We start from the raw sequence: 115,343 nt of genomic DNA, 5'->3' as shown, positions 1-115,343 counted from the left end.
ACGTTAAAGATGACGATTTCATATGAAGATGCAACGGCAATCCCAGAAGGGTTAGAACATCTTGTGAAAAACGTTTCACAAGCAAAGTTAATTAAAGCAGTTGGGCGCTTATTTAACTATGTAATAAGAACGCAAAAACGTTCATTAGATCATTTACAGCCTGTGGAAATTTATTATACGAATCAATTTATGAAAATTGATGTGCATTCAAAGCGAAATTTAGAGCTGACAGAAACGCTTCGAACGAAAGAAAAAACAGGGTCTTTACTATGGCTATTAGATAAGACGAAAACGGCTATGGGTGGTCGTATGTTAAAACAGTGGATGGAACGTCCACTTATACAGAAAGAACGAATTGAAGAGCGTTTAGAAATGGTTGAAACGTTTGTAAATGATTACTTCCTACGTGAAGATTTAAAAGAAAAGTTAAAAGAAGTATATGATTTGGAACGTTTAGCAGGGAAAGTTGCATTTGGTAATGTCAATGCAAGAGACTTATTACAGTTAAGACGATCTTTACTGCAAGTACCAGCTATTTTAGAAGCGATTAGTTTGTTAGATAACGCGTATGCAGCGAGGTTAATTCAAGGTGCAGATCCATGTGAGAGTCTAACAGAATTACTAGGAAGAAGTATTCAAGAAAATCCACCGCTTTCGATTAAAGATGGAGATATTATTAAAGATGGTTATAATGACAAGCTTGATCAATATCGCTATGTGAGTAAAAACGGAAAAACGTGGATTGCTGAGCTTGAAAAACGAGAGCGTGATATTACAGGAATTAAATCGTTGAAAATTGGATACAACCGTATTTTTGGCTACTACATTGAAGTAACGAAAGCGAACTTGGCAGCACTTCCAGAAGGGCGCTATGAGCGTAAACAAACGCTTGCTAATGCGGAACGTTTCATTACGGATGAACTGAAAGAAAAAGAAACATTAATCTTAGAAGCAGAAGAAAAAATTGTACAACTAGAATACGATTTATTTACAGCGCTTCGTGAAGAAGTAAAAGTATTTATTCCGAAATTACAGCATTTAGCGAAAGTAATTAGTGAATTAGACGTACTGCAAAGTTTTGCGACAGTTAGTGAAGAAGAACAGTTTGTAAAACCTGTACTAACAACGAAGCGCGAAATCTTTATTAAAGATGGTCGTCATCCTGTCGTTGAAAAAGTATTGAACGGGAAATTGTATGTACCGAATGATTGTATTATGCCAGAGAAGATGGATGTCTTTTTAATTACAGGACCGAACATGTCTGGTAAAAGTACGTATATGAGACAATTAGCACTTGTAACAGTTATGTCGCAAATCGGTTGTTTCGTACCAGCAACAGAAGCAGTATTACCTGTATTTGACCAAATCTTTACGAGAATTGGTGCAGCGGATGATTTAATTTCAGGTCAAAGTACATTTATGGTCGAAATGTTAGAAGCAAAAAATGCAATTGCAAACGCATCAGAAAGAAGTTTAATTTTATTCGATGAAATTGGACGCGGTACATCTACGTATGATGGTATGGCACTTGCACAAGCAATCATTGAACATATTCATGACCAAATTGGTGCGAAAACGTTATTCTCTACGCATTATCATGAATTAACCGTGCTAGAAGAAAGTTTAGATCAACTGAAAAATGTACACGTTTCAGCTATTGAAGAGAACGGAAAAGTAGTATTCCTTCATAAAATCCAAGATGGGGCAGCAGATAAAAGTTACGGAATTCACGTTGCGCAACTTGCGGAGCTTCCAGATAGCTTAATCGCTCGTGCGAAAGAAGTGTTAGCACAATTAGAAGGACAGGAAGAAATTGTTATTCCAAAGCGTGTAGAAGTGAAAGAGCAAGAAGTAATTCCAGAACCTGTAGTTGTAAAAGAAGAACCAGTAGCAATAGAAGAAACGAAGGTAGACAATGAAGAAGAATCACAACTATCATTCTTTGGCACAGAGCAGTCTTCGAAAAAGCAAGACAAGCCAGTTCTAGATGCAAAAGAAACAGCAGTACTTACGCAAATTAAAAAAATTGATTTACTTGATATGACACCTTTAGAAGCGATGAACGAACTGTATCGCTTACAGAAAAAGTTAAAGAAAGGATGAGTAAGTAGATGGGGAAAATTCGCAAACTCGATGACCAACTCTCTAACTTAATTGCGGCAGGGGAAGTAGTAGAGCGCCCTGCCTCAGTCGTAAAAGAACTTGTGGAAAATTCTATCGATGCGAATAGTACATCTATTGAAATCCACTTAGAAGAAGCTGGTTTATCGAAAATTCGTATCATTGATAATGGAGATGGCATTGCAGAAGAAGATTGTATCGTTGCTTTTGAACGACATGCGACGAGCAAAATTAAAGATGAAAATGATCTGTTTCGCATAAGAACACTCGGTTTCCGCGGTGAGGCGTTGCCAAGTATTGCCTCAGTTAGTGAATTAGAATTAATCACTAGCACCGGTGATGCTCCTGGTACACACCTTATTATTAAAGGTGGAGACATTATAAAGCAGGAAAAAACAGCGAGCCGAAAAGGAACAGATATTACAGTACAAAACTTATTCTTTAATACACCAGCGCGTCTTAAATATATGAAAACCATTCATACAGAGCTTGGTAATATTACAGATATTGTGTATCGTATTGCAATGTCGCATCCAGAAGTATCATTAAAGCTATTTCATAATGAAAAGAAATTGCTTCATACATCAGGAAATGGTGATGTAAGACAAGTACTTGCATCGATTTATAGCATTCAAGTTGCAAAGAAGCTTGTTCCAATTGAAGCTGAATCTTTAGATTTCACAATTAAAGGTTATGTAACATTACCAGAAGTAACGAGAGCATCTCGTAATTATATGTCAACAATCGTAAATGGCCGTTACGTTCGAAATTTCGTATTAATGAAAGCTATTCAGCAAGGATATCATACATTACTGCCAGTCGGACGATACCCAATCGGCTTCTTATCGATTGAAATGGATCCAATGCTTGTTGACGTTAACGTACATCCAGCGAAATTAGAAGTTCGTTTTAGTAAAGAACAAGAATTACTAAAGCTAATCGAAGAAACATTGCAAGCAGCATTCAAAAAAATACAGCTCATTCCAGATGCAGGTGTAACAACGAAGAAAAAAGAAAAAGATGAAAGTGTGCAAGAACAGTTCCAGTTTGAGCATGGGAAGCCGAAAGAACCATCCATGCCGGATATCATTTTACCGACGGGCATGGATGGAAAACAAGAAGAACCACTGGCTGTGAAACAGCCAGCACAACTGTGGCAACCGCCGAAGCAAGAATGGCAACCACCACAATCGCTCGTAAGAGAAGAACAAAGTTGGCAACCATCTACAAAACCGATAATGGAAGAACCAATTCGAGAAGAGAAATCGTGGGACAGTAACGAAGAGGATTTTGAATTAGAAGAATTGGAAGAAGAAGTTCGGGAAATAGAAGAGATTGAAATGAACGGTAATGATTTACCACCGCTTTATCCAATTGGACAAATGCACGGAACATATATTTTCGCACAAAATGATAAAGGCTTATATATGATTGACCAGCATGCCGCGCAGGAACGTATTAATTATGAATACTTCCGTGATAAAGTAGGAAGGGTAGCACAAGAAGTACAAGAATTACTTGTACCATACCGCATCGATTTATCTCTTACTGAATTTTTACGTGTCGAAGAGCAACTAGAAGAACTAAAAAAAGTTGGACTATTCTTGGAGCAATTCGGCCATCAATCCTTTATCGTCCGCTCGCATCCAACGTGGTTCCCAAAAGGACAAGAAACAGAAATTATCGACGAAATGATGGAACAAGTTGTTAAGCTAAAAAAAGTTGATATTAAAAAGTTACGTGAAGAAGCAGCCATCATGATGAGCTGTAAAGCATCCATTAAAGCAAATCAATATTTAACGAACGATCAAATATTTGCTTTACTGGAAGAACTTCGTACAACAACAAACCCGTACACATGCCCGCACGGAAGACCAATTCTTGTGCATCATTCTACTTATGAGTTGGAGAAGATGTTTAAGAGGGTTATGTAGGGGACATGTTCATAGAGAAAAAATGATGTCTGGTTATTTTAGTAAAATATAGAGAGAAATAAAAAGGAGCGATAGTAACAAGTCGCTCCTTTTTAATATATTTCTTTTACAACTATATGTTAAAAATTCATATATAAACTAGAGATAAACGTAACCTATTTGTATTTTATATGTGTGTTCTCAATTTTTTGTACAGAAAGAGGTTTTAATTTACAGATTTATCAGAATTATGTAAAGTGTAGATAAAACCATAAAATGGGGTGTTCTTTATGTGTACTAGTTTGACATTACAGACAAAAGACGGTCAGCATCTTTTTGCAAGAACGATGGACTTCACATTGGATTTGAATCAAGAAGTAATAATCATTCCTCGACATTACCAGTGGAATAATATAACTGGTGAAATTATTAATACGAAACATGCTACGGTTGGAATGGGGATTAATCATCAAGGAAGGATCATTATGGCGGACGGAGTAAATGAAGCAGGTATGACATGTGCAACACTCTATTTCCCAGGATTCGCTACTTATAGTCAAAGCATAGATGACAACAAAACGAATTTGGCTCCATTTGATTTTGTAGCTTGGAGTCTTACACAATTCAATTCTGTCAAAGAGTTAAAGAAATCTGTAGATAGTATTACCTTTTTGGATATACCATTACCGGATTTGGGACTTACGCCACCACTACATTGGATTTTGGCGGATAAATGGGGAGATTGTATTGTGCTGGAGCCGACAAATGAAGGATTAAAAATGTATGACAACCCACTAGGAGTGATGACGAATAGTCCGGAGTTTAATTGGCATTTGCAAAATTTAAGACAATATATTGGCCTTAAATCGCAGCCATTCGCGCCAACAGAGTGGAGTAATTTACCATTAAGTGCTTTTGGCCAAGGCTCGGGCTCAATGGGACTTCCAGGAGATTTCACCCCACCATCGAGGTTTGTGCGAGCAGCATATGGCAAACAAAACATTCGAGGTATAGATAGCGAAGAAGAGGGGGTATCGGCCCTTTTTCATATCTTATCAAATTGCGAGGTACCTAAAGGCGGAGTAATAACAGAAGAAGGTGCATTAGATAATACCATATATACAAGCGTAATGTGTATGGAGTCCGGAACATATTATTATCATACTTACGATTGTAGACAAATTATAGCTGTTCATTTATTTCATGAAAATTTAGATACAGATGAGATTAAAGCCTATCCGTTCCAACGGAAACAAAAAATATTTTATGAAAACTAAGTAGCTTTGAAACAATGTTTGGTGCATTTTTGAATATATATAATAGAGCAATAATGATTTATATCATTCTTGGGTGCTTCTTTAACTTTGTGATTTATCATAAATCTACTCCTTTCTTCAATGACTCCAACGAGTAGAATTTTGCTGCTAGGAGCATTGACTAAGGAGCAGTGAAGGTGGAATTTATTTATAAATAGTAAAGAATAAAAAAGGTGTGGAAAATATCCATACTTTTTTTGTTCTGCCATTATCTATGTATAAAAAAGCGCTGTATATCAGCACTTTTTAAAAGTACATGAGTTGTATAAAAAAGATTTATACATTACTAAAAACATAACTATACGCTTATTTATTTTTATTATTATTAATTTTTTCCGTATATAACACCTGTTCTTTATAGTGCTTCTTAATTGGAAAAGTATGTGTACCAGAGCCGTTTTTGAAATTTTTATTGATGGGGTTTTTTAGAGGGATTGTTGTAGTTTCAGTAAATTCATATGGGTAGTTTATTTTAGATTTATCTTCAAACATGAAAATGCCTCCTTTTGCGATTTCCTGAATTCTTTACTATAACATGATATGCATATAGATTTTTTTTGGACTAGTTATTTATATAGGTTAATGGAATTTAATTGCGTACTTACTGAAATATTTCAAAGGAAAAGAATGTGAAAAATATATGATAATGATTTCTTTCATTTATTAGTGAAGTGAATTTTGCATATATATTCGATATAAATTGTTTTTATAATATGTTTCATATAGGGTTTTCCTGATAATATAATGCGGGATATTATAGTGTTATTATGTTATTAGGAACATTTAATGCTGTTTCATAACTGAAAGGGAATTGAAAAAAAACTGAAACTTTTCTCATAAAAATTCAATCTTACTTGAAAAATGAAAGGAAAATGAAATTTTCCAAAAGATATTCTTTGTTAAGATAAAAAGCATACATAAATAAAGTGTTGACATATCTTAAAAATGTATTTTCAAGATATAGTGGGGGAAAAGATGAGATTAGAAAAACAATTAATAAAAAAGATGTATTATGAAACATTCCTAATGGAGAATGAAACAAAACCAACTCTTGACGTGCTTGGACAAGCTTATGTAAACGAAGAAAAAAATGAGATTTCTGATGGATCTTATATTCGTTTTGCGCAAGGTGAATTTTATTATCGCCATCAAGATTTTGAAGCAGCTATTTTTAAATGGGAGAAGGTTAGTAATGAATTAGCACCATGGGCACAAAAAAATATTGCAGATGCTTATTTCGAACTGAATCAATTATCAGTTGCTGAAAATGTTTATACTTCCATTACGACTGATAATAAAATATTGATGACGGAAATTAGATTACAATTACTTTCTCTTTACATAGAGCAAAATAATGTTGAATCAGCTTTCGCTGTTATTAAAGAAGCGGTTTCTTTAAATCCGGATTATCCGAATGTCACAAAAATTGCCCGTTCCTTTTATGAGGAACAACAAGATTTTGATAGTGCAGTAGAGCTTGCTGTGAATGAGTTAATTCGAATAGAATCTTATCCGTGGTTTGAGGTGTTAAAAGGATATATCGATAAAGGATTTACTAAACATATTTCACCAGATTATTTTTATGATGCATTAGTTACATTAAATAATGTAGATCAAGTACAATTTACGCAAATGGTTTCATCACTTTGGAACAGTTATAGAAATGAACAAAATTACTTATTATGGCTTAACACAATAAATGAATTTTTCTTACATATTGAAATACATTCGTCCGATATATGGAACAAAATTTCTTCTCTTTACGAAGAAACGTACTTTGCATTAATTCAAGGGCAATATATGCTTAGACAATTACACGATATCATTCCAAATCTGTTAGCAAATTGGTTAAAGGTAGTCAATCCGTCTTATGCTGCATTTCCATCAGCAGCTGTATTGGCGTGGGATGAGATTTTTCCTTCCAAAATAGATTCAGCAAATGTAAAAAATGCGGAAAACTTACTGTCATATTCTATTAATCATGTGAATGGTTTAGAGTACAGTTTACATCTTTTTGAATCTATTACAGATTGGGCACAAAAGCATAATATAGAAATAGGTCAACGATTTAGATGGTTAGTTGACGAACTTGCAGATTTAAGAACAAATCGTATTTTAGTAACAGGAACTTCAGGGAACGGAAAAACTACATTTATCAACTCTATATTAGGAGAAAATATATTAGAAAAATCAATTTCAAATGTAGTAGTTTTAAAAAATGATGCTCACACAGAAATTAACGCCATAACAGATGCTGCAATTACAACAACGGAAGATATCTCTGATTATCATAATATGATGTCTCAGCACCATCAAACGTATAGAGATAGAGCATGTGTTGAATTTAAATTACCATGTAGATTTTTAAATGAAAATAAACTTACATTTGTAGTTACACCTGGATTTAATAGGAATAATGACACTAGGGATGAGGTATTTGAATATCTAAATTCCGTGGATGAATTATTGTTTGTATTAAATGCGGATTCACCGTTTACTGATAAAGAGCGTGATATTTTATTAAGCATTCAAGAACATACACCAAATTTACAAATTCATTTCTTATTAAATAAAATCGATAACATTTACAGTGAAGCAGAAGTAAAAAGAGTATTACAAGATACGGAAGCGAGAATAAACACATATTTCCCGCAAGCGAGAATTTTCCCTTATTCTTCGTTATATACAAGTAGCCAACAATTAAATGAGTTAACTGAGTTTATTCATTTTAACTTTAATCATAAAAATATTGATGCAGAACGTACTGAAAAGCTATTGTTCTTCATCCGAAAAACAATTACATATCTTTTAGATAAACGTGTTGAAAAAGAAAACAATCTCGTAGATGCTATTAAGTGGAATGAAGATATGCTAGTGAAACTAAACGGTAGTATTAATAATCTTACTGCATTTGAGAGGGAGAAAATTCATTTCATTACACAGTCATATCGTACAATGAAAGCGGAAATTACAAATGATCTTACTGAAAATATACCGAAGATATTACAGAGCTGTTCTGATTTAATGAGTGAAGAAAGTGATTTTGGTAACATGGATACGGAACTAAATAAAGCAATGAATGAAAGAGTGCATAAATATTTAGAACAAACCGTATTACCTCATCTTGCTCTTTCTATGCAAAATTGGATTGCAACTTCTCATAATGAGCTCCTTCAAAGTCAGTCTTACTTAGAAGAGCTTAGTGAAGGACTTAATTCTTTATTTGGAGAAAATCGAATCCAGTTAGAATGTGACTTTAAAGTGCTTGACGATTGGCGCAGAGATGCTGACAGAATGACGACTAGCATACAAATGGATGAAGTAAATATTTTACGTCGATTTACGCCAGCGCAATTTTTACTGAAAAGTGCCGGTAAATTATTTGGAGTTCTTCCTAAAAATAAAATTATGCTGTATAACAAATACAAACAGCATGTAGAAAATGAAGATTATACCGAGGTAACGGATTCTATTATGAAGAAATTTTTCTTGCAATTTGAGCTATTTGAAAACACACAAGAGCGAGATATTCATATATTCTTTAGGAATCCATTTAACTGTTTGAAACAAACAGTAGAAAATATGCAATTAGAAATACAAGAAAAACAAGAGCTGTTACATAAGATGAAATCAAATCCTGAAGTCTATCATGATTCTATCATGCTCTTTGAATTGAGATTACGTCAATGTGAAGTAATTTTATATATAGGTGATGATCAAACTTATGCAGATGTAACTTTAGAAGCAAGTGTAGAATAAAAGTAAAATATATGAGATTTTTTATTTGAAATGGCATCACGTGTTAGAAGAGAATAAAAGGGAGCAACTGTAATGAGTTGCTCCCTTTTCATATTTACATTATTTTTCAGTTTCTTTAATTTTAGTTTGTACTTCGCCAGTTTTAATTTTATTACTTTCTGAGAAACGTAATAAATCGCCTTCAATAATTTTGTCAGACATTCGTAATTCATTTTGTGCACGCTTAATGAGTGCTTGTGCTTCATTTTTTGGTAAATTTACAATTTCACCTGTTATGCGGTCATAGAAAGTATTGTTTTTGTATGCATACTTATCTGTAATAAAGCTACCATCACGTAAAACAACAAAACCAGTATATTTATCTGAAAACATATCATGACCAAAATGAATATCGTTCGTAGTATCAATCCCTAATAAATTGAGAATAGTAGGTTTTATATCGATTTGGCCCGTAGGCTTTGAAATCGTTTCACCTTCGGTTTGACCAGGCATATGAATATATAAAGGTGTACGTTGTAAATTTAAAGTGTCAAATTCTGTTATTTGATCTTTTTCTAAAAACTGTGCCATTGCACGATTATGTTTTTCAGAAATGCCATAATGATCACCATATAAAACAATAATAGAATCATCATACATTCCCTCAGCTTTTAAACGCTCAATAAATTTTTTAATGGATTCGTCTAAGTAACGTGCTGTTACGATATAACGATCAAACACGCCATTACCAGAGTCATATGGTTCAATGAATTTAGTATCTTCATCATACGTAAATGGATAATGGTTTGTTAAAGTAAGGAAACGAGCGTAAAATGGTTGATCAACAGTTTTTAATATATCTACTGATTGATCAAAGTATTCGATATCTTTTAAGCCCCAATTTAAATTTGTTTCAGGCGTAATTTTGTAATCAAGTTCATTATAGTAACGATCATAACCGAGAGCAGAGTACATAATGTTACGATTCCAAAATGTTGCATTATTCGCATGGAATACAGAAGTGAAATAACCTTGCTGACGTAAAATTTCTGGCGTCGCAGTATAATCATTGTTACCGTGTGTGAAAAATACAGCTCCTCGATTTAATGGATACAACGACGTATCGATTAGAAATTCAGAATCGGACGTTTTTCCTTGCCCAGTTTGGTGGAAAAAGTTATCAAAGTAATAGCTTTCATTTATGAATTCATTCAAAAATGGTGTAACTTCTTCTCCGTTAACTTTTGCGCCTATTAAAAAGGTTTGCAAGGATTCAAGAGTAACGACAATTACGTTTTTTCCTTTCGCTGCACCAAACATATTAGGATTCGGTTCACTTTGGTTTGCCTTTACGTAGTTTTCTGTTTCTTGTAATTTGCTACTATCAGCAAGTGCCTTTTGTGATCCTGCTTTTACTTGCAGTGTTAAATCATAAACTTGATGCGTGTATAGTCCTAAATTTTTAACAAGCATGACCCGGTCGAACGATCTCGTTAATAGTTCAGGTCGTTCTTTTTCTGCAAGATGTAGATTTGCAAAAAATACACCAACCGTTAAGAGAAAATATACGAAGCGTGCCGGATGAGTTACACGTCCTGTTTGGAAGACTAGTGCCTTCTTCTTTAACAAAATAAAGAAGAAAATAATGTCTACGAAAGCGAGTATAATTTTATAGTTCAATATTTCTAAAATACTACCGCCTAATTGCCCAAAGTTTGATGTTTGCCCAAGTACTGGTAACGTAACGAAATCACTATAAAAATCATAGAACATTACATTCCCAACGAGTACGATTGTTAATAAGAAATTAATACATAGCGCGATATAATTTCGCTTTTCACCGGTTGCAAATAATGCTAATCCGACAAAAGCTAATGATGCAGCGAGTGGGCTAATAAATAAAATCAGCTCTTGTGTAGAAGACTCAATTTTTAAATCAAAACTGAACCTTGTAATAAGATATGTTTTTAACCATACTGCTAAAGCAATTATTAAAACAAAGCTTATATTTTGCATTTGTAAATTGATTTTATTTTTCATTTTTACACCTTCTTTATACAATTTATTTAACTTGTGTTATATATTATATTTTTATAACTATTAGAGTGTAATAAAACATTTAGCCAATGGTTTCTAATGGTAATAATATGAAGTATTCATATACGTACAATGGGAAATTTTAAAGCATAAATCTATTTTTTAGAACAGAGCAGAAAAAGTCATAGTTGTAGTAAAAAATACTTATAGACATCCTAACATATTAAACACTATGATGATGTTACAAAATATCGAACAAATGAAAGTAGAAATGAATAGAGGCTTGTAAAACGATTGACATTCAATTTATTAGAATTGAATGTCAATCGTTTTACATACATAGTTATATTACATATGTATCTCGTAAAATTCCGATTTTTTACGGGGGAGTCGTTAGCGGGGGAAGGATAAGGTACATAAATAAAGCGTTGTGAAATTTAAAATATTTAATTGGTGTCTTAATGAAAGAATTTAAACCATAGATAAATATTTTCCAACATACAACCCACTTGCAGCAGCTTGAGATAATGAATGAGTGACGCCTGAACAATCTCCGACTAAAAATAGCCCATGTATACTGGTTTCAAAATGGTTATTGAGTTTTATCGTAGGAGTATAAAACTTTCCGTCAATTCCATATAATAAAGTATCTGTATCAATCGGTTCTTGGATAAATTGTTCTAAGCGTAACAAAAATTCTTTAAGTCCTTCAATATATAATGGAGGAATTTCTGTATTCAAATCTCCATAATCTCCTTGTAGTGTAGGCTGTATACGGTTATGTTTCATGTTGTTCGCTGTTGTAGGTTCTTTTTTTAGTAAGTCCTCTAAGCGCTGTATAACAATTCGATCTCGTCCTTGGTTAATGTTTTTTATAATTGAGCTTGCATACAGATTTGCTTCTTTGAGAGTTGGAAAATAGCGCGGGATAAATAAAGTGAAATTTAAGTTAGGTGTGCCAGTTCCTTTCTCTCGAAAATTTTGACCATCAGGCATAACTAAACCTTCTTCGTACTTTCTAATAATGCGTCCTTTTGGATTCATACAGTACGTAGTTGCTGTGAAATCTTCCTGCTCATAAGAAAGTTTCGTCTCGAATGTATCTTTTAATATAGATCGTAATTGGTGTTCTTTCATCTCTACTCTAATACCTAAATCTACACGAGTTTGTTCTTGAGAAATATTTAGAGAAGTACACATTTCTTTTAACCAGTCTGCTCCGGAACGCCCAGCTGCAAATACTAGTTGTTTAGATTGAACTGTTTCTTCATTTGTCTCTATTGTAAAATGATCTTTCTGTTTCATAATATGTTGCACATCTATATGAAAATGTATATTTATTTTCGTAAGTAAAAATTCATAGAGTTGCTGAAAAATGTCACTTGAAAGTGTAGTGCCAAGATGCCGTACTTCTGTTGTTAGCATTTGCAAACCACAAGCTTCAGCCTTCTTATTGAGAGTTGGATTTTCTGTAGAATATTTTGAAACAGAGCTTCCTCCGAACTGACATAGAATTTCATCTACTTCAGCCATAAGTTGTTTAAAGCCTTCTTTACCGACTTTTTGCTCAAGTTCTCCGCCAAATCCGTTTGTATAATTAAATTTCCCTTCAGATTTTCCTAGCCCGCCAAACCCGAAATATTTATCACATGTAGTACAAGTACACACTTTTCCTTCGTCTAAAGGACAATGGCGATCTTCTAACGCTTTCCCTTTATCCAGAATTAAAACCTTTTTGTTACTTTTAGCTAGTAAATAAGCCATAAAAATGCTACTTACTCCAGCGCCGATAATTGTAACATCATACATATTCTTTCACCCGCTAACGAATAGTTTGTTTTTTATTTTTCTAGTGTATAACAATTTTATGAAGTTAAGAAATAGCTTTTATGAATAAAGAGGGAGTTTTTGAACTTGATGCTTCTTAATTTTTCAGAGTGGTGGAGTAAATACAAATTTTTTATTTGAAAGAAGAGATAGTTTTAAAAGATCACTATGTCATATGATTAATAAAATCTTACATATAAAAAAACAGACCTTTTAAGTGAAGAGGTCTGTTAATGATTTTAAATGTTATTTAGCGAAGACGTGGTTACCAATTACTGCTACTGTTTGACGTGTCGTAATCCATTTATCTGTTGATGTTTTTGGATTGTAAAAATAAAGCCAATCAGAATGTATTCCATTTGTGGAGATAGCCTCTTCTACTGCCATTTTTGCTTCTGGGCTTGCAGGATGATTAATTCTTCCATCTGTAACAGGAGTAAATGCATAGCCGTATGTAATAGGTTCATAAATAACGCCTGTTATTGTATTTGGAAACCCTTTTGCGTTTACACGGTTTAGGATAACTTTTGCTACAGCCACTTTTCCTTTATACAATTCACCACCTGCTTCAGCAGTAACTAAGCGTGCCATTAAGTCTTTTTCTTTTTCTGAAATGCTTGAGTTGATTTTCAAGTGTTGTCCTGTATAAAGCTTGTTTCCGACTGTATTGTTAATTTGTTTTATAGATTGAACGGTAACATTGTAACGCTTTGCTATCGTTTCTAATGAGTCTCCCGATTGTACTTGATATATAATTTGGTCACTAATGTTTGCAGGTTTGCCGTTTTGACGAACGGTAATTTTATTTGAGTTCGTGGCACCTGGAATATGTAACTGTTCGCCAATGAAAGTTTGATCGTTTCCTTTATGATTTGCCTGTTTAATGGATTGTATTGAAACGCCGTATTGTTTACTAATGCCCCAAAGTGTATCATTCTTTTTTACTGTATGAATGGTAGAAGCCTCAGCTGTACTTTGGCTACATACGAATGTAATTGCAGCCGCAGATAAAGGGATTATATGTTTTATTTTTAATAATTTCATTGTAAATCCTCCTAAGAAAAAATTAAAGCTGTTAAGTAAGGTGGTTGTGAATGTTTATATGCGTAATATATTAATGTAAGTATATTAGCACATATAAAATAAATAATCATCATAAGTTTCTTATTCATGTATTGTAGAGTTCTAATATGAAATATTGCATATGAAAATACATTGAAGTTCATATTGCTGATTACTATAATCTATTTAGTAGAAAGGGAATATGTTATATAAATAAAATCATTATAAATTAATATAATGATTAATTGTTATTAATAGGAGGATGGATGTAATGAAAATATTTCAAAAAATGTGTGCGTCAACTGTAATCATTACAACACTTTTAGGAATAGGAGGTACTGTCAATAGTGTACATGCTGATTCTATAGAACAACAGAGTAAATTAGGAATAGACCAAGAAACAGATAAGCAAATCATTGTAAAATTTAAAGCGGATTTGAAATTTCCATATGAAGATGGTATTGAAAAACAAATACAATCTCAAACGAACGACAAAGTACTAGAAGATCTTTTGGTAGAATATCCAGATGTAACATTCACGCGTTTATTCACATCTGTAAGTCCAGAGGAAATAGAAGACCTTGAAGTGAAAGCACCCAATAATGTATCTACAAGTTTATTAAACTACTATATTCTTCAAACTCAAAATGGTGAGCAGAAAGAAGAACTAGTAGATAGGTTAAAGAAATCTTCTTTAATAGAAGATGTGTATATGAAGAAACAAGAAAAAATAACGCCACCAGAAGTGCAACCATCAAGTGTATCTCTTAGTCCTAATAACAATCCTAGATTTAAACAACAAGGTTATTTAGAAGCAGCACCATACGGTATTAATGCACCCTTCGCCTGGGAAGTTCAAGGCGGTAAAGGAAGTGGTATAACTTTTGTTGATATGGAATATGGATGGTTATTAAATCATGAGGATTTAGTACATCAAAATATTGAATTAATGTCTGGAATAAATATAGATCAACATGTCGGTCATGGGACGTCTGTACTAGGAATTGTATCCTCTGAGGACAATGAAGTTGGGAATATTGGGATTGCGCCAAAAGCGAAAGCAAAGGTGATTTCTCAAATAAGAGATAACGGACAGTATAATACAGCTGATGCAATATTAAGTGCTGTGAATCAGTTAGAAGCTGGGGATGTTTTATTATTAGAGGCACAAGCTTCCTTTGATGGATATGGTGATAAATATTTACCTGTTGAGGTACAACCAGATATCTTTGATGCAATTCGTGCCGGTACAGATAAAGGTGTTGTCATTATAGAAGCTGGAGCAAATGGTTGGAATGATTTAGACCAATTTAAAGATAGAAATGGTAAACAAATCTTAAATCGTAATAGTAAAGATTTTAAAGATTCAGGTGCAATTATGGTAGGAGCGGGCTCTGCATCTTTCCCTCATGAGCGTATGTGGTTTTCGAATTATGGCAGCCGTATTGATGTGTATGGATGGGGAGAAAACGTAGATACAACTACAGCAGAGCAAAGTCGAAGTGCTGTAAATCTTTATACATCTAGCTTTAGTGGCACGTCGAGTGCGTCGCCTATTATTGCCGGAGCAGCGACTTTAGTACAAAGCATTGCGAAAGAAAATTTAGGACAACCATATAGACCGAGTGAACTAAGAGCAATATTAAGCAACGAGAACACAGGAACAAAATCTAAAAATCCATATGCAGATCAAATTGGTGTTTTACCAGATTTGAAGTCTATACTAGTAAACTTAGGGTATGGACAAAGAAAACCAAACGGTGGGAATGAGTTACAAGTAACAGAAAATGAACCAAATAATGAACGTCTACAGGCAAATAAAGTTAACTTTCATACACCGATGAAAGGGACACTGCATAATAGTGATAGAGTAGATGTATTTACTTTCCAAATTGACTCACCAGAAAATATTACTATTTCTCTACTAAATGAACAAAACATTGGGATGACATGGGTGCTTCATCATGAATCAGATTTAAATAACTATGTAGCATATGGTGAAAATGAAGGAAATGTAGGAAATGTAGGAAATGTAGTGAAAGGTACTTATAATGCAAAGCCAGGTAAATATTATTTATACGTCTATAAGTATGAGAATAAAGATGGTTCATATGTATTGAATATAAAATAAACGAAAGGAACTTCAGATGAAGTTCCTTTAAATTTTTCTAACTCAGGATATGTGAATGATTTTTTAACTTTACTTCTATGCAATATTTCATACTTATGGAATTATATTTATTTTTTACTCACCAGATTATATTATATTCAATAAGTTTGATATAAAACAGAAAAAGGAGGAATAATAATGAGCAGTAAGAAATTTATTTTGAAATTATTCATATGTAGTACGATATTTATCACATTTGTATGTGCTTTACATGATAAGAGGGTTGTTGCAGCTAGCTCTGTTAATGAGTTTGAAAATTGGTCAAAGTGGATGCAACCTATACCTGATAATATCCCATTAGCACGAATTTCAATTCCAGGAACACATGATAGCGGGACGTTCAAATTACAAAATCCAATAAAGCAAGTATGGGGAATGACGCAAGAACATGATTTTCGTTATCAAATGGAACATGGAGCTCGTATTTTTGATATAAGAGGCCGTTTAACAGATGATAATACGATAGTTCTTCATCATGGACCATTATATCTTTATGTAACACTGCACGAATTCATAAACGAAGCGAAACAATTTCTAAAAGATAACCCAAGTGAAACGATTATTATGTCTTTAAAAAAAGAATATGAGGATATGAAAGGTGCAGAAGGTTCATTTAGTAGTACGTTTGAAAAAAGTTATTTTGTTGATCCTATCTTTTTAAAAACAGAAGGAAATATAAAATTGGGAGATGCTCGTGGGAAAATTGTACTATTAAAAAGATATAGTGGTAGTAATGAATCTGGAGGATATAATAATTTTTATTGGCCAGATAATGAGACGTTTACGACAACTGTAAATCAAAATGTAAATGTAACGGTACAAGATAAATATAAAGTGAGTTATGATGAGAAAGTAAAATCTATTAAAGATACGATCAATGAAACGATGAACAATAGTGAGGATTTACATCATCTATATATTAATTTTGCAAGCTTGTCTTCTGGTGGTACAGCATGGAATAGTCCATATTACTATGCCTCTTATATAAATCCTGAAATTGCAAACTATATAAAACAAAAGAGTCCTACAAGAGTAGGTTGGATAATGCAAGACTACATAAATGAAAAGTGGTCACCATTGCTGTATCAAGAAGTTATAAGAGCGAATAAGTCATTAATAAAAGAATAAAGATGATGAGAGTAAGAAGCGATAAAATACGTCGCTTCTTTTTGTTTTCCAAAATCCAACATTAGATATCATACTTTCATGATAGAAAAAAATAAAAATATAAGATATAATCATACATATAAAATTTGTACCTATAAATTTTATATGTATATATAAATTTGATTTATTGTAATGAAATGGAGGTATATAATATGAAGTTTCCACATGATTTTTTATTCGGAGCTGCTTCAGCTTCTTATCAAGTAGAAGGTGCATGGAATGAGGATGGAAAAGGTGTTACGAATTGGGATGAGTTTTCAAAAATTCCTGGCAAAACATACAGTGGAACAAATGGTGATGTAGCTGTTGATCATTATCACCGATATAAAGAAGATGTTCGCTTAATGGCTGAGATGGGGTTAGAATCGTATCGTTTTTCTATTTCTTGGGCGAGAATATTACCGACTGGAGATGGAGAGGTAAATGAAAAAGGAATCGAATTTTATAACAAATTAATTGATGAATGTTTAAAATACGGGATTGTACCATTTGTCACTTTATATCATTGGGATTTACCATTGTCGTTGGAAAAAGATGGTGGATGGACGAATAAACGAACAGCAGAAGCTTTCGTAAAATACGCAGAAATTTGTTTTAAAGCATTTGGTGATAGAGTTAAACATTGGATTACTTTTAATGAGACAGTAATGTTTTGTGGATTAGGTTATTTAAAAGGAGCACATCCACCAGGAATACAAAATGATGTTCCAAAGTATTTTCAAGCGACGCATTATGTATTTTATGCACATGCGAAAACAGTTGCGGTGTACAAGCAGCTGAAACAATATGGGGAAATTGGGATTACACATGTTTTCTTACCTGCTTATAGTGTGGATGGTCAAAAAGAAAATATACTGGCAGCAAGGCATGCGAATGAATATGAAACGTATTGGTATTATGATCCAGTTTTAAAAGGTGAGTATCCGTCTTATGTTTTACAACAATTAAAGAAAAAAGGATGGACTCCTAATTGGACGGTTGAAGAATTAGAAATCATTAAACAAAATGCTGAAAAGAATGATTTTATTGGCTTAAATTATTATCAACCAATACGAGTAGAAAGATACGATATGGATATAAATGACGGGGAGCATTCTCGAGAAAACTCAACACTTGCTCCAGGTAATCCTTCTTTTGATGGTTTTTATCGAACAGTTAAAATGGATGATAAAACATATACGAAATGGGGATGGGAAATATCTCCCGAAGGTTTCTTAGATGGATTACACATGTTGAAAGAGCGTTACGGTGACATAAAGATGTATGTAACGGAAAATGGACTTGGTGATGAAGATCCAATTATTGACGGAGAAATTGTAGATGTTCCGAGAATTAAATTTATTGAAGAGCATTTAAAAGTAATAAAGCGTGCAATTGAAGAGGGAATCAATTTAAAAGGTTATTATGCATGGTCAGTGATTGACCTTTTAAGTTGGTTAAATGGATACAAAAAGCAATATGGCTTTATTTTTGTCGATCATAATGATAACTTAAAACGTAAGAAGAAACTTTCGTTTCATTGGTATAAACATGTGATCGAAACGAGAGGAGAAGAGTTATAACAGATAAAAGAGTATTTTAGGAGACAGTGTATGAGTGCAAAGTATAAACAAATTGCAGATGTGTTAGAGCAAAACATTCGAGACGGGCTTTTTAATGAAACGAAAAAACTACCTACAGAAGAAGCGTTGATGAATCGATTTGAAGTAAGCCGTAATACGATACGTAAAGTAATTAGTCAGCTTGTGAATAGAGGTTATATTTTTCAAGTGCAAGGCAGTGGCATGTTTTTACGCGAAACTTCTGTAACAGATTATATTAATTTAGGAAGTTTGCGTGGATTAACGAAAAATCTCGTTTCGCAAAATATTGAAACGAAAGTGTTAGAACTTGAAGTAATAGGTGCGGACGAAGAGATCGCAAAGCGGATGCAGTGTGAAGCTGGAACTAGGATATATTTTTTGAAGCGTTTAAGAATTGTAGATGGAAAACCATTCTCTATTGAAGTAAGTTATTTCAAAAAGGATATTATTCCATATTTGAATGAAGAAATAGCATTAAGCTCTGTATACAGTTATTTTATTGAAGATTTACGATTAAACATTGGTTTTGCCGATAAAGTAATTAGTTGTGAAAAAGTAAATAAAGAAAATGCAAAGCTTTTAGAATTAAATGAAGGTGATCCGGCGCTTCTTATTGAAAATACAGTTTGTCTTGTAAACGGGACAATTTTCGAATTATCTCAATCGATGTTTCATTATGAAAAGACTAAACTTTTAAATCGGATCAATTTTAAGTGAAAATGAATATAATTAACTTTGCTAAAAAGCAACTGATCATAAGGGATCAGTTGCTTTTTATTTTCAAAGTGGATGAGCAAAAAAACACGAAAGTGGTTGGTCCGTTTTTTGCGAACATCCATTATGATAAGAGAAGAACGGTAGTATGTTATTAACGTTTTAAAGAGGAATTTCTTTATTAAAATAGCTTGTCTTTAGAGAGGTGAAAATACAATGATTTTTGCAATTTCACTAGTGGTTATTATTGTAATTGGATCGCTGTTTGGGACCGTGCTAGCTGCACGAAATGTGGAGGAGAATTACGGGAAATCTACAAAGAGAAATGTGAAAAACTTATCAACTATTTATATTCTTCTTCTTTTCGTACTACTTATTGGGGTAACGTGGTATGCAGTAGTGATTTAATAGTTTTGAAAGAAAAAGGTTAACATTGTGTATGAAGAAGGGGTGCAAGAAACAGTTGAATAGTTAGAGGAAGAACCGTTTTGGATATATCCATTTAAGGATAAGAAAATGTGACTGATTCATACTATTATTACTTAAATAAGGGATAGTTCGTTTTGAGAGGAGGCAACAAGGTGGAATGGAAACCAAATCGTGCAGATAAGACGCCTGTATATAAACAAATAGCGGATTATATTGAAAGGGGTATTTCTTCAGGTGAGTTACCTTCTGACAGTAAGTTACCTTCTGAGCGTATGTTAGCAAAAGAATTACAGGTGAATAGGAGTACGATAGTAGCTGCATATGAAGAATTAAAATCACTTGGAGTAGTAGAACGGCAAAAAGGAAGCGGAACGCGGGTGAATACAGACATATGGGGTGTTTCACATAAACGAATACCAAACTGGGGTAGGTACGTCGAGGACGGGTCATTCTTACCTAATGTACCACTTGTTCAACAAATTCGAACGGAAACACAAAAAAATGACTTAATTAATTTAGCGAGTGGTGAATTGTCACCAGAATTAATTCCGAGTGATAGATTCCGAACGATTTTGTCGGAGAAAACATTTATGGAAAACCTCGGTTATGACCATCCACTTGGAAATGAAATGTTGAGAAAAACAATTGCAGCACATGTTCAGCAATATAAACAAATTGAAGCAGATTCGAATTCTATCCTTATTACATCCGGCGCACAACAGGCACTTAATCTTATCGTTCAATGCTTATTAAAACCAGGAGATGCGATTGCAATTGAGGACCCTTCTTATTGTTTTTCATTGCCGATGTTTAAATCTGCTGGCCTAAAAATATTCCATTTACCTGTTGATCAGCATGGAATGAATCCAGATGATGTAATTGATTTGCATAGAAAACATCGTATTCGCATGGTGTTTTTGAATCCAGATTATCAAAATCCAACGGGAACTGTGCTTTCATTAGCAAGGCGTAAAAAGATATTGGAACTGTCTTCTGAATTTGGTATACCGATTGTAGAAGATGATCCATATAGTTTAACGTCATTTAATGGAGAAGTGAATCCAACATTAAAATCAATGGATCAAAACGGGAATGTTCTTTATATAAGTTCATTATCAAAAATTGTTGCATCAGGATTACGTATTGGCTGGGTAATTGGTCCTACGCGTGTAATAGAACGCTTAGCGGATGCGAAGCAGCAAGTTGATTTTGGGCATAGTGTATTTACGCAGTGGGTGGCAAATCAGTTTTTAGAATCAGAAGATTTTCATGCACATATTACAATGCTCCGTAGACAATTGAAAGAAAGAAGAGATGTGTTAATTAGAAAGCTTGAAGAAGTATTAGGGGACCAGGTTGATTTTTTTGTTCCAGAGGGTGGAATACATTTATGGTGCAAAGTGCAAGGAACGTTTGATGAATATCATTTATTAGGTGAATCTATACGAAATGGTGTAGCGTTTGTTCCGGGAAGTGTTTTAGGTACTAAAAGTGAATATATTCGTTTTACTTTTGGGAGAGTAAATGCCGAACAAATTCACCTAGGAATGACGAGATTTGCGGAAACGTTAAATGAGATTTCATAATAGTGATGCGTAATATTGAAATGAGGGAAAGAAATGAAGTACGTGACGCTTTTACTTCAAGTAGGTGTGCTATATGTATTTAGCTTAGTTGGTACGTGGATTCAGGGAGTATTCCATCTATGACTTCTAGTTTTGTAGTTGTTGCAGGAATAACAGGTGCTATGATCGGACCGACAGTACTTAAATTTTTCCGAATAACAAGTGCGATTGGAAAAGGAGTGGGGATGGGATGTGCATCACATATTATCGGTGTGAGCAGTCTCGTGAAAGAAGGCAAGAAAGAGGCGACAATCGGTTCGGTAACGATGATTGTAACTGGAATACTCATTAGTATATTTATACCTTATGGAACGAAATTTATATTTAAAATGTAATGGAGATGAGAAAATGACAACATGGTTTATAGTTACATTATTTATTTTTGGCGCTCTTAAAGTACTTGTTTCTAGTATGCCAACTTCTGTTGTAGAATCAATTATTAGTAGATTTGAATTACATCAAAAACTTGAGGAAGAGAATACCTCTATATCGATAGATAGCAAGAATATAGAGGGAGAAATGAAACTACAAGTTATTCATGAATTTAATGAGGCTTTATTTTTAGATAAACATTATTTCCCGCCGCACGGGGAAGGAACACCGATCGTTATTAACACGAAGAAAGGGAATAAAGAGATTCGATTTTCTCTATATAGCAACGAGGAACATGTGGATGTAATTAAGCAATATAAGAAGAAAATCGTTGCCTACCGTTTACGTTCAAAAAGCCTTCAAAATCTTGCACCATTAGCAATAAATGAAGAGTATGCTTAAAGAGAGACCGTTGTAAAAACGGTCTCTTTATTATAGGGAGAATCTATATAATTATTAAATTTTTTATTCATATCGTAGTCCATTTGAAAGGGTATCAATAGTTTTCCAATCGTCAACAACAATTTGTTTATTATTTTTATGAATTATATTGTTAGCTATTAGTTTTTCAATAACTCGATTAAGATGACGGGTAGTTGTCCCAATTAATGAGGCGATTTCATGATGATCTTTAGTATGAATTTCGCGACCAAATAAATGAGATGGATTTCGGGCTGTACATAAATAACTAGCAAAGCGTGTTTCCACAGGAGCTAGTAAATTGATACGTGAAGCTGTTGTGCAAGTTTGTAGTTTATAAGTGACGTGATGAATGAGCTCTTGAAGGAAGACTACATCGTGTAATAAGTAACTTGTTACATAATTTTTATCGATAAAAAGGAAATCAGTCTGTTGTTCGGAGGTCACATGAGATTGTATGTCTACGGACTGAATTAATTCAATATCTCCCATGATAGAAACGGCAGAACAAAATCTTAGTAATAATGCTTTGCCTGTAATTACACTTGAAGTTATTTTTGTACGCCCCGACATTTGAATATATAGGCCATCAATCATTTCGCCTTCGTGTAATACAGTTTCTTTCGCTTCATATCTACGGATCTCAAATGGATGATTGAATTGTTGGAATAGCTTCTTTATGTACTCGTTATTTAAGTAGCTTAATAATAAGGTATTATCTACAATATTTTGCATAATGTTTCTCCTTTTGGGACATCTGTCCTGTCTATTATAAAATAATTCATATACATTAAAAAGAAAGGAGTGATGTATATGAAATTTATTTTTGATATTGATGGTACTATTTGTTTTAAAGGGAACGCAGTAACGAAAGGGATAATTCAGGCACTAGACGTATGTCAAAGTAAAGGGCATGAGATTATATTTGCATCAGCTAGACCGATTAGGGACTTATTACCGGTACTACCAAATCATATGCATCATTATTCGATGATTGGTGGGAATGGTGCATTTATTGCAAAGGAAAAGGAGACTATTGAAGTTATAACTTTTGATCCGGGAACGGTAAGTGCTATACATTCAATAATAGAGAAACATAGTCTTTCATATTTGATAGATAGTCATTGGAATTATTCTTATACAGGAAGTGAGAATCACCCTATCTACAAAAACATAGATCCTAATCAATTGGCTAATAATGTACATATTGATGAAATTAAGGAAATAGTAAAAGTGGTATTATTTCCTGATAATGTTCAAAAAGAATATATTATGAATATGTTGAAAGAACTTCCTATACGTATTTATGAACATGATAATGAGGGAATCGTGGATATAAGCCCTGAAAATATTGATAAATGGATTGGGTTACAACGATTAGGCATAAAAGAGAGGGAATTCGTAGTGTTTGGTAATGATTTAAACGATTTATCAATGTTTATACACGCTAAGGAAAGTATTTGTGTTGGGAGTCATGAAGTATTAGTGGGCCATGCATCCACATGTTTAAAAACAGATGAACAAAGTATTGTTAATAAAATAATTGAGTTATCCGATTTATATGCGTAATGGTATATATGTGGAACATAATAAAAAGAGTACTAAAAGGTTTGCTAGCTTTTAGTACTCTTTTTTATTAATCATGAAATGATATAGTTTCCAAATAAAAGAAAAGAAAATCATATAGCCAAATAAAGAATATGTATGATTCCAATCTACACTATGAATAAATAAACCAAATCTTTCAGCAACCTGCTCAAAAATGCTAGCGCAAATACCAATTAAAATAATAAATAGAATTCTAGAAACTGCAGATAATGTTTTTGAAATTTGTATGAAAAGCGTTGTTAAAATTGGTAGTACAAACAAAGTAAAGCCAATGTTAACTGAAAATATGGATGAGAATGGCCTAACGGGAAAGGAATAGATTTGTTTTGCAACAAAGAAAGCATCTAAGCAAGTGCCGATAATAGAAGAGAGTAAGATTGTAACTGCTAATGATAGAAAATCATTCTTCTTCTCGAAGAAGGACGTTTTTCTTTGCAAGAATGGCAAGTTCAATTTTTTCGAGTGTTTTACAGTAGTCTTCTGTAATTTGTCCATTTATATTTTCCTCCTTATCTACTAAGTAATTTACAACTTGCCAGTCCGTAAACCAATCTTCATTGTCAACTTCTTCATGCTTCATATCTCGCCATGCATAGATGAGTGCAGGACTGTATATACGATAAGCGCCACTACGCAACTGGCATTTCTTTATTCGACGCTTATAAAACTCACGGGAAAAAGATTCATTGACACTTGAAAATAAATGAGGCCAGTAATCTTTCCTTGATCCTGTATGCGGATGGTGCTGGGCCCAGCTTATTATTTGAGATAAAACATGTGTGTCTCGAAATAATAATGAATACAACCTTTTTCCAATTAAGATTCGTTCGTGTAAGGAAGTGAAATGTTTCATTGTATCACCAAATAGTAATACTTTGTGTTTCTTATCATTTTCGTAGAATGGGAAAAGAATATGATTAAATTGAAAGAAATCAAAGAGTTTAAATCCAATACTATTAAGTACAGTCTTTTTAAATTGTATATTTTGAATCACTCTTTTTTCTAAGTAGTTTTGTTCATTAATAATAGTTGCAATGGCTAATGTTTTTTTGTTACCTGTTTTCCAAAAATCGTTCCACATCGTTTCCATAAATGTAGAAACATTTAGGTGAGGGAGAAGGTGAAATAGCTTTTGTGCTCTTTTTACACTTTGTTCATAAAGCAGAAATTGAGGATATACATCTTGGAAAATAAGCCAATTCCCTCTTTCTAAAAAAGAAAAAAATGTCATTTGATCTTTCTCTGATAAAATTTTCGTATATAAATCGCCCTTCAAATCAGTCATATTCCAACCGCCGTTACGTGATACCATATGCCCAAGTAGTGCCCAATGTATTTCTGGATATTGAATGTAAAATTGGTAGTATGCGCGTGTTCTTGTCACATTATTTTTATTTAGCTGTTCTGTTTGTATTTTTATGTTGTTGATGATGAGTTGCTCTTCTTTCGTTAATTTATACATCGTGCCAGAATGAATGAGCTTGCTTTTTTGTTTCAATTCATTTTTTACATCGAATAGGGAGAGAGGCAGGGCTTGGGAAGGTCCGTTATATGTATGATTTGAATTACTTCGGTACATTCCATTACCTCCCTTTTTCATAAAATTAAACATGATTACTGGTTATGAATCATTCTATTTATTTTATTACGAGTATAAGAAATAAATGAGCGGTGTTTTTTACAAGAATTTAGTTATCATGCAAAAAGTATAAAAAATCTTACTGTTGTAAGGTGAAATAAAAAACAGAAACTATGTTTAATAGTTTCTGTTTTTTATTTTTGTCAATTAAATGTAACAAACGATGATTATGATTTAAATCAATTGAAAATAATTCAATAAATTTTATGGTGTGGTAGGAGGAAAAGAAATGCTAAATAAAATAATTTTAATTACTGGTGGTACAGGTTCGTGGGGACATGAACTTATAAAACAACTATTAGAAAAATCACCGAAAGAAATTAGGGTTTTTTCAAGAAATGAAACGATTCAGTTTGAAATGCAGCAACAGTTTATAAATGATAATAGATTAAAATTTATTATTGGAGATATTCGTGATAAAGATCAACTAGCATATGCTTGCCAAGGTGTACATTATGTATTCCATCTTGCAGCTTTAAAACATGTTCCAGTATGTGAGTATTATCCTTATGAAGCTATAAAAACCAATATAAATGGTACGCAAAATGTAATTGAAGCATCTATACAGATGCAAGTTGAGAAAGTTATATATGTTTCAACGGATAAAGCAGCTGACCCATCAAATACGTATGGGATGACAAAAGCAGTTGGTGAGAAGTTAATGGTTCATGCGAATAGGCAAACGAAGAAAACAAAATTCATTTGTGTCCGTGGTGGAAATGTTTTGGGGACGAGCGGAAGCGTGGTACCACTTTTTAAAAAACAAATCAAAAAATCTTCACAAGTAGGGATTACCGATGCAAATATGACTCGATTTTTCTTAACGATTGAAGATGCTGTTGGATTGTTATTTAAAGCCTTATATCAGGGGAGAGGTGGAGAAATCTTTGTTATGAAAATGCCGGCATGTAAAATAACAGATTTAGCAGAAGTGTTAATTGAAGATTCGAAAAAGGGAAACGTGAAGGTAAAAGAAGTAGGGATAAGACCAGGGGAAAAATTAAGTGAAATGCTTTTATCTGAGGTGGAGAGTAAAACAAGTATAAGTTTTGATCAAAATTATTTTGTGGTACTACCGACTATTCCTATAGAAGGGCTTCAAGAATATTATGCTAGCTATCCGCTTGTGGATGTGAAGAGTTTTAGTTCTCAACAAGACTTACTTGCAAAACATGAGGTGAAACAAATGTTATTAAAAGGAGGGTTTTTACGATGAAAAAAAATGCGAGCCTTTTAATAACTGGTGCAAATGGTTTCACAGGACGCCATGCTTGCCAATATTTTTTAGAGCAGGGCTTTCATATAATTCCTATGTTTCAAAATCGTGCACATAGAGAAAGCATTGGGAATGGTATTACTTGTAATTTAACTAATAAGAGCGAAGTAATGAGGATAATGAAACAAATAAAGCCAGATTATGTATTGCATTTAGCAGGAAGGAATTCGGTCATAGAGTCTTGGACAGCTGCTCTTGAATATGTAGAGGTTAATGTAATAGGAACATTATATTTATTAGAAGCAATTAAGCAAGAAGCACCTCATTGTAGAACATTGGTTATAGGATCTGCTTTGCAAGCAGATTGTATGAGCAACATAAAAATTTCAAATCCATATAGTTTAAGTAAAACGATGCAAGTCATTATTGCAGAGGCGTGGAGTGAATTCATGAATTCAAATATTATCATTGCAAAGCCCACGAATTTAATTGGTCCAGGAATATCGAATGGCATTTGTTCGATTCTCGCAAAAAAAATGATAGATATAGAATCAGGTAGAAGTAAAGCTGTTATTGAAGTAAACAGTTTAAAAGATAGTAGGGATTTTTTAGATGTACGTGATGCAGTTAAAGCGTATCATGTGTTATTACGAGATGGGATAAATGGAAAACAATATAATATTGGTTCAGGAGTGAAACGATCTTTATTAGAGGTACTAGAACAATATAAGGAATTAACACGATTGAATTTTTTTATAGATGAAACAGAGAAAAGTGGGAGCGAATCAAATGAGAGTGTAGTAATAGAGGATATAAGAAGGTTAGGGTGGATCCCAGAAATTCAATTTCATCAATCATTAAAAGATGTACTTGAGTATGTGAAGTGCAGTGACATTTGCATTCAATGAAAAATAAAAAGGGTGTAAGAAATATATGAATGGCTATAAAACAATAGATAATCAAAATACGCTAGTTCTTTTAATTGTTGATATACTGGACTGGAAAAATGAAGAAGAGCATGTTTTGCGTATCTATGAGGCGATAAATAAATGTCGTGCTTATGTGGAAGGAAAAAAGGATGATAAGAAAAAATTGGTAATAGATCCGGGAACTAGGCTTGTAATCCAAGTCTTTGCTCAGTATGAATGTAGTGAGTATGGAAATGATTTTTATGATCTTATTAAAGATTTTTTGCAAGATATAGGGTTTGAGCTAAATGTTTATATAAATAATAGTAAGTTTACTTACATTTAATAGATTAGTATAAAACAAGATTTTTAATGATAAAGGTGGATATAAATTATGAATAAAAAGATTCTCTTTACTGGGGGCGGTACAGCCGGACATGTAATGATTAATATGGTATTGATTCCTAAATTCATGGAAAAAGGATGGGGAATTGAGTATATTGGATCTCAAAATGGAATTGAAAAACTATTAGTTCAAAATGTGAAATACAATAGTATTTCAACGGGGAAGCTTAGGAGATATTGGGATTGGGAGAACTTTAAAGATCCTTTTAAAATAATAAAAGGTTGCATACAAAGTTATAAATTAATGAAACGGATAAAACCAGATGTTATTTTTTCGGCAGGAGGATTTGTTTCCGTTCCTGTAGTAATAGGAGCGTGGATGAATAAAGTACCCGTAATAATACGTGAACCGGACAGTACGTTAGGATTAGCAAATAAAATAGCATTACCATTTACTACAAAACTATGCACAACATTTCCTCAGACAGGAGAAAATGTAAGTAATGAGAAAAAGGTTTATGTAGGACCAATTGTAAGAGAAGAAATTGAGAGAGGTAACGTATTGCGGGGAAGAAGCTATTGTAAATTTCAGCAAGATAAACCAGTATTGTTAATTATGGGTGGGAGTCAAGGTGCTCAATGGATAAATGATATGGTAAGGGGAAGTTTGGAAACATTACTATTAAATTTTAATATTGTTCATATGTGCGGTAAAGGGAAGGTCGATTCATCTATTGGTATGGAGGGCTATATACAATTTGAATATATAGGGGAAGAGTTGCCGCATATACTAAATATGGCGAGTGTTGTAGTTTCGAGAGCGGGTTCTACTGCTATCTTTGAATTACTATTCTTGAAGAAACCGATGTTGCTTATCCCGTTAACTAACAGTTCCAGTAGGGGGGATCAAGTTTTAAATGCTGAATATTTTTCTCGACAAGGATATGCAGAAGTTATATTCCAAGACAAAGTAAGTACGAATGCATTCATACATGCAGTAAATAAGTTGAATGCAAATAAGGAGAGATACATTCAAAACATGAATGGCTATACGAAAACAAATGATGAGGGGATTCATCAATTAATAGATATAATAAATGAAGTGGTGAAGTAATAGAAATTTAAATAGAAAAAAGGAAAGAAGGTATCTTCTTTCCTTTTTTCTATAGTTGTTCAAATTCATTATTACTTATCCCGATTAACTATGTACTATGGGTGTATCCCACTTTTTAATAGCTCAGTAAATGCATTAATATGAATAGGTTTACTATAATAGTAACCTTGAATAAACTGACATTTGTTTTTTTGAAGGAAAGTTACGTGTTCTTTCGTTTCTACACCTTCAGCGATAACTGACATTCCTAATGTATTTGCTAATGTGATGATTGTTTTAATAATTTCCATTCCATCGTCACATGTTTCAGACATTGTAATAAATTCTCTTGGGATTTTTAACGTATCGATTGGATATAAAGGTAAGTAAGCTAGCGAAGAGTAGCCTGTACCAAAGTCGTCGATTGAAATGTGAACGCCTAAACTCTTTAGTGTACGCAGTTTTATTAATGTTTCTCGCTCATCCATCATTGCAATTCGTTCTGTTAATTCAAGATCAAGAGAACTTGCTGGTAAACCTGTATTTGTTAATGTAGCAGAAATAGACTTTACAAAATCTTCTTGTTCAAATTCTTTAGCAGATAAATTTACACCTATTTTCAAATGTGAATATCCGCTTGTGTGCCAACGTTTCATTTGCTCACAAGCTTGTTGTAGTGTCCATTTTCCTATTGGAATGATTTGTAGCGTTTCTTCTGCAATCGGAATAAACTCGTATGGAGAAATAACACCTAATTCAGGATGATTCCACCTAATTAAAGCTTCAGCACCGATAATTTTGTTAGATTTGCTATCAACTTGAGGTTGATATAAAAGGAACAATTCTTCATTTTGAATTGCATTTGGTAAATCTTTTTCTAATCGTAATCGTCTTTCAATTTTTTTTGCAATTACATCATCATAAATAGAGACAGAATTAAGTTCTTTTGCTTTCGCATCATACATTGCAACATTAGCGTTTTTCAGAAGTGTAGCGGTATCGATTCCAGAATGTGGATAAATAGCGATGCCGATACTTAGTGATAAAGTTAATGTATGTTCATATATGACAAACGATTTTTCCATACATTCAAATAACTGGTTGCATAATTCGAATAAGGAATCTTCGTCAGTATAGTTTTCAATTAAGATTGTAAATTCATCGCCACCGATTCTTGATAGATGAGTATGTGATGGAAGACATGATTGGAATCGCTTCGCTACTTCTTCTAATATGTAGTCTCCTGCCGAATGTCCAAGTGTATCGTTAATTGCTTTAAAGCGATCTAAGTCCAAATATAATAATGCAAACTCGCTTTCTGTCGTTTTAGCATTTTTTATAATTCTTTTTAATTTCTTATGGAAAAAGGCACGGTTCCCAATTTTCGTTACAGTATCATGGAATGCTAAATATTTTATTTCTTCTTGCTGTTTTTTTAGTGCAGTAATATCTTTCATCATAATATAGCTTCCTGAAATTTGCCCGTCTATCATAATAGGGACGATGGTAACGTATAAAGAATAAGTAAATCCATCTTTATATTGAGAACTAAGTTGTAAGGATGCCGATTCTTGTTGTTTCACTTTTTCTAATGCAGATGCTAGTTTATATTTGTCTTCATCTAAAATAATCGAAAAACAAGTTTCACCAAATAACTCATCCGTTGGTGCACCAAGTAGTATGCTTCCAGCTTTATTTACATTTAAGAATACGCCATTTAAATCAATTGTAAAAATAGGGTCAGGATGATATTCATATAATGATTTGAATTTTTGTTGCTTTTGAGATAGAGCCTCAGATTTATGAACTAAATCTGAAGTCCGTAAAGTAACCTTTTCTTCTAGTTGAGCATTAAATGCCTGTAAACGTTTAGTTAGAGAATTGTTTTGCATACGTACAATAGAATGACGAATGAGTACGAAAATAAAAGTAATACAATTTCCCGTAATGAGAGTTGAAGATGATGTTTGTTCTTTTAATGTAAACCCGATTAGTATTGCAACAGCAAGATAGGGAAATACAACTAAAGCCTTTTTTCCTATTATAGGGTTTACAATGAAATAATTTTTATGACTATTACGATCTTCTGAAATAGATCCAGCTATTGCAATAAGTAATATAGGTATTCTATATAAAAGACGTAATAATGTTATCGTTTCAGTTGATAAATGGTTATTTAAGTAAAAATAAATATAGTTAAAAGTTGCAGAACTTATTAATACAAAAATAAAGATATAAATTTTCCGTTTAGAATTAAAAATTGTTGGACGGAAAAAGAGACTAACACCTAGTAGAAGGAATAATAAATCTGCAATTGGATATAGAAATGAAAGAAAAACATCTCCTAGTGAAAGAGAGAATATATTTAAATTTGGTTGATTAAATAAATACCACTCTAATGTAAATATGGAAGTAAGTACTATGCATATATCACAAATAAAGAATGCTTTTTCCCATTTATCGCATTCTTTTAGAATTTTATAGCAGAAAGCGATAAGACAGAAGAGTAGAAAAAGCATATAAAACACATCAGAAATAGTAAAACGATGTATTGGAATTTTGAAGAAGCTATCTTGATATGTATATACTATTTTTCCTAATAAAAAACTACCAATTGCTATCGTGATACATATCCAAAACGGATTTGAACTAACTTTTTTAGAATATATAGAATAAATGAGTGATACAAATGTAATGGCTTCAACAATAAGTGAAGCGAAGCGTACATCCGAATTTGAAAAATGAGTGGGGAACAGATAGAAAAACATAAAATAGATTGAATAACACATTAATGTTCCAATTAATATACATAGTTGTAAATTTTTATTTAATTTCAATAAAATCACCTTCTTTAATTATGTACTATATTCGTAATATCTATACATAATAATATTATTTAAGAATTGTATCAGATTTCCTTATAAAAATCATGTTTATAAGGAAGTTTTGAAAAGTATAATTGCTCTAAAAAATGAAAAATATTGCATTTGATAGTATATACTGCATAAAGATTTTAAATAGAAATTGTATATTTAGTCATCTTTTGAATTGTAAAGGTTTTTTAGTGATTTGAAAGTAGAGATGCAAAATTGCATATAAAATGATAAGGGCTTTTTTGAATTTTAATTTTTGGCTGATAGAGGTTATTTTAAGTAAGACCTTTGTATGTATTTATTCTTATACTAATGAGTGATTTCAAAAATGTGTTACGTATGTACAATAATACGTAATCATGTATGAAATTTTTAGTATGGGAGGAAAATCATGAAAAATTGGGTGAAGTTTCGAATCGCACGTCCAACGAATAAGTTTGAAGAGGTTATAGCATTCTATGAAAAAGGATTAGGCTTAAAACGTATAGGTGAATTTTACGATCATGAAGGTTATGATGGGGTCATGTTTGGGCTCCCAGATGAAGAGTATCATTTAGAATTTACAAGACATATTGATGGGAGTCCTTGTCCAGCTCCGACAAAAGATAATTTACTTGTATTTTATATGAGTGAAGATAGTGAAATGAAAAAGGTGAGTAAAAGGCTGCATACATTGGGATACGATGAAGTGGAACCAGAAAATCCATATTGGAAAGATAAGGGGATAACGATTGAGGACCCAGATGGTTGGAGAATTGTGTTGATGAAAATAGAAGAACAAGGCTTCAAATTATGATAGGGTAAAATTAAATTAGCTTCCTTCTATGTAATAAGAATAGGAGGAAGTTTTTTGGTTTTTTGTAAACTGAAAATTCATATTTGACAATTAATTGAAGAGGGATGTAAATTGAGAGCATGTATTCTTATAAGTTTGCTAGTGTTTCTATTCAAAAGGGATGTATAAATAGGGAGGGCTTTTTATGTTATGGCGAATTAAAGATGCGGAAATATACTATGAAGTTGTTGGAGAGGGGAAACCGGTCCTTATTATACATGGCTGTGCGCCCGATCATAGGTTAATGATGAAATGTATGGAATCAGTATTTCAAAAAGATGAAGGTTATAAGCGAATATATATTGATTTACCTGGAATGGGAAAGTCGAACGCTCCAAATTGGATAAATAGTTCAGATCATATATTAGAAGTGTTAACTATGTTTATTGAAGAAATCATTCCAAAGAAAGATTTTTTACTAGTAGGAGAGTCTTTTGGCGGATATTTAGCTAGAGGGATACTTTCAAAAATGTTTGAGAGAGTCAATGGATTATTATTAATATGTCCTGTGGTTGTTGTGATGCAAAAAGAAAGACGTTTACCGGATAAACAGATAATTGTACAAGATAAGGAGTTTTTAAATACGTTAACTTCTACCGAAAGAGAAGCATTTAGCGAGTTAGCAGTAGTAGCAAATGAATATACATATAAGCGATTTCAAGAGGAAATTAAGCCGGGGTTAGATGTTGCTAATTATGAGTTTATTGAAAGGTTGCAAAAAAATTACTCTCTTACTATAGATTTTCACCGTAAGAAATATGAGAAACCTGTTCTGTTATTAGCCGGAAGACAAGATATATCGGTAGGTTATCAAGATATTATAGAAATTATTGATGGTTACCCAAGAGCGACATTAGCGGTGTTAGATATGGCAGGGCATAATTTGCAGATTGAACAGCCTGAATTGTTCGAGAGTTTAGTAGGAGAATGGATTACACGAACGAAACAACAAAATTTATAAAAAACGAATGAATATTTTCAAGGAGGAAGTATGAATACATATATTTATATGGTTAGACACGGTGAATCACCAAAATTAGATGGGGGTGAAAGAACACGTGGTTTAACTGAAAAGGGAAGTTTAGACGTTCATAGAGTAACAGATATATTAAAAACAGAGGGAATCGATACTTTCATTTCAAGTCCGTATAAGAGGGCTGTATTAACGATAGAAAAAACAGCTAATCTCTATGAAAGAGAAATATTAATATATGAAAACCTTAAAGAGTGTATGTTTTCCAGTGGGGATCAAGTTATATCAGATAAAGAAGTGTATCCGCTTGTACAGAAGATGTTCTCTAATCCTGGCTATGCACTAGCGGAAGGAGAGTCATATGCGGATTGCCAGAGAAGAGTAGTGAAAGTGTTAAAAGAAATATTAATGGATTTTCAAGGACAAAAAATTGTAATTGGTACACATGGTCTTGTCATGACATTAATGATGAACTATTTCGATAAACAATATGGTTTTGAATTTTTAATGAATACGTCAAAACCAGATATATATAAGATGGAGTTTAAAGAAAAACAATTAATGAATGTAGAGAGAGTATGGAAAGCGGAATAAAATTGGTTGCATGGATTTTGTTGTCAAAGTTATTTTTATGGTGAAATCTTCTTATTTGAATAGAATGCATTTTTATCAATTATTTTTAGAATGTTAAATCAATAAGTAATTATTCAGTATTTGAATAAGTTATGTGAAATTTGGTTTAGGGAAACAATGTTAAATATGACAAAATTCCAAACGATGGATTTATATTCAATTGGAGAAAAAGATGTAGAATTTTGTCTTACGGTCTCCGTTTACTTTTCATTTTATTACATATAGGCTTTGAGGTGTAAGGGGGGATATTACCTTTACGAAAAATCTATAAGGAGGCCATTGTAATGAAAAAGATTAAAAAGTTTGCGGGAGTAGCTTTAGCGGGAACGATTGGATTAAGTGGACTACTGTTTTTAGAACCAAGTGTAAGCGCTGCGGAATCACAGCAAGTGAAAGAGGAGAATTTCAACGCAATTGATGTATCGATGAATATAAATGAATTATATGTATTAAGTGGCAGAAGCATTGATGTTCTTTCTGGAGATAAAGAAGCAATTCAGCTAAATAAATACACAATTCGTTTTAGTAAACCCGGGAAGTACGTTATTAGGATAAATGGTTGTATTTATAACGATGTATATACTTTTATTGTGAATGAGTAGCATATATTCTTAAATTGTGAGATGAAAAAGAAACACCCTATCTGCGGTGAGAATCGTAAATAGGGTGTTTGATTTGTATTAAGTTGTAATTTAAATATGCTCACTAACTTTATCTTTGTTTTGTAAAGTATGTAAAAGTGTTTGAAACACCTTAAATGATTGCTGAAAGATGGGACTTTGAATAAAAGTGTATAGAAAAGTTACGATAAAAACAGGACCACCGAGCATAAATCCAATAACTAGTACAACGCATTCTACAATGATTCGAGCACGGCTAATAGATAAACCTGTTTTGTCGGAAATAGTAAGCATGAATCCATCGCGAGGTCCAGCACCAATCCCAGCCGCAACGTACATCCCTCCCCCAATACCTGTAATGGCAATACCAGCAAATAAAATGAGTAAGTTTATCCATAAATAATCACTAGCGTTTGGAAGGATATTTGATTGTAAGAAAAAGTCCATAATGGGACCGATAAGTAGTGCATTTAAAAATGTACCTACATTTATATATTTTCGATCTATTAGTAAAGAAATGAGAACGAGACATAATCCACATATGACACTCCACGTACCAATGGTCCATCCAAATCTTTGGTAGAGGGCCATATTTAAAACTTCCCAAGGATGCAAACCGAGAAATTTCACTTTGACTGCAAGAGCATTCCCAAGGCCAAAGAAAATTAATCCTAAGAAAAAAAGAAAATAGCGAAAGAGAGTTAGCCTCATTTTTATACCTCCCATATTTATTATTATGTATGTTACATGTGAAGCTTTAAGTGTGCAAATATTATCGCTTTTCTTAATTTGTTGGAAATCATTAAAATGCAAATGGAATATATACCTTCACAGTCAAAAAAGTTAAAATATTTTGTTTTAAGGCTTATAATGGAGAAAGAAATATAAAAGGGAGTGAACGAGCTTGAAAGAAGAACTTATTGAAAGATTTACGAGATATGTAAAGATTGATACGCAATCAAATGAAGATAGTCATACAGTGCCAACAACACCAGGACAAATTGAGTTTGGTAAGTTATTAGTTGAAGAGTTGAAAGAAGTTGGATTAACAGAAGTAACGATGGATGATAATGGATATGTAATGGCAACACTTCCAGCTAATACGGATAAGGATGTTCCTGTAATCGGCTTTTTAGCACATTTAGATACAGCAACAGACTTTACGGGGGAAAATGTAAAACCACAAATTCATGAAAACTTTGACGGGAACGCAATTACGTTAAATGAAGAGCTTAATATTGTATTAACGCCAGAACAGTTCCCAGAATTACCGTCTTATAAAGGACATACGATTATTACAACGGACGGTACAACACTGTTAGGAGCAGATGATAAAGCTGGTCTTACAGAAATTATGGTTGCAATGAATTATTTAATACATAATCCGCAAATTAAACATGGGAAAATTAGAGTTGCGTTTACGCCGGATGAAGAAATTGGCCGTGGCCCAGCACATTTTGATGTAGAAGCGTTTGGTGCATCATTCGCTTATACGATGGATGGAGGTCCATTAGGTGGTTTAGAATATGAAAGCTTTAATGCTGCAGGTGCAAAGTTAACGTTTAACGGAACGAATACACATCCGGGGACAGCGAAAAATAAAATGCGTAACGCGACGAAACTAGCTATGGAGTTTAATGGGCATTTACCAGTAGAAGAAGCACCAGAGTATACGGAAGGATACGAGGGATTCTACCATTTACTTTCTTTAAATGGTGATGTTGAACAAAGTAAAGCATATTATATTATTCGAGATTTTGATCGTAAAAATTTTGAAGCGCGTAAAAATACCATTGAAAATATTGTGAAACAAATGCAAGAGAAATATGGACAAGATGCAGTTGTTTTAGAAATGAATGATCAATACTATAACATGCTTGAAAAGATTGAACCAGTAAGAGAAATTGTTGATATTGCATATGAGGCAATGAAAAGTTTAAATATCGAACCAAACATTCATCCGATTCGCGGTGGAACAGATGGATCACAATTATCGTATATGGGATTACCAACGCCGAACATTTTCACAGGTGGTGAAAACTATCACGGTAAATTTGAGTATGTTTCGGTAGATGTTATGGAAAAAGCTGTTCAAGTTATTATAGAGATTGCAAGACGATTTGAAGAGCAAGCTTAAAAAAGAACCAAGTAGTGCAGATGTGCTACTTGGTTTTTTTAGTATAATACTCGCCATAAGTAAAAAGTCGCATAAGACTCCCAATTTTTCCAGTTTACCGCAAAATCTTTTATTTCATGTTTAGTCGGTTTACTTTCAGAACCTGTTAAATATTTAATTGCATTATGCAAACCAACATCGTCAATTGGAAAAGCAGAAGGAAATCGTAAACAACGCATTAAAACATAGTTGGCCGTCCACGGTCCTATACCATGTATAGCAGTTAATCTTTTTTCAGCTTGTTTCACTTCTTGTATTTGCAGTAAAGATTCTTTTGATAATTTTCCTTCTGTAATAAGCTTTGCAATACCGATTAAATATTCACATTTTCTAGTCGTCATTTTTAAATTTTTGAGATCCTCTACGTGTAAATTGGCAATTGTTTCAGGTGATGGGAATATCCAATGCTTTCTATCGTTCCATTCTACATAACTTCCAAATGTCTCGACTAATCTTCTTTTTAGTGTATAAGCATATGTGAGGTTAATTTGTTGCCCGATAATTCCCCAGGAAAGTGCCTCAAATAAGTCTGGAATACCTAAAGTACGAAGGCCATAATATTGTTCAATTGGTCTTTGAAGGAGTACATCATGTTTAGCTAATGTATAAAAGGGAGCTAAATCAGTAGTTAAATCAAACCATTCAGTTACATAGTTAGCTACAGCATCGCGTATCGGTTTTGCAGAGATATAGGCTTCTCCTAAAAAACGTATTTGAATAGTATCATCCGCATTCATACTAATTTCAACTAAAGGATTTACATCGTGAATAGGGATAACTTTATAAATTTTGTTATCTTCAATGTGGAACATACATTCATTGTTAGAACGGGATAGATAGCGTAAATTTTCTTGAAAACTAAATTCTGTTGGAACTGTTAAAGTTAATGCGTTACTATATTCGGCTGTCATATGAATTCCACCTGTAATTTTTCTAATGCAAGCAATTCTTTCTTCATTTCTAATCCACCTCTAAAACCAGTTAGTTTGCCATTCTTTCCAATAACACGGTGGCAAGGAATCGTAATGAGAATTGGGTTGGCAGCAATAGCAGACGCAACGGCACGTACCGCTGTAGGTTTTTGAATTCTATCTGCAATTTCTGTATAAGAATATGTTTTTCCATAAGGAATTTCACGTACCGTATTCCAAACAGATAATTGAAATGCAGTTCCGTAAGCATCGATAGGGAATGTAAAAGTTTCTCTCTTGTTTTTTAAATACTCAATAATTTCTTTTGTATATACTTGCAAGTAATCTGGACTATGAATCAATATATGTTGTGGCAGTTTTTTTCTAGCCCATATATTTAATTCCTCAAATTGTTCGTCTTGTGATCCAATGAAACATAGCCCACTTTCAGTTGCAGCAATATGAAACTTCCAATTTGCATGTGTAAGTAGCGTCCAATATATAAATTTATTTTTGTAGGAATTCATTATTGTATCCCTCTTTCATTTCATTCTTTTTTCGATATTCAGTAGGGGTAAACCCAGTTTTCTTTTTAAATAAAGTTGCGAAATATTCTGGGTTTTCTATCCCGACGGCAGTACTAATTTCTTTAATGGGTTGATTTGTGTGTAAAAGGTGTTCTGCTGCTTTAACAATTCTGAACTGCTGTATATATTCTATCGGACTTATTGCTGTCATTTTTTTGAAAGTGCGTTGTAAATGAAAGGGGCTACCATGGCACATTTCCGCAAGTATGTCTAGAGTTAATGCTTCATCAAAGTGTTTTTCGATATACTCTTTAATTTGTTCTACCCACTCTTCATTAGGTAAAGTGAGCCCATTTGGTTTACAACGTTTGCACGGGCGAAAGTTTTCACTTAATGCTTGCTCTGCATGATGAAAAATTCGTACATTGTTTTTATTCGGTATTCTTGATTTGCATGACGGTCGGCAAAAAACCCCGGTTGATTTCACGGCATAAAAGAATTTGCTATCATAGGAAGAATCATTATGAATAATTGCTTGCCAATGCTCATTTGTTAACGTAACTCCTTCATTGTGCAAAGAACATCACCTCTGAAATTAGTATAACCTGAATAAAGTGCGTATGTATGTATTCATAAATGTAAGAGCAAGATTACAAAGGTGAAAATATGATTGTTTTTCTATTTTGTGATAGCATGAAATTTGGAAAGAAACATCAAGAGGAGGACTATAAGTGAAGTTCATTTCGTGGAATGTAAATGGTTTGCGTGCAGTTATCGCAAAAGGTGGATTTTTAGAATATCTAGAGGAATCAAATGCTGATATATTTTGTTTACAAGAGATTAAATTACAAGAGGGGCAAATTGATTTAAATGTAGAGGGATATTATACATACTGGAATTATGCTGTGAAAAAAGGATATTCAGGGACGGCTATTTTTTCGAAAAAAGAACCGCTTTCTGTTACTTATGGTTTAGGCATTGAAGAGCATGATCAAGAAGGACGAGTTATTACTTTAGAGTTCGAAGATTTTTACATCATTACGTTATATACACCAAACTCCAAACGAGGATTAGAGCGTTTAGAGTACAGAATGAAATGGGAAGATGATTTCAGGGCCTATATTAAACGATTGGATGAGAAGAAATCAGTTGTTTTTTGCGGCGACTTAAACGTTGCCCATAAAGAAATCGATTTGAAAAATCCAAAAAGTAATCGTAAAAACCCTGGATTCTCTGATGAGGAACGAGAGAAGTTTACATGTATTTTAGAAGAAGGATTTATTGATACGTATCGTTATCTATATCCTGATCAGGAAGGCGCATATTCGTGGTGGTCGTATCGAATGGGAGCAAGAGCAAAAAATATTGGATGGCGTTTAGATTATTTTGTTGTTTCCGAGAGAATGAAAGACCAAATAACAGCGGCGAAAATTAATAGTGAAGTAATGGGGTCAGACCATTGCCCAGTTGAATTACATATAAATTTCTAAAAAAAGAAGTATCCACCTAACATTAGGCGGATACTTCTTTTTTAATTCAGTTTGTTAAAATTTTTCAAATCTTTCTTGAAATAATTGCATATTAAATATATACTTAGTAACGATAATCATTATCAATGAAAAAGATTATCAATGGATGAGGTATAAAAGAATTATAGCTTAGGGGAAGTGAACGAGAATGAGTTCTGGATAGAATTATTAATCTAATAAAATATATATGTAGAACAAGTTTCATATAGTTAAATTTTATTGAGAATATAGTTTGGAAATTCGAGAGGAGATATTTAAAGATGAATAAGAAGTTAATTACATTAGGCATGGTAACAGTTTTAAGTGTAGGGCTAGCAGCATGTAATAGTGCGGATAAAACTTCAGGAGAAAAAACTCAACAGACAAAGGCTAGTGAGACGAAAAAAGACGAAAAACGAAAAATTACATATTTAGGTAAAGAATATACAGTGCCAGCAAAAGTAGATAAAATTGCAACAGCTAGTTTAGAGTCAATGGAAGATGCAGCAGTACTTGGAATTAAACCAGTTGGTGCGATTACGGTTGGTGGTAAATTACCAAAGTATCTGGAGAAAGATTTAGAAGGTGCGAAATCTGTTGGTGAGAAAATGCAACCAAATTTCGAAACATTACTTCAATTAAAACCAGACGTTATTACATCTAGTACGAAATTCCCAGCAGAAACAGCTGAAAAATTTACGAAAGTAGCTCCTACATTCCCGGTATCACATGTTTCAACAAATTGGGAAGATAACTTAAAGTTAATGGGAGAATTAACTGGTAAAAAAGATAAAGCAGAAAAAATTATTAAAGATTACAATGCGGACGCTGAAAAAGCAAAAGCAAAACTAGGAGATAAGTTAAAAGACAAAAAAGTTCTTGTAATCAGACTAAGAGCAAACGAATTATTCTTATATCCAGAAGGAGTATACTTCAATCCTGTAATTTATAAAGACCTTGGGCTAACTGCTCCAGAACAATTGAAAACTGTAAAAGCACAAGAGAAGATTTCGTTTGAAAAACTTGCTGAACTTAACCCAGATTATATTTTCTTACAATATGAAACAACTGAAAATAAAAACCCGAAAGTGTTAGAAGAAATTGAAAGTAATCCAATTTGGCAAAGTATGAATGCTGCGAAGGAAAAGAAAGTATTTGTAAACGTTGTTGATCCAATGGCACAAGGTGGTACAGCTTGGAGTAAAACAGCATTCTTAAAAGAAGCAGTGGAAAATTTATCTAAATAATACAATAAGTAAGGTGCGTTGAATGATATGCAGAAAACGAATGCGGTACCAGTAACCATTTTATGTATAGCACCCGTATTGATTTTATTTACAGTTATACTTTCTGTATTATATGGTGCGAAAAACATCGATGCTCAAACAGTGTGGAATGCATTATTTCATTTTGATTCAAGCGATGTAAATCATAATATTATTATTACTTCACGTTTGCCAAGGGTAGTTGCAGCTCTTTTAGTCGGAGCATTTCTAGCCATATCAGGAGCACTTATGCAGGGGATGACAAGAAACTATCTTGCATCCCCTTCTATTATGGGTGTGACGGATGGGGCAGCCTTTGTTATTACACTTTGTATGATTTTTCTTCCGGGAATGTCATCAATTGGTATGGTTGTATGTTCAATGATTGGTTCTGCACTAGGAGCAGGTATCGTGTTTGGTTTTGGTTCGCTCCTTCAAAATGGTTTATCGCCAGTTCGGTTAGCGATTATTGGGACAGTTATTGGAACATTTTTAAGCAGTGTGTCTGCTGCAATGGCTTCATATTTCCAAATTTCTCAAAATGTTAGTTTTTGGTTTAATGCAAAATTAGACCAAGTAGACCCGAATATCATTAAAATTACGATACCGTTTGGGATAATTGGAATAGTTTTAGCGCTGTTAATATCAAAATCTATTACGATTCTTTCTTTAGGAGAAGAAGTTTCTATTAACCTAGGGCAGCGTACAAAACTAGTTAAAGCGATGGCTATTTTATCAGTTATCTTTTTAACAGGAACGGCAGTTGCTTTAGTGGGGAAAGTTGGTTTTGTAGGTTTAATTATTCCGCACATTACTCGCTTTATAATTGGGGTAGATTATAAGTGGATTTTGCCATGCGCAGGCGTTATTGGCGGTGTTTTTCTAGCGTTATGTGATATTTTAAGTAGGTTTGTAAACTATCCATTTGAAACACCAATTGGAGTCGTTACCTCCTTAATTGGAATTCCTTTCTTCCTTTATTTAATCCGTACAAGAGGAGGAGAGAGACATGCTTAAAAGTTCAAGTCAACGTTTTGGAATGACGATGGGGATTAGTATATTTTTAATACTATGTGCTATTTATATTAGTTTAACGAATGGTACGTTTGATATTACGATTACAGATGTATGTAAAACACTCCTTAGAATAGATCCAGTACCAGACCATGATTTAGTTATTTTTGAGTTTCGTCTTCCGCGCATCATAATTGCTGGATTAGTAGGATTAGGTCTCGGCGTTGCCGGTGCTGTTATTCAAGGTATTACGAGAAATGGATTGGCAGACCCAGGTATTTTAGGAGTTAATGCCGGAGCAGGAACAGCTATCGTTATTTTTATGTTTTTCTTTCAAGGGCAATTAAAGAGCACAGACTGGGTTTCTATTATGATGATGCCAATGTTTGGTTTAGTAGGCGGATTAGGTGCAGCTATTATCATTTATCTGTTTTCTTGGAAAAATGGTAAGTTAGATTCGCAGCGTCTTTTATTAACAGGGATTGCAATTGGATCAGGATTTGGAGCATTTTCTATGTATTTATCACTCAAAATGAAGTCAACCGATTTCGAGATGGCTGCAGTTTGGGTGTCAGGCAGTATATATAGTGCAAACTGGAAGTATATTATTGCAATGTTACCGTGGCTTATCATACTAATTCCACTTATACAAAAGAAAGCTTATTTATTAGATTTATTTCAATTGGAAGAAACGAGTATTACAAGTTTAGGTGTTTCAGTAGAAAGAGAGAAATCAATTTTACTACTAAGTAGTATTGGACTTGTAAGCGCATGTGTTGCAGTTTCAGGAAGTATTGGTTTCATCGGATTAATGGCACCGCATATAGCGAAAAGACTTGTCGGTATTCAGCATAAGCATATCATTCCTACGTGCGGAGTAATTGGAATGTTTCTTGTAATTGCTTCAGACTTTATTGCAAAAACAGTTTTCACACCTGTAGAGTTACCAGTTGGAATCGTTATTTCTATTGTCGGTGTACCTTATTTCTTATATTTACTTTATAAGGCGAAAGCGTAAGAGGAGGAATAAAAGTGAGTATTTTAAGTGCGAAAAATTTAGAAACAAGTTATGAAAAGCTTACAGTGTTTCGCGATTTAAATGTGGAAATACAAGAAGGAAAAGTAACGACAATTATAGGACCAAACGGGTGCGGTAAATCAACACTGTTAAAAACAATGGGAAGAATTTTAAAGCAAAAGAGTGGTAAAGTATATTTGCAAGGACAGGATTTACATACAATTCCAACGAAAGAAATTGCGAAGCAGTTAGCGCTACTTCCGCAAACTCCAATTGCACCAGGAGAGCTTAAAGTAGAAGAATTAATTTCTTATGGACGTTATCCACATCGAAATAATGTAAATAAGTTAACTTCAAAAGATAAAGAGATGATTGACTGGGCATTAGATATAACGAAAACTTCTGAATTTCGAACGAGACAAATTGCAAATTTATCAGGTGGTCAACGACAAAAGGTATGGCTAGCGATGGCTTTGGCACAAGAGACAGAAGTGTTGTTATTAGATGAGCCAACTACATATCTTGATATGTCTCATCAATTAGATGTATTACAAATTGTGGAGAAATTAAATAAAGACCATAATTGTACGGTCGTTATGGTATTACATGATATTAACCATGCAGCAAGGTTTTCAGATGAAATTATTGCAATGAAGGAAGGGGAAATCGTTACAACTGGTAGCCCAGAAGAAATCATTACAAATGAAGTGTTAAAAGAAGTATTTCATATTGATGCGCGTGTCATGATTGATCCGTATAATGGGTCTCCTGTTTGCTTCGGTTATGATAGCGTTGTATCTCAAGAAGAAAAAGTAGAAATATATGTAACAAGTTAAAAGGGGGGAATATAAAATGAACACTACTATTGAAAAACAGCAGATTGTAACATCTAATACTGAACAGTGGAACATGTATTCAAAATTAGATGGTAAGGAATATCAAATTCATATTTCAAAGCCGAGGCAACCAGCACCAGAGTCAGGATATCCTGTCATTTACGTATTAGATGGTAATGCCTTTTTTCAAACATTCCATGAAGCGGTTAAAATACAATCAGTTAGAGCAGAAAAAACAGGTGTTCCACCAGCCATTATAGTAGGTATTGGTTATCCAATCGAAGGGGCATTTTCAGGTGAAGAAAGATGCTATGATTTTACGCCTAGCGTAATTTCAAAAGATGCGGCTTTAAAACCAGATGGTAAACCTTGGCCAAAAACAGGAGGAGCACATCATTTCTTTACTTTTATTGAAGAAGAATTAAAGCCGCAAATTGAAAGGGATTTTGAAATTGATAAAGGAAAACAAACATTATTTGGGCATTCACTAGGTGGTCTATTTGCTTTACATATATTATTTACAAACGTAAATGCCTTTCAAAATTATTTTATAAGTAGTCCATCTATTTGGTGGAATAACCAATCTGTGCTTGAAAAAGAAGAAAATCTTATAAATGAATTAAACAATGCAAAGGTTAAAACAAGAGTATTTCTTACAGTTGGTTCACTAGAACGAGAGCATATGGTTGTAGGTGCTAATGAATTGTCAGAGCGCCTTCTCCAAGTAAAACACGATCAGTTTCGTTTTACGTTTTATGAGGCTGAAGGGGAGAATCATGCATCAGTTGTGCCAACTTCTTTAAGTAAAGGGTTGAGATTTATTAGTCAGTTGTAGAATAATTGATAGTAGCAAAAAAGAATCCTATAGTATGTAGGGTTCTTTTTTGTATAAACATATTTAAGGTATAAACGAGAAACATTCAAATAAACGTTTGAATGTTTCTCGTTTATAAGGTATACTACATACATAATCAAATATACATTTGAATAAGGGGTGTTACATATGAGTGAAGAGCATTGTGAACTTTGTTATCATGATGAGCAAAAAATAAAACATGCAAGTGATATGCTAGAGAAAGAAAATATAAGTAGTGTAGCGAAAATGTTTAAGGCACTTGCAGATGAAACACGTTTAAAAATTGCTTATGCGTTGTATACAGAAAAGGAACTTTGCGTACGTGATGTCGCAAGCATTATTAATGGTAGTATAGCAACAGCATCGCATCACTTAAGATTATTACAAACGATAGGTTTAGCAAAAAAGCGTAAAGAAGGAAAGCTTGTTTTTTATTCATTAGATGATTCTCATGTAAATGGATTAATTGAATTAGCGTTTAGTCATAGTAGTGAAATAAACAAAAAGAACTAAATATGTAACCATGCATCTTCATAAAGATACTTCTTTATGAAGATGCAACTTTCAAAGGAGAGGAGATAATAAGTATGATTAAACTCGTTTTAATAAGACATGGACAAAGTGAATGGAATGTTGAAAATCGGTTTACAGGTTGGACAGATGTTGATTTATCAATTAAAGGTATGAAAGAAGCAAAAGAAGCTGGAGTAATGCTGAAAGCTAATGGCTTCTCATTTGATATCGCATATACATCTGTTTTGAGAAGAGCGATGCGTACTTTATGGATTACTCTCGAAGAAATGGATTTGATGTGGATACCTGTTCATAAAACATGGAAATTAAATGAGCGTCATTACGGTGCACTTCAAGGATTAAACAAAGAAGAAACAGCAAGAAAATATGGTGATGAACGAGTAACTTTATGGAGACGTTCAACAAATGTGCGCCCACCAGCACTTACAAAAAATGACGAAAGATATGAAGCAGCACATCCGAAATATAGAGATTTAAAAGAGTATGAGTTTCCCCGTACAGAAGATCTAGAAGATACAAAGAAACGAGTTGTTTCATATTGGAATGAAGAGATAGCCCCTAATGTAAAAGCAGGTAAACAAGTAATTATTGTAGCGCATGGAAATACAATACGTGCTTTAGTGAAACATTTAGATCAAATTTCAGATAAAGATATAGAAAATGTAAATATTCCAACAGGAACACCGTTAGTATATGAATTAAATAATGAATTGAAGCCAATTCGTCATTATTATTTAAAGAAAGAAGTATTTAAAGAAAGAAGTATTTAAAGAAAAGGAAACTATATAATATACCCTACCTATGTAATGTATTTAATAGCGGAGGTGATTTTGATTGTTACATTATACTATCGTAAATAAAAAGAGTTGTGAGGCATGTGGATTATGTACTTCTATAACTCCGGATATATATCAAATAGATGGAAGTAGAAAGGCATTTGGTGTATTAGATAACAATCAAGGGGTAGTTGGAATCCCAAAAACTTTTTTGAAGGCAATGTTGGCGGCTAGTGATAATTGCCCAACAAATTCAATTCGAATAAGAAAAGAGCCATTTATAAATAAAGTGAAAGTCGATTAGAGAAACAATTAAAGACAAAAATAAAAAGGAGGAATTTATATGGGACATCATCATGGTCACCATCATCATGGGCATGCTCATGAACATCATCATTTTGAGGAAAGCAGGAAAGGAAATAGAAAAGGATTAATTACAGCTTTAGTGATTACAGCAACTATTATGTTCCTTGAATTTTTCGGGGGACTAGTTACAAATAGTTTGGCCTTATTATCTGATTCAGGACATATGTTAAGTGATACAAGTTCATTATTATTAAGTTTAATTGCTATTGGATTAGCTGCTAGAACAGTCACTTCTAAAAAAACGTATGGATATTATCGTTTTGAGATTTTAGCGGCATTAATTAATGGAATTACGTTATTTGTTGTAGCGGGGCTTATCGTATGGGAAGCAATTGGTCGTTTTTTTGAACCACCAACTGTTGCAAGTGGTCCAATGATGTTAATTGCATCAATTGGTTTACTAGCAAATTTAATTAGTGCATGGGCGCTTATGAGACAAGGTGATGTGAAAAATAATGTAAATTTACGTAGCGCGTATTTACATGTTCTTGGAGATGCTTTAGGATCAGTGGGAGCATTAGTAGCTGGTGTACTTATGTCGTTATTCTCATGGTATATTGCAGATCCAATTATTTCCGTAGTTGTTGCTTTATTAATTTTAAAAAGCGCGTGGGGAGTAACAAAACATTCCATTCATATACTTATGGAGGGTACACCCGTTGCAATTGAACTAGAGAAAGTGAAGCAAGCGATTAAAGTAGTAGAAGGTGTACGTGATTTACATGATCTTCATATTTGGACAATTACATCTGGATTAGACGCATTAAGTGTCCATGTAATGATTGATAAAAAACAGGATGATCAAGCAGTACTTCAAAAAATTATTGATATGTTAAAACAAGAGTTCCATATTGAACATGCTACAATTCAAATTGAAACACTTAACATTAAACATAATGAAATGATTGTCTAATAAAATGCAAACAAAAGGCTATGGAGAAATTCTCCATAGCCTTTTGTTTTGACAAGTAGAATTGTCCTTTTTGAAAGTTTTGTTTCAACTTTTCGTCTAAAGAGACAAAAAGTTGTCACAATTCGGTCACAATTAGCATAAACATAAAATAGACGAAATGAACTTATTTCCAAAAAGGCTTGGTTCATTCCAATCATGATTCGTAGAGCTGAAAAAGCATGGATGAAAAGTTCACTATATTCTCAAGGAGGTAGATCGTATGAAAACAATTCTTGCTATTGCTGGACTTATTTGGGTTTTATCTCATGGCATCCCAATTTATGAAGGAGAACAAATTCGTAGTGCTCTGAATAAAAATTTTAATGAATATCATATTATTGATCGGCAAGATAACGTTGTGACAGTTCGTGTAAATGATTGTTTTCATACGGTGACCGTTGAAGGAACTTCAGTAGTGAATGACGCAAAAGTATGTGATCAGCAATAATTATATATAGGAAGAAAAAGTCTCAATTTAAACGTGTGAAGATTGAGACTTTTATATTTGGGGATGAATAATAAGCGGGGATGGACAATCCCCGCTTATTATTGTTTTTTGAAAAAAGGAAAGGGTATAATGAAAATTGAGACTGAGAAGCTAACAATGTGTTAAGAATAATCATAAAGCGGAAATATACTCATATGGGGTATCATGCATAGATATTTAATGCTATAATTGGTATACTCATAAAAACAGTTGTTTTATTGGATGAAGAGAAACTTTAAGAAGGTGATAATATGGATCATAAAGAGCATGAAGCAGTAACACATAGATCAGAAAAAGAAAAAGAACAAATTATAAATAGATTAAAGAGAATTGAAGGACAGGTCCGCGGTATTCAAAATATGATTGAAAATGATCGTTATTGCGTGGATATTTTAGTGCAAATTTCAGCGATTAATGCAGCGATGAAAAAAGTAGGAATGGGTGTATTAAAAAACCATACGAGTCATTGTGTTTCAGGTGCAATTAAAGATGGTAATGGTGACGAAGCAATTGAAGAATTAATGACAGTCTTTGAACGTTTTTCAAAAGCGTAAAAACAAGCTAGTATGTAACTGGCTTGTTTTTTTGTTTATCCTTGTATGGGTGTGAAAAAGTGTGTGTAAAATAAACTTTTAGAAAAAAATTGAAAAATCATGACACAAAACCATTGATTACCTTAGGGGGGTATGGTAAGATGAGGTTGTGATTAACAAACAATGAAGAAACAAGAGGAGGATTTTAAATGGAACAGTTAACATTACAAGTTGAAGGTATGTCTTGTGGACATTGTGTAAATGCTATCGAAAGCAGTGTGAAAGAGCTAAACGGTGTTGAACAAGTGAAAGTTCAATTAGCAGAAGGAACTGTTGAAGTTACTATCGACTCGTCAGTTGTAACATTAAAAGATATCGTTGCTGTAATCGAAGATCAAGGATACGATGTTCAATAATTATTTTTAGATATGGAAATAAATCGTACTTTATAGGAAGTACGATTTATTTTGCTAATAATTATACCTCATAAGGGTATATAGAGGTGAGAGACATGAATGAACAAAAAGAGGCCAATCTGCAAATATCAGGAATGACATGTGCGGCATGTGCAAATAGAATTGAAAAAGGTCTGAAAAAAGTAGAAGGTGTTCATGATGCAAATGTAAATTTTGCACTTGAAAAAACGAAAATAATGTATGATCCCCAAAAAACAAATCCGCAACAATTTAAGGAAAAAGTTGAATCGTTAGGATATGGAATTGTAAGTGATAAAGCTGAATTTACTGTTTCAGGAATGACATGCGCAGCATGTGCCAATAGAGTAGAAAAGCGTTTAAATAAGTTAGAAGGTGTGAACGGGGCGACAGTAAATTTCGCTTTGGAATCAGCTACAGTAGATTTTAATCCTGATGAGATTAATGTAAATGAAATGAAAAGTGCAATTACGAAATTAGGATATAAATTGGAAGTAAAATCAGATGAGCAAGATGAATCAACAGATCATCGATTGCAAGAAATTGAACGACAAAAGAAGAAATTTATCATTTCGTTTATTTTATCATTCCCGTTACTTTGGGCGATGGTGAGCCATTTCTCATTTACATCGTTTATTTATTTACCTGATATGCTTATGAACCCTTGGGTGCAGCTAGCTCTTGCAACGCCAGTTCAATTTATCATAGGTGGACAGTTTTATGTTGGGGCTTATAAAGCGTTACGTAATAAAAGTGCTAATATGGATGTTCTCGTGGCACTTGGAACGTCGGCCGCTTATTTTTATAGTGTGTATTTAAGCATTCAATCTATCGGTTCTTCGGAACATATGACAGATTTATATTTTGAAACGAGCGCGGTACTTATTACACTAATTATTTTAGGTAAACTATTTGAAGCAAAAGCAAAGGGACGTTCATCAGAAGCAATTAAAAAGTTGATGGGTTTACAAGCAAAGACAGCTACAGTTGTGCGAGATGGAACAGAAATGAAAATTTTAATCGAAGAAGTAGTAGCAGGTGATATCGTTTATGTAAAGCCTGGTGAAAAAATTCCGGTAGATGGTGAGATTGTAGAAGGAAAGTCAGCAATAGATGAATCAATGTTAACAGGTGAAAGTATTCCAGTTGATAAAACAATTGGGGATGTAGTAATCGGTTCTACAATGAATAAAAATGGATTTTTAAAAGTGAAAGCAACTAAGGTAGGAAGAGATACTGCGTTAGCTCAAATTATTAAAGTAGTAGAAGAGGCCCAAGGTTCAAAAGCTCCTATTCAAAGGGTAGCAGATCAAATTTCAGGTATTTTCGTACCGGTTGTAGTTGTGATTGCTATTATTACATTTGCAGTGTGGATGATATTTGTTACACCAGGTGATTTTGGCGGAGCACTTGAGAAAATGATAGCAGTACTTGTTATCGCTTGTCCATGTGCATTAGGTCTTGCGACACCTACATCTATTATGGCTGGATCAGGAAGATCAGCTGAGTATGGCATTTTATTTAAAGGCGGGGAGCATTTAGAAGCAACGCATCGATTAGATACAGTTATTCTAGATAAAACAGGTACTGTGACAAATGGGAAGCCAGTGTTAACGGATGTAATTGTTGCAGATGGATTTAATGAAGAAGAAATATTACGTTTAGTAGGTGCGGCAGAAAAAAATTCTGAACACCCACTTGCAGAAGCGATTGTAGAAGGAATTAAAGAAAAGAAAATTGATATTCCAAGTTCAGAAACGTTTGAAGCGATTCCTGGATTCGGTATTGAATCAGTCGTAGAAGGGAAACAATTATTAATTGGTACACGCCGATTAATGAAGAAATTCAATATTGATATTGAAGAAGTTTCTAAATCGATGGAAGAGTTAGAACGAGAAGGCAAAACAGCAATGCTTATTGCAATTAATAAAGAATATGCTGGTATAGTGGCTGTTGCAGATACTGTAAAAGATACTTCAAAAGCAGCTATTACAAGGCTTAAGAAAATGGGTCTAGACGTTGTTATGATTACAGGAGATAATACGCAAACTGCTCAGGCAATTGCGGGGCAAGTTGGTATTGAACACGTAATTGCAGAAGTATTACCAGAAGGAAAAGCAGAAGAAGTGAAAAAACTGCAAGCGCAAGGTAAGAAAGTAGCAATGGTTGGAGATGGAATAAATGATGCTCCAGCACTTGCTACGGCGGATATCGGTATGGCAATTGGAACAGGAACGGATGTAGCGATGGAAGCGGCAGATATTACGTTAATCCGTGGTGATTTAAATAGTATTGCTGATGCAATCTTTATGAGTAAAATGACGATAAGAAATATTAAGCAAAATTTATTCTGGGCACTAGCTTATAACGGCTTAGGAATCCCGATTGCAGCGTTCGGTTTCTTAGCACCTTGGGTTGCAGGAGCGGCGATGGCATTTAGTTCTGTATCGGTCGTATTAAATGCATTACGATTGCAAAGAGTGAAGTTAAAATAAGTAAAGGCTTTATTTGCATAAAGGAACACAAGAAACAGCATAATGGTCAGGTTTTTACTAATTATGTAATGAAAAAATAGCCTTCTCGTTTACGAGAAGGCTATTTTTTCATTATTTTACAGCTTCTTTTAGTTCTTTACCAGCTTTGAAAGCAGGTACTTTAGAAGCTGCGATTTGCATTTCTTCACCAGTTTGTGGGTTACGGCCTGTACGAGCAGCTCTTTCGCGAACTTCGAATGTACCGAATCCGATAAGTTGTACTTTTTCACCAGCAGCTAAAGTGTTAGTGATTGATTCTACTACAGTTTGTACAACTACAGTAGCTTCTTTTTGAGAAATCTCAGCATTTTGTGCTACGTTTTTAATTAATTCTGTTTTGTTCATGTTTTTCACCTCATATGTAAATATTGCTATTTAAGTTGTTATTATAACGTATAAAACATTCGAGAACAAGTGTACGTACATATATTCGCAAAAAAAAATAGAATTTGTAATATTTTTCAGGATTGCTGTATAGTCGTTCCATTTAAGCGGATACAGATTTTTTCTTTAATGCAGTTTGTTCTTCTTTGGAAGGCAGTTTCTTTTTATAAGATATAAAATAAGGTAATGCCACAAATAACATACCGCCTACTAAGTTTCCAAAGAAAACAAAAATAAAGTTTGGAAAATAATCAATCCAAGTTAAATGACCGGCAAAAATTGCAGCTGGGATGACAAACATATTGGCTACAACGTGTTGAAATCCAATTGCAACAAAAGTCATAACTGGGAACCAAATACCGATAATCTTTCCGATAAATTCTTTACTTCCCATACTGAGCCAAACAGCTAAACAAACGAGCCAATTACATCCGATTGCAGAAATGAAAGCTTGTAGTGGTGTATCTTGTAGTTTAGCTTGCGCAACAGAAACTGTTTTCGCTAAAAAAGCTCCCTCTGTTAATCCGACGATATGACCGAAAAAATAAGCAACGAATACAGCACCTATGAAGTTGCTAAACGTAACAATAACTAAATTTCGAATGAAGTGAAATAAGTCGATTTTTTTATGAAGCCACGCCATTGAAACGGTCATCATATTACCAGTTACTAACTCACCGCCTGCAAGAATAACGAGTATAAGACCGATAGGGAATACAGCGGCACCTAGAAAACTAGTAAATGATCCCCAAGCCTTTGGAATTGTTCCAATAACATGAATATCGAGTAAATACCCTAATGCTATGAAAGCACCGCCAAAAAAACCGAGAATTAGCATAGGGAGTAGTGATAAATGAGCTTTTTTTCTTCCAGAATTAGCAGCAAGTTCCGTAATTTCTTCTGGTGTAAATACAGACATGAATAATCTCTCCTTAATAAAATGATGAAATAAATAGATGGAACATTTTTAAGAATCTATGTATTATAAAAATATGTTATGACTTCTGTATAAATTTGTCAAAGTGAGCAGGGATGAAATAGGATATAACTAACGTTGTTCGTGTTGTCACATTCATGTAACAATAAGGCTTTAAAGTACGTCTAGAGGTGAGAACATGAATACGAATCATGTAAAAGAAGAACAGAAAAAATCAATTGTCAACATATCTATAATCAGTTTCATAAGTATAGTAATGATTTCTATAAGTTTGTATTTCTATGCGACAGAAATAGAACGAAAACTAGTAACAGTTACGTGGAATGAAATAGAAGCTTCTACAATTCCTAAAGAGTTTCATAATAAAAAAATATTGCAGTTTTCAGATGTGCATTTAGGGCCAGAATTCATACTGAAACAACTAGAAAATTTGGTGGAGAAGATGAATGCGTTACGTCCAGATGTAGTAGTTTTCACAGGGGATTTAATAGATAAGTTTGGATCGTATAAAGCCGAAAGAGAAGAAGCGAAAGGTATTTTACAAAAAATACATGCGCCCTTAGGGAAATATGCAGTGTTTGGGAATCATGATAGAGGCGGGGGAGGTAGTTTATTTTATAAAAAATATATGGAGGAAGCTGGTTTCACTGTGTTAGTAAATGAAGTGCAGAAAATTAAAGCGGAAAACGGCAAGTATATTACAATATCAGGTTTAGATGATTTTTTATTAGGGAAGCCACAAATAGATTCGACTTTAAAACATGTAAGACAAGAAGATTTCAATATGCTATTAGTACATGAGCCGGATGTTGTAGATAAAGTAACTCGTTACCCGGTTGATTTGCAACTGTCAGGACATAGTCACGGAGGACAAGTTCAAATTCCTTTTATAGGTCCGTTAATTACGACAAAACTAGCTGAGAGTCATGTTGAAGGTATGTATGAATTAGAAGGGAAGAACAAGCCATTATATTTATATGTAAATCGAGGGATTGGGACAACCCGAATGCCTGTTAGATTTTGGAGTGTACCTGAACTTTCAGTATTTGTGTTGAAGCAAAATAGTAACTAATGTATTCAATTCCGCATCATCATTCTCAACTTGATATTGATGAATGAGTGATGTTAATCGGTAGTAAATCACTTTTAAATCTCATAGATAGTTATATAAGAGATGGAAAAGAATCTCTTCATCATGTAGAAGTGAAAAAATAATTTGCATAAATAAAAACAACAATAGGTCATATAAAACCTATTGTTGTTTTTATTATTTTTGCAAGGGAATCGCATCGAAATATGTTCTATAATTACTAGAGAATTCAAAGTTGTTTTTTGCATCCCAATTAATAGACCAAGACATTAGACCGCGGAATGCAGGATAGCCACTCTCATTTGAAAGTTTATACTTTCCTCCGAAAGGAATTCCCTTAATGATATAATCTAAAGCTTTTTTCATTTCAGTTGGAGAAATATACCCACCACTTGGAGCAGCCGCTGGTGCTGCAGGAAGTCCAATCATGACTTGATCCGAACGAAGAGCTGGGAACATGTTATTTGCATTACCACCTATAGGAAAACCGTGTAAGAGCATATCTGCCATAGCGACCTCATAGTCTGCAGTACCTTGATTGTAGTTATTACCGTCCATTCCAATGCCACTGCCAGCGTTGTAGTGTTGAACGTGAATGTATGTTAGTTTGTCTTTCACTCCGTAAATAATCGGTAAATATGCACCCCAGATGCTTCCGTATGCGCTATAACCGCCTTGAACATAAGCTGTTTCAGGAGCCATGCTTAATAGAAAATCTGGACCATAATGATCTGAGATTGTTCGAATAGCCGAAATAAGATTTACGATTTGAGGAGTAGTTGGGTTTTTGAAATTAGTGTCATTTCCGTTTAAGTAAATACCTGATTCAAGGTCAATATCTATTCCATCAAAACCGTATTTATCGATTAGAGATTGTATGGAATTAATAAAGCGTTGCTTAGCGGCATTGTCAGGAAGTAAAACGACCCCATTTTGTCCACCGATTGAAAGAACTACTTTTTTTCCTTTACTCTTTAAATAAGAAATATCTGATTTGAACTCTGCATCTGTACCATACACAGGAGAAAATTCAACAGTGGAACGATCACCGCCAGTTTCACCGAAAGATACATTGATTACATCCCATTTTGGTGAAACTTCTCTTAATTTAATAATGCCAGTACCGTTATCAAAGTTATGCCAGTATCCAACGAGTAGTTTTGATCCTAAATTGTTTGCTGCTTGTGCTTGAAAGGGCGCTAGTGGTAGCAGTAAAAAAATGACTAACGTACAACAAATGAATTTGAACTTGTTTAACATATCAACACTCCTATACAAAAAGTTGTCTAGATGTATAATCTTGTTTATTTAATGATATCTGAAAATTCGTTCTTTTGTAAGGTGACTATAATTTTCTCAACAATTGTATATGGAAAATTATTAAACCTAATGTAATAATTTTTATAGGAGCTTGCATTACAATTGTTAAATTCAGAATATTTTGATATATTTTAAAGTGTAGGCCAAGGTTTTTCACATAATACTCTTACATAAAGTTGAACCAATCGGGCATTTACGGGCAGTAGGTTCCCGCCTAACTTCTTTGTTTCGGCTGAATTTTGAGGTGGGGGTCTTACTGCCCGTTAATGCGGGATAAATTTCAAAATTACGTTTGGAAGGGGATGTACAAGAATTGGATAAAAATCTTAAGAAAGACCTCAAAATACGCCACATTACAATGATCTCAATTGGCGGCGTAATAGGAGCTGGTTTGTTTGTTGGAAGTGGGGCAGTTGTGCATTCAGCAGGACCAGGTTCTATCGTTTCATATGCATTAGCAGGACTTCTAGTCGTTTTCGTTATGAGAATGCTTGGGGAAATGGCAGCTATTAACCCGACAAGTGGATCATTTGCAACATATGCAAGAGAAGCAATTGGTCCGTGGGCCGGTTATACAATTGGGTGGCTATATTGGTTTTTCTGGGTAATTGTTATTGCGATAGAAGCCACAGCGGGTGCTGGTATTATTCAGTACTGGATTCCAGAAATCCCGCTTTGGTTATTAAGCTTAATATTAACGATTTTATTAACATTGACGAATGTTTTTTCAGTGAAATCATTTGGAGAGTTTGAATATTGGTTTTCTTTTATTAAAGTAATAAGTATTGTTTTGTTCCTTTGTCTTGGACTAGCTGTTATTTTAGGATTTGTACCAGGAACGGAAGCACCTGGCACTTCGAACTTAGTGGGGCAAGGAGGATTTATGCCAAACGGTATAAGTTCGGTGCTACTTGGAATTACTGTCGTTATATTTTCATTTATGGGATCAGAGATTGTAGCGGTAGCAGCTGGTGAGTCTGCAGAACCTGTAAAAGCAGTAAAAACAGCAACAAATAGTGTAATTTGGCGTATTCTCGTATTTTTCATTGGATCTATCGCTGTAGTTGTTACACTTCTTCCGTGGAATTCAGCAAACATACTAAAAAGTCCGTTTGTAGCGGTTCTGGAACATATAGGGATACCAGCGGCAGCGCAAATTATGAATTTTATCGTTTTAACAGCTGTACTTTCTTGTTTAAATTCTGGTTTATATACGAACTCAAGAATGCTTTTTTCGATGGCAGAAAGAGGAGATGCTCCAAAGGCGTTCTTGAAATTGAACAGTAGTGGTGTTCCAGTTCGGGCCGTTTTATTCGGAACGTTCTTCGCTTATATTGGAGTTGTTTTTAGTTACATATCTCCAGATAAAGTCTTTTTATTTTTAGTGAATGCCTCTGGCGGGATTGCGTTACTCGTTTATCTCGTTATAGCTATTTCGCATTTAAAGATTCGTAAAAAAATGGGAAGGGTAGAACAACAAAATTTGAAAGTGAAAATGTGGTTTTTCCCGTATGTGACGTATGTTACAATTGCAGCTATTATAGCAGTTTTAATTGCGATGCTTGCCATTGAATCTTTACGTTCACAAGCACTTTTGACGATGCTTGTTACTGTTCTTATAATCATTTCTTATTTTATTTTTAATAGAAATAAAAATAGTACAGTGTTGAATACTAAAAGTAAGAATGAGGAATCTGTCCGATTTTAATTTCTTGTTTTCTAAGAAATGCTACATCCAACCATTGGTAGAAAAGAGTAATTACTATTGTCATAGTGAATATAAACTTTTTTCTTGACTTTTTATACGAAGGCGAGCAAAATGATAAAAAAGGAAGGGGGGATGACGATGGAAGAGTACGTATTAGAGCTGTATAACCTGTTATATACGACAGAATGGCAAGATATTGTTTCGTTTCTAGGAATCGTATTTTGCATGAAAATTGTAATTGTATATATGGAAGAGCAAGGTATGTTCTATTCCTTCTCATCCCCGTTCGATATGCAACGCGAGCCGTTGCTAAACTATGCCAAGGTAAATTACGAACAATTTCCTTTTGTAGTTTTCTTTATGATTCGATTTATTACAGCAATTGTAAAGAAAAAGGAAAGTGACGATGAAGAGTGCCACTCAACTTGTAATGTAGCGAATGTTTTTAGCTAAATACAAGGAGGAGATTTATATGTGGTTTCGATTTCTTATGATTGGTTTCTTTTCATTAACAGCAATTTCTTTAATGGGATATCAAGTGTCTGAAATTTTTCAAGCATATAGCGATACATTTTTTAACAAAAACTAATCGCATTGCTATTTGAATAATAAAGCGATAAAATCCTTCTTAAGAAGTTTTATTAAGAAGGATTTTTTCTTTTTCTTATCTTGCTGTGTCAAACTATTGTCACATTTACACTGTGAATAGTATGTTAAAATAGTGAGGTTACGTATACATATTTGAAGGAAGAGGGAGTGACCATTTTGGTGGATCAATCAACAAATCAGAAAAGCTATGCTCCTATTGTGATAACGCTTTCTGTAATTGTAAATGCGATTATTTTATTTTTGTTCTTTGGACCTGTTGGTTATGAAGGAGAAGTACATTTTGATGTAACTATTTTACCAATGTTAAACGCAATTTTTAATAGCTTTACGTTCGTATTCTTATTAGCAGCTTTATACTCTATTATTAAGAAGAACGTGAAAATGCACCGTGGTTTTATCCTAGCAGCATTTACGACGACGTTGCTATTTTGTGTTTCTTATTTATCGTATCATTACTTAGCGCCGGCAACACATTTTGGTGGCGAAGGATTCATTAAATATGTGTATTTCATCATTTTAATTACACATATTATCCTGGCAGCAATTATTGTACCACTTGCATTGTTTGCACTTGTATTTGGTTTTACAAATCAATTAACACGTCATCGTAAAATTGTACGTTGGACGATGCCGATCTGGTTATATGTAAGTTTATCTGGTGTTATTGTTTACTTAATGATCTCACCGTATTACCAATAAAAAATCTCAGCCTGAAGGCTGGGATTTTTTTGTTAGGCAAATATTTTTGTGAAATGAAAAAAATATGGTATACAAAAGTATAGTTGCTTTTCATATAGAAGGGATGGTAAAGGGATATGCAAAATTTTGTATTTCGTAATCCAACGAAACTTATTTTCGGTAAAGGTCAATTAGAACAGTTAAAAACTGAAATTCCACAGTTTGGTAAAAAAGTTCTTCTCGTATACGGGGGAGGCAGCATTAAAAGAAACGGTATTTATGATCATGTAATTTCTATTTTAAAGGAAATAAATGCAGAAGTATTTGAATTGACAGGTGTTGAACCGAATCCACGTGTATCAACTGTAAAGAAAGGGATTCAAATTTGTAAAGAGAATGGTGTTGAATTTATTTTAGCAGTTGGTGGAGGTAGTGTAATCGACTGTACGAAGGCAATTGCAGCTGGTAGTAAGTACGATGGAGATGTGTGGGATATTGTAACGAAAAAAACATTTGCCAGTGAGGCATTACCATTTGGTACTGTGCTTACTCTTGCGGCAACAGGATCTGAAATGAATGCTGGTTCTGTCATTACAAACTGGGAAACGAATGAAAAATATGGCTGGGGTAGCCCTGTTACTTTCCCGCAGTTTTCAATTTTAGATCCGGCCCATACTGCGTCTGTACCGAAAGATCAAACAATTTACGGTATGGTAGATATTATGTCGCACGTATTAGAACAATATTTCCATCATGGAACAAATACAGAATTACAAGATCGTTATTGTGAATCTGTTTTAAAAACAGTCATTGAGACAGCTCCTAAGCTTTTAAGTGATCTAGAAAATTATGAGCATAGAGAAACAATTTTATATTGCGGTACTATGGCGTTAAACGGTATTTTAGCGATGGGGGTAAAAGGGGACTGGGCAACTCATAATATTGAGCATGCAGTTTCTGCGGTTCATGACATACCGCATGGAGGCGGCTTAGCTATTCTATTCCCGAACTGGATGAAGCATGTTGTAGATGAAAATGTAAGTCGTTTTAAACAGTTTGCTATTCGTGTATTCGATATAAAAATAGATGGAAAGACTGATCGAGAAATTGCGTTAGAAGGAATTGAGGCGTTACGTCAATTTTGGACTTCAATTGAGGCACCAGTAACATTATCTGATTACGCTATTGGAGAAAATGAAATTGATGTAATGGCGGATAAAGCGATGGCTTATGGCGAATTTGGTAACTTTAAAAAATTAAATAAAGAAGATGTTTTAAGCATATATAAAGCTTCCTTATAAGTGAATTGAGTAAAGAAACCCATTTGATATCACAATCAAATGGGTCTCTTTTTTGTTGTTTATAATCGTTTGTGATTGTTTTTGGTTATTTATGAATGTTTATGGTTGACTTTTGTGATCGTTTTCATTATACTGTAATCAAAGAAGAGGTGAATAAAATGTTAACTCCTGAACGTCATCAAATGATATTGCAACTTGTAAAAGAGCAGAAGGTTGTTAAATTACAACAATTAGTGGAAAGAACAGAGAGCTCTGAATCAACAATTCGTCGTGATTTAGCGCAATTGGAGAAACAAAGGTTATTAAAAAGAGTTCACGGTGGTGCGGCTGTTTTAACAGGAAAAGGACAGGAGCCGACGATGGTTGAAAAATCATCCAAAAACATTCAAATAAAACAACAAATTGCGAAGTATGCGGCTAGCGTTGTGGAACAAGGTGATTGCATTTATTTAGATGCAGGAAGTACAACATTTGAAATGATTCCATTTTTAATAAATAAAGATGTTACTGTTGTTACGAATGGACTTATGCATATTGAAGCTTTAGTTGAAAATAATATTCGTGCCTATTTACTAGGCGGAATGATGAAGAGTAGGACGAAAGCTTTAATCGGTGCTATGGCACAGGAAAGCATGCAGAAGTATCGTTTTGATAAATGTTTTTTAGGGGCGAATGGTGTACATGAACAACTTGGTTTTACAACTCCAGATCCGGAAGAGGCGCTTTTAAAGCAAATGGCATTAACATTAGCAAATGAAGGATATTTCTTAATTGATGAAAGTAAGTTTTCGGAAGTTGCGTTTGCGAAAATTGCCAATGTTGAAGAGGCGAATATTATTACAAACCATTTAGAAATTGATTTAGAAAAATATAAAAGACAAACCAATGTAATTGAGGCTGATAAACAATGATCTATACAGTAACTTTAAACCCATCTATTGATTATGTAGTACAAGTTAATTCCTTAGAGTTAGGCGCAGTAAATCGAGCAGAAAAAGATATGAAGTTTCCTGGTGGGAAAGGGATTAATGTTTCTCGTGTTCTTCATCGTTTAGGTGTTGAAAATGTAGCGCTAGGATTTACTGGTGGATTTACCGGTCGATTTATTAAAGATGTATTACAGACGGAAGGTGTAATAACAAACTTCATCCAAGTAAATGAAGATACTCGAATTAATGTGAAAATAAAAGGGAAAGAAGAAACAGAATTAAATGGGCAAGGACCTAGTGTAACCAATGAACAATTTGAACAATTAATGAAACAAATTGAAAGTATGCAAAAGGGAGATTGTGTTGTACTAGCTGGAAGTGTACCAGCGTCTATTCCAACTACTTTTTATGAATCAATCGCAGCGTTCGGAGCTGAAAAAGGTATTCGTGTAGTAGTAGATGCGAGCGGAAGTGCCTTGCAGCATGTAGTTAAAAATAAACCATTTTTAATAAAGCCAAATCATCATGAACTTGGTGAGTTATTTGGAGTAGAGATTTCCACAGTAGATGATATTTTACCGTATGGAAGAAAATTAGTTGAACAAGGTGTAGAGCATGTTATCGTATCAATGGCTGGAGATGGAGCTTTATTATTTACGACAGAAGGTATATATGAAGCAACTGTTCCAAAAGGTGTTGTAATTAATTCGGTTGGGGCTGGAGATTCTCTCGTTGCGGGGTTTGTAGGTAAATATGAACAGACAAAAGATATTGAAAAGGCATTTCAATATGGCGTTGCTACAGGAAGTGCAACAGCATTTTCAGCTGATTTATGTGAAAAAGAAAAAGTAGAAGAATTATTGTCGCAAGTAATTGTAACTAAGCGATAGGGGGGAAGCAACGTATGAAAATTACAGATCTATTAAAAAGGGATACAGTTATTATGAATTTGACAGCTTCAAATAAAGAAGCTGTCATAGATGAATTAGTTGAGAAATTAAACGGCGCAAATCGTTTAAATAGTAAAGTGGAATTTAAAGAAGCTATTTTAAAGCGGGAGTCCCAAAGTACAACGGGCATTGGTGAAGGGATTGCGATACCTCATGCGAAAACAAAAGCTGTTAAGCAACCAGCGATTTGTTTTGGTAGAAGTGTAAGCGGTATCAACTATGAATCGCTTGACGGCCAGCCTGCGCATTTATTCTTTATGATTGCTGCGAGTGAAGGGGCGAATAATACGCATTTAGAAACGTTGTCGCGCCTATCTACATTATTAATGGATGAAGGGTTTCGTAAGCAATTATTAGAAGCAAAGGATGAAGAGGAACTTCTTCGTTTATTTGATGAAAAAGAAAATGAAAAAGAAGAAACTGACATTGAAGTTACAAAACCCGAAGGGAATGAACCGTACGTATTAGCAGTTACGGCTTGTCCAACTGGAATCGCTCACACATATATGGCTGCGGATAGTTTGAAAGCAAAAGCAGCAGAGCTAGGAATAGCAATTAAAGTTGAAACGAATGGATCAACAGGTATAAAAAATGGTTTAACGAAAGAGGATATTGAACGTGCAACGGCTATAATTGTTGCGGCAGATAAGCAGGTAGAAATGAACCGTTTTGCTGGGAAGCATGTTATTCAAGTGCCAGTCGCTGATGGGATTAGAAAAACGGAGACGCTTCTTAATCGAGCTGTAAAACAAGATGCACCAATCTTTAAAGGTGCAAAAGAAGATGGAAAGGCAGAAAATGCGGAGAAAGAAAAAGGATTAGGAATTTATAAGCATTTAATGAACGGCGTAAGTAATATGCTTCCATTCGTTGTTGGTGGTGGGATTTTAATTGCGCTAGCGTTTTCGTTTGGTGGTATAAAAGCAGAAGGTCCTTTAGCTGAATTGTTCATGTCTATTGGAGGAGGGGGAACAGGGGCATTTTTATTCCTTGTACCAATTTTAGCAGGATTTATTGCGAGTTCTATTGCTGATCGTCCTGGTTTTATGCCTGGTGTTGTCGGAGGATTTTTAGCGGCACATGCGAATGCTGGCTTTTTAGGTGGATTAATTGCTGGTTTCTTAGCTGGATATGTTGTCTTAGGGCTAAAAAGACTATTTTCAGGATTACCAGTACAGTTAGAAGGTATTAAACCTGTTTTGTTATATCCAGTCTTTGGATTATTGATTACAGGAGTTGTTATGCAAAAAGTAGTAATTCCGCCTGTAGTAGCATTGAATGAAATGTTAACAGGATGGTTAAATGGTTTGAACGGTACAAATGCTATATTACTAGGTCTTATTTTAGGTGCGATGATGGCAATTGATATGGGTGGTCCAATTAATAAAGCAGCATTTACATTTGGTATTGCTGCAATAGAAGCACAGAACTTTGGGGTGCACTCAGCGGTTATGGCTGGTGGTATGGTACCGCCGCTTGCAATTGCATTCGCGACTACATTCTTTAAATCGAAGTTTACAGAAGCGGAACGTAAGTCTGGTTTAACAAATTATATTATGGGAGCATCGTTTATTACAGAAGGTGCGATTCCATTTGCAGCTGCAGATCCGGTTCGAGTAATTGTCAGTTGTGTTGTCGGTTCAAGTATTGCGGGTGCATTATCTATGTTATTCCAAATTACATTACCGGCACCGCATGGTGGATTGTTTGTTATAGCATTAGTAAATAAACCAGTGTTATATATTTTCTCGATATTGATAGGGGCAGTTGTTTCTGCACTTATGATGGGGATTTGGAAAAAGGAAGTTAAATAATACGTGTAAAGGGAGTAGCTTTTATAAGTTGCTCCTTTTTATTACAAAAAAGGAGGTTAATAATTGGAGAATGATGAATTTTGGTAAAAGATGTAATGAAATATGGTTTTTTTGTAACAAAAAAGTAATACTGTAATTTTTTTTGGAAAAAAATTCTGGTGCTTGTATGTGGAAAATATATGAAAACTATTGGGAATTCTATTGGAAATGTAATTCATTAATATGGAAATTTATGTTACAACTCATTAATCGTATATTACGAATGGTTTGTAATTGTGTGTTTTCTAAAAATCTTAAAAATCCGTTGCTATAATGAAAATACGAAAACAAAGCAAATGGAGGCTATTCATGAAAAAATTATTAGGTATAGCAACGGCGGCAGTTTTTGGTCTTGGGATTTTTGCAGGTTCTGCGAAAGCGGAAACGATTGTAACAACAGACGTATTAAATGTTAGAGAAAACCCAACTGTAGAGTCAAAGCTTGTAGGTAAAATGTTAAGTGGAAATAAATTAGATGTTATAAATACAGAAAATGGATGGACAAAAATTAAAGTAAATGGTAAAGAAGCGTTTGTAAGTGCTGAATTTACAAAAAGTACATATTATGTAACGGCGGGCGTGTTAAATGTTCGTGCCGGAGCGAATACTGACTCTGAAATCCTTGGTAAACTAAATAAAGATGATGTAATTGAAACGACCAATCAAGTTCAAAATGAGTGGTTACAATTTGACTACAATGGAAAAGTTGGATATGTTCACGTGCCATTTTTAACAGGGACGGCACCTGTGGTTGAAAAGAAAGAAGTTGTAACGCAAGAAGAAGCGCCGGTAAGAGTGAATGCACCAGTTAAAAATAATAAAGTAGTTAAGAACAAAGAGTCTGTTAAGAATGTGGAATCAAGTAAACCTGTGGCAAAAGCAAAGCCAGCTGTACAGCAGGTTGCAAAATCTAAGGGAACAAGTGCACCTGCTGGTGGACGTGAAATAACAGTAGAAGCGACAGCGTATACAGCGCATCCAAGTGAGAATGGTACGTATGGTGGTCGTGTATTAACTGCAATGGGGCATGATTTGACAGCTAATCCAAATATGAAAGTAATTGCTGTTGATCCTAAAGTAATTCCGCTTGGATCAAAAGTATGGGTAGAAGGATATGGAGAAGCGATTGCTGGAGATACTGGTGGTGCGATTAAAGGAAATCGTATTGATGTTTTAGTTGGCTCAGATGGTAGTGCTAATAGCTGGGGGCGCAAATCTGTAAAAGTGAAAGTTATAGAGTAGTATATATGTATTAATATAAAAGGCGGTTGCTTGAAAGTATGTAAGCAACCGCCTTTTATGGATTATTGAAAAGGATAAATAGTTTTACCTGTAATAATTTTATATGCGCTGCAAAATTGATTTTGTATATACTCTGTATTTTTATTTTCTGTATGTAATGTTGTTTCTTGGAGAGTAGAATGAAAAGAACGTAGCAAACAATTTAAGGCGAAGTACAATTCTTCTTGTGAACAATTTTGTTCTTTTGTAGCAGTAGCTAAAATGAGGTCTTTTGTCAAAGATGAAAAATTGATAGTGGATTGTTTCATAGTTAACTCATCCTCTCGAAGGTATTTTTAATCATGTATATGCGGAATTGGACAAACTATGTTCTTTTTTATTTGTAATTTCATGTACCGTAATGAAAGAACTTGCAAACATGCCGTTAAAATTGGTAAGATTGGATATAATCAATAGATGGAGTACATTACATAAAGAGAGTTGAATGATATGGGAGAAGTGCAACGTGAAAAAGTTGCTGTCATCATTGGACCAACTGCTGTTGGGAAGACGAAGTTAAGTATTGATCTTGCTAAAGCGTTGAACGGTGAAATTATAAGTGGAGATTCCATGCAGATTTATCGTACGATGGATATTGGAACTGCAAAGGTGACGAAAGAAGAGATGGATGGAATTCCACATTATATGGTCGATATAAAAAATCCGGAAGAATCATTTTCAGTTGCCGAGTTTCAAGAACGTGTTCGTAAGCATATTCGAGAGATTACAGAGCGTGGTAAATTACCAATTATCGTTGGTGGAACTGGTCTGTATATACAGTCTGTTTTATTCGATTATCAGTTTACGGATGATGCTGGTGATGCTATATACCGAGAACAAATGGAAAAGTTAGCATTAGAACGTGGTGTGGAATATGTATATAAGAAATTACAAGAAGTAGACCCAGAAAGCGCTGAGCGTATTCATGCAAATAATGTGCGTCGTGTCATTAGAGCGTTAGAAATTTTTCACACGTCGGGTGAAAAAATGAGTGATCAACTTGAAAAACAAGAAAACGAGTTATTATACGATGTTTCCTTAATTGGCTTGACAATGGATCGTGAAATGCTATACGATCGCATTAACTTACGAGTTGATATAATGATGGACCAAGGTTTATTAGAAGAAGTAGAAGGATTGTATAATAGAGGGATACGAGATTGTCAATCTATTCAAGCGATTGGGTATAAAGAGATATATGATTATTTTGAGGATCGTGTCTCTTTAGAAGAAGCGGTATCACAATTAAAGACGAATTCACGTCGTTATGCAAAACGTCAATTAACGTGGTTCCGTAATAAGATGGATGTCACATGGTTTGATGTTACAGACGGTGAAAAAACGTCAGAAATTTTACGATACATAGAAGGAAAGCTACAACTAAAGTCGAATAATAGTAAGTAGAGAAAAAGAGGAGGATTCGACATGAAGCAATCAATCAATATTCAAGATCAGTTTTTAAATCAACTCCGTAAAGAGAATACGTTTGTTACGCTGTACTTATTAAATGGTTTCCAGCTTCGTGGATTAATTAAAGGATTTGATAATTTTACAGTCCTACTGGAAACAGAAGGTAAGCAACAGCTTATTTATAAACATGCAATTTCTACATTCGTACCACAAAAAAATGTTTCAATTGAATTAGAGTAGTAATGAATTATTGTACATAACAAAAAAAGAGCGAGTTTCTCGCTCTTTTTTTATTTGTTATAAAAAATAAATAGTGAAATTTAAGCGATTCTAAATACAGTTAGACGAATATTAGTGTTTCCTGTTGCAGGGATCGTAATCTCATTAAGAGTGGATTGGACAGAAATGTTCGCGCCGGCAGTTAACGTTTCGATCGTAGTGAATGAAAGTGAGTCGCCTATTAGATTTGAAGAGAAGTTGTCAGTTGCGACTGCTCCATTTATTGAAATTCCTACTCCGAGTGGTGCACATCCTGGTGCAGTTGTAGAGATGGATACGCTAATGACATAAATACCACCGTTGATAACAGTAACTGTATCTGTGCCGTTGAAGATAATGTTGTTTACGTTAATTGCAGTATTAAAAATGAAGTTGTTAAATTGGAGTACTGTTTGTTGAATGTTGTTTGTTACAACAATTGTTGCTACAGGGAAGCTAGGTCCAGAAGGCCCAGTAGGTCCGGTAACTCCTATACCAGTAGCACCCGTTGGCCCTTGAACACCTTGAGGTCCAGTAGCGCCGGTAGCACCAGCCGGTCCTTGAGCACCTTGAGGTCCAGTAGCGCCGGTAGCACCAGCCGGTCCTTGAGCACCTTGAGGTCCAGTGGCACCAGTAGCACCAGAAGGCCCTTGAATACCTTGAGGTCCAGTAGCACCTGTATTACCTTGAGGTCCCTGAGGTCCAGTAGGTCCAGGAGGCCCACCAGAAGGCCCAGTAGGTCCGGTAACTCCTATACCAGTAGCACCCATTGGTCCTTGAACACCTTGAGGTCCAGTGGCACCAGTAGCACCCGCCGGTCCTTGAGCACCCTGAGGTCCAGTAGCACCCGCTGGTCCTTGAGCGCCTTGAGGTCCAGTAGCGCCAGTAGCACCCGTGTTACCTTGAACACCTTGAGGTCCGGTAGCGCCAGTAGCACCCGCCGGTCCTTGAGCACCCTGAGGTCCAGTAGCGCCAGTAGTACCTGCTGGCCCTTGAATACCTTGAGGTCCAGTGGCACCAGTAGCGCCAGTAGCACCAGCCGGTCCTTGAATACCTTGAGGTCCAGTGGCACCAGTAGCACCAGTAGCACCTGCTGGTCCTTGAGCACCTTGAGGTCCAGTAGCACCGGTAGCGCCTGCTGGTCCTTGAACGCCTTGAGGTCCAGTAGCACCGGTAGCACCTGCTGGTCCTTGAGGTCCAGTAGCGCCAGTAGTACCTGCTGGCCCTTGAATACCTTGAGGTCCAGTGGCACCAGTAGCACCAGTAGCACCTGCTGGTCCTTGAGCACCTTGAGGTCCAGTAGCACCGGTAGCGCCTGCTGGTCCTTGAACGCCTTGAGGTCCAGTAGCACCGGTAGCACCTGCTGGTCCTTGAGGTCCAGTAGCGCCAGTAGTACCTGCTGGCCCTTGAATACCTTGAGGTCCAGTGGCACCAGTAGCACCAGTAGCACCTGCTGGTCCTTGAGCACCTTGAGGTCCAGTAGCACCGGTAGCGCCTGCTGGTCCTTGAACGCCTTGAGGTCCAGTAGCGCCTGCTGGTCCTTGAACGCCTTGAGGTCCAGTAGCACCTGCTGGTCCTTGAGCACCTTGAGGTCCAGTAGCGCCAGTAGCACCTGCTGGTCCTTGAACACCTTGAGGTCCAGTAGCACCGGTAGCACCCGCCGGCCCTTGAATACCTTGAGGTCCAGTAGCACCTGCTGGTCCTTGAATACCTTGAGGTCCAGTGGCACCAGTAGCACCAGCAGGTCCTTGAGCACCTTGAGGGCCAGTAGCACCGGTAGCGCCCGTGTTACCTTGAACACCTTGAGGTCCAGTGGCACCAGTAGCACCTGCTGGTCCTTGAATACCTTGAGGTCCAGTGGCACCAGTAGCACCTGCTGGTCCTTGAGCACCCTGAGGGCCAGTAGCACCGGTAGCGCCTGCTGGTCCTTGAACACCTTGAGGTCCAGTGGCACCAGTAGCACCCGTGTTACCTTGAACACCCTGAGGTCCAGTGGCACCAGTAGCACCTGCTGGTCCTTGAACACCTTGAGGTCCAGTAGCGCCCGTGTTACCTTGAGCACCCTGAGGTCCAGTGGCACCAGTAGCGCCCGTGTTACCTTGAACGCCTTGAGGTCCAGTAGCACCTGCTGGTCCTTGAATACCTTGAGGTCCAGTGGCACCAGTAGCACCAGCAGGTCCTTGAGCACCCTGAGGGCCAGTAGCACCGGTAGCGCCCGTGTTACCTTGAACACCTTGAGGTCCAGTGGCACCAGTAGCACCTGCTGGTCCTTGAATACCTTGAGGTCCAGTGGCACCAGTAGCACCTGCTGGTCCTTGAGCACCCTGAGGGCCAGTAGCACCGGTAGCGCCTGCTGGTCCTTGAACACCTTGAGGTCCAGTGGCACCAGTAGCACCCGTGTTACCTTGAACACCCTGAGGTCCAGTGGCACCAGTAGCACCTGCTGGTCCTTGAACACCTTGAGGTCCAGTAGCGCCCGTGTTACCTTGAGCACCCTGAGGTCCAGTGGCACCAGTAGCGCCCGTGTTACCTTGAACGCCTTGAGGTCCAGTAGCACCCGTGTTACCTTGAGCGCCTTGAGGTCCAGTGGCACCAGTAGCACCTGCTGGTCCTTGAACACCTTGAGGTCCAGTAGCGCCAGTAGTACCTGCTGGCCCTTGAATACCTTGAGGTCCAGTGGCACCAGTAGCACCAGTAGCACCTGCTGGTCCTTGAGCACCTTGAGGTCCAGTGGCACCGGTAGCACCTGCTGGTCCTTGAGCACCTTGAGGTCCAGTGGCACCGGTAGCACCTGCTGGCCCTTGAACACCTTGAGGTCCAGTAGCACCGGTAGCACCTGCTGGTCCTTGAACACCTTGAGGTCCAGTAGCACCGGTAGCACCTGCTGGTCCTTGAACACCTTGAGGTCCAGTAGCGCCCGTGTTACCTTGAACACCTTGAGGTCCAGTGGCACCAGTAGCACCCGTGTTACCTTGAACACCCTGAGGTCCAGTAGCGCCCGTGTTACCTTGAGCACCCTGAGGTCCAGTGGCACCAGTAGCACCCGTGTTACCTTGAACACCCTGAGGTCCAGTGGCACCAGTAGCACCAGCTGGTCCTTGAACACCTTGAGGTCCAGTAGCGCCCGTGTTACCTTGAGCACCCTGAGGTCCAGTGGCACCAGTAGCACCAGCTGGTCCTTGAACACCTTGAGGTCCAGTAGCGCCCGTGTTACCTTGAGCACCCTGAGGTCCAGTGGCACCAGTAGCACCAGCCGGCCCTTGAGCACCTTGAGGTCCAGTGGCACCAGTAGCGCCCGTGTTACCTTGAACGCCTTGAGGTCCAGTAGCACCCGTGTTACCTTGAGCACCCTGAGGTCCAGTGGCACCAGTAGCACCCGTGTTACCTTGAGCACCCTGAGGTCCAGTGGCGCCAGTAGCACCCGTGTTACCTTGAGCACCCTGAGGTCCAGTGGCACCAGTAGCACCCGTGTTACCTTGAGCACCTTGAGGTCCAGTGGCACCAGTAGCACCCGTGTTACCTTGAGCACCCTGAGGTCCAGTGGCACCAGTAGCGCCCGTGTTACCTTGAGCACCTTGAGGTCCAGTGGCACCAGTAGCACCGGTGTTACCTTGAGCACCTTGAGGTCCAGTGGCGCCGGTAGCACCAGCTGGCCCAGTAGGTCCAGTAGGTCCTTGAATGAATGAAGCAGAATTAACTAAAGCGGTTTGTAATGCTGCTATTAATTTAAGAAGCTCTTGAAGTGTGCAAGGGTCAATTCGGAATAGTTTTGTAATGGATAGTAAATAATTAATTAGATTTTGAAGCTCGATAAATACAGCACTTGCTACGAAAGTTGGGTTTTTTAATATAGTTATTAAGTTTTTAATAATAGCTAATCCTTGTGCTTTCAGGGAGGAAGCAGCGTCTAGTGAACAAATAAATTTACTTAGTAGGTTCAATGTATCGATTAGATCTTCAATATTTTGGGGAGATGGATTTGCGAAAAGTTTTGGGATTATTTTTGTTAAATCAATAATGATTGCGCGAAATGTTCTAAGTTGTGCCTTAGTAACTGGGATTGATGGAGTATTCGGGATTCGTCCAGCGCTACTTGGAAAGCATGGTTTGGAGAATTTGTTTTGACTGTCGTCATAACGAGACATTAAATCTCTCCTTTCTAATGAGAATGTGAATGAAACTCATCATAGTAGATGCAAAAATTAGTTAAATGGTCATAGTAAAATCGTTTGTTTGAAGAAAAAATGGAAAAAACGCCTTATGATAAGGCGTTTTTTCCATTTTCTGCGTATTGATAATATCGTTTTAGTGAAATTTTTGATTTGAACCCAGCTAGCTTTATAATTTCTGACTCCGGAGTCTCTTTTTTTATTAAATTTAAAATATAGGTGTTGCGAAAGTGTTGTCCTGAGATTCCTTTGCGTAAATTAGCTCTAGATACTTCAAGGCGAATCATTTTTTGGATAGCGATTTCTGTTAATCCTTTTGGTGCATCATTTTCGTATACCCATCTGTAAGTTCCTCGATTAAAATCGAATGCGACAAATAATGGATCATTACTATGGTATTTTGGACGAACGGGTTCAGGGATGCTTTTGTAATAGGTATATAGTTGTTTTTTGTCTTCGCTGGTTAATGAAATTGTTCTTTCTACCCCTGCGGTTGCTGGGATAGATAATGTGTTCGTTTCAAAGTGGACGTGATGCATAGTTAATGCTGTAAGTTCCTGTAAGGATAATCCATAGTCAATTAGTAAATTTAAAATAGCGATATTACGATCCATCAATAAAGGGCGTACAGGACGCTGTTTTTCTGAAAGTCCTTCTAATGAAGTAACTATATGTTTTAATCTTTTTTCTTCATCAGATGAAATGAAATCTTCATTGCGAAGTGTGCGATCTGGTTGAATAGAAATTTCCATGTTCTTTAATGGATTAGGGATGTTTAGAAAGTGATGCATTCTATTTAATACAATAAATACACGGTGCATCGTTTTCTCTGAGTAATGTCGATTCTTTTTTAAATCGGAAAAGTAATCTTCGTAGTCTTTTGTACAAAGTGTAGCCCATATATTACTGGAAGGGAGCTTTTTGTTTTTTTCTAACCAATGTCCGAAATCTTCAATGTCATAAACGTAACGTTTAATGGTTGAAGGTTTTCGGCCTTTATTCAATAAAAAAATAGAAAAGGCTTGTATTGTATCATGGAATTCCGTTGTCTCCATAGTCCCACCACCTTCATTATTTCTTATATTATAGCAAACTTTTCTGAAAATAGTCATTTGCAAGGGAGACAAGAATAATAATATTTGGTGAGTGGATAAAATGAGGTGATTGAATGGAACAATCGATGCGAAAGAAAAATAATAATCAAATTAACATTGTGTTAAATCATCGAAAGAAAATTTCTTTACCGGCCGCAGAAAATAAAACAGTAATTTCAAGTGAAACTACTACGAAACATGAGATGTTGCAAAGAATAGAAGAAGAGATGGGAAAGCTCGTTGGGATGGATGATATAAAAAAGATAATAAAAGAAATATATGCTTGGATTTATGTAAATAAAAAACGACAAGAAATAGGATTGAAGTCTGAGAAGCAAGTGCTTCATATGTTGTTTAAAGGAAATCCAGGTACAGGGAAGACAACTGTTGCTAGAATGATAGGGAAATTATTGTTTGAGATGAATATTCTATCAAAAGGGCATTTAGTTGAAGCGGAACGTGCGGATCTTGTAGGAGAGTACATCGGTCATACAGCTCAAAAAACAAGAGATTTAATAAAAAAAGCAATGGGGGGAATTTTGTTTATTGATGAGGCGTATTCATTGGCCCGAGGGGGAGAAAAAGATTTCGGGAAAGAGGCAATTGACACGCTTGTAAAACATATGGAAGATAAACAACACGGTTTTGTATTGATTTTAGCCGGATATTCAAGAGAGATGAATCACTTTCTTTCATTGAATCCAGGATTGCAATCCCGTTTTCCGTTTATAATTGAATTCGCGGATTACTCAGTAAATCAGCTGTTAGAAATAGGGAAGCGGATGTATGAAGAACGTGAATATCAGTTATCGAAAGAGGCTGAATGGAAATTTAGAGATCATTTACATGCTGTAAAGTACTCATCGCAAATTACATCCTTTAGTAATGGGCGGTATGTCCGGAATATTGTTGAAAAATCGATTCGTACACAAGCTATGCGGTTGTTGCAAGAGGATGCGTATGATAAATATGATTTGATTGGAATATCAAGTAGTGATTTGATGCTTGAAGAGGAGACGCACAGTACATAAGTTGTGCGTCTGTTTTTTCTATATAAGTGCTTTTATTATTTTTTTTCTTTTCCTTGATAAGATTTATGGAAGCGTTCCATTTTAGCACTTTTTTCGTGTGCGGAATGAAGGTCGTGTCCAAATTGGCCTACTGAGCTTTTTTGAGCCCCTTTATTAACGTGGTTTGTCATTTGTATTCACCTCGCTTTGAGGATTAGTATAAACATTATGTAAAGAAAAACTCATTAGAAAAGAAAAACCTCTTTACGATTTGTAAAGAGGTTGGATTGCTATTTATGCATTGAACGTTCGTTTGTGTCGATGCGTCTATGCGGTAAATGCCATTTGTAATGAATAGAAACCATGCGGAAGCAAACAATTAAAATGAATAAGGTGTATAAAGCCCAATCGCTAACAATAATTTGAGCGCCGATTAAGAAACCGGCTAGAATCGTCCAAAAAGCATATACTTCAGCTCGAAGAACGAGAGGCTTTCTACGGGCTAAAAGATCGCGGATGATACCGCCGCCAATGCCAGTTAGAACAGCTGCTACGATCGTAGCGCTAATAGGTAAATTTAGTTTTTGAGCGTATAATGCTCCTTGCACGGCAAATGCTGATAAGCCGATAGCATCAGTGATATTTTCCCACTTTTTCCAGTGTCTAATTAATTTATTTGGAAAAAGAAAAATAATCGTCATTGATAAAAGTGCGATTTGAAATAACATGTCTTGTTGCCAAAACGCGACAATCGGATAACCAATTAATAAATTACGAAGGGCACCTCCCCCAAATGCGGTTGCCATTCCTAAAATATACACCCCGAAAATATCATAATCCTCTTCCATTGCAACAATGGCTCCGCTTAGTGCGAAAGCAATTGTGCCTATGATGCTAAAAATCTCCCATGCCATGAATTTTCTCCCCCGCTAACTAGATGAAATGTGCTTCCTCTGCTATTATATTAGAAGGTTTAAATTTCGAAAAGGATGAGTGAACATATTTGATGGAAGAAAAAGAAAAAGTCATATTAGTGGGCTGTCAATTGCCGCAAGATGATGATGAAAAGTTTATGCATTCCATGAAAGAGCTTGCATCGCTAGCGAAGACTGCACGAGCAGAATTGTTAGTGTCTACAACGCAAAAACGACCGAAGTTTCATCCGGCGACTTATATCGGTAAAGGTAAATTAGAAGAGCTTACCATGTTAACTGAAGAATTAGAACCGGATGTTATCGTATTTAATAACGAATTAACACCGAGTCAAATTCGGAATTTATCCTCAGTATTAGATGCGAGGGTAATTGATCGAACGCAACTCATATTAGATATTTTTGCGCAACGTGCGAAGTCGAGAGAAGGGAAGCTTCAAGTAGAATTAGCTCAGTTGCAATATACAATGCCGCGTCTTATGGGACAAGGATTGTCTTTATCACGTCTTGGTGGTGGTATTGGAACGAGAGGGCCGGGTGAAACGAAGCTTGAGACGGACCGTCGTCATATTCGATCACGCATTGATGAAATAAAGAAACAACTTGCGGTTGTTGTGGAACATCGAAAAAGATATCGTGAGAGAAGAAAAGATAATAAAGTATTTCAAGTTTCGTTAATAGGATATACGAATGCGGGAAAATCTACACTGTTTAATAGATTAACGGAAGCCGATACATTTGAAGAAAACTTGTTGTTTGCAACACTAGACCCGACAACAAGGAAGATGCCGCTACCTTCTGGTTATACAGTATTACTAACTGATACAGTTGGTTTTATACAAGATTTACCTACGTCATTAATTGCTGCATTCCGTTCGACGTTAGAAGAAGCTGGTGAAGCGGATGTTATTTTACATGTTGTGGATTCTGCAGATCCTAATTATGTAGGGCATGAGAAAACAGTAAAACAATTATTGTCAGAACTCGAAATTAATCATATTCCTATTATTACGTTATATAATAAAAAAGATGAATTACATCAAAACTTTATTCCGTTTCCGAAAAATGACTTCTTAATGACTAGTGCTTTTGAAGAAAAGGATCTATTACATATAAAAGAAGCGATAGAAACGAAAATGAAGGAAGAAATGAATCGTTATCAAGTGGAGATTCCTCCGAGTGAAGGTAAGTTGTTAACGTTACTAAAGACGGAGACGCTATTAACGAAGATGGAGTTTTTGGAAGATAAATTTGTATATGATTGCGCAGGGTATATTTTTGCTCATTCATCACTTAATGTGCAATTAAAGAGATTTTTAGTGGAAGAAGGAGAAAATAAAAATGTTTGATCGTTTGAAAAATGGAGAAAAGATTGCTCCGATTGTAAAAGAAGTAGAGAGCCAAATTACAGAAGTACATAAACGTGCGGATGAAGTAATTGAAAGTAATCAGTTTCGTGTATTAGAAAGTTTTCGTAAACATAAAATTAGTGATTCACATTTTATTCCGACGACCGGTTACGGTTATGACGATATTGGTCGTGATACGCTAGAAAAAGTGTATGCAGATGTATTTGGAGCGGAAGCTGGCCTAGTTCGTCCGCAAATCATTTCAGGTACTCACGCTATTTCTACAGCGTTATTTGGTATTTTACGTCCAGGAGATGAGTTATTGTACATCACTGGCAAGCCATATGATACGTTAGAAGAAATCGTTGGTGTACGCGGAAAAGGTGTAGGTTCATTTAAAGAATATAATATTGGTTATAATGCAGTTCCGCTTACTGAAGAGGGGCTTGTTGATTTAGGAGCTGTTGCGGCTGCCATTCATAGTAATACGAAAATGATCGGTATTCAGCGCTCAAAAGGTTATGCTACTCGTCCGTCTTTTACTATTTCTCAAATTAAAGAAATGATAGCGTTTGTTAAAGAAATTAAACCGGATGTTGTCGTGTTTGTAGATAACTGTTATGGCGAGTTTATTGAAGAACAAGAGCCATGCCATGTTGGTGCAGATTTAATGGCGGGTTCGCTTATTAAAAACCCGGGCGGGGGAATTGTTAAAACTGGTGGTTATATTGTTGGTAAAGAACAGTATGTTGAAGCGTGTGCCTATCGTTTAACATCTCCAGGAATCGGTGCGGAAGCAGGAGCATCTTTATATAGTCTGCAAGAAATGTATCAAGGTTTCTTCTTAGCGCCGCACGTAGCGGGACAAGCGCTAAAAGGTGCGATTTTTACAGCTGCATTTTTAGAGAAGTTAGGAATGAATACATCACCAGCATGGAATGCACCAAGAACAGATTTAATTCAGTCTGTTCAATTTGATGATAAAGATCGTATGATAGCGTTCTGCCAAGCGATTCAATATGCATCTCCGATTAATTCCCACTTCACTCCGTATGCGAACTATATGCCAGGTTATGAAGATGATGTCATTATGGCTGCGGGAACGTTTATTCAAGGTGCGAGTATTGAATTATCAGCTGATGGTCCGATTCGTCCGCCTTATGTTGCTTACGTACAAGGTGGATTAACTTATTCGCATGTGAAGATTGCAATTTGTTCTGCAATTGATGCATTAATTGAAAAAGAATTATTAACAATTTCTTAAAGGGAAGCTGTCGATTTCGACAGCTTTTTTCGCGTGAAAGTAAGGATTTATTTCATTAGAAAAAAGAATGAAAAAATTTTTTAAAAAATCATGTAAGAAAAGCTAACATCTATTGACACTAAACATAACATGGTATAAAATGAGAAGCAGTTAAGGCGAAGGAGGAACTGAAACAATGAAAGAAGATAGACGTTCTGCCCCGCTGTTTCCTATTGGTATTGTTATGGATTTAACACAATTATCTGCACGTCAAATTCGCTACTATGAAGAGCATAATCTTGTTTCTCCAACCCGTACAAAGGGGAATCGTAGATTATTTTCATTTAACGATGTAGATAAGTTGTTAGAGATTAAAGATTTATTAGATCAAGGCTTGAATATGGCTGGTATTAAACAAGTGTTACTAATGAAAGAAAATCAAACAGAAGCAGTGAAAGTAAAAGAAGAAACGAAAGAAATTTCAAAAACTGAGCTTCGCAAAATACTTCGAGACGAACTACAACATACAGGTAGATTTAATCGAACTTCATTGCGACAAGGTGATATTTCAAGGTTTTTTCACTAAAGAGAACTGATTCTGAAGGTGTTTAGAGGGACTAAGGAGGAATTTATAATGGCTAGGTACACAAAAGAAGATATTTTCCGTTTGGCGAAAGAAGAGAATGTAAAGTATATCCGATTACAATTTACGGACCTTTTAGGAGTAATTAAAAACGTAGAAATTCCAGTGAGCCAATTAACAAAAGCTCTTGATAACAAAATGATGTTTGATGGATCTTCTATTGAAGGTTTCGTACGTATTGAAGAATCTGATATGTACTTATATCCAGATTTAGATACTTGGGTAATTTTCCCTTGGACAGCTGAAAAAGGTAAAGTAGCTCGATTAATCTGTGATATTTACAATGCAGACGGCACTCCATTTGATGGTGATCCACGTAACAACTTAAAGCGTGTGTTAAAAGAAATGGAAGCATTAGGATTCTCAGATTTCAATCTTGGACCAGAGCCAGAATTCTTCCTATTCAAAGTAGATGAAAAAGGAAATCCGACATTAGAATTAAACGATAACGGTGGATACTTCGACCTTGCGCCGATGGATCTAGGGGAAAACTGTCGTCGTGATATCGTTCTTGAACTTGAAGAAATGGGCTTTGAAATTGAAGCGTCTCACCATGAAGTTGCTCCAGGGCAACACGAAATTGACTTCAAATATGCAAATGCAATTCGCTCATGTGATGACATTCAAACATTCAAACTTGTTGTAAAAACCATTGCTCGTAAACACGGTTTACACGCAACATTTATGCCAAAACCATTATACGGTGTGAACGGTTCAGGTATGCACTGTAACTTATCACTATTCAAAAATGGTGAGAACGTATTCTTCGATCAAAACGGTGACTTACAATTAAGTGATGATGCTCGTCACTTCATCGCAGGTATTTTAAAACACGCACCAGCATTTACAGCGGTAGCAAACCCAACTGTAAACTCTTACAAGCGTTTAGTACCTGGATACGAAGCTCCTTGTTACGTAGCATGGTCTGCACAAAACCGTAGTCCATTAGTACGTATCCCTGCATCTCGTGGTATTAGTACACGCGTAGAAGTACGTAGTGTTGACCCAGCTGCAAACCCATATTTAGTAATGGCTACATTATTAGCTGCAGGTCTTGATGGAATTAAAAACAAATTAACTCCACCAGCTGCAGTAGACCGTAACATCTACGTAATGACAAAAGAAGAGCGCGAAGAAGCAGGTATCGTTGACTTACCAGCAACATTAGCACAAGCTCTAGTTACATTACAATCTAACGAAGTAATTAGTAAGGCATTAGGAGATCACTTACTTGAGCACTTCATCGAAGCGAAAGAAATTGAGTGGGATATCTTCCGTACACAAGTTCACCAATGGGAACGCGATCAATATATGTCTCTATACTAAGAGGCTTGAACCCTTGATACGACTGGTATCAAGGGTTTTTTATTTACCTCTCGTCACAACGTTATGTGGTTGCAAAATGAAAAACAGCCACAAAAAACACCAAAAAAAATTCTACTCTAAAACATTACTCATATACTTTTCAAATTCAGAAATAGAGTCTTTATTGATTTTATCACTAATATGTGAATAGACATTGGATGTCATTTCGATACTTTTATGACCTAATCGTTCTTGTATATATTTTAAGTTAGCGCCTGATTCTAATAACAAAACAGCATGCGTATGTCTAAGAGAATGGATATCAAGACTAGGTATGTTAACCTTTTTCAAAATTCTTGAAAAGGCATTAAATATTGAGATATCTATGTTACCTTTAGCTTTTTTATATTCTTGTTGCAATGAGTTAACATTTTGATTGAATGAAATTAGACTTCCAGTTGGAGAATTAACCTGTTCATTAAGTGCTGTCACAATACTGTAGATATTTTTATATTCTTCATATACATCTTTGTATAAATCAGGATGCTTTTTTACAGCTTCTGATACTGATTTTAATTGTTGACCCATCTCATTATAAATAATGTCCGCTCGTTTAATCATTGGATCAGCTTCTGTCTTCTTAGACATTAGTTCTGTATTAAAATCTTTTTGATTTTTTATCGCATTAGACCATGTATCAGAATAACCAAATAAGACTAATGTGGAATACATCTCAAATGAGCCAATATCATTATAAAAATTAGTAGCTGCCATTAAATATTCACTTTCTTTTTTCTTTTCCTCAGCGATTTTTTTTATGTTCATTTTCAATGTTCATTGATACGAAAATAATAACAACTAGTATTACAAGTGAAACAATCGATATTCCAAAAGTTATAGCGGATTTCATGAAAATAGGTTTTTTCCTCTTTTTATTAATGAACCCAATAATTAAAAATGTTAATGATGCAAACAGTGCAATTATACTGAACCAAGCAAGCGTTCCACCGACAGCTTGACCTAGAACATAGGCCATTCCATATTCAGCGTCTCCAAATTTAATACTATTATAGATCCCACGAATAAAGAGCATAGCTAGTATTCCTATACTAACTAAAATAAACATTTTATTAGATATTTTCATTCTTGATCCTCCGACGATATAAAATGTAGGAGTAATAAACGGAAAAGATTCTAATGGAGAACCTTATTTTGTAAGCTCAGTTTTATTCAAAAGATCAGGTGAGTTGAATCTTAACGCAGGAATGAATGGTAATGTAACTGTTAAAGTTGGTATAGGTATAAATCATTATGCGCAAGGTGGGTCGTATTGGGTAGAAGCTACTGGTGGTATTGGATTAAAAGGGGGAAATAAAAACGTATTGATAGACAGTCGAACAGCTATTGTTTTCAGCATAAAAGATAAGAATATGCTTGATCTAGTAGACTACAATGGAGATACGGATTTACGGTTCCAAACATTAACACTTAGAAATGGAGCATCTAGCTATGCGGGTAAATTACAGGTTAAATCCGGTGCAGGTACTTCTTTTTCGCCTGTAGTGGCATGCAATTTTGAAACATCATCGCAACGTAAGTATAAAACAAACATTCGAGATGTACAGTTTAGCGCTTTAGAAAAAATTATGGCGTTAAATATTCAACAATACAATTTGAAAACGGATATGGAACAACTATATGAAATGCGAATGAATCGTCAAGATAACGAACTGGTACTTACTACTCATGATATTCAAACTCGATACGGTTGGATTGCAGATGATGAAAGTAATCCGGAATGTTTTGTTACAAAAGAAAAAATGCAGCTGAAATATATTCTTCAATAGCGCTTCAAATAAAAGCATTCCAAGAAGAAAAACATGCTAAAGATGCTGAAATCGAAGAGTTAAAAGAAGAGAATAAACAAATGAACCGTAGAATTGCAGTGTTAGAACAATTGTTAGCTCAAAATTTAATTGATAAGAAACCAAAGCAGCTATAAGCTGTTTTTTATTTTGCGCAAAATACGGCTTTTACAACAAAACGAAGCATGCTTATTGCAGGCTTTTTTATTTTTAAAAAAAGGAGCTGAACTAATGCAAGAAATTCAAGATTTAAAGTAAGAGATCCAACAAATAAAGTCAGATCAGAAGGATATGCAACGCGACATTCGCAACTTGGAAACACGTACAACAGTCAATGAGAAGGACATTGTAAATATAAATAAGCTTCTTGATAAAATCAGCGCCAATACTACATGGATCTTACGTCTCATTGTAGGTGGTCTAATCGGAGCAGCCCTTACTTTCCTATTTAAGGGAGGTGGCATGTAATGGTGAGTTTAGCTGTAATGATTGGAATTGTAGTTGGTCTTTCGCAAATTGTAAAAACAATTGGATTGCAAACAAAATACGTTCCGTTATTAAATTTAACGCTTGGCATTGTGCTAGGCGTTTTATTTAATAACGGAGATATCAAAACAAATGTATTTCAAGGAAGCATCATCGGACTGTCAGCAAGTGGATTATTTGACCACACAAAAATTATGAAAAAGGATGCTGATGTGAAATGAAAAAGACAATGAAACATATTACCTCGTTACTTATGATTCTAGTACTTGCTGTTTCGTTTGCAACAAGTGCTTTTGCGGATAGAATAATTATTATTCCAGACTTACCGAAACAACCATACCGTAATGGTGTAGGGGCTTATGAGGGCGTTGTAGCACATTCTACAGCAACTCCTGAAGCGCCAGCTATTAACATTCAAAAATATGAGTCTCGTACATGGCGTTCGGCATTCGTACATTACGCAGTTGATTGGAATGAAACAATCCAAATTGCTGATACGAAATACATTGCTTATGGTGCAGGACCAGGAGCAAATAAACGATTTGTTCACGTAGAATTATGCGAAACAAGAGATTATGAGAAATTCAAACGCAGCTATGATAAATACGTTAAGTTATTAGCTGAAATCTTAGGTGATCGCGGGTTATCAGTAGAAAAAGGATTATGGACTCACTACGATGTAACGAAGTATCTTGGTGGTACAGATCATGAAGATCCACTTGATTATTTACGTAGTCATGGGGTTTCAGAAGCGCAATTTAGAGCGGATGTACAACGAGCATACAATAATTCTAATGTTGATGTTTCTGTTCCTGACAAGCGATCTAAACCTGTTGAAGTTCCAACAGCTGTAACAGACGGTATTGCTTATATTGAAGGCTATAACGTTAATTTACGTAAAGGACCAGGTACAAGCTATTCTAAAATTCATCAGTTAAACAAACCAGAATCTTATATTGTATGGGCTGAAAAGGATGGCTGGTTAAACCTTGGCGGTGAGCAATGGATTAAAAATGATCCATCTTATGTGAAGTTCAGTAAGAAAAGCACAGTGGATGCTTCTATTGTAGGGAAGCGTGTTGTTTCTAAAGTTAATAACTTACGTTTTTATGATGATCCATCTTGGCAGGATAATGATGTTGATGGCACTGTAGATGCAGGATTAGGATTTACTATTGATGCAAAAGTAAGTGTTAATGGTTCATCACAATATAAAGTACACAATAGCAAAGGGAAAACATACTATGTAACAGCAAGTGAAGTCTATGTGTATGTGAAATGAGAAGAAAAAAGATGCTCTATTTAGAGCATCTTTTTTAATAGTTTACAGGATCAAATAAGCCTTTTTTGTATGTTCTATAAATCATAGTTACAACTTCAGCTCTTGTAGCAACGTCTTGTGGACGAGAACCATCAAAAATTCCATTTCCAGCTGCCCAATTAGTTGTTGTACCGAAACCAGGCCATGATTTATTAGTGTAAGCTATATATCTAAAGCTATAAAGGAATGAACCCATTTCTTCACGAGTTACCCAGTTAGTTGGGCGTCCATCTTCAGCGATTCGTAGTTGTCTTGCAAAGCTACGGGCATCATTATAGTTATAACCATTAGCACCAGTATACAATCTTTCCATAATTAGCCATGCATCTTGTCGAGTGGCTGGGCTATCACGTAAATCGGTATTTATGATACCTTTATTAAATGCCCAATTCATTTGTGTATCCGCCCAATGTGCTGATGCTGCTTGAGGCGAAATTGTTGCGAAACCAGCAGCTAACGTTATAGTCGTTGCAGCAACAACTATAAATTTTTTAATTTTTTTTAACATATTTTCCATTCCTTCCCTTATATGTATATGTTTGCGACAAATGTTATATTAATATATCCATCTTTAAAAGTAAATAGATTTATTTAAATTTATGATATTCTTTTAGTAATAATTTGTGAAGTTAACAACAAAATGGAATTATATATGTGTGAATTTTTTATTTGAATCAACATTAGATGCGTAATTAAATGGTATGAAAGGTTGGTGGTATGAGGTTAAGTTAAAATAGCTAATTAAGCCTATGTGTATGTGAGATGGTTTTTACAAAAGAATAGTTTTATGAATAAAAAATGTTACCTGATTCTATATGTAGATAAGTATATCTTTATTTTTATATTTATAGATGTTAGTGTGAATATACACCGTTTCTTATTTATCTATGAGCATTATCTGTAGAACGAATAGATTAATTTGAAAAAATCCCCTTTTGCACCTATATGCAGAAGGGGATTTTTATTTTTATGAGATTTAAAATTTACTTTTAGATAATGCTTTAAGTACGGGTTTTACAATTAAGCTTATTAAACGAAATCCTTTGAATATAGAGCGTACAACCTTCATAATATACCCTCCCCAAAAATGGTGATTCTATTTATTCATTTTACTTAAAGATTTATCCATTTGGCGTTCATTTGCTTGTGTAGCACTACTTGTCACATTTTCTACACCGCGGTAGTTGTATTTAGAGTTTTGCCAGAAGTCGAAAGCGAAATCTTTTAATGGCTTTTCTGATGCGTTTCCATCAACAACTTGTGATTTGAAAATATTCGTTAACATGTACTCATGATTAGAGATATCTTTAATATAATTTTTATCTTTATATTCTTTAATGATGTCATTACCAAACTGTTTAACTTCATCGTTAGATGGTTTGTAATCGTGAGCATATTTACTTACTTCATCAAACTTTTCAGTTGTAGATTTATCACTGGATGCTACTTCTTTAATTTTATTTCCCCAGTCAACTGTTTTAACGTTTTCTTTTGCTGCAGCGAGTTCTTGTTCAAGCTGTGCTTTATTTTTCAACAATCCAAAGTCTAAAATAGTATCTACTTTGCTGTCATTAAACAGTATGTAAACATATCCATCTTTTTCAGCACCATCTAATGCAGGATATTTATATTCAACAAGTGATTGATTATATTGATTAACGCTTTCTTCCCCTTTTCCACCTACAATTTTCTCGACTTCTTTCATACTCATTCCTTTTTTAATCTGTTTAAATTCTTCTTTAGAAATTTTCCCATCTCCATTGCTGCATGCTGAAAGCACAGATATTATAACGAGTAGTAATGTTATGAATAATTTTTTCAATGTTATACCTCCTATTTGATATTAATAACCGTATTATTATATCAAGTATTATAGATCTTGGTGTCAATTCACATCGACAAAATTATTAATTTAAAATTTTATAATACAGACAAAAAGCCTTAGAGCAATTTGCAATGAATAATGGCGTTTACGTAAAGGTGTATGATGTCCCGGAATTTCAACTAAAAAGAGCTGAATGGAAATGCAGCTCTTTTGTCCCCTTTTTGTTAGTAATGCCCCGCCTTTGCCCCGCTTCATAGAAAAAGATAGAAAACATTTGGAAAAGGTAATAAGTAAAAATGCTGATATAACAAGGTATTTATAATGGTAAAAAAGAAAAGAAAACGGGTGTATCTATTTTTAGGACATGCTTCATCCAGTCGAGATAGAGTGCTTACAGAAGGTGAATGAAGAGAGTGGTGTGCATGTAAAGGTGAATTTTAGATTGAATAAAAACAGCCACATTACCAACCGTGAAACAGCCACAAAACAGCCACGAATTAATAACAAGTAGTGATATTGTAAAAAAATCTTATCAGATGAACGCGTATTTTATGTGATGTGTGAAATGAAATGAAACCATATAATAGGAAGGTATATTTTTAGAACGCAAGTTCACCAATGGGAACGCGACCAATATATGTCTCTATACTAAGAGATTAAAAAGCCTTGATACTACGGTATTAAGGCTTTTTTTGTTTGTGGGCAATATAGTTGTTAGTTGAAATGAATTGAATAGATGCCTCAAAAATGCCCGAAAAAAATTATGGAGGTATTTAAAGTTTTATTCCATATTTTTAATGTAGCGTGGTGAAATTCGAATTATTTGTTTGTTCCAAAAGAGTGGGGATAAGTAAAAGTAACATGCGTAATATCTATGGGTATAAAAAAATGTATGATATGTTGTGTTCGGTATTGGATATGTTTCATACTAAAGTTCGAGTGTTTAAAAATATAGTACCTTGCAATAAACAATACTAAGTGGTATATTATGGATAAGGAAGGTACCGTGTATTGAACAGTACTGAAATGAGAAAGGGGGATTGTCCTTGAACGTTCAGTTTAAAAAAGGTGTGTTAGAACTATGTGTACTGGCACTTGTGAAACGTAAGGATTGCTACGGTTATGAACTTGTTCAGCAAATCTCAAATAAATTTTTAATATCGGAAGGCTCAGTGTACCCTTTATTACGTCGTTTAACGAAAGAAGGATATTTTCAAACGTATTTAAAAGAATCTACGGAGGGGCCGCCTCGTAAATATTATCAACTAACTGAGCAAGGGGGCACGCAACTGAATTTGTTAGTAACAGAGTGGCGTGATTTTGCGAAAGGCGTACAAGAAATTATTGAAGGGGTGGAATGGGATGAGTAAAGAACAGTTTCTTAAGGAATTATCAAGTCATCTTAGAAAGTTACCAGATGAAGAGAGGAAAGATATTTTATTTGATTATGAAGAGCACTTTCAGTTTGGGATAGAAGAGGGGAAAACTGAATCAGAAATAATAAAGGGCCTTGGCTCTCCGAAAGTAATTGCAAAAGAATTACTTGCGATGTATCGCTTCGATGAAATGAAAAAAGATCCATCAACTTCAAATGTGACAAGAGCTGTCATGGCAGCGATTGGACTTAGTTTGTTTAATTTCATTATTGTGTTAGGCCCGTTATTGGCAATTATCGCTTTTATATTTTCTTTTTGGGTCGGTGGGATTGTTAGTGTAGTGACGCCATTTTTCGTAATTGGAAAAGTATTTATGGGTACTTTTATATGGTTGGATTTATTCGTTAGTATAACGTTTGTTGGAGTAGGTTTGTTGCTATGTATTATTGCTTATTATAGTACGAAGTGGTTTAAGAGGTTATGCGTACGTTATGTCATATGGAACTTCAAAATGATAAAAGGGGAGTAGATGATGAAAAAAATATTGTTAGTAGCGATCGCTTGTATCATTATTGGAGTAATAGGGATTTCACAAACATATGAAAAAGCAGTGCAAACTGCAGAAAAAGGAAACAAAGAAGATATAATTAAAAACGAAACATTAAAAAATATAGAAGTGAAGTTAGATGCCGGGGATATTGCTATCCAAAAATCTCCTGACTCTTCTTTTTATGTAAAACAATCAGGAGATGCACGTAAACAAGAGCTTCGTATTGCTGAAGATGGTGACACATTAAAAATTATTGGGAAAAGGGAAAAAGGTGCTTCATTTGATTTTTCCTTTTACGATTTTAAGTTTCAAACGTCTACATTGACTCTCCTTGTACCTGAACGCTCTTACCAAGATGTAAAAGTAAATTCATCTGCTGGACAAATCGAAATAAGTGATCTGAAAAGTGAACGTGTAAGTGTTGAGACAGTTGCTGGAGAAGTGAATTTGAAACATGTAACGGCTAAGAATGTGGAGGGAGCTACAAAAGCTGGTGAGATGAACTTTAAAAAAGTAAAAGGGAAAGTGAGCACAAAAACGACCAGTGGGGAAATAAATATTCTAGATCATGATGCTACGTTTAATTTAGAAGCAAGTTCAACTGCGGGAGATATAGATATTACTTTATCGGAAAAACCACAAGATGCGATAATTACTGGGCAAAGTGCTGCTGGAGATGTAACAATTTTTAATGAAGAAAATAACAACGTAACAATTGGAAATGGTAGTAAAAAGATTAGCGGTAAAACAACTGCTGGAGATATTACTATAGCAACGCGTTAATAATTAATGCAATGCATTCTTTTGAATGAATGAAATTCTATCAAAATACAAAAAAGATAATTACCGTATATAAATAAGGTAATTATCTTTTTTTATTACTTTTAATGTAAATCACGATATACGCCAATTACTTTACCAATAACTGACACTTGTTTTAAAATGATAGGTTCTAATGAAGAGTTTTCCGGTTGTAGACGGAAATGGTCTTTTTCTTTATAGAAACGTTTAACAGTTGCTTCGTTATCTTCTGTTAAAGCGACTACAATTTCACCATTATATGCAGACTGTTGTTGGCGAACAACAACTAAATCTCCATCGAAAATGCCAGCCTCAATCATACTATCCCCGGAAATACGTAACATAAACACTTGATCTGCTCCTGCGACAATGCTAGCTGGAAGAGGGAAGTGCTCCTCTACGCTTTCGACCGCTGTAATTGGTAAACCGGCAGTAACTTTTCCGACAATTGGAACTTGAATAACAGATTGTGTTTCTGTATCCATTCGGTCTTCACCTAAAATTTCAATTGCACGTGGTTTTGTTGGATCGCGTCGAATGTATCCTTTTTCTTCTAATCTTGATAAATGTCCGTGCACTGTAGAACTAGAAGCGAGGCCGACTGCTTGACCGATTTCACGTACGGAGGGTGGATATCCTTTTTCTTGTACTTTTAGCTTAATAAAGTCGAGAATGTCTTGCTGGCGTTTCGTTAACTTTTCCATGTTTTCTAACACCTCGTTTTCTTTCATTTTTCTTATTAATAAGTATAACATGTGAAAAAACATTCTACAAACATAAGTTCGAACAAAAGGCGAATTTATGTTACACTGAAGGGAAATAATAGTGAGAAAGAGGGGTTCATAATGAATGCAATTATTTATGCACGTGTGAGTACAACGAAAGAAGCGCAAGAAACATCATTATTACGTCAAAAAGATGAATTATTGCATTTAGCAGAGCGCTATCAAATGAATGTTATTAAGGTGATTGAAGAGCAGGCTAGTGGATATACAATTGAACGTGACGGTATATTAGAAGTGCTCGATACGATTCGAGACGAACAAATTGATGTGCTACTTATACAAGATGAAACGCGCCTTGGTAGAGGGAATGCAAAGATTGCGTTAATGCACTGTTTACATAAAGAAGGAATAAAAGTATATACGCATACACATAATGGTGAATTGCAATTGTCGGATTCTGATTCAATGGTATTAGATATTATTGGTATTGTTGAAGAATATCAAAGAAAGATTCATAATTTAAAAATTAAACGAGGTATGCAACGAGCAGTAGAAAAAGGCTATCGTCCAGAAAATAATTTAAAAAATCGTCATTTAAGCGTAGGAAGAGAGAAAAAAGAAGTGCCAATTGAGGAAATCGTACGTTTGCGCAAAAGTGAACTCACGTTTGAAGAAATTGCAGCAACACTACGTGGATTTGGTCATAATGTTTCAAAGGCAACTGTGCATCGTAGATATGTAGAGTATACGAAGCAATTGCTTGATAAAGAAGAGTAACTATTGTATGATAATAATCAGTTTTGATTAGAAGGGGGATTCGAGATGCTTAGTCACGAACTCGTTGAACGCATTAACTTCTTAGCGAAAAAAGCAAAAGCTGAAGGTTTAACTGAAGAAGAACAACGTGAGCGTCAATCGCTACGTGAACAATATTTAAAAGGATTTCGTCAAAATATGTTAAACGAACTTAAAGGGATTAAAGTTGTTAACGAACAAGGTACTGATGTTACACCGGCGAAATTAAAAGCTTTAAAAAAGCAAGATAATGCAAAATTAAACTAAAAGATGGGCGAAGCCCATCTTTTTTATTTATTATAATCGTTAGTTAATAACTTTCCAGTTGTTATTAACCGTTGCTTCTATCTTTTTGTGCTTCAATATATAGTTAGCGATAAGTTCAGACATATCTGTTGGTATGTCTTTTATTACAGGCTTATGTTGGAACATAAAGAAGTTCCCCCCGCCGCTCGCGCGATAATTATTCATAACGACTTCATATTCTTCATTCATATTAAGAGGAGTGCCTTTATACTGTAAAGATTCTACTCTTTCGCCAATTGGTTTGGAAATATTTAATACGTATGAAATCCCTTCCCACATATCGTAATTATAGTGTTGCGGTTTTGGTTCTATATAGCTAGGGTTTACGATGATGGTGCCATCTGCTTTTAATGTGAAATAAGAAGCAGAGAGTTCAAGAGCATCTTTTATATCTGCTCCAGTTATTCTAATTACTTTTAATGTATTTGGATAAATATAATTGGAAACGATGTCACGCATTGTTACATATTTCGAGAAACCTGGAGATGTATTATGGAATAAGCTTGTACAAGAAATAGAAACATTAGCAATATCCATCTGTATTTTATTTATGAATTCAATAAAAGGATGGTCTTGCAAACGAGTTTGCATAGCATCTGAAATTTGCATGTCACCGTGGATGGTTCCAATAGGTTGATCAAGCCATTTTTGTGTTTTCTCTTCATAATCGGTTACCAAGTAAAGAACATCTGGATCTGCCTCGATTTCTTGCACAGTCAATAGTTCTGAATGACTCTCTTTTTTTACCCACTCTTGTTTCATTTTTTCAAATGTTACAGTTACTTTTCCAACTGAATGTCCATTACATCCAGTCTGTAAAATTGTTACATCATTACCCACTGTTTGAGCCATTTCTCGGTGCTGATGGCCTGTTAATAAAATATCTATGCCCTCAATTTCATGACACATAGCATACCCTTGGTTTTCGCCTGTTAAAACTTCAGTCGGTTCTCCAGTTTGTAAATCGCGTTCAAATCCCCCATGATACGCAACGACTAGTAAATCTGGTTTCTCATGTTCGTGAATGTAAGAAATCCAATTTTTTGTTGTTTCTAACGCATCTTCAAATTGCAAGTCTTTAATGTGATGGGGTTGTTCCCAATTTGGAATATAATGCGTTGTCACCCCTAAAATAGCAATTTTTATATTTGATTCAATATGTTTTATTACATATGGTTTCCCGAAATAAGGTTTTTTACTGTTTTTATCTAAAATATTTGCTGATAAATACGGGAAGTTTGCAGTAGAAATAACATTGTTTAATACGTCCATTCCATAATTAAATTCATGATTCCCAATCACTGCAGCATCATAACGTAAATAGTTCGCCAATAAAGACATTGGATTTTTCTTATCTTTTTCATAAGTAGCGTAATGATAAGTGAATGGTGTTCCTTGTATGAAGTCACCGTTATCAATTAAAAGAACGTTTCTATTTTTGGAACGTTCTTTTTTTATAAGGGTAGAAATTTTAGCTAAACCAATTTCAGCTTTGGAGTTATCTTGGTAGTGAATTGGATAAACAGTACCATGTATATCACTTGTTAATAAGATGTTTAAAGTCACAATTTGATTTGGATTCAATATTATTCACCTTTTCTATTGTTATCTACTAATTAAGCATATCAAATATATGAAGGGAATTTTAATGTGAGTGTATAGAATGTGTAAAGATTCTGTAAATAATCAAATTTTTGTAAAAATGTGTGATATATTTCTTCATGTTTATGAAAGGTTATTTTATAACAATGAAAAATGGAGGCACTAATATGTTGAAAAAAGTTTTTGCAATGAGCACAACAGTTGTACTAGCAGCGGGGTTATTAAGTGGCTGTGGAACGAAGGAATCAAGTGCAAATAAAAATGCAGATACGAAAAAAGGGTATGTACCGAAGACTTTAAATGTTCAATTTGTTCCTTCTCAAAATGCAGATACGTTAGAGGCGAAGGCAAAACCACTTGAGAAGCTATTAAGTGATAAGTTAAATATTCCAGTAAAAGTTAGTATTTCAACGAATTACAATACAATTGTAGAAGCGATGGCATCTAAGCAAGTAGATGTAGGATTTTTACCCCCAACAGCGTATGTGTTAGCACATGAGAAAAAGGCAGCAAACGTAATTTTACAAGCACAACGTTTTGGAGTAGATGATGAAACCGGAGCTCCTACAAAAGATTTAGTAGACTTCTATAAATCTGAGTTTGTTGTTAAGAAAGATTCAAATATTAATAGTGTAAAAGATTTAAAAGGTAAAAAAATTGGTTATCAAGATGTAACCTCATCAGCGGGATATGTGTGGCCTGCGGCTGTATTATTAAAAGAGGGCGTTGATCCGTTAAAAGATGTGAAACCTGTTACATTAAAAGGTCACGATCAGTCGCTTATTGCTCTTTTAAATGGCGACGTAGATGCAGCTGTTGTATTCCAAGATGCTCGTAATATTGTAAAAAAAGATTATCCAAATATATTTGATCAAACGAAAATAGTGAAATTTACGGAGAAAATTCCAAACGATACGATTTCGGTACGTTCGGATTTAGATGAAGAGTGGAGCAAGAAATTACAGGATGCTTTCATTGAAATTGGAAAGAATGAGGAAGGTCACAAAATCATTAAAGAAGTATATTCACATGAAGGGTATGTTAAATCTGATGATAGTAAATTTGATATCGTTCGTGAATATGGAAAGAAAGTAAAAACGCAATAATACATATGGAAATGGAAACTAGCTGGAAAGGTATGTTTTCAGTTAGTTTGCCGTTTTGAATACATAGAAGGTAGGTAAGATGTGTGATAGAGTTTCGAAATGTTTCCAAAGTGTATCCAAATGGTACAAAAGGATTGAATAATATAAACTTGAAAATTCAAAAAGGTGAGTTTGTTGTAATGGTAGGGCTTTCCGGAGCTGGAAAGTCTACACTTCTAAGATCGGTAAATCGTCTTCATGAGATTACAGAAGGAGAAATCATGATTGAAGGTGAGTCTATTACGGCTGCGAAAGGAAAAGGATTACGCCGCATGCGCCGGGATATTGGTATGATTTTTCAAAGTTTTAACCTTGTAAAGCGATCAACAGTATTAAAGAACGTATTAGCTGGCCGTGTTGGGCATCATTCGACGTTGCGTACAACGTTAGGCCTATTTCCGAAAGAAGATTTGGAGCTTGCTTTTCAATCGTTAAAAAGAGTAAATATTTTAGAAAAAGCATATGCGCGTGCCGATGAATTATCAGGAGGACAACAGCAACGTGTATCGATTGCTAGAGCGTTGGCGCAAGAAGCAAAAATCATATTGGCAGATGAACCTGTTGCATCGTTAGATCCGCTAACAACAAAGCAAGTATTAGATGATTTGAAGAAAATTAATGAAGATTTTGGAATTACAACAATTGTAAACTTACATTCTATTGATTTAGCTAGGCAATATGCGACGCGCATTATTGGATTACATGCAGGAGAAATTGTTTTTGATGGCTTAGTAGAAGAGGCAACGGATGAAAAGTTTGCTGAAATTTATGGTGACGTAGCACAGAAAAGTGAATTGTTAGAGGTGGCAGTTAAATGAATGACGTGACGATATATTCGAAATCGATACCGAAGCCACCGAGTAAGTTGAAACATATGTTAACGGCTGTTCTAGTCATTTTACTGTTGTGGGGAAGTAGTGTACAGGTCGATGCATCATTATCAAAACTAGTAGTTGGTTTTCCTAATATGATGGATTTGTTAAAAGAGATGGTGCCGCCAGATTGGAGTTATTTTCAAGTTATTACAACAGCGATGTTAGATACAATACGTATGGCGATTATTGGGACGACTTTAGGAGCGATTTTAGCTATTCCGCTGGCATTGTGTGCGGCAAGTAATGTATTTACTAGTACATTTTTATACATCCCAGCTCGAATGATATTAAATTTTATCCGAACGATACCAGATTTATTATTAGCGGCAATTTTCGTAGCGATTTTTGGAATCGGGCCACTTTCAGGTATTCTGGCTCTTACTTTTTTCTCAATTGGGCTCGTGGCGAAATTGTTTTATGAGTCAATCGAATCAATTGATCCAGGTCCGTTAGAGGCGATGACAGCAGTAGGAGCAAATAAAGTGCAATGGATTGTTTATGGAGTAATTCCGCAAGTGAAAGCGCATTTTGTCTCTTATGTTCTGTATACATTTGAGGTGAACGTACGTGCAGCAGCTGTTTTAGGTTTAGTAGGAGCAGGTGGTATTGGATTATACTATGATCGTACACTTGGATTTTTACAATATCAGCAAACTGCATCTATTATTATTTATACCCTTGTTGTTGTATTGTTAATTGATTATGTAAGTACATTGTTGCGGGAGAAATTATAATGAGTAAAACGACGATAATCGTACCAAAACCTAAGAAGCCGAGTGTGTATCGCTCGTTTATTTTTATAGCACTTACATTTGTTTACGTATGGGCTTTTTCAGGAGTACCGCTAGAAGGGATCAAGGATACGGCAGGAGAAATTACAAAAGCAATTATGACAGGTGTATTGAATCCAGATTGGGCGTATGTATCTTTGCCAGATGGTGAAGATTTATTACATGGTTTAATTGATACGTTGGCAATTGCGATATTAGGTACATTTATTTCTGCCTTTTTATCTGTTCCATTTGCTTTTTGGGCGGCGACGAATATGAGCAGTGGAAAACTAACTTCAGGAACTGGGAAATTTGTACTTAGTTTTGTTCGTACATTTCCTGAATTAGTTATGGCTCTTTTATTTATAAAGGCTGTTGGACCAGGCTCTTTTGCCGGAGTTCTAGCTTTAGGATTACACTCTATTGGAATGTTAGGAAAACTATATTCAGAAGGAATTGAAAATATAGATAAGGGACCGACGGAAGCGTTAATAGCTACAGGCGCAAACCGGTTTCAAATACTTTGGTATGCGGTATTGCCACAAGTATTACCAGATTTTCTATCATATACGTTATATAGATTCGAAATTAATGTACGATCCGCTGCCATTTTAGGTGTGATTGGAGCAGGTGGTATTGGTACACCGCTAATTTTTGCGCTGAGTTCACGTAATTGGTCTCGCGTGGGAATTATTTTATTGGGCATTATTTTAATGGTCATTATCATTGATTTTATTTCAAGTTCGATTCGGAAACGGATTGTTTAACTGATTTGAAAAGCATCGAATGTAGATGCTTTTTTGTATTTTTAAAACCGGGTTAAAAAGTAAGTATAGAAGAATTTTGTATATCTGTATAAATATACAGATAATTCTCTTTCTTTTTAAAATAAAAATAATGAAAAAGTATGTCATATTGAATGCCCATACATTCCCGGAATCATTGATTTTTTTATAAAAAATCAAAAAAACATCAACATATTTGTCGATACATGTTGTATAATCTTGCGTGGGAAGCTATCATATAAATGTATAAAACGTTTACTAATATAAGCGAAGGGAAGAATAGCATGTCACATTCAATCGAACAACTTTCTATCAACACGATTCGCACATTATCCATCGATGCGATTGAAAAAGCAAACTCTGGTCACCCAGGAATGCCAATGGGTGCAGCACCAATGGCTTATACATTATGGACTCAATTTATGAAACACAATCCAAATAACCCAACGTGGTTTAACCGTGATCGTTTCGTATTATCTGCAGGTCATGGTTCAATGTTATTATACAGCCTACTTCACCTATCTGGTTATGATGTAACAATGGATGACTTAAAGAACTTCCGTCAATGGGGAAGCAAAACTCCAGGGCATCCTGAGTACGGTCATACAGCTGGTGTAGATGCAACTACTGGTCCACTTGGACAAGGTATTGCAACTGCTGTAGGTATGGCAATGGCAGAAAGACATTTAGCTGCTAAATATAACCGTGATGCGTATAATGTAGTAGATCATTATACATACGCTATTTGTGGTGATGGAGATTTAATGGAAGGCGTTTCTGCTGAAGCATCTTCATTAGCTGCTCATTTACAATTAGGTCGTCTTGTTGTGCTTTATGATTCAAACGATATTTCATTAGATGGCGATTTAAATCGTTCATTCTCTGAAAGTGTAGAAGATCGTTACAAAGCATACGGATGGCAAGTAATCCGTGTTGAGGATGGAAACGATATTGAAGCTATCGCGAAAGCAATCGAAGAAGCGAAAGCTGACGAAAAACGCCCAACGCTAATTGAAGTAAGAACGACAATTGGTTTCGGTTCTCCAAACAAATCAGGAAAATCAGCTTCACATGGTTCTCCACTTGGTGTAGAAGAAACAAAGTTAACGAAAGAAGCATACGCTTGGACTGCTGAACAAGACTTCCATGTAGCAGAAGAAGTATATGAAAACTTCCGTAAAACAGTACAAGATGTTGGTGAAACTGCACAAGCTGAGTGGAATACTATGCTAGGTGAATATGCACAAGCATATCCAGAATTAGCAAACGAACTGCAAGCAGCAATGAACGGTCTTCTTCCAGAAGGTTGGGAGCAAAACTTACCAACTTATGAATTAGGATCAAAAGCAGCAACTCGTAATTCTTCAGGTGCTGTAATTAATGCAATTGCAGAGTCTGTACCATCATTCTTCGGTGGATCTGCTGACCTTGCTGGTTCTAACAAAACATACATGAATAACGAAAAAGACTTTACAAGAGATGATTACAGCGGTAAAAACATTTGGTACGGTGTACGTGAGTTCGCAATGGGTGCAGCAATGAACGGTATTGCACTACATGGTGGTTTAAAAACTTACGGTGGTACGTTCTTCGTATTCTCTGACTACTTACGCCCAGCAATTCGTCTTGCAGCATTAATGCAATTGCCGGTAACGTATGTATTCACACACGACAGTATCGCTGTTGGTGAAGATGGTCCAACACATGAACCAATCGAGCAATTAGCAGCGCTACGTGCAATGCCAAATGTATCTGTTATTCGTCCAGCTGACGGTAACGAATCTGTTGCAGCTTGGAGACTAGCTCTAGAATCTACAAACAAACCAACTGCTTTAGTATTAACTCGTCAAGATCTTCCAACATTAGAAGGTGCAAAAGACGATACGTATGAAAAAGTAGCAAAAGGTGCATATGTAGTTTCTGCAAGCAAGAAAGAAACAGCTGATGTAATCTTACTTGCAACTGGATCTGAAGTAAGTCTAGCTGTTGAAGCTCAAAAAGCATTAGCAGTAGACGGCGTTGATGCATCTGTTGTCAGCATGCCATCTATGGATCGCTTTGAAGCTCAAACAGCTGAGTACAAAGAATCTGTATTACCAAAAGCAGTAACAAAACGTTTCGCAATCGAAATGGGTGCTACATTCGGATGGCACCGTTACGTAGGTCTTGAAGGAGATGTGTTAGGTATCGATACATTCGGTGCTTCTGCTCCTGGTGAGAAGATTATGGAAGAGTATGGATTTACTGTAGAGAACGTTGTTCGTAAAGTAAAAGAAATGCTTTAATGATTTTAGAAAAATCTCTCCGGCATGGAGAGGTTTTTCTATGTAAATGAGTTTTTTCGACAGAAAAAGTTTTTTCTCTCTCCGCAGTCAGACAATCATTGCAAAATTTCTTCTATATAATGAAGAGAAAAGGTTGTCCAGATTGGGAGGCGAAAGATGAAAACGTATGAATTGTATTTAATTCAAGAGGATATTGCGAAAGCTTACTTTGGTCGTGAATATTTGTTTTTTGATTTATTTGCTCGATTTTCAGAATCTGGGTCCCTTTCGGAGAAAAAAGTGTTATATAAACAAATGATGTATATAACGATGCCATTACAAGTAATGAAAATTCATCATAAATTAGAACAAGCTTTGCGCGTTCTTGGTAAATATGATCGAACACATCATACACATACACTTTATACAGGAGCGGAATACGGCGAAATAATGGTGAAACCAAACTATATTCGCATGAATACCTCTGGAAATGTTTCTATGGAAACGACTTTTTTTGAGGTGCTACGGAAGTGTGAATTAACATTTTTAGCTATGGATTATGAAAATACAAAGTACGGATGGCTGAATCCTCTAAAACAAGTACGAACATATGTGTAAAAAATGTCGAATTGTATCTTGTCTTATTGAAAAGGTTTTAGTACACTGTAAGGTAGACAACATGAAGGAGGAAAATATATGCCAATTTGGTTAGGTATTCTAGTGGGCGTAGTAGCACTAGTAGCAGGCGTGGCGTTAGGATTTTTCATTGCCCGCAAATACATGATGAATTACTTACAAAAAAATCCACCAATTAACGAACAAATGTTAAAAATGATGATGATGCAAATGGGACAAAAACCTTCCCAAAAGAAAATCAATCAAATGATGAGCGCGATGAACAAGCAACAAATGAAATAAGCGCTAAAAGACACTCGCTAAGAGTGTCTTTTCTTTTTGTTAGTTACAGTGTTTAAAACTTTTAAAAATTCTGTATTTTTGATAAACTGAAAACATCGCTCATTTTAAGGGAGGAGGAAAAATATGAAAGTGTTTATGAATTTAGCTTGGTTTTTTAAACAAGAAAAACGAGCGTACATAACCGGAATTGTTTTATTATTTGGCGTTGCACTTTTAGAACTTGTAGCACCAAAAGTGATTGGGATTGTTGTAGATGAAATTAATGATGGAACATTAACGACTGATAAGTTACTAAAATGGGTTGTACTCTTAGTAATTGTAGGTATTACGATGTACGTATTACGTTACGTATGGCGTATTATGATTTTCGGGTCTTCATTAAAGTTAGCTCGCCAATTACGGAAAAATTTGTACGAACATTTTACAAAGATGAGTCCATCTTTCTACCAGTCAAATCGCACGGGGGATTTAATGGCACATGCGACTAATGACATTCAAGCCATTCAGCAAACTGCTGGAGCAGGTGTTTTAACACTTGTTGATTCTTTAGCTGTTGGGGGATGTGTACTCGTAGCGATGGGCTTTACAATTAGTTGGAAGTTAACATTGTTAAGCTTAATCCCAATGCCGATTGTAGCAATATCGACAAATTATTACGGATCTTTATTACATAAAAGGTTTCATAAAGCGCAGCAATCGTTTTCGGAAATCAATGATAAAGTGCAAGAGAGTATGAGTGGGATGAAGGTAATTCGATCGCTTGGACAGGAGAAAGAAGATTTACAAGCGTTTCGAAAAAAATCAGAAGATGTTGTACATAAAAATATGTTAGTCGCACGTATTGATTCGTTATTTGATCCAACAATCGCTCTTATCGTAGGATTTTCTTTTTTAATCGCAGTATGTTACGGGTCAGTATTAGTTGTGAGAGGTGAATTAACAGTAGGTGATCTCGTTACATTTACGACGTATTTAGGTACTCTTGTTTGGCCAATGTTAGCGTTTGGATGGTTGTTTAATATTATGGAGCGTGGGCGTGCTTCGTATGATCGTGTAGAAAAAATCCTCTCGCAAAAATCAGATGTAGTAAATAGAGAAAATGCTGTGCATACAATAGCGAGCGGTGATGTTTCATTTGCGGTCGATTCGTTTTCGTATAAGAAAAATGAACTGTTACATTTAACAGATATTCACTTTGATTTGAAGAAGGGGGAAACGTTAGGGGTCGTGGGACGTACAGGTGCAGGGAAAACGACTTTATTAAAATGTTTAATCCGTGAGTATGATCATTTTAATGGTGAATTAAAAGTTGGAGAGCGGGATATTAGAGATGTAACACTTTACGGTGTCCGTTCTGCTATTTCATATGTGCCGCAAGATCATTTTTTATTTTCAGCGAGTATTGGGGAGAATATTGCCTTTGGAAAGGCGGATGCTACATATAATGAAATTACCCGTGCTGCAGAGATTGCTTGTATTCACAATGACATCCTTCAATTTTCAGAGGGGTATGAAACAGTAGTTGGGGAAAGAGGCGTTTCTTTATCTGGAGGTCAAAAACAGAGAATCTCTATTGCGCGTGCTTTATTAACGGATGCTGAAATATTAATTTTAGATGATTGTTTATCAGCAGTAGATGCAAAAACAGAAGAAACAATTTTAAATGCTTTAAAGAGGGAAAGAGCAGGGAAAACAACGATTATTACTGCCCATCGTTTAAGTGCAATTCAACATGCCAATCTCATTCTTGTAGTGGATGAAGGCAGAATTGTACAAAGAGGTACACATGAGCAATTAATGAAAGAACATGGTTGGTATAAAGAAATGTATGAGAGCCAGCAGTTAGAAGCATTAGTCGAGAAAGGAGGCGTATGATGACTGAGAAAAAACAGAGCGATTTAAGAAGATTGCTTTCTTATATGAAGCCATATAAAGGACTATTAGCATTAGCATTTTTATTTCTAGTTGGTGCAACTGTAACTGAAATGATGGGACCTTTTTTAATTAAACAATTTCTTGATGAACATTTAGTACCACGTAACTTTGATCAATCAGCACTTGTTACACTATTTGTAGTGTATATTGTTGCTCACTTATTAAAAGTATTATTTACTTATTTAGACTTGTTATATTTTCAAAATATCGCTTTTAAAATTGTTCAAGATATGCGTGTTGAAGTATATGAGCATGTTCAAAAGTTATCATTAAGTTTCTTTGATCGTACGCCGATTGGTACGCTTGTATCACGCATAACGAATGATACGGAAGCAATTAAAGACTTTTATGTGAGTGTATTATCAACATTTGTTAAAAATATCGTATTTTTAATAGGTATTTTAGTAGCGATGTTTTTATTAAACGTAAAATTAGCGCTATTTTCTCTCGTATTAATTCCAATAATGTTTGCGATTATGGTGCTATATCGCCGGAAAAGTGCAGCTTTTTATTTAGAAGTGCGTAATCAATTAAGCGTGTTAAATGCAAAGTTAAACGAATCCATTCAAGGGATGAATATTGTTCAAGTGTTTAGACAAGAAAAGCGTATGAGAAAAGAGTTTGAAGAAGTGAACAATAAACATTATAGTGCAGGGCGACGTACGTTAAAGTTAGATGCGTTGCTTTTACGTCCAGCTACAGATTTAGTACATATTGTAGCGATTGCATTAGTACTTGGTTTATTTGGAATTGATGCTTTGAAGAGTCCTGTTGAAGTAGGCGTTTTATATGCGTTTGTTAACTATATCCATCGTTTCTTCCAGCCTGTAAATGAGATGATGATGAAATTATCATTTTTCCAGCAGGCACTTGTTTCATCATCACGCGTATTTCATTTAATGGATGAGAAAGATTTAGCACCAGTTCAAAAAGGGGATGGAAATCCTCAAGTCGTTAATGGAGATATTGAATTTAAAAATGTTACTTTTTCTTATGATGGAAAACGTGATGTTTTAAAAAATGTATCTTTTCACGTGAAACAAGGGCAAACGGTTGCTTTCGTTGGGCACACTGGTAGCGGAAAAAGTACCATTATGAATTTATTAATGCGATTTTATAATATTAAGTCCGGAAATATTGTAATAGATGGTGTAGATTTAGAAAAATTTGAAGAACAAGAAATTAGAAAGAAAATAGGACTTGTACTGCAAGATGCATTTTTATTTGCGGGAAATGTGAAACAAAATATTCGTATGTATAATGAAGAAATTACGGATGAAGAAGTAAAAGAAGCGGCACAATTTGTGCAAGCGAATACGTTTATTGAAAAATTACCAGAGCAGTATGAAACAGAAGTAGTAGAAAGAGGAGCTGCATTTTCTAGTGGTCAACGACAATTAATTGCTTTTGCTAGAACGATAGCAACGAATCCGAAAGTATTAGTATTAGATGAAGCAACAGCTAATATTGATACAGAAACTGAAGATGCAATCCAAACAGCGTTACAGCAAATGCGAAAAGGGAGAACGACTATAGCCATTGCGCACCGGTTATCTACAATTCAAGATGCAGACCAAATTTTCGTTATGCATGATGGAGAGATAGTAGAAAGAGGAACACACCAAGAATTACTGAGTGAACAAGGGTTGTATTATAATATGTATTTACTACAAAATAAAGGAAGTTTACAAAAGGCCTTGTAGAATTACAAGGTCTTTTGGCTGCGTGTGAAATTTTTACGAAAAACATACGAATAACATAGTATAATGTAGTAGAAATGTGTATGGAAAATAGTAGGAAATGAAATAAAGGAGAAAAAATATGGATTATGTGCTAATAGGTGTGATTTTATTATTATTAGCTGCAGTATTCGTGCTGTTTTATAAAAATAAACAGTTAGAATCAGAGAGTCAGCAAGTAGAATTTGAAAAGAAACAAGCAATTGAAATGTATGAAAATGAAATTGCAGCCACGGTTACAGAGCATAAAGAACAACAAAATATATTGAAAAATATGGAGCAAAAGAAGTACAAGGATTTACAAATAAGTGCAGCTAGAGAACTTGAAAATATGCGTATGATGAAAAATCAATTAGCTATGCAGCATAGTAAAGAACGCAGTGAAATGCAAGAAAAACATAGTAACGAAATACATATGTTTCAAAAGTTAATTTCAGATTTGCGAGCGTATACGAAAAATGGAGCTGAGGTGAATACGCACGAAACATTACATTATATGAAGCGTGGTTTCGTAGAGCAAGGTATAATACTAGATCATGAATTTCATATTATGCCAAATGTTTTTATGAGAAATCAGCATGGAGGAAATGATTTTCGAATTCATCATCTTGTCTTAAGTAAAACGGGTATGTATCTACTTGAGACGAAAGAATGGACAGGGAAATTAATTCATGGTTTAACGAAAGAAAATGCCGGTATATATTCATTTATGATTGATGAAATTGGCAAATATCAACAAGAAGTAGAGAAAGAAGAGACGCTTGAATATATTACAGGTGAAGATTCATTAACGATACAAGTGAAAAATGAAGGGAATCCAGTGTATAGAGCGAAGAAACTATCTCATATTTTATATAATTGTTTGAAAGAAATGCAAGTTGATATTGTAAAGGAAAACATAAAACCGATTGTATATTTTTATAATGAGGATGGGAAAGAAGTGCAAGATCTTTCTGAAGAAAAAACGCCGAGATTAAAAGATAGAGAGCAAATTGTAACGTTCTTCAGAAATGAAATGTTAACGGAGAAAGTAATATATACAAGTCAAGAATTAGAAAAACTTCGAGAAATCATTAACCGAATGAATTATGTAATGAATTAAAAAGGGGTGGCCTTTCTGAGTGCAATATTAAGGGGTATTTTGTATGTTTATTTTTGTTTGTATATACTCATGTATCTTGCTTTTATGTTTATTATTGGTATGGCTCATACGTCATTAAGTGTAACGAGCATTTTTATAATAGTCATGCCATTTGTTTTATTAGTTATGATTCAAAAGTCGATCTTATATGTTGCTAAAAATCGTAATGAAGAAAAGAAGCAAATGTCGGGAGTATTAATAGTAGCACTCATTCCATTAATAGTGTGCACGGTACAACTAGGGGTGAATGGATATACGTCAAAGTTTAATCAAAATAGATGGCTAAATCATGCAGATAAGCGTGTATATATGGTAGATGATCTAATACAAAAATATAAATTAATAGGGAAATCAAATGAAGATATTACAAAATTGTTAGGAGCTCCTACTGAAACGAGAAATGAGGAAGGTGGGGTTAGCGTTGTGTACTATCTTGGAACTGAACGTGGCTTTATTCCCATAGATAGTGAACATCTTGTTTTACAATTTGATAGAGATGGTAAAGTTTTGGAATATAAGGTGCATACCGATTAAAGAACCGTAGAGAGAAGCTATATATTATAGCTTCTTTTTTATATTCCAATATAGTAAATGTAGGCAAATAGTAGTCATTCCTATCTATACGAATTGGAATGAGTCTGTTATATTGTAAATGGTTATGTTGTTTAATAGTTTAGTAGATAACCTATATTTTGGCTGAGGAGGGGAAATTTAACACGAATTTAATGATATGCGTGTTAAGTAGTATGATGAAAAAAGGTTTTTATAATGTTTTAGCTGCATCAATTGTATTTAGTATGGCAACGATTCCAAATTATTCCTATGCTAACGAACTTGACAAAACGGTTACAGTTTCACCTGATGAACAAGCTTTAAAAAGTATTGAAAACCATATGAAAGATGAAGATGGTAGAGGAGAAGATAAAGGAGTAAGAAATGAAGTGCAAGGTGAATTTCTTGTACATATAGTGAAAGAGGTACCTTTATACGATTCTAGTAATTTTCAAAAAGAGACAGGGGTTCGTATTTCGAATCAAGTCGTAAAAGCTGAGAAGAGAAAAGGAAACGCTTACTATGTTCAAACTTCATCGGGAACTGGTTGGATACAAAATAGCGATGGGAATGTAGAAGTTAAAGAAATTCACCCGTTATTAAGTGAGAAGTTAATTGTAAATGAAGAAACCTCTACATACTCTGAACCATTTGCTTCATACAAAGAAGAAAATGTACTGGAGCCACAAACTATTCAAGCAATTGGACAGGCTGGAGAATGGTTCCAAGTAAAAATAAATAATGAGATGAAATGGATTCATTCACCTTCAGCAAAATTTGAAGGAACAAAAGCTTCGCTTATACAAGGCGCAGCACCAATACGTACAAAATATGCAGCAGCTATGTATGCTGCACCAATAGAAGAGAAGACAACGGATATTTATGGTGTACCTTTAAAAGAAATGATTGTACCGAAAGGAAATGAAAATATTCGTCCGGGTTATGCGATGAACCCGAAGTATATTACGATTCATGAGACAGATAATTACAGTGTGGGGGCAAATGCTAGAAACCATGCGATATATTTATATAACCAAGCAACGGGAACGGAAGATCGTTCAGCGTCGTGGCATTTTACAGTAGATGATAAAGAGATTTATCAACACCTGCCATTAAACGAAAATGCTTGGCATGCAGGAGATGGGGCAGAAGGAACTGGAAATCGAGAATCAATTGCGATTGAAATTGCTGTAAACGAAGATGGTGATTATAATAAAGCCGTTGAAAATGCTCGTAAACTAGCAGCTTATTTAATGGGGGAATTAAATATTCCTTTAGAAAATGTGAAAAAACATCAATTTTGGAGTGGGAAGATTTGTCCAGCCATTATGATTAAAAATAATGGCTGGGAACCATTCTTACAAGGAACAAAAGTTTATTATGATGCAAACCATAAAGATGATATAACGGGTGGTTGGTACGAAGCAGACATTCGTGAATTAGATAAGCGCGGCATTATGGTTGGAGATGGAAAAGGTTCTTATTGGCCAGAGCGTCTTGTGACACGTGGTGAATTTGCGAACTTCATTTCAAGATCATTGCAGTTACCTGAAGGGTCATCGAATTTTAGTGACTTAAATACAGCACATCCATCGCTAATAGATGGTATTAATCGTGCAGCAAGTGCCGGGATAATAAGTGGTAGAGGAAATGGGATATTTGCTCCAAATGATACGATTAAACGAGATGAAGTTGTTATCATGATTGACCGTGCACTGCAATATAAAAAAATTAAAGGTAACTTAGTTCCACTGCCATTCTCGGATCAAGATTTAGCATATGATAAACAAGCTGTACAACGTGTTTATGGATTAGGCATTGTAAAAGGAAATGAAAATAATGAATTTATGCCGAAAGGTTCAGCAACGCGTGGAGAATCAGCAGCATTTATTAATAGAATGTTAGAAGTAATAGAAAGTAATTAATAAAAAAGCATTCGCTTTTGCGAGTGCTTTTTTATTTTTCAATATGTCACGGAAGGGAGTGGAGGTTTTTGAGTGGAATAAGGAATGAAAGTGGAGGTGATGAATATATATAGATGCGTTAAGTTGTTTTTTGTATATTGTATAAATGAAAAGGAGGTAAGACGGTGAAAGCTATACCGACTGATGTCCTGAGTAAAGAATTGATGGAAAGGGAAGGCGTTATATCTATTACAGTAAAGGAATTTGAAAAGATAGAAGTAGCTGGAGTAGTAGTTGCTGGCCCCGCGGTTATTTTGATTAATCAAGATTAAGTACATAGTATCAATTTAGAAAAGTACGAAAAGCATCCTTCCAGGGTGCTTTTTATTTGTATGCAAGGAAGAAGATGGTGGATAATTGGATTACTGGAGGGAGAGTATGTGGCAATTATTATAACGATGTTAGTAATGGGAGTTTTATTAGGATTTGTTGGAGCTGGGGGAGCTGGGTTTATTATCGCGATACTCACGTTAGTATTCCATATTCCTATTCACGTTGCACTTGCAACGTCTTTAACTGCTATGGCATTTACGACATTATCTGGGGTTATAAGTCATTATCGTGAAGGAAATGTAGTACTTACTATAGGCGGGATTGTTGGTGGATGTGGGGCATTTGGTTCTTATATCGGTTCCAAAATTGGCTCGCTTATACCACCGTATCTTCTTCATTGGTTTACAGCTGGGATGTTATTTGTATCTGCGATTTTTATGTGTATTAAATTAATTAAATTTCAAAATGAGGAAGAAGTACGTTTAGTAAAAATCAAAGATATTTCGAAAGAAAACATAATGAAATGTATATGTCTTGGGTTAGTCACTGGAATGATGGCTGGTTCATTCGGGATTGGTTCTGCACCATTTATTCAACTTGGATTAATGGTTCTATTAGGATTGACGATTCAGCAATCTGTAGGAACAACAATGCTTGTTATATTGCCGATTGCGATTGGGGGTGGGTTAGGATATAGTTCAGAAGGGTATCTCGATTATATATTATTATTGCAAGTATTAATTGGGACGATGTTAGGAGCTTATATCGGTGCGAAGTTTACAAATTATGCACCACGTATGCTTTTGAAGTTTTCAATGATTATGACACCAGTTTTCGCTGGATGTATGTTATTAATGGAATGAAAATAATATAGCAAACTAATATGTTTTACGAATGAATTATGTAAGTAATTCATATTTCCCATATAAAAGGATTTGTTTTAATATAATGAGTGTAAAGTTCGAGTATTCGAAGTACTACTTGAATTATATCCCTATCCCTTTTCTAAAAATGCGAACAAGTTTTGCCCTATTCTATTCAATATTTAATTGTATAGAAATATATTGTTCGATGACCATTATGGAACGTACATAATGGGAAAATCCCGATCCTTAAAGAGGATGCCCCTAATCTTCATGTGAAAATATGATCGGATATGAAAGCTGACCAATTTATGGTCAGCTTTCTTTTTGTTCAAAAACTATTTCTTCTTTAATTTCTGTTTGTAATAATAAAGCTTTTCCGAAACGACGTTTACATTCTGCACGCACTTTTTCAATAGCTAATAGCTGAGTAGTAGCAGGAACTGTGACGATAGCTTGGCGAGGTTTTCGATTTTCTTCACAAAAGACACATTCCACAACATATTTAGAAATCATGCTTTCATCCTTCCGTTTTTAATTTCTAAGAAGGAACTGCCTATGAAGTTGATGTAAATTTTCGTCATTGTTTTCCTTTTTTCCTCTTTTTTCAAGGAGAAAATAAAAAAGGAGACGAATAGTAGTAGGGGAGGGATGTATATGGAAAGATGGATAGGTTGTGCAGCAGTATGTGTAAATGAAAGAAATGAAGTTTTAATGGTATTGCAAGGACAAAAGGGTGAAGAAAAAAGGTGGTCCGTCCCAAGTGGAGGGCTTGAAAAAGGAGAAACACTAGAGGAATGTTGTATTCGAGAGGTTTGGGAAGAAACAGGTTACAATGTGGAAGTTGTAAGTAAAATATACGAAAAAGAAGGGATTACATACGGGGTGCCTGTAAATGTTCATTATTATGTCGTAAAAAAAATGGGTGGTAGTATGAAAATCCAAGATCCTGATGAGTTAATACATGAAATTGCTTGGAAGGGGATAGAGGAAATAAAGCAAATAACACTATCATTCCCAGAGGATTATGAGATTTTAAACAAATACATAAATAAAAAAGCGAGTGTTTAAACACTTGCTTTTTTAATGTATCCACGATAAGAAAAGCGGAACGATAACTAAGCTAGCTCCTGCTGTTAAAAGCATAGATAAACTTGCAATCGTTCCCTCTACAGGACCAATTTCGAATGCTTTTGATGTACCGGTTCCATTTGCGCTCGTTCCTAACATAATACCTTTTGCAATTGCTGTTTTAATACGGCATATACGAATGAGAGAAGGTCCCAGCAATGCTCCTGTTAACGCAGTTAAAACAACAAATACGGCTGTTAATTGTGACATACCACCAATCATTTCTGAAATAGCCATTGCAATTGGTGTCGTTACAATATGAGGTGCTAAACTATGTTCTAACGATGAATCAATTTGAAAATAATTTGCTAGTAGTGCTGAAGTAATAACTGATAGAAACGAACCGACAATGACATTAAGTAAAATAGCCATTCCATGTTTCTTGAGTAAATCAAAGTATTTATAGATGGGCCATGCGAAAGCAACTGTTGCAGGTTTTAATAATTCTGTTAACCATTGGCCTCCAGTTTCATATGTTTCATAAGATGTGTCTAGTCCGAGTAATAAAGCGATTAAAATAATAGGACAGACGAGAAGAGGAGAAAGTAGGCTCCAATTCCAGCGTTGATACATTTTCTTCGATATCCAATATGTGAATAGTGTTAATAGTAAACAAAGAAAGCCGATCATTGCACGGATCCTTTCCGCTTTAGTAGCAATTCTGTTAAGAGTCCTGTAACGAGAGTGACACAAAGTGTACTAATCATAATAATCAAGATGAGATCGATTCCATATTGTGATAGTGTATCTTTGTAGCGTATGACAGCGACTGCAGAAGGAATGAAAAATAAAATAAGTTCTTTTAATAAAAAGTCTGCACCGTCCTGTATCCACTCTTTTTTCACTAGGTTAAATTTTAATGAAATTAATAATAAAAAAATACCGATAATACTTCCTGGAACTGGGAGGTGTGCCTGTTTTGCAATCCATTCACCTGTCCAAGCGAAACAAAATAATAGTAAAATTTGTCCGCTTAATTTCCACCATTTCATACAGTAACCACCTCTTTCTTTTTTTACATAAAAATTGTAAAAAAGAATTAACAATTTCTACTATACGTTCATTCGAAAAATTTGTCTAATATATAAATTATATGTTATTAATATATTAGACGTATTAATTGAAATGGAAAAGGGTGTCCAAAATGGAATTACGGCATTTGCAATATTTTGTTGTAGTGGCAGAGGAGTTACACTTTGGACGAGCAGCTGCTCGTTTACAAATGACACAACCACCGCTTAGTCAACAAATTCAGCAATTAGAAAAAGAAATGGGAGTTATGTTATTTTCAAGAACGAAGAGAAAGGTTGAATTAACAGAAGCTGGAGAAATGTTTTTGAAAGAAGTAAAAAAAGCGTTTGAACAAATTGAAAAAGCTGTAGAGATTGCACAAAGTGCCCAAAGGGGAGAAGTGGGCTCACTTTCAATTGGTTTTGTAGGTGCGGCGATATATGATATTTTACCATCTATCGTAAGAGAGTATAGAAAGAAATTTCCGAGGGTATCTGTTGCGTTACATGAATTATCTACTCCAGATCAAGTGCATGCACTTCATGATAATCGTATTGATATTGGATTTTTGCGTCCACCAATCCCAACACAATTATTAGAATTAGAGCCAATTCAAAAACTATCTTGTACTTTATGTTTACCGAAGGCTCATCCACTTGCAGAGAAAGATGAAATACATATAGAAGATTTACGGGATGAACCGTTTGTATTTATTACGAGACCAGTATGGCCAGCTTTGTATGATACAATTTTATCCCTTTGTAGAGAAGTTGGATTTAGCCCGCGTATTGTGCAAGAAGCAACGGAATATCAAACAGTTATGGGACTTGTAGCAGCAGGGATTGGAATTACAGTAATACCGGTATCGGCAAATAAATTATATAAAACAGAAGTTGTATATAAAGAGTTATATGATTCTAATTTTGTTGCAGAAATGTCAGTCGCTTACAAAAAAATGAATAGCAATCCAGAGCTTTTAGAGTTTTTAAAAATTGCAAGAGAGAAGAAAAGAATAGAAGTTGAGGATGAGATTAATTAAGTAATTAAAAAGTACACCTCATTAAACACTAAAGCGGAAATGTAATTATATTGCATTTCCGCTTTAGTGTTCTTTTTTTAGTTCTATACGAAAGAGATAAACATGTTCATTTTGTTTTCTAGGACTAAAGACTTAGAGGAAATTCCGATTGTAGTGCGATGTTTAAAATGTCATATTTTTATACACTAGTAGTATAGAATGCGTATGTAATAAGGTAGGGGAAGAATTTTATGTCTTTATGTCGGCTAGCGAGAAAAAATATAAGAACATTTGCTACCAAAAGGATGAAGCAATTTATGTGGATTGCTATGAGTACTATGGTTTTATTTTTTATGATATCGCTCCAATTTAATGAAGGAGCTATTGGGGAATTAGAGACTACACTTTTATTTCATATGTGCTTTTATACGCTGTTTATTGTATTCATTTTTATATGTATTTTTACTACATATAAAATAACGTTTTCTCTTCTGCAAGTGAGGAAAGAGGAAATTAAATCTTATGTAGTAGAAAATAGGAAGAGAAATGATGTACTATGTGTATTGTGTCAGGAGCAATTATTTATTTATGGAGCAGCGTTTATTTTTGGATTAGTTAATGGGATGTTATTTTTGAAGTTATTTACGATTATCTTTATGAAAATAGCAGGAATACAAGGTGTAAATAGTGCACCGATTACAATATATGCAATAGTTGTTGTTAGTATAATTATGATCGTTATCGTCCTGTTATCGATGATGCAATGTTTTCGATTTGTTCAAAGTTTACAAGATAAAAATTCGTTTCATTTCAAGGAAAAGGCATGAGAAATCATGCCTTTTCTTATTTTACACATAAAAATAATCATGTTACAGTGTAAAGACCTGACAAAGAATGGGAAGGAAAGGTTGTATAGAATGACAAATGAACAATCGATTGTAAAGGTTGAACGATTAACGAAGCGAATCGGTTCAAAGACACTTGTAGAAAATATTAGTTTCGAAGTTAAAAAAGGTGAAGTAGTTGGTTTGCTCGGACCAAATGGTGCTGGAAAAACGACTTTAATGAGAATGATGGTCGGCATGATTCGTATGACAGAGGGCGAAGTTTGGATTGACGGTCAATCTGTTAAACAGCAATTTGAAAGTACTGCCTCGAAAATTGGAGCAGTAATTGAGACACCGGAATTTTATCCGTTTTTGAGTGGCTATGAGAATTTAACATATTTCGGACGCATGAATGGTAATGTGACAGAAGAACGTATTGATGAAGTAGTGAAACTGCTAGGTATGGGACAAGTCATTGATCGCAAAGTAAAAGCATATTCACTCGGTATGAGACAACGATTAGGAATTGCTCAAGCGCTTATTCACGATCCCGATGTATTGATATTAGATGAACCAACGAATGGATTAGACCCTAGTGGAATACATGAAATGAGAATGTACATAAAGAAAATTGCACATGAACAAGGAAAAGCGGTACTTGTATCTAGTCATTTGCTTTCAGAAGTTGAATTAATGTGTGACAGAGTTATCATTATTCAGCACGGAGAGTATGTGGCGACGCAAAATATTCAGCATAATCAAAGTGAAGAGATGGAGACAATCCGTATACGTGTAGATGATGCGAATAAAGCGGCAGAAATGTTAGATCAAGATGTCTTAATAAAAGGTAATGATTTACTTATTCATGTAAAAGATGAAGAAATCCCAAATGTTATTCGTACATTGCTTGAGAAAAATATTCAAGTGTATCGTGTATATGAAGAAAGAAAAACGTTAGAAGAGCAATTTTTAGAATTAACAGGGGGAAAAGATATTGTTTAATTTAGTGTATAACGAACTGTATAAAATATTTAAGCGAAAACGAACGATTATTCCATTTGCAGTTATTGCAGTATTAATAATCGGATTAGGGTGGGTTACGGTAAAGTATTTAGAGCCGGAAACAAAAGGATGGAAAGCCGATTATACAGAACGAACAGTAGAAATTGAGAAAAAGTTAGGCATGAAAAAAGAAGCTATTTTAGCAGAGCAATCTGGGGACGAGCTTGTCAAGGAATATCAGCTCAAGATGAAGTATTTAGATACAGATACAGCACCGGCAAGTAGTTCACCGCTTTCTTTCATGAGAGATACAGGTTTTATCGTATTTCCAATATTGCTCCCGTTTATCCTCGTGTATGCAAGTACAATTTTTGCGAATGAATACAGCTGGGGGACATATAAATTTTTAACGATACGACCAGCGAGCCGCTTTAAAATTTTGACAGCTAAATTTTTAGCAATTGTGATATTTGCAGCATTATTGTTTATATTTAATATGATTTTCTCCACTTTATGTGGACTTGTTATTTATAAATTCCAGCAGCCTGCATGGAGCGAGTTTATTTTCCAAGATGGAAATATTATAAAACAAAATATTTTTGTAGAAGCTAGTAAGTATTATATTTTATCGTGGTTGCCGACAATTGTGTACGCAGCGTTTGCATTTATGATTTCTGTGCTAACAAGATCTAGTGGAGGCGCGATTGGTATTTCACTATTTCTTGCTTTATCAGGTAATATTGCATTACTAGCAGCAACTAGATATGATTGGGCGAAATATTTATTACCAGCAAACACAGATTTATACAGTATTGCAAAGAATGGAAGTTTTATTGATGGAGTAACATTCCCGTTTGCATCATGTATGTTATTACTATATTTATTTGTATTTTTAAGCATTTCCTATACAGTATTTTTAAAACGTGATTTAACATAAAAAGGAGCCGTTAAGCATTTCTTAACGGCTCCTTTTTATGCAAAGTGTTTAAGTGCTTTTTCAGCTAACAAAGCGAAGTATTCTGCACTTATAGGTAATGCTCGCTCATCTACTGTAAAAGCGGGATGATGCCATTCGTGTGTACCACTTGTTCCCATAAAGACGAAGGAACCAGGTATTTTTTGTTGATAAAAAGAAAAATCTTCTCCGGCCATTGACGGGGTAGGAGAGACGATATTTAAATTCATAGTTTCTGCAACTTGAGTCGATAAGTTTGTTAGAGATGTATCGTTATGAACAGCAGGAGGACCTGCATAAAAACGAAATTCTGTTTTTACACCTAATGCATCAGAAACCCCTTGAATAATACGTTTCATTAGCGCAGGAATCTTTTCACGTGTTTCATTTTGAAATGTACGTACAGTTCCTTCCAGCGTTGCTTTTTCAGGAATAACGTTCCACGTATTTCCTGAGTGGATGTTTGTGACACTAACGACGGCATTATGTGAAGAACTTATATTTCGGCTTACAATTGTTTGTAGTGCCATCACAATTTGAGAAGATGCGACAATAGGGTCTACCCCAGCATCTGGTACAGCTGCATGTGTACCAACTCCGTGAATTTCAATTTCAAATCGATCAACTCCAGCCATCAGTGGACCATCTTTAATACCGATTGTACCGACTGGTAAATCAGGTTTATTATGCATACCGAAAATAGCTTGCACGCCATGTAAATGCCCGGCTTCAATTACTTTGCAAGCACCATTACTACTTTCTTCAGCTGGCTGGAATATAAAGCGTACAGTTCCGCTAAGAGAAGATTCTTTTTCTTTTAGCAAATAAGCAGCCCCTATAATAGCAGCTGTATGAAAATCATGTCCGCAAGCATGCATCCTGCCGTGAATTTTTGAAGCGTACGGCAAATTTGTTTCCTCTTGAATAGGCAGGGCATCAATATCAGCACGGATTGCTATAAGTGGTCCGTTACTATTTCCAGAAATTTCAGCAATAACGCCTGTTTCTAAATTAGAATGTATAATCGTAATGTTTTTTTCTTCCAACCAATTCTTTATAGCTTTCGTCGTTTCAAATTCTTCGTATGATAGTTCTGGATGCTCATGTAAATTTCGACGAATAGAAATTAGCGTCTCAGTTAATTGCTCTAGATTTGCAGCCACGTATAATGCCTTCTTTCTTAAATAAAGTATTTACATTAAGTATACAATATTAAAAGAGAGGATTCTCAAATGAAAATCCTCTCTCGTTTATGCTGCCAATTTTTTGTGTGTATGATGTTTACGATAACGTCCACGCATTGCATAGGCAATTTGCGGGATTGCAATACCGATTAAAATAAGTGATACACCGAACCATTGTGAAGAGAGCACCGCTTCTTTTAAAACGAATACAGACATAATTGTAGTAACGGGTAGTTCTGCTGCACCAAGAATGGTTGCTAAGCCAGAACCAATCTTTGGAATACCAATTGTAAAGGCGATAGAAGGAATAACGATACTAAATGTTCCTAAACCTAAACCGTATTTCCAAAGACCTTCAGAAATTGCACCGTTAAAAATAAATGTTGGAGGGAATACGATCATTACTAAAGTTAAAGCGCCAGCCATTAAGAGAACACCACGTGGTAATGAAGGTACTTCAACAGCAACTTTTCCGCTCACAAAAATGTATGTTGCAAATGTAACAGCAGATAATAGACCTAGTATAATTCCAGTCGTATCGAAATCACCTGCTGATTTTTCTAGTAAACCACTTGATAAAAATGTACCTGCAAGTAAGAAAATAACGGAAATAACCTTTTCTCTTGAAGGTAATGTTTTTGTTGCGACTGCTTCAATAATAATTCCGACCCAAACGAATTGAAATAAAAGTATAATTGCAATAGATGCTGGTACAGTTTTTAATGAAGCATAATAAAAAATTCCAGTGAAACTTGCAGATGTACCTGCAACGAATAAAATTAATGCTTGTTTTAATGGAACACGATGTCTAGAAAATAGAAGTGTAATAGCAAGCAAAATAATCCAACCGAACAAATATTGGCTGCCAATTACCTCTCCAAGTGAAAATCCTTCTGCATATGCAAGTTTAACGAAAATAGCTAAAATCCCATAACTACACGCTCCTAATAAAACTAAAAGAGAATAACGAAGCATGAAAAATTCCTCCCATCCATATGAAATTGTTCCATAACGGACATATATAACTAGAGGGAAGTATACAAAATTAAAAATGAAGGGTCAAATAAAAGAAAAGTGTGACATTTTATAGAATAATAATAAAAGTATGATATTTATGCATAATCTTGAAATTAGTAATAATAGAAGTATTGTAAAATCAGCTTTCTATTGTATAAAGACAGCATTTGAAAAAAATATTTTTTAATCAATACGTATATAGACATACGAATAATATGCTAATCATTTGAGAAACTATGTTACCTTTGTTATGTTAATAACATTAGAGAGGTTTTGTAGTTTAATTGAGATTTTTCTATATAATAGAAGGAACTGAAAACGTTTTTTTAGAAAAAGCGTGAAAGGGTAGTTTTTCTTATTATCACGTTGGAAAAGTGATTTCACGAATTGTTCATAGTATTTTTACGTGTTTTTGCTACAATATGTAAGGAGAGGAGTGGAGTGGAACAATGCAAGATATTAGTATTTTTTTAGCGTTTGGCGCCGGGTTTTTATCATTTATTTCCCCATGTTGCTTGCCGCTTTATCCGGCATTTCTATCATATATAACAGGTATGTCGGTTTCTGAGCTGAAAGAAGAAAATGCAATGCTTCGCAAAAGAAGTATGATACATACAGCGTTTTTCTTACTTGGATTTTCAATTATATTTATTGCAATTGGATTTGGTACAAGTTTTATTGGAGGCATCTTTACAAATTATAAAGATTTAATTAGACAGTTAGGTGGTATATTTATCATCGTGTTCGGTCTTATTATTGTCGGTGTGTTTAAGCCGAAGTTTTTAATGCAAGATCGTAAATTTACGTTTAAAAATCGTCCGAGTGGTTATTTTGGATCTGTTTTAATTGGGTTGGCATTTGCTGCAGGGTGGACGCCTTGTACAGGACCTATTTTAGTGTCTGTAATCGGATTAGCAGCAACAAATCCAGAATCAGCAATGATTTATATGATTGCATATATACTTGGATTCGCTATTCCGTTCTTCGTGCTATCATTCTTTATTACGAAAATGTCTTGGATTAAAAGAAATAGTATGAAGTTCATGAAAATCGGGGGATACGTTATGATTGTCATGGGTATCTTCCTATATTTTAACTGGATGACGAAAATTATCGTATATTTCTCAAGTTTATTTGGTGGATTTACTGGTTTTTAGTATTATTCTGTGAAAATGTTGGAAATACTAACGGAAAAGCATATAATGAAAGTATATTTTGCATATAGCCACAAAAAAGGATGAGAAAATATGAACATAGTTGTTTTATCCAGTATCGTTGCTGTTTGTATGGCTGTTGGTGCGATGTTTATTCGTTTAAAAGCAGCTAAGAAACCTGCAACATTGAAAAAAATTATACTTCCGCCATTCTTTATGAGCACGGGGGCATTGATGTATGTTTTTCCAGAATTTCGATTAACTCCAGCAGAAATGTTAGAAGCAATTGGCGTCGGTTTGTTTTTCTCCATTTTTCTTATTAAAACATCTAAATTTGAAATTAGAGGACAAGAGATTTATTTGAAGCGTTCCAAAGCATTTGTTTTTATTTTAATTGGATTACTTGTCGTGCGGATTGTATTTAAAACATACTTAAGTCAATCTCTTGATTTAGGACAACTTAGTGGCATGTTCTTCTTACTTGCATTCGCGATGATTGTATCATGGAGAATTGCGATGTACCGTTCCTTTACGAAATTACAGAAGGAAATGGAAAAAGAAGACGGTTTTTATAATGAAAAAGATATGAAACTAACTTAAAAACTGTATATGTATAAGATAAAAAGACAGCGTTTTTTTGACGCTGTCTTTTTATCTAGCGTGCCCAGCTAAGCTGGGCACTGCTTGCTGGTGAAAGTCCAGCCTAGGTAAGAGCCAAGTCGCCTAGTAGCTGACAGGCAACTGGTGGAGA

110 protein-coding genes and 5 pseudogenes (1 of these 115 running past the window's edge) are annotated in these 115,343 nt (G+C 35.0%); 84 read left to right on the top strand and 31 right to left on the bottom strand.

Annotated features, from left to right (window positions below):
• From mutS to ACVWY7_RS09565, 3 genes are all read left to right on the top strand, one after another.
• Positions 1 to 2,103 carry the 3' portion of a DNA mismatch repair protein MutS gene (gene mutS, locus ACVWY7_RS09575; RefSeq protein WP_000196032.1) on the top strand. 570 nt of this gene lie to the left of the window's left edge, so the window shows 2,103 of its 2,673 coding nt (coding positions 571-2,673); its start codon lies off the left edge, out of view; it ends in the stop codon at positions 2,101 to 2,103.
• Between the two features lie 8 nt (positions 2,104 to 2,111).
• Positions 2,112 to 4,055 carry a DNA mismatch repair endonuclease MutL gene (gene mutL / locus ACVWY7_RS09570; protein ID WP_456523765.1) on the top strand — a complete coding sequence of 648 codons (1,944 nt, stop codon included), beginning with the start codon at positions 2,112 to 2,114 and terminating at the stop codon, positions 4,053 to 4,055.
• Between the two features lie 269 nt (positions 4,056 to 4,324).
• A complete protein-coding gene (locus tag ACVWY7_RS09565; protein ID WP_000337583.1) occupies positions 4,325 to 5,311 on the top strand; it encodes a choloylglycine hydrolase family protein in 987 nt (328 codons plus the stop codon).
• A 345-nt stretch (positions 5,312 to 5,656) separates the two neighbouring features.
• On the opposite strand, the gene ACVWY7_RS09560 is transcribed toward ACVWY7_RS09565, so the two are convergent.
• The gene (locus tag ACVWY7_RS09560) at positions 5,657 to 5,842 is read right to left on the bottom strand and encodes a hypothetical protein (RefSeq protein ID WP_000461128.1); all 186 of its coding nucleotides are present in this window, start codon (positions 5,840 to 5,842) and stop codon (positions 5,657 to 5,659) included.
• A 453-nt stretch (positions 5,843 to 6,295) separates the two neighbouring features.
• Here ACVWY7_RS09560 and ACVWY7_RS09555 point away from each other — a divergent pair, with 453 nt between their 5' ends.
• Positions 6,296 to 9,109, top strand: a complete 2,814-nt coding sequence (locus ACVWY7_RS09555) for a dynamin family protein (RefSeq protein WP_456523764.1) — start codon at positions 6,296 to 6,298, stop codon at positions 9,107 to 9,109.
• A 99-nt stretch (positions 9,110 to 9,208) separates the two neighbouring features.
• Here the strand turns inward: ACVWY7_RS09555 and ACVWY7_RS09550 are convergent, their stop codons facing one another.
• The 3 genes from ACVWY7_RS09550 to ACVWY7_RS09540 form a co-directional block, all read right to left on the bottom strand.
• Complete coding sequence (locus tag ACVWY7_RS09550; RefSeq protein ID WP_000791053.1) at positions 9,209 to 11,128, bottom strand: LTA synthase family protein; 1,920 nt, start codon at positions 11,126 to 11,128, stop codon at positions 9,209 to 9,211.
• A 468-nt stretch (positions 11,129 to 11,596) separates the two neighbouring features.
• Complete coding sequence (locus ACVWY7_RS09545; RefSeq protein ID WP_000272381.1) at positions 11,597 to 12,934, bottom strand: NAD(P)/FAD-dependent oxidoreductase; 1,338 nt, start codon at positions 12,932 to 12,934, stop codon at positions 11,597 to 11,599.
• A gap of 264 nt (positions 12,935 to 13,198) precedes the next feature.
• Entirely contained in the window at positions 13,199 to 13,996 is a 798-nt protein-coding gene (locus tag ACVWY7_RS09540; protein WP_073524600.1) for a cell wall hydrolase, read from the bottom strand.
• A gap of 289 nt (positions 13,997 to 14,285) precedes the next feature.
• Here ACVWY7_RS09540 and ACVWY7_RS09535 point away from each other — a divergent pair, with 289 nt between their 5' ends.
• From ACVWY7_RS09535 to ACVWY7_RS09495, 9 genes and pseudogenes are all read left to right on the top strand, one after another.
• The gene (locus tag ACVWY7_RS09535) at positions 14,286 to 16,145 is read left to right on the top strand and encodes a S8 family peptidase (RefSeq protein WP_456523763.1); all 1,860 of its coding nucleotides are present in this window, start codon (positions 14,286 to 14,288) and stop codon (positions 16,143 to 16,145) included.
• 177 nt (positions 16,146 to 16,322) lie between these two features.
• Positions 16,323 to 17,312 (top strand): phosphatidylinositol diacylglycerol-lyase, encoded by a 990-nt coding sequence (gene plcA / locus ACVWY7_RS09530; RefSeq protein WP_073524597.1) that lies wholly within the window; start codon positions 16,323 to 16,325, stop codon positions 17,310 to 17,312.
• Between the two features lie 191 nt (positions 17,313 to 17,503).
• Entirely contained in the window at positions 17,504 to 18,913 is a 1,410-nt protein-coding gene (locus ACVWY7_RS09525) for a glycoside hydrolase family 1 protein (protein ID WP_073524595.1), read from the top strand.
• Positions 18,914 to 18,943: 30 nt separating this feature from the next.
• Positions 18,944 to 19,651: a GntR family transcriptional regulator gene (locus tag ACVWY7_RS09520; RefSeq protein WP_001274918.1), complete on the top strand. Its 708-nt coding sequence runs from the start codon at positions 18,944 to 18,946 to the stop codon at positions 19,649 to 19,651.
• 213 nt (positions 19,652 to 19,864) lie between these two features.
• Positions 19,865 to 20,056 (top strand): hypothetical protein, encoded by a 192-nt coding sequence (locus ACVWY7_RS09515; RefSeq protein ID WP_000575325.1) that lies wholly within the window; start codon positions 19,865 to 19,867, stop codon positions 20,054 to 20,056.
• 173 nt (positions 20,057 to 20,229) lie between these two features.
• Positions 20,230 to 21,663 (top strand): MocR-like pyridoxine biosynthesis transcription factor PdxR, encoded by a 1,434-nt coding sequence (pdxR, locus tag ACVWY7_RS09510; RefSeq protein WP_000454985.1) that lies wholly within the window; start codon positions 20,230 to 20,232, stop codon positions 21,661 to 21,663.
• Between the two features lie 33 nt (positions 21,664 to 21,696).
• Positions 21,697 to 21,783, top strand: a pseudogene (locus ACVWY7_RS09505) (holin); the annotation flags it as partial.
• Positions 21,768 to 22,037, top strand: a pseudogene (locus tag ACVWY7_RS09500) (LrgB family protein); the annotation flags it as partial. The pseudogenes ACVWY7_RS09505 and ACVWY7_RS09500, both read left to right, overlap by 16 nt.
• A 13-nt stretch (positions 22,038 to 22,050) precedes the next feature.
• On the top strand, positions 22,051 to 22,476 hold the full coding sequence (locus tag ACVWY7_RS09495; protein WP_000214626.1) for a YfmQ family protein: 426 nt from the start codon (positions 22,051 to 22,053) through the stop codon (positions 22,474 to 22,476).
• 63 nt (positions 22,477 to 22,539) lie between these two features.
• On the opposite strand, the gene ACVWY7_RS09490 is transcribed toward ACVWY7_RS09495, so the two are convergent.
• Positions 22,540 to 23,229 (bottom strand): Crp/Fnr family transcriptional regulator, encoded by a 690-nt coding sequence (locus ACVWY7_RS09490; RefSeq protein ID WP_073524593.1) that lies wholly within the window; start codon positions 23,227 to 23,229, stop codon positions 22,540 to 22,542.
• 78 nt (positions 23,230 to 23,307) lie between these two features.
• On the opposite strand from ACVWY7_RS09490, the gene ACVWY7_RS09485 reads away from it, so the two are divergent.
• Positions 23,308 to 24,063 (top strand): HAD-IIB family hydrolase, encoded by a 756-nt coding sequence (locus tag ACVWY7_RS09485; RefSeq protein ID WP_000668602.1) that lies wholly within the window; start codon positions 23,308 to 23,310, stop codon positions 24,061 to 24,063.
• Between the two features lie 51 nt (positions 24,064 to 24,114).
• Here the strand turns inward: ACVWY7_RS09485 and ACVWY7_RS09480 are convergent, their stop codons facing one another.
• On the bottom strand, positions 24,115 to 24,540 hold the full coding sequence (locus ACVWY7_RS09480; RefSeq protein WP_033682170.1) for a CBO0543 family protein: 426 nt from the start codon (positions 24,538 to 24,540) through the stop codon (positions 24,115 to 24,117).
• Complete coding sequence (locus ACVWY7_RS09475) at positions 24,503 to 25,681, bottom strand: DUF2515 domain-containing protein (RefSeq protein ID WP_000286280.1); 1,179 nt, start codon at positions 25,679 to 25,681, stop codon at positions 24,503 to 24,505. Before ACVWY7_RS09475 ends, ACVWY7_RS09480 begins: the two co-directional genes overlap by 38 nt.
• 289 nt (positions 25,682 to 25,970) lie before the next feature.
• Here ACVWY7_RS09475 and ACVWY7_RS09470 point away from each other — a divergent pair, with 289 nt between their 5' ends.
• The 4 genes from ACVWY7_RS09470 to ACVWY7_RS09455 are packed head-to-tail and all read left to right on the top strand — an operon-like array spanning position 25,971 to position 29,324.
• Positions 25,971 to 26,957 carry a UDP-N-acetylglucosamine 4,6-dehydratase family protein gene (locus ACVWY7_RS09470; protein WP_000932597.1) on the top strand — a complete coding sequence of 329 codons (987 nt, stop codon included), beginning with the start codon at positions 25,971 to 25,973 and terminating at the stop codon, positions 26,955 to 26,957.
• The gene (locus ACVWY7_RS09465; RefSeq protein ID WP_073524591.1) at positions 26,954 to 27,865 is read left to right on the top strand and encodes an NAD-dependent epimerase/dehydratase family protein; all 912 of its coding nucleotides are present in this window, start codon (positions 26,954 to 26,956) and stop codon (positions 27,863 to 27,865) included. Before ACVWY7_RS09470 ends, ACVWY7_RS09465 begins: the two co-directional genes overlap by 4 nt.
• Positions 27,866 to 27,890: 25 nt before the next feature.
• Positions 27,891 to 28,211 carry a DUF6572 domain-containing protein gene (locus ACVWY7_RS09460; protein WP_001014809.1) on the top strand — a complete coding sequence of 107 codons (321 nt, stop codon included), beginning with the start codon at positions 27,891 to 27,893 and terminating at the stop codon, positions 28,209 to 28,211.
• A 48-nt stretch (positions 28,212 to 28,259) separates the two neighbouring features.
• Complete coding sequence (locus ACVWY7_RS09455) at positions 28,260 to 29,324, top strand: undecaprenyldiphospho-muramoylpentapeptide beta-N-acetylglucosaminyltransferase (RefSeq protein WP_073524590.1); 1,065 nt, start codon at positions 28,260 to 28,262, stop codon at positions 29,322 to 29,324.
• Positions 29,325 to 29,419: 95 nt separating this feature from the next.
• On the opposite strand, the gene ACVWY7_RS09450 is transcribed toward ACVWY7_RS09455, so the two are convergent.
• Positions 29,420 to 32,140 carry a sensor domain-containing protein gene (locus ACVWY7_RS09450; protein ID WP_139242299.1) on the bottom strand — a complete coding sequence of 907 codons (2,721 nt, stop codon included), beginning with the start codon at positions 32,138 to 32,140 and terminating at the stop codon, positions 29,420 to 29,422.
• Positions 32,141 to 32,567: 427 nt separating this feature from the next.
• On the opposite strand from ACVWY7_RS09450, the gene ACVWY7_RS09445 reads away from it, so the two are divergent.
• The 4 genes from ACVWY7_RS09445 (at position 32,568) to ACVWY7_RS09430 (ending at position 35,219) form a co-directional block, all read left to right on the top strand.
• Positions 32,568 to 32,972 (top strand): VOC family protein, encoded by a 405-nt coding sequence (locus ACVWY7_RS09445; protein ID WP_000800661.1) that lies wholly within the window; start codon positions 32,568 to 32,570, stop codon positions 32,970 to 32,972.
• 184 nt (positions 32,973 to 33,156) lie between these two features.
• Positions 33,157 to 33,972 (top strand): alpha/beta fold hydrolase, encoded by an 816-nt coding sequence (locus ACVWY7_RS09440; protein WP_073524586.1) that lies wholly within the window; start codon positions 33,157 to 33,159, stop codon positions 33,970 to 33,972.
• Positions 33,973 to 34,002: 30 nt separating this feature from the next.
• Positions 34,003 to 34,578: a histidine phosphatase family protein gene (locus ACVWY7_RS09435; protein WP_073524585.1), complete on the top strand. Its 576-nt coding sequence runs from the start codon at positions 34,003 to 34,005 to the stop codon at positions 34,576 to 34,578.
• A gap of 323 nt (positions 34,579 to 34,901) precedes the next feature.
• Positions 34,902 to 35,219 carry a hypothetical protein gene (locus ACVWY7_RS09430; protein ID WP_073524583.1) on the top strand — a complete coding sequence of 106 codons (318 nt, stop codon included), beginning with the start codon at positions 34,902 to 34,904 and terminating at the stop codon, positions 35,217 to 35,219.
• Between the two features lie 90 nt (positions 35,220 to 35,309).
• On the opposite strand, the gene ACVWY7_RS09425 is transcribed toward ACVWY7_RS09430, so the two are convergent.
• Positions 35,310 to 35,948, bottom strand: a complete 639-nt coding sequence (locus tag ACVWY7_RS09425; protein WP_105989192.1) for a YczE/YyaS/YitT family protein — start codon at positions 35,946 to 35,948, stop codon at positions 35,310 to 35,312.
• Positions 35,949 to 36,141: 193 nt separating this feature from the next.
• On the opposite strand from ACVWY7_RS09425, the gene pepT reads away from it, so the two are divergent.
• On the top strand, positions 36,142 to 37,374 hold the full coding sequence (gene pepT / locus ACVWY7_RS09420) for a peptidase T (protein ID WP_073524581.1): 1,233 nt from the start codon (positions 36,142 to 36,144) through the stop codon (positions 37,372 to 37,374).
• A 38-nt stretch (positions 37,375 to 37,412) separates the two neighbouring features.
• Here pepT and alkA read toward each other — a convergent pair whose 3' ends face one another.
• Genes alkA through adaA form a run of 3 tightly spaced genes read right to left on the bottom strand, consistent with a single transcriptional unit; the run spans position 37,413 to position 39,428 of the window.
• Complete coding sequence (alkA, locus tag ACVWY7_RS09415; protein WP_073524579.1) at positions 37,413 to 38,324, bottom strand: DNA-3-methyladenine glycosidase II; 912 nt, start codon at positions 38,322 to 38,324, stop codon at positions 37,413 to 37,415.
• A complete protein-coding gene (locus tag ACVWY7_RS09410; protein WP_073524578.1) occupies positions 38,321 to 38,851 on the bottom strand; it encodes a methylated-DNA--protein-cysteine S-methyltransferase in 531 nt (176 codons plus the stop codon). The genes alkA and ACVWY7_RS09410 overlap by 4 nt, the downstream gene beginning before the upstream one ends.
• Positions 38,832 to 39,428 carry a bifunctional transcriptional activator/DNA repair enzyme AdaA gene (adaA, locus tag ACVWY7_RS09405; RefSeq protein WP_000551313.1) on the bottom strand — a complete coding sequence of 199 codons (597 nt, stop codon included), beginning with the start codon at positions 39,426 to 39,428 and terminating at the stop codon, positions 38,832 to 38,834. Before adaA ends, ACVWY7_RS09410 begins: the two co-directional genes overlap by 20 nt.
• A 154-nt stretch (positions 39,429 to 39,582) precedes the next feature.
• On the opposite strand from adaA, the gene ACVWY7_RS09400 reads away from it, so the two are divergent.
• The 15 genes and pseudogenes from ACVWY7_RS09400 to ACVWY7_RS09330 form a co-directional block, all read left to right on the top strand.
• A complete protein-coding gene (locus ACVWY7_RS09400) occupies positions 39,583 to 40,341 on the top strand; it encodes an exodeoxyribonuclease III (protein WP_000668831.1) in 759 nt (252 codons plus the stop codon).
• Positions 40,342 to 40,640: 299 nt separating this feature from the next.
• Complete coding sequence (locus tag ACVWY7_RS09395; RefSeq protein WP_073524575.1) at positions 40,641 to 41,606, top strand: iron-hydroxamate ABC transporter substrate-binding protein; 966 nt, start codon at positions 40,641 to 40,643, stop codon at positions 41,604 to 41,606.
• A gap of 27 nt (positions 41,607 to 41,633) precedes the next feature.
• Positions 41,634 to 42,641: a FecCD family ABC transporter permease gene (locus ACVWY7_RS09390; RefSeq protein ID WP_001173074.1), complete on the top strand. Its 1,008-nt coding sequence runs from the start codon at positions 41,634 to 41,636 to the stop codon at positions 42,639 to 42,641.
• Entirely contained in the window at positions 42,634 to 43,656 is a 1,023-nt protein-coding gene (locus tag ACVWY7_RS09385; RefSeq protein ID WP_000920460.1) for a FecCD family ABC transporter permease, read from the top strand. The genes ACVWY7_RS09390 and ACVWY7_RS09385 overlap by 8 nt, the downstream gene beginning before the upstream one ends.
• Before the next feature lie 14 nt (positions 43,657 to 43,670).
• Positions 43,671 to 44,492, top strand: coding sequence for an ABC transporter ATP-binding protein (locus tag ACVWY7_RS09380; protein WP_000025760.1), 822 nt, complete (start codon positions 43,671 to 43,673; stop codon positions 44,490 to 44,492).
• Positions 44,493 to 44,508: 16 nt separating this feature from the next.
• Positions 44,509 to 45,327, top strand: a complete 819-nt coding sequence (locus ACVWY7_RS09375) for an alpha/beta hydrolase (protein ID WP_001098338.1) — start codon at positions 44,509 to 44,511, stop codon at positions 45,325 to 45,327.
• Positions 45,328 to 45,495: 168 nt separating this feature from the next.
• On the top strand, positions 45,496 to 45,861 hold the full coding sequence (locus tag ACVWY7_RS09370) for an ArsR/SmtB family transcription factor (RefSeq protein ID WP_001287981.1): 366 nt from the start codon (positions 45,496 to 45,498) through the stop codon (positions 45,859 to 45,861).
• A 74-nt stretch (positions 45,862 to 45,935) separates the two neighbouring features.
• Positions 45,936 to 46,652, top strand: a complete 717-nt coding sequence (gene gpmA, locus ACVWY7_RS09365; protein ID WP_000594120.1) for a 2,3-diphosphoglycerate-dependent phosphoglycerate mutase — start codon at positions 45,936 to 45,938, stop codon at positions 46,650 to 46,652.
• 64 nt (positions 46,653 to 46,716) lie between these two features.
• Positions 46,717 to 46,962: a ferredoxin gene (locus ACVWY7_RS09360; RefSeq protein ID WP_000903525.1), complete on the top strand. Its 246-nt coding sequence runs from the start codon at positions 46,717 to 46,719 to the stop codon at positions 46,960 to 46,962.
• A 39-nt stretch (positions 46,963 to 47,001) separates the two neighbouring features.
• Positions 47,002 to 47,937, top strand: a complete 936-nt coding sequence (locus ACVWY7_RS09355; protein WP_000509818.1) for a cation diffusion facilitator family transporter — start codon at positions 47,002 to 47,004, stop codon at positions 47,935 to 47,937.
• Positions 47,938 to 48,196: 259 nt separating this feature from the next.
• Positions 48,197 to 48,424: a hypothetical protein gene (locus ACVWY7_RS09350; protein WP_000849102.1), complete on the top strand. Its 228-nt coding sequence runs from the start codon at positions 48,197 to 48,199 to the stop codon at positions 48,422 to 48,424.
• A gap of 290 nt (positions 48,425 to 48,714) precedes the next feature.
• On the top strand, positions 48,715 to 49,017 hold the full coding sequence (locus ACVWY7_RS09345; RefSeq protein WP_000349636.1) for a metal-sensing transcriptional repressor: 303 nt from the start codon (positions 48,715 to 48,717) through the stop codon (positions 49,015 to 49,017).
• 188 nt (positions 49,018 to 49,205) lie between these two features.
• Positions 49,206 to 49,412, top strand: a complete 207-nt coding sequence (gene copZ, locus ACVWY7_RS09340) for a copper chaperone CopZ (RefSeq protein WP_000436976.1) — start codon at positions 49,206 to 49,208, stop codon at positions 49,410 to 49,412.
• Positions 49,413 to 49,507: 95 nt separating this feature from the next.
• Positions 49,508 to 51,925, top strand: coding sequence for a heavy metal translocating P-type ATPase (locus ACVWY7_RS09335; protein WP_001005305.1), 2,418 nt, complete (start codon positions 49,508 to 49,510; stop codon positions 51,923 to 51,925).
• A pseudogene (locus tag ACVWY7_RS09330) lies at positions 51,925 to 52,005 on the top strand (GNAT family N-acetyltransferase); the annotation flags it as partial. The gene ACVWY7_RS09335 and the pseudogene ACVWY7_RS09330, both read left to right, overlap by 1 nt.
• A 31-nt stretch (positions 52,006 to 52,036) precedes the next feature.
• Here ACVWY7_RS09330 and ACVWY7_RS09325 read toward each other — a convergent pair.
• Together ACVWY7_RS09325 and ACVWY7_RS09320 are read right to left on the bottom strand one after the other, a co-directional pair.
• A complete protein-coding gene (locus ACVWY7_RS09325) occupies positions 52,037 to 52,309 on the bottom strand; it encodes an HU family DNA-binding protein (protein WP_001043904.1) in 273 nt (90 codons plus the stop codon).
• A gap of 142 nt (positions 52,310 to 52,451) precedes the next feature.
• Entirely contained in the window at positions 52,452 to 53,267 is an 816-nt protein-coding gene (locus ACVWY7_RS09320; protein ID WP_000110518.1) for a formate/nitrite transporter family protein, read from the bottom strand.
• Positions 53,268 to 53,463: 196 nt separating this feature from the next.
• On the opposite strand from ACVWY7_RS09320, the gene ACVWY7_RS09315 reads away from it, so the two are divergent.
• Positions 53,464 to 54,357, top strand: a complete 894-nt coding sequence (locus ACVWY7_RS09315; protein WP_144507592.1) for a metallophosphoesterase — start codon at positions 53,464 to 53,466, stop codon at positions 54,355 to 54,357.
• A gap of 195 nt (positions 54,358 to 54,552) precedes the next feature.
• Here the strand turns inward: ACVWY7_RS09315 and ACVWY7_RS09310 are convergent, their stop codons facing one another.
• Positions 54,553 to 55,635 carry a chitinase gene (locus ACVWY7_RS09310; RefSeq protein ID WP_000932463.1) on the bottom strand — a complete coding sequence of 361 codons (1,083 nt, stop codon included), beginning with the start codon at positions 55,633 to 55,635 and terminating at the stop codon, positions 54,553 to 54,555.
• Between the two features lie 373 nt (positions 55,636 to 56,008).
• Here ACVWY7_RS09310 and gabP point away from each other — a divergent pair, with 373 nt between their 5' ends.
• The 8 genes from gabP (at position 56,009) to entD (ending at position 64,965) form a co-directional block, all read left to right on the top strand.
• Positions 56,009 to 57,403 (top strand): GABA permease, encoded by a 1,395-nt coding sequence (gene gabP, locus ACVWY7_RS09305; protein WP_000360123.1) that lies wholly within the window; start codon positions 56,009 to 56,011, stop codon positions 57,401 to 57,403.
• A 111-nt stretch (positions 57,404 to 57,514) separates the two neighbouring features.
• Positions 57,515 to 57,856: a hypothetical protein gene (locus tag ACVWY7_RS09300; protein ID WP_001989514.1), complete on the top strand. Its 342-nt coding sequence runs from the start codon at positions 57,515 to 57,517 to the stop codon at positions 57,854 to 57,856.
• A 312-nt stretch (positions 57,857 to 58,168) separates the two neighbouring features.
• Entirely contained in the window at positions 58,169 to 58,711 is a 543-nt protein-coding gene (locus ACVWY7_RS09295; RefSeq protein ID WP_000228316.1) for a DUF420 domain-containing protein, read from the top strand.
• Between the two features lie 116 nt (positions 58,712 to 58,827).
• On the top strand, positions 58,828 to 59,991 hold the full coding sequence (locus ACVWY7_RS09290; protein ID WP_001179073.1) for an iron-containing alcohol dehydrogenase: 1,164 nt from the start codon (positions 58,828 to 58,830) through the stop codon (positions 59,989 to 59,991).
• Positions 59,992 to 60,149: 158 nt separating this feature from the next.
• Positions 60,150 to 60,902 (top strand): DeoR/GlpR family DNA-binding transcription regulator, encoded by a 753-nt coding sequence (locus ACVWY7_RS09285; protein ID WP_000957281.1) that lies wholly within the window; start codon positions 60,150 to 60,152, stop codon positions 60,900 to 60,902.
• Positions 60,899 to 61,810 (top strand): 1-phosphofructokinase, encoded by a 912-nt coding sequence (gene pfkB, locus ACVWY7_RS09280; protein WP_000640852.1) that lies wholly within the window; start codon positions 60,899 to 60,901, stop codon positions 61,808 to 61,810. Before ACVWY7_RS09285 ends, pfkB begins: the two co-directional genes overlap by 4 nt.
• Before the next feature lie 14 nt (positions 61,811 to 61,824).
• Complete coding sequence (locus tag ACVWY7_RS09275) at positions 61,825 to 63,684, top strand: PTS fructose transporter subunit IIABC (protein ID WP_456523762.1); 1,860 nt, start codon at positions 61,825 to 61,827, stop codon at positions 63,682 to 63,684.
• A gap of 348 nt (positions 63,685 to 64,032) precedes the next feature.
• Complete coding sequence (entD, locus tag ACVWY7_RS09270) at positions 64,033 to 64,965, top strand: cell wall-binding protein EntD (protein WP_000734623.1); 933 nt, start codon at positions 64,033 to 64,035, stop codon at positions 64,963 to 64,965.
• A 62-nt stretch (positions 64,966 to 65,027) separates the two neighbouring features.
• Here entD and ACVWY7_RS09265 read toward each other — a convergent pair whose 3' ends face one another.
• A complete protein-coding gene (locus ACVWY7_RS09265; RefSeq protein WP_000814422.1) occupies positions 65,028 to 65,273 on the bottom strand; it encodes a hypothetical protein in 246 nt (81 codons plus the stop codon).
• 181 nt (positions 65,274 to 65,454) lie between these two features.
• On the opposite strand from ACVWY7_RS09265, the gene miaA reads away from it, so the two are divergent.
• Both miaA and hfq read left to right on the top strand, forming a co-directional pair.
• The gene (gene miaA, locus ACVWY7_RS09260; protein WP_000504944.1) at positions 65,455 to 66,408 is read left to right on the top strand and encodes a tRNA (adenosine(37)-N6)-dimethylallyltransferase MiaA; all 954 of its coding nucleotides are present in this window, start codon (positions 65,455 to 65,457) and stop codon (positions 66,406 to 66,408) included.
• Positions 66,409 to 66,429: 21 nt separating this feature from the next.
• On the top strand, positions 66,430 to 66,654 hold the full coding sequence (gene hfq, locus ACVWY7_RS09255; RefSeq protein WP_000813896.1) for an RNA chaperone Hfq: 225 nt from the start codon (positions 66,430 to 66,432) through the stop codon (positions 66,652 to 66,654).
• Positions 66,655 to 66,734: 80 nt separating this feature from the next.
• On the opposite strand, the gene ACVWY7_RS09250 is transcribed toward hfq, so the two are convergent.
• Together ACVWY7_RS09250 and ACVWY7_RS09245 are read right to left on the bottom strand one after the other, a co-directional pair.
• Positions 66,735 to 70,817: a Gly-Xaa-Xaa repeat protein gene (locus ACVWY7_RS09250; RefSeq protein ID WP_456523761.1), complete on the bottom strand. Its 4,083-nt coding sequence runs from the start codon at positions 70,815 to 70,817 to the stop codon at positions 66,735 to 66,737.
• Positions 70,818 to 70,930: 113 nt separating this feature from the next.
• Complete coding sequence (locus ACVWY7_RS09245) at positions 70,931 to 71,896, bottom strand: tyrosine-type recombinase/integrase (RefSeq protein WP_000450309.1); 966 nt, start codon at positions 71,894 to 71,896, stop codon at positions 70,931 to 70,933.
• 113 nt (positions 71,897 to 72,009) lie between these two features.
• Here ACVWY7_RS09245 and spoVK point away from each other — a divergent pair, with 113 nt between their 5' ends.
• On the top strand, positions 72,010 to 72,966 hold the full coding sequence (gene spoVK, locus ACVWY7_RS09240) for a stage V sporulation protein K (RefSeq protein ID WP_000438184.1): 957 nt from the start codon (positions 72,010 to 72,012) through the stop codon (positions 72,964 to 72,966).
• Between the two features lie 35 nt (positions 72,967 to 73,001).
• Here the strand turns inward: spoVK and ACVWY7_RS09235 are convergent, their stop codons facing one another.
• Positions 73,002 to 73,136: a hypothetical protein gene (locus tag ACVWY7_RS09235; protein ID WP_000181491.1), complete on the bottom strand. Its 135-nt coding sequence runs from the start codon at positions 73,134 to 73,136 to the stop codon at positions 73,002 to 73,004.
• Positions 73,137 to 73,235: 99 nt separating this feature from the next.
• A complete protein-coding gene (locus tag ACVWY7_RS09230; protein WP_000312272.1) occupies positions 73,236 to 73,859 on the bottom strand; it encodes a trimeric intracellular cation channel family protein in 624 nt (207 codons plus the stop codon).
• 92 nt (positions 73,860 to 73,951) lie between these two features.
• On the opposite strand from ACVWY7_RS09230, the gene hflX reads away from it, so the two are divergent.
• The 4 genes from hflX (at position 73,952) to glnA (ending at position 78,438) form a co-directional block, all read left to right on the top strand.
• Entirely contained in the window at positions 73,952 to 75,226 is a 1,275-nt protein-coding gene (gene hflX, locus ACVWY7_RS09225) for a GTPase HflX (RefSeq protein WP_000391400.1), read from the top strand.
• Positions 75,219 to 76,490, top strand: coding sequence for a methionine gamma-lyase family protein (locus ACVWY7_RS09220; RefSeq protein ID WP_000460300.1), 1,272 nt, complete (start codon positions 75,219 to 75,221; stop codon positions 76,488 to 76,490). The genes hflX and ACVWY7_RS09220 overlap by 8 nt, the downstream gene beginning before the upstream one ends.
• 175 nt (positions 76,491 to 76,665) lie before the next feature.
• Positions 76,666 to 77,055, top strand: a complete 390-nt coding sequence (gene glnR, locus ACVWY7_RS09215) for a transcriptional repressor GlnR (RefSeq protein WP_000656783.1) — start codon at positions 76,666 to 76,668, stop codon at positions 77,053 to 77,055.
• Positions 77,056 to 77,103: 48 nt separating this feature from the next.
• Complete coding sequence (gene glnA / locus ACVWY7_RS09210) at positions 77,104 to 78,438, top strand: type I glutamate--ammonia ligase (protein WP_000135325.1); 1,335 nt, start codon at positions 77,104 to 77,106, stop codon at positions 78,436 to 78,438.
• 111 nt (positions 78,439 to 78,549) lie between these two features.
• On the opposite strand, the pseudogene ACVWY7_RS09205 reads toward glnA, so the two are convergent.
• Both ACVWY7_RS09205 and ACVWY7_RS09200 read right to left on the bottom strand, forming a co-directional pair.
• Positions 78,550 to 78,795, bottom strand: a pseudogene (locus tag ACVWY7_RS09205) (tyrosine-type recombinase/integrase); the annotation flags it as partial.
• A gap of 424 nt (positions 78,796 to 79,219) precedes the next feature.
• Entirely contained in the window at positions 79,220 to 79,561 is a 342-nt protein-coding gene (locus ACVWY7_RS09200; protein WP_080496846.1) for a hypothetical protein, read from the bottom strand.
• A gap of 25 nt (positions 79,562 to 79,586) precedes the next feature.
• Between ACVWY7_RS09200 and ACVWY7_RS09195 the strand changes: the two are divergent.
• The 4 genes and pseudogenes from ACVWY7_RS09195 to ACVWY7_RS09180 form a co-directional block, all read left to right on the top strand.
• Positions 79,587 to 80,419 (top strand): annotated as a pseudogene (locus ACVWY7_RS09195) (tail fiber domain-containing protein); the annotation flags it as partial.
• Positions 80,420 to 80,543: 124 nt separating this feature from the next.
• Positions 80,544 to 80,750: a hemolysin XhlA family protein gene (locus ACVWY7_RS09190; protein WP_255392578.1), complete on the top strand. Its 207-nt coding sequence runs from the start codon at positions 80,544 to 80,546 to the stop codon at positions 80,748 to 80,750.
• On the top strand, positions 80,750 to 80,989 hold the full coding sequence (locus ACVWY7_RS09185; protein WP_000253961.1) for a hypothetical protein: 240 nt from the start codon (positions 80,750 to 80,752) through the stop codon (positions 80,987 to 80,989). The genes ACVWY7_RS09190 and ACVWY7_RS09185 overlap by 1 nt, the downstream gene beginning before the upstream one ends.
• Positions 80,986 to 82,050 (top strand): N-acetylmuramoyl-L-alanine amidase, encoded by a 1,065-nt coding sequence (locus ACVWY7_RS09180; RefSeq protein ID WP_072181039.1) that lies wholly within the window; start codon positions 80,986 to 80,988, stop codon positions 82,048 to 82,050. The genes ACVWY7_RS09185 and ACVWY7_RS09180 overlap by 4 nt, the downstream gene beginning before the upstream one ends.
• A gap of 34 nt (positions 82,051 to 82,084) precedes the next feature.
• Here ACVWY7_RS09180 and ACVWY7_RS09175 read toward each other — a convergent pair whose 3' ends face one another.
• Positions 82,085 to 82,597, bottom strand: a complete 513-nt coding sequence (locus ACVWY7_RS09175; protein ID WP_139316635.1) for a protein phosphatase 2C — start codon at positions 82,595 to 82,597, stop codon at positions 82,085 to 82,087.
• Positions 82,598 to 83,185: 588 nt separating this feature from the next.
• A complete protein-coding gene (locus ACVWY7_RS09170; protein WP_033704323.1) occupies positions 83,186 to 83,875 on the bottom strand; it encodes a hypothetical protein in 690 nt (229 codons plus the stop codon).
• Between the two features lie 1,085 nt (positions 83,876 to 84,960).
• Here ACVWY7_RS09170 and ACVWY7_RS09165 point away from each other — a divergent pair.
• The 3 genes from ACVWY7_RS09165 to ACVWY7_RS09155 are packed head-to-tail and all read left to right on the top strand — an operon-like array spanning position 84,961 to position 86,623.
• The gene (locus ACVWY7_RS09165; RefSeq protein WP_001102623.1) at positions 84,961 to 85,284 is read left to right on the top strand and encodes a PadR family transcriptional regulator; all 324 of its coding nucleotides are present in this window, start codon (positions 84,961 to 84,963) and stop codon (positions 85,282 to 85,284) included.
• On the top strand, positions 85,277 to 85,819 hold the full coding sequence (locus ACVWY7_RS09160; RefSeq protein WP_078417375.1) for a DUF1700 domain-containing protein: 543 nt from the start codon (positions 85,277 to 85,279) through the stop codon (positions 85,817 to 85,819). Before ACVWY7_RS09165 ends, ACVWY7_RS09160 begins: the two co-directional genes overlap by 8 nt.
• The gene (locus ACVWY7_RS09155) at positions 85,820 to 86,623 is read left to right on the top strand and encodes a DUF4097 family beta strand repeat-containing protein (RefSeq protein WP_000976118.1); all 804 of its coding nucleotides are present in this window, start codon (positions 85,820 to 85,822) and stop codon (positions 86,621 to 86,623) included. It begins immediately after the preceding gene.
• A gap of 101 nt (positions 86,624 to 86,724) precedes the next feature.
• Here ACVWY7_RS09155 and lexA read toward each other — a convergent pair whose 3' ends face one another.
• Positions 86,725 to 87,345: a transcriptional repressor LexA gene (gene lexA, locus ACVWY7_RS09150; protein ID WP_000413738.1), complete on the bottom strand. Its 621-nt coding sequence runs from the start codon at positions 87,343 to 87,345 to the stop codon at positions 86,725 to 86,727.
• A gap of 141 nt (positions 87,346 to 87,486) precedes the next feature.
• Here lexA and ACVWY7_RS09145 point away from each other — a divergent pair, with 141 nt between their 5' ends.
• Together ACVWY7_RS09145 and ACVWY7_RS09140 are read left to right on the top strand one after the other, a co-directional pair.
• Positions 87,487 to 88,143 (top strand): YneB family resolvase-like protein, encoded by a 657-nt coding sequence (locus ACVWY7_RS09145; RefSeq protein WP_000991464.1) that lies wholly within the window; start codon positions 87,487 to 87,489, stop codon positions 88,141 to 88,143.
• A gap of 45 nt (positions 88,144 to 88,188) precedes the next feature.
• Entirely contained in the window at positions 88,189 to 88,428 is a 240-nt protein-coding gene (locus tag ACVWY7_RS09140; RefSeq protein ID WP_000948565.1) for a DUF896 domain-containing protein, read from the top strand.
• 39 nt (positions 88,429 to 88,467) lie between these two features.
• Here the strand turns inward: ACVWY7_RS09140 and ACVWY7_RS09135 are convergent, their stop codons facing one another.
• Positions 88,468 to 90,051, bottom strand: coding sequence for a bifunctional metallophosphatase/5'-nucleotidase (locus ACVWY7_RS09135; RefSeq protein ID WP_105989827.1), 1,584 nt, complete (start codon positions 90,049 to 90,051; stop codon positions 88,468 to 88,470).
• A gap of 185 nt (positions 90,052 to 90,236) precedes the next feature.
• Here ACVWY7_RS09135 and ACVWY7_RS09130 point away from each other — a divergent pair, with 185 nt between their 5' ends.
• The 14 genes from ACVWY7_RS09130 to ACVWY7_RS09065 all read left to right on the top strand — a co-directional run bounded on the left by ACVWY7_RS09130 (position 90,237) and on the right by ACVWY7_RS09065 (position 105,293).
• Positions 90,237 to 91,175 carry a phosphate/phosphite/phosphonate ABC transporter substrate-binding protein gene (locus ACVWY7_RS09130; protein ID WP_000915047.1) on the top strand — a complete coding sequence of 313 codons (939 nt, stop codon included), beginning with the start codon at positions 90,237 to 90,239 and terminating at the stop codon, positions 91,173 to 91,175.
• 83 nt (positions 91,176 to 91,258) lie between these two features.
• A complete protein-coding gene (gene phnC / locus ACVWY7_RS09125; protein ID WP_000569251.1) occupies positions 91,259 to 92,032 on the top strand; it encodes a phosphonate ABC transporter ATP-binding protein in 774 nt (257 codons plus the stop codon).
• A complete protein-coding gene (phnE, locus tag ACVWY7_RS09120; RefSeq protein ID WP_456523760.1) occupies positions 92,029 to 92,823 on the top strand; it encodes a phosphonate ABC transporter, permease protein PhnE in 795 nt (264 codons plus the stop codon). The genes phnC and phnE (ACVWY7_RS09120) overlap by 4 nt, the downstream gene beginning before the upstream one ends.
• A complete protein-coding gene (gene phnE / locus ACVWY7_RS09115; protein ID WP_000047898.1) occupies positions 92,823 to 93,626 on the top strand; it encodes a phosphonate ABC transporter, permease protein PhnE in 804 nt (267 codons plus the stop codon). Before phnE (ACVWY7_RS09120) ends, phnE (ACVWY7_RS09115) begins: the two co-directional genes overlap by 1 nt.
• Positions 93,627 to 93,928: 302 nt before the next feature.
• On the top strand, positions 93,929 to 95,929 hold the full coding sequence (gene tkt / locus ACVWY7_RS09110) for a transketolase (protein ID WP_000019778.1): 2,001 nt from the start codon (positions 93,929 to 93,931) through the stop codon (positions 95,927 to 95,929).
• Positions 95,930 to 96,085: 156 nt separating this feature from the next.
• The gene (sirA, locus tag ACVWY7_RS09105; protein WP_000860646.1) at positions 96,086 to 96,526 is read left to right on the top strand and encodes a sporulation inhibitor of replication protein SirA; all 441 of its coding nucleotides are present in this window, start codon (positions 96,086 to 96,088) and stop codon (positions 96,524 to 96,526) included.
• 78 nt (positions 96,527 to 96,604) lie between these two features.
• Complete coding sequence (locus ACVWY7_RS09100; RefSeq protein WP_001123317.1) at positions 96,605 to 96,826, top strand: YneF family protein; 222 nt, start codon at positions 96,605 to 96,607, stop codon at positions 96,824 to 96,826.
• Between the two features lie 123 nt (positions 96,827 to 96,949).
• Entirely contained in the window at positions 96,950 to 98,701 is a 1,752-nt protein-coding gene (locus tag ACVWY7_RS09095; RefSeq protein ID WP_000862474.1) for an ABC transporter ATP-binding protein, read from the top strand.
• On the top strand, positions 98,701 to 100,464 hold the full coding sequence (locus tag ACVWY7_RS09090; protein ID WP_000136733.1) for an ABC transporter ATP-binding protein: 1,764 nt from the start codon (positions 98,701 to 98,703) through the stop codon (positions 100,462 to 100,464). Before ACVWY7_RS09095 ends, ACVWY7_RS09090 begins: the two co-directional genes overlap by 1 nt.
• 118 nt (positions 100,465 to 100,582) lie before the next feature.
• A complete protein-coding gene (locus ACVWY7_RS09085) occupies positions 100,583 to 101,602 on the top strand; it encodes a nuclease-related domain-containing protein (protein WP_000386804.1) in 1,020 nt (339 codons plus the stop codon).
• Positions 101,603 to 101,608: 6 nt separating this feature from the next.
• A complete protein-coding gene (locus tag ACVWY7_RS09080; protein WP_080000821.1) occupies positions 101,609 to 102,175 on the top strand; it encodes a hypothetical protein in 567 nt (188 codons plus the stop codon).
• A 215-nt stretch (positions 102,176 to 102,390) separates the two neighbouring features.
• Positions 102,391 to 104,118, top strand: a complete 1,728-nt coding sequence (locus ACVWY7_RS09075; RefSeq protein ID WP_033669439.1) for an S-layer homology domain-containing protein — start codon at positions 102,391 to 102,393, stop codon at positions 104,116 to 104,118.
• A gap of 164 nt (positions 104,119 to 104,282) precedes the next feature.
• Positions 104,283 to 104,429: a BC1881 family protein gene (locus tag ACVWY7_RS09070; protein ID WP_000644411.1), complete on the top strand. Its 147-nt coding sequence runs from the start codon at positions 104,283 to 104,285 to the stop codon at positions 104,427 to 104,429.
• A 108-nt stretch (positions 104,430 to 104,537) separates the two neighbouring features.
• Positions 104,538 to 105,293, top strand: a complete 756-nt coding sequence (locus tag ACVWY7_RS09065; RefSeq protein ID WP_000974677.1) for a sulfite exporter TauE/SafE family protein — start codon at positions 104,538 to 104,540, stop codon at positions 105,291 to 105,293.
• A gap of 315 nt (positions 105,294 to 105,608) precedes the next feature.
• On the opposite strand, the gene ACVWY7_RS09060 is transcribed toward ACVWY7_RS09065, so the two are convergent.
• The gene (locus tag ACVWY7_RS09060) at positions 105,609 to 105,809 is read right to left on the bottom strand and encodes a DUF3903 domain-containing protein (protein ID WP_000624205.1); all 201 of its coding nucleotides are present in this window, start codon (positions 105,807 to 105,809) and stop codon (positions 105,609 to 105,611) included.
• A 141-nt stretch (positions 105,810 to 105,950) separates the two neighbouring features.
• Between ACVWY7_RS09060 and ACVWY7_RS09055 the strand changes: the two genes are divergently transcribed.
• The gene (locus ACVWY7_RS09055; protein WP_000442969.1) at positions 105,951 to 106,364 is read left to right on the top strand and encodes an NUDIX hydrolase; all 414 of its coding nucleotides are present in this window, start codon (positions 105,951 to 105,953) and stop codon (positions 106,362 to 106,364) included.
• A 12-nt stretch (positions 106,365 to 106,376) separates the two neighbouring features.
• Here the strand turns inward: ACVWY7_RS09055 and ACVWY7_RS09050 are convergent, their stop codons facing one another.
• The gene (locus ACVWY7_RS09050) at positions 106,377 to 107,054 is read right to left on the bottom strand and encodes an LrgB family protein (RefSeq protein ID WP_000578959.1); all 678 of its coding nucleotides are present in this window, start codon (positions 107,052 to 107,054) and stop codon (positions 106,377 to 106,379) included.
• Positions 107,051 to 107,416 (bottom strand): CidA/LrgA family holin-like protein, encoded by a 366-nt coding sequence (locus tag ACVWY7_RS09045; RefSeq protein ID WP_000872364.1) that lies wholly within the window; start codon positions 107,414 to 107,416, stop codon positions 107,051 to 107,053. Before ACVWY7_RS09045 ends, ACVWY7_RS09050 begins: the two co-directional genes overlap by 4 nt.
• A 152-nt stretch (positions 107,417 to 107,568) precedes the next feature.
• Here ACVWY7_RS09045 and alsR point away from each other — a divergent pair, with 152 nt between their 5' ends.
• From alsR to ACVWY7_RS09025, 4 genes are all read left to right on the top strand, one after another.
• Positions 107,569 to 108,474, top strand: coding sequence for an acetoin biosynthesis transcriptional regulator AlsR (gene alsR / locus ACVWY7_RS09040; protein ID WP_000423226.1), 906 nt, complete (start codon positions 107,569 to 107,571; stop codon positions 108,472 to 108,474).
• 230 nt (positions 108,475 to 108,704) lie between these two features.
• Complete coding sequence (locus tag ACVWY7_RS09035; protein ID WP_000050636.1) at positions 108,705 to 109,280, top strand: hypothetical protein; 576 nt, start codon at positions 108,705 to 108,707, stop codon at positions 109,278 to 109,280.
• A 90-nt stretch (positions 109,281 to 109,370) separates the two neighbouring features.
• A complete protein-coding gene (locus ACVWY7_RS09030) occupies positions 109,371 to 110,282 on the top strand; it encodes an ABC transporter ATP-binding protein (RefSeq protein ID WP_000180642.1) in 912 nt (303 codons plus the stop codon).
• Entirely contained in the window at positions 110,275 to 111,219 is a 945-nt protein-coding gene (locus ACVWY7_RS09025) for an ABC transporter permease (RefSeq protein ID WP_456523759.1), read from the top strand. The genes ACVWY7_RS09030 and ACVWY7_RS09025 overlap by 8 nt, the downstream gene beginning before the upstream one ends.
• A 35-nt stretch (positions 111,220 to 111,254) precedes the next feature.
• Here ACVWY7_RS09025 and ACVWY7_RS09020 read toward each other — a convergent pair whose 3' ends face one another.
• Both ACVWY7_RS09020 and ACVWY7_RS09015 read right to left on the bottom strand, forming a co-directional pair.
• Positions 111,255 to 112,400: a M20 peptidase aminoacylase family protein gene (locus ACVWY7_RS09020; protein WP_078985258.1), complete on the bottom strand. Its 1,146-nt coding sequence runs from the start codon at positions 112,398 to 112,400 to the stop codon at positions 111,255 to 111,257.
• A gap of 87 nt (positions 112,401 to 112,487) precedes the next feature.
• Positions 112,488 to 113,396 (bottom strand): EamA family transporter, encoded by a 909-nt coding sequence (locus ACVWY7_RS09015; RefSeq protein WP_000947030.1) that lies wholly within the window; start codon positions 113,394 to 113,396, stop codon positions 112,488 to 112,490.
• Between the two features lie 491 nt (positions 113,397 to 113,887).
• On the opposite strand from ACVWY7_RS09015, the gene ccdA reads away from it, so the two are divergent.
• A complete protein-coding gene (gene ccdA, locus ACVWY7_RS09010) occupies positions 113,888 to 114,595 on the top strand; it encodes a cytochrome c-type biogenesis protein CcdA (protein ID WP_001152684.1) in 708 nt (235 codons plus the stop codon).
• A gap of 90 nt (positions 114,596 to 114,685) precedes the next feature.
• A complete protein-coding gene (locus tag ACVWY7_RS09005; protein WP_001028639.1) occupies positions 114,686 to 115,192 on the top strand; it encodes a CcdC family protein in 507 nt (168 codons plus the stop codon).
• Positions 115,193 to 115,343: the final 151 nt, after the last annotated feature.

It is taken from the genome of Bacillus sp. TE9106W, from assembly GCF_054062215.1.
The sequence above is the reverse complement of the archived record's forward strand: the minus strand, read 5'-3'. Positions and strand labels throughout refer to the sequence as shown.

What these genes read in the sequence shown, in the direction of transcription:
- mutL (WP_456523765.1), top strand. Translation starts at nt 2,112, where the DNA reads ATGGGGAAAATTCGCAAACTCGATGACCAACTCTCTAACTTAATTGCG.
- ACVWY7_RS09565 (WP_000337583.1), top strand. Translation starts at nt 4,325, where the DNA reads ATGTGTACTAGTTTGACATTACAGACAAAAGACGGTCAGCATCTTTTT.
- ACVWY7_RS09560 (WP_000461128.1), bottom strand. Translation starts at nt 5,842, where the DNA reads ATGTTTGAAGATAAATCTAAAATAAACTACCCATATGAATTTACTGAA.
- ACVWY7_RS09555 (WP_456523764.1), top strand. Translation starts at nt 6,296, where the DNA reads ATGTATTTTCAAGATATAGTGGGGGAAAAGATGAGATTAGAAAAACAA.
- ACVWY7_RS09550 (WP_000791053.1), bottom strand. Translation starts at nt 11,128, where the DNA reads ATGAAAAATAAAATCAATTTACAAATGCAAAATATAAGCTTTGTTTTA.
- ACVWY7_RS09545 (WP_000272381.1), bottom strand. Translation starts at nt 12,934, where the DNA reads ATGTATGATGTTACAATTATCGGCGCTGGAGTAAGTAGCATTTTTATG.
- ACVWY7_RS09540 (WP_073524600.1), bottom strand. Translation starts at nt 13,996, where the DNA reads ATGAAATTATTAAAAATAAAACATATAATCCCTTTATCTGCGGCTGCA.
- ACVWY7_RS09535 (WP_456523763.1), top strand. Translation starts at nt 14,286, where the DNA reads ATGAAAATATTTCAAAAAATGTGTGCGTCAACTGTAATCATTACAACA.
- plcA (WP_073524597.1), top strand. Translation starts at nt 16,323, where the DNA reads ATGAGCAGTAAGAAATTTATTTTGAAATTATTCATATGTAGTACGATA.
- ACVWY7_RS09525 (WP_073524595.1), top strand. Translation starts at nt 17,504, where the DNA reads ATGAAGTTTCCACATGATTTTTTATTCGGAGCTGCTTCAGCTTCTTAT.
- ACVWY7_RS09520 (WP_001274918.1), top strand. Translation starts at nt 18,944, where the DNA reads ATGAGTGCAAAGTATAAACAAATTGCAGATGTGTTAGAGCAAAACATT.
- ACVWY7_RS09515 (WP_000575325.1), top strand. Translation starts at nt 19,865, where the DNA reads ATGATTTTTGCAATTTCACTAGTGGTTATTATTGTAATTGGATCGCTG.
- ACVWY7_RS09495 (WP_000214626.1), top strand. Translation starts at nt 22,051, where the DNA reads ATGACAACATGGTTTATAGTTACATTATTTATTTTTGGCGCTCTTAAA.
- ACVWY7_RS09490 (WP_073524593.1), bottom strand. Translation starts at nt 23,229, where the DNA reads ATGCAAAATATTGTAGATAATACCTTATTATTAAGCTACTTAAATAAC.
- ACVWY7_RS09485 (WP_000668602.1), top strand. Translation starts at nt 23,308, where the DNA reads ATGAAATTTATTTTTGATATTGATGGTACTATTTGTTTTAAAGGGAAC.
- ACVWY7_RS09475 (WP_000286280.1), bottom strand. Translation starts at nt 25,681, where the DNA reads ATGTACCGAAGTAATTCAAATCATACATATAACGGACCTTCCCAAGCC.
- ACVWY7_RS09470 (WP_000932597.1), top strand. Translation starts at nt 25,971, where the DNA reads ATGCTAAATAAAATAATTTTAATTACTGGTGGTACAGGTTCGTGGGGA.
- ACVWY7_RS09465 (WP_073524591.1), top strand. Translation starts at nt 26,954, where the DNA reads ATGAAAAAAAATGCGAGCCTTTTAATAACTGGTGCAAATGGTTTCACA.
- ACVWY7_RS09460 (WP_001014809.1), top strand. Translation starts at nt 27,891, where the DNA reads ATGAATGGCTATAAAACAATAGATAATCAAAATACGCTAGTTCTTTTA.
- ACVWY7_RS09455 (WP_073524590.1), top strand. Translation starts at nt 28,260, where the DNA reads ATGAATAAAAAGATTCTCTTTACTGGGGGCGGTACAGCCGGACATGTA.
- ACVWY7_RS09445 (WP_000800661.1), top strand. Translation starts at nt 32,568, where the DNA reads ATGAAAAATTGGGTGAAGTTTCGAATCGCACGTCCAACGAATAAGTTT.
- ACVWY7_RS09440 (WP_073524586.1), top strand. Translation starts at nt 33,157, where the DNA reads ATGTTATGGCGAATTAAAGATGCGGAAATATACTATGAAGTTGTTGGA.
- ACVWY7_RS09435 (WP_073524585.1), top strand. Translation starts at nt 34,003, where the DNA reads ATGAATACATATATTTATATGGTTAGACACGGTGAATCACCAAAATTA.
- ACVWY7_RS09430 (WP_073524583.1), top strand. Translation starts at nt 34,902, where the DNA reads ATGAAAAAGATTAAAAAGTTTGCGGGAGTAGCTTTAGCGGGAACGATT.
- ACVWY7_RS09425 (WP_105989192.1), bottom strand. Translation starts at nt 35,948, where the DNA reads ATGAGGCTAACTCTCTTTCGCTATTTTCTTTTTTTCTTAGGATTAATT.
- alkA (WP_073524579.1), bottom strand. Translation starts at nt 38,324, where the DNA reads ATGACAGCCGAATATAGTAACGCATTAACTTTAACAGTTCCAACAGAA.
- ACVWY7_RS09410 (WP_073524578.1), bottom strand. Translation starts at nt 38,851, where the DNA reads ATGAATTCCTACAAAAATAAATTTATATATTGGACGCTACTTACACAT.
- ACVWY7_RS09395 (WP_073524575.1), top strand. Translation starts at nt 40,641, where the DNA reads ATGAATAAGAAGTTAATTACATTAGGCATGGTAACAGTTTTAAGTGTA.
- ACVWY7_RS09390 (WP_001173074.1), top strand. Translation starts at nt 41,634, where the DNA reads ATGCAGAAAACGAATGCGGTACCAGTAACCATTTTATGTATAGCACCC.
- ACVWY7_RS09385 (WP_000920460.1), top strand. Translation starts at nt 42,634, where the DNA reads ATGCTTAAAAGTTCAAGTCAACGTTTTGGAATGACGATGGGGATTAGT.
- ACVWY7_RS09375 (WP_001098338.1), top strand. Translation starts at nt 44,509, where the DNA reads ATGAACACTACTATTGAAAAACAGCAGATTGTAACATCTAATACTGAA.
- ACVWY7_RS09370 (WP_001287981.1), top strand. Translation starts at nt 45,496, where the DNA reads ATGAGTGAAGAGCATTGTGAACTTTGTTATCATGATGAGCAAAAAATA.
- gpmA (WP_000594120.1), top strand. Translation starts at nt 45,936, where the DNA reads ATGATTAAACTCGTTTTAATAAGACATGGACAAAGTGAATGGAATGTT.
- ACVWY7_RS09355 (WP_000509818.1), top strand. Translation starts at nt 47,002, where the DNA reads ATGGGACATCATCATGGTCACCATCATCATGGGCATGCTCATGAACAT.
- ACVWY7_RS09350 (WP_000849102.1), top strand. Translation starts at nt 48,197, where the DNA reads ATGAAAACAATTCTTGCTATTGCTGGACTTATTTGGGTTTTATCTCAT.
- ACVWY7_RS09345 (WP_000349636.1), top strand. Translation starts at nt 48,715, where the DNA reads ATGGATCATAAAGAGCATGAAGCAGTAACACATAGATCAGAAAAAGAA.
- copZ (WP_000436976.1), top strand. Translation starts at nt 49,206, where the DNA reads ATGGAACAGTTAACATTACAAGTTGAAGGTATGTCTTGTGGACATTGT.
- ACVWY7_RS09335 (WP_001005305.1), top strand. Translation starts at nt 49,508, where the DNA reads ATGAATGAACAAAAAGAGGCCAATCTGCAAATATCAGGAATGACATGT.
- ACVWY7_RS09325 (WP_001043904.1), bottom strand. Translation starts at nt 52,309, where the DNA reads ATGAACAAAACAGAATTAATTAAAAACGTAGCACAAAATGCTGAGATT.
- ACVWY7_RS09320 (WP_000110518.1), bottom strand. Translation starts at nt 53,267, where the DNA reads ATGTCTGTATTTACACCAGAAGAAATTACGGAACTTGCTGCTAATTCT.
- ACVWY7_RS09315 (WP_144507592.1), top strand. Translation starts at nt 53,464, where the DNA reads ATGAATACGAATCATGTAAAAGAAGAACAGAAAAAATCAATTGTCAAC.
- ACVWY7_RS09310 (WP_000932463.1), bottom strand. Translation starts at nt 55,635, where the DNA reads ATGTTAAACAAGTTCAAATTCATTTGTTGTACGTTAGTCATTTTTTTA.
- ACVWY7_RS09300 (WP_001989514.1), top strand. Translation starts at nt 57,515, where the DNA reads ATGATAAAAAAGGAAGGGGGGATGACGATGGAAGAGTACGTATTAGAG.
- ACVWY7_RS09290 (WP_001179073.1), top strand. Translation starts at nt 58,828, where the DNA reads ATGCAAAATTTTGTATTTCGTAATCCAACGAAACTTATTTTCGGTAAA.
- ACVWY7_RS09285 (WP_000957281.1), top strand. Translation starts at nt 60,150, where the DNA reads ATGTTAACTCCTGAACGTCATCAAATGATATTGCAACTTGTAAAAGAG.
- pfkB (WP_000640852.1), top strand. Translation starts at nt 60,899, where the DNA reads ATGATCTATACAGTAACTTTAAACCCATCTATTGATTATGTAGTACAA.
- ACVWY7_RS09275 (WP_456523762.1), top strand. Translation starts at nt 61,825, where the DNA reads ATGAAAATTACAGATCTATTAAAAAGGGATACAGTTATTATGAATTTG.
- entD (WP_000734623.1), top strand. Translation starts at nt 64,033, where the DNA reads ATGAAAAAATTATTAGGTATAGCAACGGCGGCAGTTTTTGGTCTTGGG.
- ACVWY7_RS09265 (WP_000814422.1), bottom strand. Translation starts at nt 65,273, where the DNA reads ATGAAACAATCCACTATCAATTTTTCATCTTTGACAAAAGACCTCATT.
- miaA (WP_000504944.1), top strand. Translation starts at nt 65,455, where the DNA reads ATGGGAGAAGTGCAACGTGAAAAAGTTGCTGTCATCATTGGACCAACT.
- hfq (WP_000813896.1), top strand. Translation starts at nt 66,430, where the DNA reads ATGAAGCAATCAATCAATATTCAAGATCAGTTTTTAAATCAACTCCGT.
- ACVWY7_RS09250 (WP_456523761.1), bottom strand. Translation starts at nt 70,817, where the DNA reads ATGTCTCGTTATGACGACAGTCAAAACAAATTCTCCAAACCATGCTTT.
- ACVWY7_RS09245 (WP_000450309.1), bottom strand. Translation starts at nt 71,896, where the DNA reads ATGGAGACAACGGAATTCCATGATACAATACAAGCCTTTTCTATTTTT.
- spoVK (WP_000438184.1), top strand. Translation starts at nt 72,010, where the DNA reads ATGGAACAATCGATGCGAAAGAAAAATAATAATCAAATTAACATTGTG.
- ACVWY7_RS09235 (WP_000181491.1), bottom strand. Translation starts at nt 73,136, where the DNA reads ATGACAAACCACGTTAATAAAGGGGCTCAAAAAAGCTCAGTAGGCCAA.
- ACVWY7_RS09230 (WP_000312272.1), bottom strand. Translation starts at nt 73,859, where the DNA reads ATGGCATGGGAGATTTTTAGCATCATAGGCACAATTGCTTTCGCACTA.
- hflX (WP_000391400.1), top strand. Translation starts at nt 73,952, where the DNA reads ATGGAAGAAAAAGAAAAAGTCATATTAGTGGGCTGTCAATTGCCGCAA.
- ACVWY7_RS09220 (WP_000460300.1), top strand. Translation starts at nt 75,219, where the DNA reads ATGTTTGATCGTTTGAAAAATGGAGAAAAGATTGCTCCGATTGTAAAA.
- glnR (WP_000656783.1), top strand. Translation starts at nt 76,666, where the DNA reads ATGAAAGAAGATAGACGTTCTGCCCCGCTGTTTCCTATTGGTATTGTT.
- glnA (WP_000135325.1), top strand. Translation starts at nt 77,104, where the DNA reads ATGGCTAGGTACACAAAAGAAGATATTTTCCGTTTGGCGAAAGAAGAG.
- ACVWY7_RS09200 (WP_080496846.1), bottom strand. Translation starts at nt 79,561, where the DNA reads ATGAAAATATCTAATAAAATGTTTATTTTAGTTAGTATAGGAATACTA.
- ACVWY7_RS09185 (WP_000253961.1), top strand. Translation starts at nt 80,750, where the DNA reads ATGGTGAGTTTAGCTGTAATGATTGGAATTGTAGTTGGTCTTTCGCAA.
- ACVWY7_RS09180 (WP_072181039.1), top strand. Translation starts at nt 80,986, where the DNA reads ATGAAAAAGACAATGAAACATATTACCTCGTTACTTATGATTCTAGTA.
- ACVWY7_RS09175 (WP_139316635.1), bottom strand. Translation starts at nt 82,597, where the DNA reads ATGTTAAAAAAAATTAAAAAATTTATAGTTGTTGCTGCAACGACTATA.
- ACVWY7_RS09160 (WP_078417375.1), top strand. Translation starts at nt 85,277, where the DNA reads ATGAGTAAAGAACAGTTTCTTAAGGAATTATCAAGTCATCTTAGAAAG.
- ACVWY7_RS09155 (WP_000976118.1), top strand. Translation starts at nt 85,820, where the DNA reads ATGATGAAAAAAATATTGTTAGTAGCGATCGCTTGTATCATTATTGGA.
- lexA (WP_000413738.1), bottom strand. Translation starts at nt 87,345, where the DNA reads ATGGAAAAGTTAACGAAACGCCAGCAAGACATTCTCGACTTTATTAAG.
- ACVWY7_RS09145 (WP_000991464.1), top strand. Translation starts at nt 87,487, where the DNA reads ATGAATGCAATTATTTATGCACGTGTGAGTACAACGAAAGAAGCGCAA.
- ACVWY7_RS09140 (WP_000948565.1), top strand. Translation starts at nt 88,189, where the DNA reads ATGCTTAGTCACGAACTCGTTGAACGCATTAACTTCTTAGCGAAAAAA.
- ACVWY7_RS09130 (WP_000915047.1), top strand. Translation starts at nt 90,237, where the DNA reads ATGTTGAAAAAAGTTTTTGCAATGAGCACAACAGTTGTACTAGCAGCG.
- phnE (WP_456523760.1), top strand. Translation starts at nt 92,029, where the DNA reads ATGAATGACGTGACGATATATTCGAAATCGATACCGAAGCCACCGAGT.
- phnE (WP_000047898.1), top strand. Translation starts at nt 92,823, where the DNA reads ATGAGTAAAACGACGATAATCGTACCAAAACCTAAGAAGCCGAGTGTG.
- tkt (WP_000019778.1), top strand. Translation starts at nt 93,929, where the DNA reads ATGTCACATTCAATCGAACAACTTTCTATCAACACGATTCGCACATTA.
- sirA (WP_000860646.1), top strand. Translation starts at nt 96,086, where the DNA reads ATGAAAACGTATGAATTGTATTTAATTCAAGAGGATATTGCGAAAGCT.
- ACVWY7_RS09100 (WP_001123317.1), top strand. Translation starts at nt 96,605, where the DNA reads ATGCCAATTTGGTTAGGTATTCTAGTGGGCGTAGTAGCACTAGTAGCA.
- ACVWY7_RS09095 (WP_000862474.1), top strand. Translation starts at nt 96,950, where the DNA reads ATGAAAGTGTTTATGAATTTAGCTTGGTTTTTTAAACAAGAAAAACGA.
- ACVWY7_RS09090 (WP_000136733.1), top strand. Translation starts at nt 98,701, where the DNA reads ATGACTGAGAAAAAACAGAGCGATTTAAGAAGATTGCTTTCTTATATG.
- ACVWY7_RS09085 (WP_000386804.1), top strand. Translation starts at nt 100,583, where the DNA reads ATGGATTATGTGCTAATAGGTGTGATTTTATTATTATTAGCTGCAGTA.
- ACVWY7_RS09075 (WP_033669439.1), top strand. Translation starts at nt 102,391, where the DNA reads ATGAAAAAAGGTTTTTATAATGTTTTAGCTGCATCAATTGTATTTAGT.
- ACVWY7_RS09060 (WP_000624205.1), bottom strand. Translation starts at nt 105,809, where the DNA reads ATGATTTCTAAATATGTTGTGGAATGTGTCTTTTGTGAAGAAAATCGA.
- ACVWY7_RS09055 (WP_000442969.1), top strand. Translation starts at nt 105,951, where the DNA reads ATGGAAAGATGGATAGGTTGTGCAGCAGTATGTGTAAATGAAAGAAAT.
- ACVWY7_RS09050 (WP_000578959.1), bottom strand. Translation starts at nt 107,054, where the DNA reads ATGATCGGCTTTCTTTGTTTACTATTAACACTATTCACATATTGGATA.
- ACVWY7_RS09045 (WP_000872364.1), bottom strand. Translation starts at nt 107,416, where the DNA reads ATGAAATGGTGGAAATTAAGCGGACAAATTTTACTATTATTTTGTTTC.
- alsR (WP_000423226.1), top strand. Translation starts at nt 107,569, where the DNA reads ATGGAATTACGGCATTTGCAATATTTTGTTGTAGTGGCAGAGGAGTTA.
- ACVWY7_RS09035 (WP_000050636.1), top strand. Translation starts at nt 108,705, where the DNA reads ATGTCTTTATGTCGGCTAGCGAGAAAAAATATAAGAACATTTGCTACC.
- ACVWY7_RS09030 (WP_000180642.1), top strand. Translation starts at nt 109,371, where the DNA reads ATGACAAATGAACAATCGATTGTAAAGGTTGAACGATTAACGAAGCGA.
- ACVWY7_RS09015 (WP_000947030.1), bottom strand. Translation starts at nt 113,396, where the DNA reads ATGCTTCGTTATTCTCTTTTAGTTTTATTAGGAGCGTGTAGTTATGGG.
- ccdA (WP_001152684.1), top strand. Translation starts at nt 113,888, where the DNA reads ATGCAAGATATTAGTATTTTTTTAGCGTTTGGCGCCGGGTTTTTATCA.
- ACVWY7_RS09005 (WP_001028639.1), top strand. Translation starts at nt 114,686, where the DNA reads ATGAACATAGTTGTTTTATCCAGTATCGTTGCTGTTTGTATGGCTGTT.